A 114,652-nucleotide genomic window follows, 5' to 3' on the forward strand; every position below is an offset into this window, starting at 1 on the left:
CCTTCTTCGCGCTGATGCCCGTGCTCTCGCACAGAAGCGCTTCCATGCCTGCGCGCCGCGCCTCCAGGTTTTCGCCCAGATAGTAGAGCACCTGCGCGCGGTTGTGACCGGTCGCACCGCCCCAGCCGCCGGCCTTGGCCGCCGCCTCGACCGCGTTGCGGATGTCCTTGCGGTTGCCGATGCCGGCTTCACCGATCACGAGCCCGCCCTTGCCGGTCACGGCATAGCTGTGCCCGCCATCGGGTCGCGCCTGCTTGCCGCCGATATAATTCTTCATGGTGCGGTCGATGCCCTCGACCAGCACCTTGCCGTCGCCGACCGGCGAGGCCGATGGCACGAATGCCTCCTGCCCTTTGGGCGCTGCGAGGCCCTTCTCCCAATCGGCGGCGAGATATTCGTAAAGCCCCTCGCGCGCGCCCTCGCGGCCAAAACCGCTCTCGCGATAACCGCCAAACCCGGCGCCCGCATCCAGCATGTTGGTGCAGTTGATCCAGACAACGCCGGCCTTCACCCGTGCGGCGAGATCGAGCGCCACATTGATGTTTTCCGACCAGACGGAAGCGGCAAGCCCGTAACGGCTGTTGTTGGCGAGCGCCACGGCCTCGTCCGGCGTGCGGAAGGTCATGGAAGCGGCGATGGGCCCGAAGATTTCCACCTGACAGACGGTCGAGGCAGGCTCGACGTCGGTGAAGAAGCCGGGCGCGATGTAATTGCCCTTTTCGGGAAGCGGCGCGGGAGCCTGCCAGAGCGCGCCCCCCTCCTCGACGCCCTTCGCCACGAGTGCGGAAATCCGCTCCACCTGAACCGGCGACACGATTGCGCCCACATCCGTGGACTTGTCGAGCGGGTCGCCAACGCGCAGCGTCTCAAGACGCGCCTTCAGCTTGGCGTGAAAGCGCTCTGCAATGCCTTCCTGAACGAGCAGGCGCGACCCCGCGCAGCACACCTCGCCCTGGTTGAACCAGATCGCGTCCACCACGCCCTCGACTGCCGCATCGAGATCGGCGTCCTCGAACACGATGAAGGGCGATTTGCCGCCCAGCTCCAGCGACAGTTTCTTGCCGGAACCGGCAATCTGCTCGCGGATGACGCGGCCCACCTGCGTGGAGCCGGTGAAGGCCACCTTGTCGACGCCCTCATGGCCGCAAACGGCGGCGCCCGTCGCGCCGTCGCCCTGAACGATGTTGACCACACCGGCGGGCAATCCCACCTCATGGCAGATTTCCGCAAAGGCAATGGCCGTCAGCGGCGTCAGGTCGGCGGGCTTCAGCACCACCGTGTTGCCAGCGGCAAGCGCCGGCGCAATCTTCCAGGCGAGCATGAGCAGCGGGAAGTTCCACGGGATCACCTGCCCGCAGACGCCCACCGGCGAGAAGCCACGGAACTCGTCTTCCACCATCTCGGCCCAGCCCGCGTGATGATAGAAATGGCGGGCGACCAGCGGAATGTCGATGTCGCGCGTCTCGCGCACCGGCTTGCCATTGTCCATGGTCTCCAGAACGGCCAGGAAGCGCGAGCGCTTCTGCACATGGCGGGCAATGGCGTAGAGATATTTGGCGCGGGCGTGGCCGGAAAGCTTGGACCACTTGCCAAATGCCGCACGTGCAGCCTTCACTGCCGCATCCACGTCATCGGTCGTGCCGCAGGCGATCCGCGCCAGCTCCCCGCCATTGGCGGGATCGGAGACGGCGATTTCGCGCGCGCCCTTCGGCGTTACGAACCGGCCATCAATGTAATGACCGAAAGAGCGGCCATGGGCTTCAAGCCATTGGACGACATCGCCATTGGCTTCCGGAGAGGGGCCGTATTCCATGGTGCGCAGGATATCCTTGATGGAAGACATGTTTCGATTCCTCATGCGACCGCGTGACGGTTGGCGCTGGAATAGCGGCCGGTCACGAAGTGCTCCAATTGCCGTTCAATGTCGCCAAGCAACGAGCTTGCGCCGATGCGGAACAGGTCCGGCTCCAGCCAGCGATTGCCCAGCTCCTCTTTCATCAGCGTCAGCCAGGCCAGCGCATCCTTGGCGGTCTTGAGGCCGCCCGCCGGCTTGAAGCCGACAATCTGGCCCGAATATTCGCGATAATCGCGCAGCGCTCGCACCATGGTCAGGCTCACCGGCAGGGTGGCGTTCACGCCTTCCTTGCCGGTCGACGTCTTGATGAAGTCGGACCCCGCCTGCATGGCGACCATCGAGGCACGGTAGACATTGCTGAGCGTGCTCAGATCGCCGGTCGCCAGAATGGCCTTCATATGCGCCTCGCCACAGGCCTCGCGCATGGCGGCGATCTCGTCATAGAGCGCGCTCCAGTTCTGCGTGAGCACATATTCGCGGGTGATGACGATATCGATTTCGTGCGCGCCCTCTTCCACTGCATAGCGGATTTCCGCCAGACGCTGCGGCAGGGGCATGAGGCCGGCGGGAAAGCCCGTCGCCACGGAGGCCACCGGAATGTTGCTGCCTTCCAGCGCCTTCACCGCATGGCCAACCATGGTCGGATAAACGCAAACAGCGCCGGTGGTGATGCCGGCATCGGCGAGCCCCAGCGCTTCCAGAATGTCTTCGCGCACCGGACGCCGCGCCTTGGCGCAAAGCCGGCGCACGCGTCCCGGTGTGTCGTCGCCGGCAAGTGTCGTCAGGTCAATGCAGGTGATGGCCCGTACGAGCCATGCCGCCTGATAGGCTTTCTTGACCGAACGGCGCGCGGCAAGCGTGCCCGCCCGGCGCTCGGCCGCAGTGCGGTTGACGGACACATCCTCGAACCATTCAGGTCTCAGTTGCGTGCCGGTGTTTCGGGCGAGAGCGTCGGTCATTGCAGCGTCCGTGTGTTTCGTGCCCGCCCCGCGAAAGACGGGGCTGCCAGATGATATGTTACGATAGCAACATTATGTTTGGATCGTTTCATAATTTCAGCGAGCCTGTCAACCCGCATCGCCTTGCCTCGCACAAAGTACAAGGTTTACTTTGCAGGAAATGGGGCTCCGGCAGTAAAATTTCGCAGAAGACGAAAGCAGCAACGGAGCATTGGGGAACGCGACCGGCAGCACATGGCTCATCTTTCGCAGATCGAATTGCTTCTTCCGGAATTGCGCGCCTATGCGCGCTCGATCTGTGGCGCGGCGGAAAGCCCGGATGATCTGGTCCAGGATGCGGTGGAGCGCGCCCTGCGTCACGAAACACGGCCAGAGCGTATCGAGGAACTGCGGCCGTGGATGTTTCGCGTCATCCGCAACCTTCATTACGACGAATTGAGAAAAAGACGCGTGCGCCGTGAATATATCGCAGCGCACAAACGTCTTATGGATGAAAGCGACGGAACGAGCAGCGCAGGACGCGATGTTCTCGTTCGGCTCGCCTTTGAGAAACTGCCGCCCGAGACGCGGGAGGTTTTGTTTCTCATCGACATCATGGGCTTCAAATATGCGGAAGCGGCCGAGATCATGAATGTGCCCACGGGCACGGTGATGAGCCGCATCAGCCGGGCCCGGAAAGAGCTTTTGCGCCGCGTAAACGGCGACGATCAGGATGAAGAGCAGGTAAAGCAGACTCCATGAGCAAGGTAACGGAAGAGGACTTCATCAGGGTCAACGCATTCCACGATGGCGAGCTGGGAGAAGAGAGCGAGGCTTTCGCCCGCAGGCTGGAGGAAGAGCCGGCATTGCAGGCCGCTCTCGCTGAAATCCGCGACATGTCTGCCAGCCTGAAGGCGCTCAGGCCGGAGCCGGCGGCTCACCCCGCAGGCCAGAACGACAACAGGTTCTCCTGGCGCTGGTGGGCGAGCGCAGCGTTCGCCGGTTCTCTCGCCCTGACCCTTTTCATCGCTCTGCCGAAACAACCGGATACATCCGGGCCGGACACCGCGCTCGCCGTGCACGAGAGTTTTGCTGCGCAGACCTATGTGTCAAAAGACAAAACCTTCCGCACGGTCGCCGGCGAACGGTCCGAGGACTTCCCGGACCTCTCCGCCGCCAACCTCACACTCGTCGCGATCAGGGATTTGCCCTATGGCACTGCGGCCCACTTTGCCGGGCGTGAAGGCTGCCGGCTGACCGTCGTTGCAAGCAACAGCTCCATAGAGACCGAAACATCGCCCGGCCTGCAAAGCGCCCAATGGGACGTGCCGGATCGCTTCTACCGGATCTTTGCGACAGACATGGATGCGGGCAAGTTTTTAGCGATCACCGATTATCTGGAGCAGGCCACGCGCCGGATGGCGAAGCCTGAAACCGTGATCGCCCTGCAGGACGCGACCGCACGGGCCACGTCCTGCGGATAGGGGCAAAAATATTTCAGCCCCGCCGGAGCGGGGCTGAAATATGCGCCGTCAGTTCGGACGCGGGAAGTTCGGACGATCCTCATTGTAGTGGGCCGTCAGGTAATCGAGAATGATCGTGTGGTCGGGCTCGGCAATCTCGTCCATGCCCTGCTCATCGACCATCCATTTCAGCATCTTCTCCCAGCCCTCGCGGCTGAGCCCCTGCTGGGCGACGATCATTTCCGAATGGCAGGCGGTGCAGGTGTAGTAGGTTTCCTCGACACCGGCAGCGACTTTCAGCTTGCCGAAATCACCCTCGATGGTTTCTTCACCCTCGCCGGACACCTCGGCCTTCTTCACGTCTTCGGCGGTCTCATTCTCTTCCTCGGCCGCGCCGAACTGGAGCGGATTGTCCGAGAACGTGTTGAGATAGGCGATCAGGTCGACGCGGTCATCCTCGCTCTTGAGGCCGGCAAAGGCCATCTTGGTGCCCTTCACCTCGGTGCGGGGCTGAAGCAGATAGGCATCGAGACGCTCGACCGTCCATTCGCCGCCATAGTTTTTCATGCCCGTGGAATAGGCGTAGCCGGGCGCATCTGCGACCGGGCGACCGACGATGCCGTAAAGATTTGGGCCGACCTTGTTCCGGTCACCTTTTTCGATGGTGTGGCACGCCACGCAACGCTTGAACAGCGTCTCACCCTTTGAAACATCCGCTTCAGCAAGATCATCCTGCATATCCGCCATGGCGGGGGAAGCGACCAAAAGAGAAAGTCCGACAAGCCCCAGCCGAACAAAATTGAAGTTCATTATTCTTTTCTCCATGACAATCAGAACCGTGAAGCGGCGCTTAAGCCGCTTCACGTTATCATCCGTCTCAATGAAAACTCATGAACCGGATCAGCTTGCGCGTACGCCGACCCGGTGCATCGAGTTGTTCAGATAGCCCTTCGGGTTCCACGCGATAGCGAAAGGCTGCATGTCGCCTTCGCTGTCCGTCGCGCGCGCCCAGATCTCGTAATAGCCGGCCTGTGGCAGCGTCACCTTGGTGCGCCAGTTCTGCCATGCGCCGTCATTGACCGGATCATCCAGCTCGACCGTCTGCCAGGTCGTGCCGAAATCTATCGAGATATCAAGCTTGCTGATGGAGCGGTCGCCGGACCAGGCATGGCCGCGCACATCCGTTTCCATGCCGATATCCGTGCCATTGGCCGGGAAGGTGATGAGGGATTTCACCGGCATGCGCTCGATGATGACGAAATCCTCTTCGGGCACTTCCTGACCGGGAGCCACCGGATAGGCCGGCACACGATAGGATGTGCCCGTCATCTTGGGGCCGTCATGCACCTGATCACGCAGCTCGATGCGGGTCAGCCATTTCTGTGCGGTGGAGGCCGGCCAACCCGCAACCACGAGACGCAGCGGTGCGCCATTCATCGGGTGCAGCGCCTCGCCATTCATCTCGAAGGCAATCAGCACATTGTCGGTCAGAGCCTTTGCGATGGGCACGCCACGCGAAATGGGCAGCTTGTCCGGATCGCCCGAAAGGTGGCCATCGGCGCCGTAATGGGCGGTGTAGACCACATTCGACTGCACGCCTGCCTTCTCCAACACGTCCTTCAGGCGCACGCCGGTCCATTCCGAACAGGCCACTGCGCCATAGGTCCACTGGTTGCCGGAAGCCGGCGGATCGAAGAAGCCGCGTCCATTGCCGCCGCACTCAAGCGTTAGCTGCATGGTCACCACTTCGAACTGATCACGCAGATCGGCAATCGAGAGTTCAAGCGGATTGTCCACGAAACCATCAATGGTCAGCGTCCATGCATCGGCATCGACGTTTTCCGGCGGAACACCGTTGTTGCGGATGAAGTGACGGCTGATGGGGGTGACAGCGTCATCGAGAAGTTCGGCCGGTGTTTCGGCATTGACGGGACGGTCGTTGAGAAGCGTGAGACCATCCTTTCCGGCAAGCGCGTCGCCATCCTGCGCGAAGGCGGCGGGAACGAGCCCTGCCGGCATGTTGCGATGGAACGGAATGGAAGCGCCCACCATCGCGGCCATGGTTGCAAGCCCGGTGTTCTTCAGGAAACCGCGGCGACCGGCGTTGACGATGCCCTCGGTGGATGCGTCCGCAGGTCCGGCATCTGCGCCGGATGCCGCCTCATTGCGGGTTTGTTTCGGTTCGGCGGTGCGCGTCATTTCATTCCTCCCTGTGCGCTGGCGGTTAAGCTGGCTCGCCGCATTCAAAATGCGGCTGTCGTGGGAGAGACGTGCGGGGAGAGAAAATTATTCCATCCTTTTGATTTTATTTTGAGACCGCACAATGGCGCTCTTAACGCATTACTTAAGAAATCCGTGTCCAATTCGCCTCAGACGCGACCAGTTTCAGTTCACACGCTCAACAAGTTGCAGGTCCCAGACACCATGCCTGAGAGTTTCAACGGCTTCCCAAGCGCCTTATCGAACAGAAATGCGGATGACTGCTATGTGAGTTCGGTCAAGGGATCGGAAGCTTACATAGAATTGCCCATCGCCACGACGACAGAAGAACTGCGCACCACCGTCGGCAAATTCATGGCCATCGAGACCGGCGCGCGGGAGCTTCTGGGTCAGGTCACGGAAGTGTCTCTGAAAACCCAGGCAGCGAGCACGACGGGAGGGCCGAAGGCCATTGCCCGGATCGATCTGGTCGGCGAAATTTCAAGCGACGCCAGCGGCCAGCGCCGGTTTCGCCGGGGCGTCAGCGCCTATCCAGCGATTCACGACCGGGCCCGGATTATCGGCAGCGATCAGCTGCGCCTGATCTTTCGGGGTGACAAGAGTTCCTTTGCCGAGATCGGCCGGCTGCATCACGACACCAGCGTTCCCGCTTATGTGGACGTTGAAAACCTCGTCACCAAGCACTTTGCGGTGCTCGGCTCGACCGGTGTTGGCAAATCGAGCGGGCTTGCGGTCATCCTCCGGCAGGTCATCGCAAGCTGGCCGGAACTGCGGGTTCTGATCCTCGACAATCACAATGAATATGGCGGCGTCTTTGCCGATCAGGCGAACCTGGTGGGTGCGAAAAATCTGCGATTGCCCTACTGGCTGTTCAATTTTGAGGAATTTTCCGACGTGCTTTACGCTGGAAAACCCCCGATTTCGGCAGAAATCGACATTTTGTCGGAATTGATTCCGCTGGCCAAAACGCAATATCTCAACCGCCGCCAGACGGGCGAGCGCGCCAGCAGCCTGCGCAAGAGCGAGCCCCGCCAGAGCAGTTTCTCGGTCGACACGCCCGTGCCCTATCTGATGCAGGATCTGCTGGCGCTGATCGACGAGCGCATGGGCAAGCTGGAAAATCGCTCCTCGCGCATGACGCACCACCGTCTGATCGGGCGGATTGAAACGGTGAAGAACGATCCCCGCTACGCTTTCATGTTCTCCAATGCCACCGTTGGCGGCGACACGATGGCGGCCATCCTGACGGAGCTTTTCCGGCTGGAAGCAAACGGCCGTCAGGCGACGATCATCCAGTTGGCGAGCCTGCCCATCGAGGTGGTGGACGCGGTGGTCTGTGTGATTTCGCGCCTTGCCTTCGATTTCGGCATGTGGAGCGACGGCGCGATGCCGCTGCTGCTCGTCTGCGAGGAAGCGCACCGCTTTGCCGCCGCCGATCCGACCGTTGGCTTTACGCCGAGCAAGAACGCCCTTTCCCGCATTGCAAAGGAAGGCCGTAAATATGGCGTCTATCTCGGTCTGGTGACGCAGCGCCCTGCCGAACTCGACCCCACCATCATCTCCCAGTGCAACACGCTTTTTGCCATGCGGATGGCCAATGAGCGCGATCAGGCGCTCCTGAAATCCGCCGTTTCCGACGCGACTGCCAATCTGCTGGAATTCGTGCCGTCTCTTGGGACGGGTGAAGTTGTCGGTTTCGGCGAAGGCATGCCGCTTCCCGTCCAGTTCGTTTTCAATCGTCTTTCGCAGGAATTGTTGCCGCGAAGCGAAGCCGCTGCCGCGCTGCCGAAAGATCTGAGCCCGGCCTCCAGAACCGAATTCGTCAACGCGGTCGTAGAGCGCTGGCGCGGCTCGATCATGAGCCAGGCGCAGGGGCAGACGGCGAGTGCCGGACAGAGCGAGAGCATCGGTTCTCAAACGCCGTCCGGCAACGCAGCCTACCAGCGTGCAGAACAGGCAGAAGACAAGATTTCCAAGGCCCTGCAGCAGGCGCGCCGTGAATATCTGAGCCGCTAGCAGATGCCTCCTGCCCGCGCCCTGCCCTCCGATCTGGAGGAAATTCTGGAAAACGCCTCCTTCGGGCTGGCCGTTACGGATGCGGATGGGCTGGAAGTCTATGCCAACCGACAGGCGGGCCTGCACCGGCTTTCCGGAGACGAGGCGACGGTGCGGGAAATGCGTTTTGCCACGCAGACAGGCGACCGCAGCTTCAATGTGAGCCTGTGGCTGGATGCCGAAGCCCTGCCCGATCTCGATGAAGAGATATTCCGGCTTGCCTTCTTCGATGAACTGACGGGATTGCCGAACAAGACCCTGCTTGGCCGCATGGTCGGGGCGGAACTGCAAACGCATGCCGACCGGCAGGCAGCGCTTTTCCTGATCGATCTCGACGGGCTTGGCCGTACCAATGACTATTACGGGGCCGCCTTCACGAACCTCCTGATCGCCGCCTTCTCTGAACGCATGTCGTCCTGCGTGCGCAGTTGCGATGTTCTGGGTTATCTCGCAAACGGTATGTTCTGCATCTTCGTCACCGATCTCGAAGATCTCGACATTTCCGATTATGCGAACCAGCTGCTCGCCCGCGCCAAGGAGCCCTTTCTCATTCAGGGCATCGAGACATTTTCCTCGGCTTCCATCGGCATCAGCCTGTTTGCCGAAGATGGTGCGGATTTCGAGACCCTGCTCGTTTCCGCCGATCAGGCGCTGCGCGCGGCGAAGTCGGAATCGAAAGGCCGGATCGGCTACAAGCCGACAGCGTCTGCCCTGCGCGGCACCACCGATATGTCCATCGAACAGCGGTTGCGCACGGCGCTGCGTGACCAGAAACTCTGCTGCGTCTATCAGCCCAAGGTGAGCCTGAGGGACAACACGGTGGTTGGCGTTGAAACGCTTCTGCGCTGGCGCGATGACGATGGAAAACTGCAGGCGCTCGGCGATTTCGTGAATCTGGCCACGGATGCCGGTATCATCGACGCGGTTTCTGAGCATGTCGCACATGAGGTGATGGACTCCCTGCCGCGCATCGACGCCGTCTTTGCACCGAGCATTTCCATCAGCCTCAACATCACGGCGCATCAGGCGAGCAGTCCGGTTTTTACCCGCAACCTGCTCGACCTTCTGACATCGTATCATCGCCCCGAGCGCTTCATTCTCGAAATCACGGAAGAAGCATTCCTGAATGGTGAGCTGCTGAGCAAAAACACGCTGCCCATGCTGCGCGAAGCGGGCGTGAAGCTCTCAATCGACGATTTCGGGGTCGGCTATTCCTCGCTTTCCGCACTTGCCGCAGTCACCGCCGATGAACTGAAGATAGACCGTTCCTTCGTGCAGAACGTTCACTGCCGCCCGCGCAGCCAGAGCGTTCTCAAGACCATTGAATCGCTTGGCCATGCGCTGGACATGAAGCTGGTGATCGAAGGTGTCGAGACGCTGGAAGAAGTGGAATATCTTAAGCAGAATACGGCCATTGACGTGGCGCAGGGGTACTATTTCAGCAAACCGTTTGCGCTCGAAGAATTCGTCGATACGAGCGACCTCCTGCCTTCAGGGAGGACGCGGGAACAGGCGCGGACCCATGCGCCCGCCCGGACGCCCGGCAACCGTTCGTCACGCTAGGTCCTGACGCTAAAACGCCCACCGTCTCATTGAAACGATGGGCGTTTTCAAGGCCTGCATTTCGCGAGGGACACCTAGCGGTCGTAGAAGGCGTCGACCAACCCCAGTGAAACTGGCGGCACATAGGTGACGAGCAGCAGCACCAGCATCAGAACCGCGATGAAGGGCAGATTGGTCTTGGTCGTGCTCCACACATCCGTCTTGGCGATGGAGCAGGAGGTGACCAGAACACTGGCGACCGGCGGGGTCTGCTGACCGAGCGCGATGTTCAGCGTCAGAAGAATGCCGAACTGCACCGGATCAATGCCAAGCTGATGCACGAGCGGCATGAAGATCGGCACAGTCAGGATGATGGCCGCTGCGCCGTGCAGGATCATGCCGAGGAACAGCAGGAAGACATTGATGATCATCAGGACGATGAGCTTGTTCGTCGTGATCGACAGAATGCCCTGCGCCAGGCGCTGCGGCAGCTCCGTTTCGGTGAGGTAGAGGCCGAGAACGGCAGAGCTTGCGACCAGAAGCATGACCACGGCGGTCTGCACGACGCCCTCCACGAGCGAATGATAAAGCCGCCCGAGGTCGATCTCCCGGTAGATGAACACGCCGATGAAGAGTGCGGTGACAACCGCGAGGCCTGCACCCTCCGTTGCCGTGACCAGACCGCCGAAAATGCCACCCAGAATGATGATTGGCAGAACGAGCGCCCAGGCAGCATCCTTTGTCGCGTGCCACAGGCGCGGAAGGCTGAAGCCATCCTCGCGCGGCAGGTTGTAGCGCACGGCGAAATAATAGGAGAGCGCCATGAGAAGAAAGCCGCCAAGCACGCCCGGAACGATGCCGGCCACGAACAGCTGCACGATCGACGTGTTGGACAGGGCGCCATAGAGGATCATCGGGATCGACGGCGGAATGATGATCGCCAGCGAAGCCGATGACGAGGTGATGGCCGCCGCGAAACGCGGATTGTAGCCGCGCTTCTTCATGGCCGGGATCAGCACCGAACCCGTGGCGGCAACATCGGCCACGGCGGAGCCGGAGATCTCTGCAAAGAACATCGACACACCCACATTGACCATGGCGAGGCCGCCGCGGATGAAGCCGATGAGTGCGGAAACAAAGGCGATGAGGCGCGTGGAAATGCCGCCGGTGTTCATCAGCGCGCCGGCAAGGATGAAGAGCGGGATCGCAATCAGCGGGAAGCTGGTCGCGCCATCGAAGATGGAGAGCGCGGCGTTCAGAAAGCCCAGATGACCGTTGAGCAGCCAGAGGCCGGCAAGCGCGCTGGCGAGGATCGACACGGCAATCGGCAGGCCGATTGCGATCATCGCGAACATGGAAAGAAGGATAAGGGCTTCACTCATCGTGCGTTCTCCGCCTGAACACGCGACAATTCATCCTGCGCGCGGGCAATTTCATGTTCAATTTCGACGGCTTCCGGATCAATGCCGGCCTGCGTGCTGCGCAGACGTTCCGGCAGGGTGAGAAGGCGACCGACGATCATCAGTCCGGCGCTCAATGGCAGAACCGACTGCACGAAGCTTCGCGGCACGAAACGCAGCGTCGTCATGCTTTCATTGCCAAAAATTTCCAGAATGGCCCAGCCGGCCCAGGCCATGGCGGCGAAGGCGGCGATGAAGATGGTCTCGCCAAGCCAGAAAAGCAGCATCCGTAGGGCGGGCGGCGATCCGAGAAGCAGACCATTGAAGCCCAGATGCGCGTTGCGCAGCGTGGCCAGAACTGCCCCGGAAAAGGTGATCCAGGCGAGGAGCACCGCCGCGACCTCATCATACCAGATGAGCGAATTTCCCGAGTATCGAAACACGACACCGAGCACCACAACGCAGGAGAGCGCCAAAAGCAGCGTCAGCGTGACCGCCTGCAAAAAAAGATCGAGCCAATGGGCGAGCCGAACCATATCAAGAAACCCCAAGCCGGGCAGAATGCAAATCGAGTGGAAGTGGCGGGTGGCGCCCATGTTGAGACGCCACCCTGGGGCGTCAGGAACCGTCGGCCAGCGACAGCGCCTGATCGATCATCGCCTGGCCGTTTTCGACTTCGGCGGCGAATTTGTCATAGAGTGGCTTCGAGGCCGCGACGAAAGCGGCGCGGTCGGCCTTGTTGACCTTCATGCCGTTTTCCTCGAGCTGCTTCAGCAGATCACCATCCTTGGAAGCGCCCATTTCGCGCGCCCAGATGGCGACTTCCTGTGCCGTCTCGGCGAGAACGGTCTGCACTTCCGGGTCAAGCTTCTCGAAAGCGGCGACGCCGACCGTCGGATAAGCCGGCGAATAGACGTGGCCCGAAAGCGACAGGTATTCCTGCACTTCTTCGAGCTTGCCCGCGGCAATGTTGGTCAGCGGGTTTTCCTGACCGTCGATCACACCGGTCTGCAGCGCGACAAAGACTTCGGAGAAGCCCATCGGCGTGGGGTTTGCGCCATATTCCTTGAACATCGCCACGCGCCAGGACGAGTTCGGCGTGCGGATCTTCAGGCCCTTGAGGTCTTCCGGGGTGTTGATCGGACGCTCATTGTTGGTGATCTGGCGGAAGCCGTTTTCCCAGATCGCCAGCGGGCGATAGCCCTGCTCCATGGCGGCCGGCACCAGTACGTCCTTGAAAAGGGTCTCGTCGATCTTCGTCAGATGCTCGCGGTCCGCCACAAGGAAGGGCAGATCGAAGATCGCGTATTCCGACGCAATGTCGGGCATGGTGGAAGACGGCAGCGTCAGGTGCATGGTCCCGAGCTTGATCTTCTGCAGCATGTCCTTGTCCTTGCCCAGCTGAGAGCTGTCAAAGACCTTGACCACGGCTTTGCCATCAAGCTTTTCGTTCACACGGCGTGCGAACTCGCTGGCCGTCTGCTGCTGCAGAGAACCGGTGGCAGCGCTGAGACCGAAGATGATTTCTTCCTGAGCCTGCGCGACGCCGGCGCCCGTTGCCGGCAGCAGGGCTGCCAGACAGAATGCAATGTGCTTCAGTTTCATGACTTTCCTCCCTTGATTTTCTCTCCGCGCGGCCCTCCCTGGCCGCCCGGCACTGCTTGCCAGGTTCACCTAACCGGAAACCGCCTGCCGCTCGTGCGAGGCAGAAGCTTCGGCGCCGTTCTGCGAACCAAGCTCGTCTCCGAGCCGGCGGCCAAGCGCCAGCGCGTTGAAGGTCGCTCCCGTATCGGCGATGCCCTTGCCCGCAATGTCGTATGCCGTGCCATGGGCAGGCGTGACGATCGGGAAAGGATAGCCGGCAATCAGTGTGACGCCGCGATCGAAGCCGAGCAGCTTCATCGCGATTTGTCCCTGGTCGTGATACATGGTCATCACGGCGTCGAATTCGCCCCGGATGGCCCGCACAAACACGGTGTCGGAGGGGATCGGCCCGGTTACGGCCAGCTGCTCCTGCTGCGCGCGTTCCACTGCGGGAAGCAGGATGTCCTCGTCTTCCCAGCCGAAATTGCGACCGTCCCCCGCATGGGGATTGAGCGCTGCCACACCGATGCGCGGACGCTTGATGCCAGCGCCTTCCATCACCTCGGTGGTGAGTTTGAGGCTCTCATAGATCCTGTCGACGGACAGCTTGTCGGCAACGTCGCGCAGGGGAATGTGCGACGTGACGCGCGCGTTCCACACTTCATCCAGAACGTTGAACTCGCGACCGCTGCGCTCTGCCTCGATGGTGGCGTCGATGAAGCCGATTTCATCCACATAATCGGACTTTGCCAGCCGCATCGCGTGCTTGTTGAAGGGGGTGAAGAACACCGCTTTGGCAAGGCCCGCCTTGCCGACCTTCAGAGCCGCGGCAAAATTGTCGAGCGCGGCGCGACCACCTTCCATGCTGGCCTCGCCGATGGGCACGTTTTCGGGGTCGCAATTGCCCATGTCGACGAGGACCGTGCCTTCAGGAAGATCGCCTTCTAGCGCCTCGCGCGGCACCACTGGAAGATCGAGCGAAAGGCCGGCCTGACGCGCACCCAGCGCCAGAACCCGCTGATCGCCGATCACGATCAAATCGCCAAGATTGGCTTTCTCATCGGCCAGGATACGTGCCGAAAGCTCCGGACTAATGCCCGCTGGATCTCCAATCGCAAAGGCGATGCGTGACTGCTGCATTGTGTATTCCTTATTTTGTATACAAAATATACAATTAAAAATTCGCACGTCAACGCATCTTTTTGTATGTTTCGAAAATCCCGATGATTCAGGAGAGCTCGTTTGGAACTCAGCAGCCCCTTTCCCATGGAAGCCGTGGCGATCGAAAAGCAGACACTGCATGACCAGGTCGCCAACCGCATTCGTGATCTCATCATTGAGGGCCATCTCGCGCCCGGCACGCGCATCGACGAAACCATGCTCGTCGAGCAGCTTGGCGTCTCGCGCACGCCTTTCCGCGAAGCGCTGCGCACACTGGCGGCCGAAGGGCTGATCATCATTCGTCCGTCGAAAGGCAGCATCGTGCGCAAGCTCACCGCGCAGGATGTGTTTTCGATGCTGGAATTGCTCGCGCATCTGGAAAAGCTGGCGGGACGGCTGATCTGTGAACGCGCCAGCGATGCGGAGATCGACGGCCTTCTGAAGCTTCATGAGGAAATGCTGAAGCGCTATCGGGAGGGCGACCGCCTGCCCTATTACAAGCTGAATCAGGAATTCCACTCGCGCGTTTCGGAGCTTGCGGGCAATGAATCGCTGCGCGATGTGCAGGCGAACATTCAGGCGCGTCTCAAGCGCATCCGCTTCCTTGGCAACAGCAAACCCGCCTATTGGGATTCCGCCGTTGCCGAACACGAGCAGATGGCCGCCGCCCTTAGAAAGCGCGACGGCGAAGCGCTGGGCCAGGTGATGGCGCAGCACCTGATGAACACCTGGGACCGGGTGAAGGATCACATCTGACGGCGCGCTGCGCCGTCAAGTGTTGGCAAACGCCCTGGCCCAGCCAAGCCCCTCATCCGTGCCCGCGCGCGGCTTGTATTCCGCGCCGAAGAAACCGTCATAACCGCCAGCGCGCATGGCGGGCAGCAGGCGCTCGAAGCAGATCTCTCCCTCATCCGGCTCCGCACGCGACGGCACTGCCGCGATCTGCACATGGCCGATGAGATCGCCATGGGCGGCAAAGCGGCGAACGAGATCTCCCTGCATGATCTGGGTGTGATAGCAGTCGAACATTATCTTGAGGTTTGGTGTTCCGACGCGTCGGATGATTGCTGCCGCCTGCTCCACGCGGGAGAGGAAATAGCCCGGCACGTCATGGTGGTTGATCGGCTCGATCAGGATCGTGATTCCATGGGGTTCGGCCGCCTTGCAGGCATGGGCGAGATTGGCCGCGAACGCGGCTTCCGCCGCCTCGTCTTCCGCTATCCGGCCCGCCATGACGTGAACGGCGCGCGCACCCACTGCGGCAGCGTAGGCCACCGCCTCGTCGATTGCCGCGCGGGCTTCCTCCTCGCGCCCGGGCAGGGCCGCGAGACCGAAATCTCCTTCGCGGTCGCCCTTGCGGGTGTTCAACCCGAGAAGCGGGAGCCCCGTTTCCTCAAGGGCGGCGCGCAGCTCATCGGCCGGAACCGCATAGGGCCAGTGGCACTCGACGGCTCCGAAGCCGGCCGCGTGGGCCTTGCGGACCGCATCCGGCAGGGAAAGCTCTGTCCAGAGGAACCCGAGATTGGCGGAAAAACCCTCCATCAAGACCACTCCACATCGAATTTCGTCACCACCTGAGCGATCTGCTCGGATGTCAGAACGCTGGGCGAGAGCCCGCGCGTGAGAAGCGCAAGCCGCGCGGTTTCCTCCAGCTCCTCAATGGCCTGACCTGCGGCGCGCAGATCCTTGCCCGCCACGACAGGGCCGTGATTGGCCAGCATGACGGCAGAGCGCTTTCCGGCCAGTCCGCGGATCGCTTCGCCGATGGCGACATCGCCGGGGATGAAGTAGGGAAGCAGCTTCACCTTGCCGAGCTGCATGATGGAATAGGCCGTGAGCGGCGGAAACAGATTGTCCGGATCGACATCCGGCAAAAGCGACCAGGCGACGGAATGCGTGGAGTGCAGATGCACGATGGCGCCTGCCTTGGAGCGCGTTTCGTAAAACGCCTCGTGCAGCGGCATTTCCTTTGTCGGCTTGTCGCCATCCACATGCCGGCCCGATGCATCGAAACGGCTGAGCCGTGCCGGATCGAGCGTGCCAAGCGTTGAGCCGGTGGGCGTTACGAGAAGGCCGCCATCGCTTGTGCGGGCGGAAACATTGCCGGTCGCGCCATGGGTCAGCCCGCGCGAATGAAGCGAGGCGGCAAGCGTGCACATTTCCTCGCGGAGTCTGCTCTCTTCACTCATGCGGCTTCTCCCTTCAGCACATCAAGCGCCTTCGTGAAAAATACGTCGTCACCGAAATTGCCGGATTTCAGCGCCACGAAAACGGGGCGACCGGCGGCCTTGAGCGCGGGAACGCCCGGCGCGATCTCCGGCCCCACATCAAGTGCCAGAAGATCAAGCGCCTCAACAACGGCTCCCGATGTCTCGCCGCCGGCAACCACGAGCCGCTCGTAACCATCGGCCACGAGCTGCACGGCTGCTGCCGCGAAGAAGCCTTCAAGAGCGGATGCAACTTCCTCGCGGCCGAATGCGGCCTGCGCGGCACGCACCACGTCCGGGTCGGCAGAGGAATAGACCAGAGGCGCAATGCCGGCGGGCTGCTCCCTGACCCATGCGACTGCTGCCTGCGGTGTCATTTCGCCGGAGAGCACGGCTTCCGGCTCGATCTTCAGGGCGGGATGAGCCGCTGCGTATTCGCCGATCTGCCGGCGCGTCTGACCGGAGCAGGAGCCGGAAAGAATGGCGGCACGGCCGGAAGATCCCTGCCAGCCTTCACCGCCCTGTCCCAGAAGGCCCGCATCGCGGAAGTTTGCCGGCAGGCCCAGCCCAAGGCCGGAGCCTCCCGTGACCAGCTTCATGTCGCGGACGGCAGCACCGATCTGGTGCAGATCGTCATCGGCAATCGTGTCGACAACGATGCGCGTCCGGCCATTGGCGGCCTCCTGGCGCAGCGCGCCTGCAATTGCGTCGGCTCCCTGGCGCACGGTCTGCGCGCCGACATGACCGACCGAACCAGTGGTCTGCGGGGCGAGCCAGCGACGGATATCGGCATCGCGCATCGGGGTTAGCGGGTGGTGCTCCATGCCGCTTTCGCTGAGCAGACGGTCATTGACGAAGAGATGCCCCTGATAGACCGTCCGCCCCGTCGCCGGAAAGGCCGGGCAAACCACCGTTTTCTCCGCGCCAAGGCGCTCCATCAGCGCGTCGATGACGGGGCCGATATTGCCTTCGGGTGTTGAATCGAATGTCGAGCAGTATTTGAAATAGATCTGCTGCGCGCCCTGCTCCAGAAGCCACTCGACAGCCTCAAGCGACTGGCGCACTGCGTCCGCCACGGGGATGGTGCGCGATTTGAGCGCGACCACGCCCGCCTCCACGGACGCGTCGGCGGGGCCATCGGGCACGCCGCAATACTGGATGGTTTTCATGCCGCTCTTGGCCAGCATGTTGGCGAGATCGGAGGAGCCGGTAAAGTCATCCCCAATACAGCCGAGCAACATTCGCATCTCCTCCATACGCAATTTCGCGTAAATGTGACAACGTATCCATAAAAGTCAATGGAGCTGACATTTCCAGATTGGGAATTGAGAGAAGACTTTCAAAGGAAGATTAAATATCTCAATTCAATCAGCTTTTGTGGTTGGAGAGATGTGTGTTTCCGGTGTCGAGCAGCATCACTCGTTCACTGAAGTCGATAATTTTTTGCGTATACATTAATGGGGAAGTGGGTAAGATGGCCTGAAATCGAGCATCCGGAGATGTCATGAGCAGCGATCAGAAACGCCCTTTCCTGCGCTCACGCGCCTGGTTTGACAATGCCGACAATCCAGACATGACGGCGCTCTATCTTGAGCGTTATCTGAATTTCGGCCTGTCGCAGGAAGAATTGCAATCGGGCAAGCCGATCATCGGCATCGCGCAGACCGGCTCCGATCTCTCGCCCTGCAATCGTCATCACATCGAGCTGGCGAAACGGGTGCGCGAGGGCATTCGTGAAGCCGGCGGCATTGCCATCGAGTTTCCGGTGCACCCGATACAGGAAACCGGCAAGCGCCCCACCGCATCGCTCGACCGCAATCTCGCCTATCTGAGCCTTGTGGAAGTGCTTTATGGCTATCCGCTCGACGGCGTTGTTCTGACCATTGGCTGCGACAAGACCACGCCCGCACTTTTGATGGCGGCGGCGACGGTCAACATTCCGGCCATCGCGCTTTCGGTTGGGCCGATGCTGAACGGCTGGTTCCGGGGCGAGCGCACGGGCTCGGGCACAATCGTCTGGAAGGCGCGCGAGATGATGGCCGCAGGCGAGATCGACTATGAGGGCTTTGTGCGCCTTGTCGCCTCTTCGGCCCCATCGACCGGCTATTGCAACACGATGGGCACGGCGACCACGATGAACTCGCTGGCGGAAGCGCTGGGCATGCAGCTGCCGGGCTCCGCCGCCATTCCCGCACCCTATCGTGACCGGCAGGAAGTGGCCTGGCGCACGGGCCTGCGCATCGTCGACATGGTGCATGAAGACCTGAAGCCAAGCGATGTGATGACGCGTGAGGCGTTTCTGAACGCGATCCGGGTCAATTCCGCAATTGGCGGTTCGACCAATGCGCCTATTCATCTGACAGCCATCGCTCGCCATCTTGGCGTCGAACTCTCCATCGATGACTGGCAGACCCATGGCGAGACAGTGCCGCTCCTGGTGAATTTGCAGCCAGCGGGCGAATATCTGGGCGAGGACTATTACCATGCGGGCGGTGTGCCGGCGGTGGTGAACCAGCTCATGTCCGCAGGGCTGATCCATGAGGATGCCAAGACGGTCAATGGCAAGACCATTGGCGAGAATTGCGGCACGGCGGCCATTGCCGATGAAAAGGTGATCCGCCCCTTCGACAACCCGCTCCGGGAAAATGCGGGCTTCCGCATTTTGAAGGGGAACCTGTTCGGTTCCGCAATCATGAAACTGTCGGTCATTTCCGATGAATTCCGCGAGCGCTATCTCTCCAACCCGGACGACCCGATGGCGTTTGAAGGACGCGCCATCGTGTTTGACGGGCCTGAGGACTATCACGCGCGCATTGATGACCCTGCAATGGACATCGATGAAAACAGCGTCCTGTTCATGCGTGGCGCAGGCCCGATCGGCTATCCGGGTGCGGCGGAAGTGGTGAACATGCGCGCGCCCGATTACCTGATCAAGCGCGGCGTGACCTCCCTGCCCTGTGTGGGTGATGGCCGCCAGTCGGGCACTTCGGGTTCTCCCTCCATCCTGAACGCATCGCCGGAAGCGGCCGCCAATGGCGGGCTTGCAATCCTGAAAACAGGCGACCGCGTGCGCATCGACCTGAACAAATGCACCGCGGACATGCTTTTGCCGGAGGATGAACTCGACCGGCGTCGCACGGAGCTTGAGAAAGCCGGAGGCTATGCCTACCCGGCGCATCAAACACCCTGGCAGGAAATCCAGCGCGGCATGGTTGCGCAGCTGGATGCCGGAATGGTGCTTGAGCCGGCCGTAAATTATCAGCGTCTCGCGCAGGGCGGCAAGGATGGCAAAATGCCTCCCGTGCCACGCGACAATCACTAGGGTCAGGACCGGCTCATGAAGATCTGTTTGCGGACAGCCAAAACGCTTGTATCTGGCAGCGAACATCTGCCAACCATGACAGGCGCACCGGCAGGTTTGCGGCACGGAAGGCAATGAGGGAGGGAGCTCTGAGCAAGACCGAAGGCAAGAAGGCGGCGACCGCAAAGCAGGCATCCGGGAACAGGGCCGCCGAAACGGCTGTTGCCGTTTCGCGCCCGCGCCCCAGCCTGCAGGGGATCGGCAAGATGCCGGCGCGCGACCGCGCCTATCACGAGCTGAAATTCCGTATTCTCGAAGGCCGGCTACCGCCGGGCACCACGCTTCTGGAAACGGAAGTGGCCAGCCTTCTTTCGCTCAGCCGCACGCCCGTGCGCGAAGCGCTGATCCGGCTAGAGGAAGAAGGGCTCGTCGATGTGCGGCCCCGCCACGGGATCACGGTCAAGGCGCTGACGGTGGATGAGATCGAGCAGATCTATCAGGTCTTTTCAGCGCTCGAGGTGAAGGCGGCGCAGCTGACCGCACGGCGCGGCATCAGCGCTGAAGATCACAAGCGGCTGGATGGCATCCTCACCCAGATGGAGCGCGCCTCGCAGCGCGGCGACATTGAAAGCTGGTCGGAGCTTGATGACGAGTTCCACTCGGAACTGGTGGGGCTGTGTGGCAACCCGCGCCTGCTCTCCATGCTGAGACAGCTCTGGGATATGCAGTATCACGCCCGCCGGGCAATCACGAAGCTGCGTCCGCTGCCGCTCGTCTCCGACCGCGAACACCGGGCAATTCTCGACGCCATCGCGGCGGGAAATGCGGAGGAAGCGACCCGGCTGCATCAGGCGCACCGCGACCGCGCCGACCAGCAATTGCTGTCGCTTCTGCGCCAGCGGGGCACGACACCGACAGAGCTTTAAACCGTCTTTGCGGCCAGTGAGGCCAGAACCGGGACTTAAGACGTCCAGAAACAATGTATACATTGTGATTTGCCGATGTCTGTGCGAAGACAATCAGCGGAACGAAATGAGGAGGGGCATTTCATGAACCACATCGATCTTGAGGGAAAAAGAGCGATCATCACCGGCGGTGCCCAGGGCATTGGACTGGCGACGGCGGAGCGCTTTATCGAAAGCGGTGCGGAGGTGATCCTCTGGGACATCAATGCCGACATGCTGGACAAGGCCGTGGCGGAGCTGGGGGAGAAGGCCGCCGGCCGCGTGGTGGAACTGACCGAGGAAAATGCGGTGACCGAAGCTGCACGGCAGGCCGGCGCAATTGATATTCTCGTCAACAATGCCGGCATCACGGGCGGCAACGGCAAGACCTGGGAGCTTGCGCCCGATGTGTGGCGGCGCACGGTGGAGGTCAATCTTGTCGCGCCCTACCTCACCTGCCGGGCGCTGATACCGGGCATGATCGAGCGTGGCTATGGCCGCATCGTCAACATTGCTTCCATCGCCGGCAAGGAAGGCAACCCCAACGCCTCGCATTATTCGGCCTCCAAGGCCGGGCTGATCGGGCTCACCAAATCGCTGGGCAAGGAACTGGCCAAGACGGGCGTTGTCGTGAACTGCCTGACGCCGGCGGCCGCCCGCACCCCGATCTTCGACCAGATGAGCCAGGAGCATATCGATTACATGCTCTCGAAAATTCCATTGGAGCGCTTTCTCGAACCGGCGGAAGCGGCGGCAATGATCGCCTGGCTTTCTTCGGCAGAGTGCTCCTTCACAACCGGCGGCGTGTTCGATATTTCCGGCGGACGCGCGGTCTACTGATCCGAGATAAATACAGAGGAACGATGACATGAAGCTGTTGCGTTATGGCCCCGCAGGGCAGGAAAAGCCGGGCATGCTCGCGGCGGACGGTACGCTGCGCGATCTTTCCGGCACTGTCGCCGACATTGCCGGCGACGTCATTTCGCCAGAGGGGCTGGAGCGCCTGCGCGCTATCGATCCGCAGTCCCTGCCTGTGGTTGAGGGAGAGCCGCGCCTTGGCCCATGCGTGGCCGGCCTGCAGAAGATCGTGTGCATCGGTCTCAACTATTCCGACCATGCAGCCGAAACCGGCGCTGAGCCGCCGGAAGAGCCGATCATCTTCGCCAAGGCGCTCAACGCGCTGTGCGGTCCCAATGACGATGTGGAAATGCCGCGTGGCTCCACGGCGCTCGACTGGGAGGTGGAGCTGGCCGTGATCATCGGCAAGAAGACGAAATATGTGAGCGAGGCGGATGCGATGGATCACGTCGCCGGTTTCGCGATCATGAACGACGTCTCGGAGCGGAATTTCCAGACCAAGCGCTCCGGCCAGTGGACCAAGGGCAAGAGCCACGACACGTTCGGCCCGCTCGGGCCCTGGCTTGTCACGCGCGACGAAGTGGCCGATCCGCACAATCTCGACATGTGGCTGGATGTGAATGGCGAGCGCCGCCAGACCGGCAATTCGAACACGCTGATCTTCAACGTGCCGCACGTGATTTCCTACCTCTCGCAGTTCATGACGCTGATGCCCGGCGACGTGATTTCCACTGGCACGCCGCCCGGCGTGGGCATGGGCATGAAGCCGCCGCAATATCTGAAGCCCGGCGACGTGATGACGCTTTCCATCGCCGGTCTCGGCGAACAGCGCCAGACAGTCGTTCAGGCCTGATTACAGGAAGTGGAGCCCGCCATGAGCATCAGGAATGTCACCCTCATCGGCACCGGCATCATGGGCGCGCCCATGGCGCGCAACATTGCCGCGGCGGGCTTCAACCTGACCGTCTGGAACCGCACCCGCGCCAAGGCGGAGCCGCTTGCGGATGTCGCAACGGTTGCGGACGACCCGCAGACGGCCGTGGCGCAGGCTGACGCCATCGTGACGATGGTCGACAATTCGCCCATCGTCACCGAGATCTATTTCGGCGTGAACGGCATTGCGGAGCGTGCGCCGAAAGGTGCGCTTTTCATCGACATGTCGTCGATCCAGCCAGCGGTCGCCCGCGATCATGCGCAGATGCTCTCCCAAAGCGGGCACAGACATCTGGATGCGCCCGTATCGGGCGGCGAGAAAGGGGCCATCGAAGCAACGCTTGCCATCATGGCGGGCGGCGATGCCGAAGACTTCGCCGATGCGGAGAAACTGCTCTCCTCCATGGGGCGGGCAACCCATGTGGGCACGCACGGGGCCGGTCAGGTTGCGAAACTCGCCAATCAGGCAATCGTGGCTGTCACCATTGGCGCGATTGCCGAAGCATCTCTTCTGGCGCAGGAAGGCGGATGTGATCCGGCTGCACTGCGCGATGCTCTGATGGGCGGCTTTGCCACCTCACGCATTCTGGAACTGCATGGAGAACGGATGCTGGAGCGCAACTTCATACCCGGCGGCCCGCTTGAACTGCATCTCAAGGATCTCGAAAACGCGCTCGAAGTGGCCGAAGCGGCCAGGCTGAAACTGCCGCTCACGGAACAGACGCGCGACGCGTTTCGCGCGCTTGTTCATGACATGAAGATGGGCCGACACGACCATGCGGCCTATCTGCTGTGGCTTGAGGCGATCAATCCCGGAAAGCGGCTCGGCAGCGGCGAGACGAAGGCCCCGCCGCTCAAGGGCTGAAAGTGATCAGGCCCGGCTGTTCTCAGGAGCGGCACGCACTTCGGGCACGGGAAAGATCAGGTCATACGCCCAGTTGAAAACGAAAGCGTAGACCAGATAGAAAAGCGCGAAAGAGGCGTTGACGAAGAGCGCTTCCACCATGGGAACGCCGAGAAGCGCTGCCGTGAACGGCATCAGGACGACCAGAAGGCCACCCTCGAACAGAACGGCGTGAACGACGCGCATTGGCACCGTTTTACGGACACTGCCGGTGAAACGGCGCAGCGCATGGTCGAAACCCAGATTGTAAATATAGTTCCACGCCGTGGCGACCGTGGCGCTGACGACCACGACGATGCCCATTTCGAACATGGGCTTGCCGAAAAGCCACGAGGCGATTGGCGTGACGATGAGAAGGGCGATCAGCTCGAAACTGACGGCGTGGCGAATACGGTCTGCGGCAGTGCGCATCTTGCTCCCCGTTGGTACTCGGGCCGTCCCGAAATGGTTCCCGGAATGGGGGAGGTCGTCCTCGCTTCAGCGTGCAATATAGGAAGCGTGTCGCACAACGCAAGGATGGTTTCAGATTACTCGCCCGGCAGGGCCGCCGGGCACAGGCCGGAGGCCTGAAGCAGGCCGTGACCGAACACCGGATCGCGCCCTTCAGCTCCGAGATCCAGCGCCGTTTCCGCGAGAATTGCCTTCACCGCCCGGTAGTCGAGGCTTTGATCCTGACGTTTGAGCATGGCCGCTGCTGCGGTGACGAAGGGGGCTGCGAAGGAGGTCCCGGTCTTGGGACGTGCGCCGGAAACCGAAGCGGCGGTCCAGACCTGCACGCCGGGGGCGGCAAAATCGATGTGGTCGCCCTGCCCCGCCCGGCGGTAAACGCGCTTTGCGCGGTCCACTGCCGTGACCGCGATGACCGTGTCATACGCTGCGGGATAGACCGGCTTCGCGCGCGGTCCGTTGTTGCCGGCGGATGCAACGACGACGACGCCCTTTTGCGCCGCCTCGTTGACGATCCGCTCGACCACTTCATTGGCCGCGCCCGCCAGGCTGAGATTGAGCACTGCGACCTCCTGGTCGACCACCGCATCGATGGCGGCGATCAGGTGATAGGCGTCGGCCCGTTCGTCGCCCGCCTTGCGGTAAAACGGATCGGCGGCGACGAGTTTCGCGCCATTGAGGAGCCCCGGCGACCGGCTTTCGCCGGAACCGATCAGGATCGCCGCGACCGCCGTTCCGTGCTGACGGCCTGAATCGGAGCCGCCCGACACTTCCATCTGGACGAACTCGATCTCGCCGCCGTCGAAGGTGGTGTGCTCTGGGTTGATGCCGGTGTCGACAATGCCGACGCGAACAGGGCTCGCACAGGCGGGATCCTGCCCGCCGGGCTCGACCCATCCGACCAGCGCCCTGTCGGGACAGTGCGGACCTTCGCAACCGATGAGCCCGGCGCCATCTGCACCACCGCGTGAAGACGGGCGATAGTGATGATTAAGATCGAGCAGTGCATCGGGCCTGAGTGCGCGTACGGTATCGCGGGCTGCATCGAGCGATTGTTCCGCCGGGATGCGCAGCCGGTAGAGCGTTGCCGTGAGTGACAGGAGGTCGATCTGTTCCAGGACGGCGAAGCCATCGTCGACGAGCGCCTCTATGTCTCCCTGGCTCAGTCCCAGCGCGATGACCTCACGGTCGGCGTGGATGGCGGGGGGCGGTGCGGCGCGCCGGGCAGCGGGCCTGCTGCGGCGCGGTGCGCTCTTGCGGGGATTGAGGCGCTGTTTCAACGCATCGAAGAGTGTCTTTCCGGAAGAGCCCGAGCGCCGGGACGACCCGGATGAACCGCCGGAGGAGCTTCCGCTGAAGCTCGTTCCCCCGCTGCTGCCGCCGCCTCCACCGCCGCCGTTGTCATCATCGTCATCATCATCGTCGTCGTCATCATCGTCATCGTCGGCAAATGCATAGCCGGCCGGGTCATTCACCAGCACGGGGGCGATCGCCATGGGCAATCCCAAAAGCGCGATGAACAATAGACGGACGAAGCAGCGATAGCTGTGTTTTGCGTTCATGAACCCTTCCATTCGACGCCTCATTAGCATTTTTTGGAATGCAGGCGAATAAACGGGCGAGCCCAACGTTTATTCCACATCATTCACGGAGAAGGCGCCCGGACCTGAACATGAAATCCACCTTTGCGGATGAAATCGTCGACCTTTTGCCGAATCTGCGACGTTACGCTTTCGTGCTGAGCCGCTCGCTGGACGTGGCCGACGATCTTGTGCAGCAGACCTGCGAGAAAGCCTTTGCGAGCCGGAGCAGCTATGCCCAGGGCACGAACCTTTCCGCGTGGCTGATACGCATCATGCGCAACACCTGGATTGACCGGGTGCGGCGCGACAGGACGCGCGGCGAAAGCGTGGACATTGTCGACCGGCCCGATGCGATTTTCACCGATGGTGCGCATGACACGGAAACGCATCTGATGCTCGGCAATGTGGCGAGTGCGCTGCAGGAACTGCCGGCGGACCAGCGCGAGATCATCATGATGATCTGCGTGGAGGAGCTCTCCTACAAGGAAGCTGCCGCCGCGCTTGGCATTCCCATCGGCACGGTCATGAGCCGGCTTGCCCGCGCCCGGACCACGCTCGCCGGAAAACTTGATCTAAACTGACAGGGCCGCATGACCTTTTGCGACAGGACAGAACACGATGCATGAAGAAAAATTCACCGATGAAGTTCTGATGGCCTATGCCGATGGCGAGCTCGATGCGAAGACCCGCCGTGAGGTTGAAGACGCCATCGAGCGGGACACTGCGCTCGCGGAGCGCGTGGACCTGTTCATGAAGACGCGCGCGTTACTGGCGGGCACATTCGGAACGGCAAAAGTCTCCGTGCCAGACGATCTTGAAGCGCGTGTGCGACAGATGGCTGGCGCTGCGGAGATGGAAGAATCCGGTTCCGGAGCGGAGGTGCTTCCCTTCAGGCAAAGGAGCGCCCCGCGCCAACAGGGGTTCGCACAGCGCCATGCACTGCCCATCGCAGCTTCTCTGGCGCTGGTTGCGGGCGGATTGCTTGGTTACATGGCCGCCGGTCAGCCCGAACAGGCGGGCGGCATCGAGATTGCGGGCCTTGCAGACGACCGGATCGTTGAAGCGCTGAACGTATCGCCATCGGGCGAGACAAGGCAACTTGGCGAGGATGCGCGTTTCGAGGCGATTGCCACTTATCGCGATGGCGCGGGCACGCTTTGCCGGGAATTCGAGGTCAGTGCGCGTGGCACATCTCATGTGGCTGTCGCCTGTCAGGAAAACGATGCCTGGCAGCTGCGCTTTGCGGCCTCGCAGGTGGATGTGAACGGCGATTTCGTTCCCGCGTCTTCGCTGGAAGCGCTGGACGCGTTTCTCATGGCCACCAGGGCCGGTGCGCCGCTTTCGGCCGAGGACGAGAGCGCGGCGCTTTCCACACTGCGCTGACGCGTCCCGGCGGACTTCCGTTTCGGATCACGCTAATATGATTGGGATCGCGGAGCCGCGATACCTAGATGAGGCTCCGCAGGCACCGTGTTTCGACGCGATGCCGAGACCGATCACCATTGAACGATCAGGAAGCCGGAGCTGCCGATGAACTACAGGAAGACCGAAGAAGCCTTGGCCCGCCTCAGCCCGGAGCAATATTACGTGACGCAGCAAAGCGGCACGGAACGCCCTGGCACCGGCGAGCACCTGAACAACAAGGAACCGGGCATCTACGTCGACATCGTTTCGGGCGAACCGCTTTTCGCAAGCAGCGACAAGTATGAGTCCGGCTGTGGCTGGCCGAGCTTTACCAAGCCCATCGCGCCGGCCAATGTCAGCGAGCTGCGGGACACGACCCACGGCATGATCCGCACGGAAGTGCGCTCAACGCATGGCGACAGCCATCTTGGCCATGTCTTCGAGGATGGCCCGCGAGACCGTGGCGGTCTGCGCTATTGCATCAATTCGGCGGCACTGCGCTTCATTCATCGCGATGCGATGGAAGCGGAAGGTTACGGAGACTATCTCGACCAGGTGGAGGATGTGCAATGACTGAACGCGCTGTTCTGGCTGGCGGCTGTTTCTGGGGCATGCAGGACCTCATCCGCAAGCTGCCCGGCATTGTCAGCACCCGTGTGGGATACACCGGAGGCGACGTGCCGAACGCCACATACCGCAACCATGGAACCCATGCGGAAGGGATTGAAATCACCTTTGATCCCGACAAAACGAGCTATCGCCGGCTGCTGGAGTTCTTCTTCCAGATCCATGACCCGACCACGGCAAACCGGCAGGGCAATGATGTCGGCATGTCCTATCGCTCGGCGATCTACTATGTAAGCGACGAGCAGAAGCGCGTGGCCGAAGAGACCATTGCCGATGTGAACGCCTCCGGCCTGTGGCCGGGCAAGGTGGTGACGGAACTGGAGCCGGTTGGCGATTTCTGGGAAGCAGAGCCCGAGCATCAGGATTATCTCGAGCGCTATCCCAATGGCTATACCTGCCATTTCCCGCGCCCCGACTGGGTGCTGCCACGGCGCGACGCGGCGGAATAGAACGCCGGATCAGGCGCAGATATCTGACCGAAACGACAAAGATGAACTCCCTCCGGAAAAAATCCGGGGGGAGTTTTTTCATATGCGGCAAGGGTTTCAGCGGACCCGGGAGAAATAAAATCAATGCCGATGGAATAGATCCAATTCCCTCACGTTTTCCGACACCAGAGACGGCTTTCTGACAGTTTTACGACAGTTTTCTGACAGAGGCCGTGACCAACAAATGAGGAAAACAATGCTGGAAACGTTCGCATTCGGTGACACCCCAATCCGCTTTGGCATCGACGTCGTGTCGATGACGATCCTGGTCTTCGGCCTTTACTACCGGCGCTACCGCGACAAGGAACTGGTGACGGCGGCATCGCTGTTCAACATCTTTGCCTTTGGCGTTCTTTCCATTCTTTCGGCTGTCGAATTCTCGCTGGCCGCCGGCTTCGGCCTCTTCGCGATTCTGGCGCTCTTCACCCTGCGTTCGGAGCAGATCTCCAAGGTGGAAATCACCTATTTCTTCGGCTCGGTCTCCATCGCCGTGATCTGCGCCATTCCCGGAACGCCTCTGGCCATCGTGCTTGCCGTTGTCGCGCTTGTGCTTCTGGGCGCTTACATCCTCGATCACCCGGCCATCCTGCGCTCGTCCGACGGTGTGAAGATCACGCTCGACAAGATCGATCACGAAGCGCTTTCGCAGCCTGAGAAGATGCGCCGCGACCTCTCCGAGCGCCTTGGCGTGGACGTGATGTCCTACCAGATCACCGCGCTCGACTACATCAACGACATGGCCCGGATGAACGTGTTCTTCCGCAAGCCCCGGCACTGACCTGCCGGGAAGGAGACACTCCAATGGATCATTCCATCACAAATGAACTGACCGGCTTCCGCCCGATCTCGCTTGAGGGACTGAACGGCAAGGCCGCCATGCTGGAACGGCTGGACAACAAGTATATTGTTCCGGCCAACCGGCTCCGCCCCGCGCTGCACGCCTTTTCGGATCTGTTCGACGTGCTCGAAATCGACGGCATCCGCGCGTTCACTTATGCCACCCGTTATTATGATGATGACGATCTGCGCAGCTATTACGACCACCATCAGGGGCGTCGCAAACGCTGCAAGGTGCGGGTGCGCGATTACGTGGATACCGGCCTCAGCTATCTGGAAGTGAAGCTGAAGAGCAAACGGCAGATCACGGTCAAGAAACGCCTGAAGCTGCAGGAACCCGGTTCGGGCCTCGACCACTCCGGTGAAAGTTTCATCGACACGTGCCACCGCGAGATCTATGACAGCCCCTTCGACCGGCCTTTGGCCCCGGTGATCGAGATGCAGTATATGCGCATCACGCTGGTGGCCAAGGAGGGCGGCGAGCGCATGACCATCGACACGCAGCTCTCGTTCAAGGCTGGCGATGTACGCCGCCTAGTGCGGCCCGACATCTCCATCGTGGAAACGAAATCGGCGCGCGGCAACGGCATCGCCGATGCGATTTTCCGGGGACTGCACGTCCACCCGACAAAACGCTGCTCAAAATACTGCGTGGGCATGGCCGCGACGGGCCAGGTGGAGCGGCACAACCGCTTCCTGCCCGCGCTGCGTCGCTTGCAGCTTCTCGACGGCCGGGCCCTGAGCCCCGCCTGAGCTTCAACTCTGCCATCGAAAGGAGAGGACCATGCGTACGCATGTCAGCCCCGCTTTGCCTGAATCCGGCTATATGGCGAGCCTCGCGAAAGCCAGGTCGGACCTCAGAGACCTTGCTCCGTTTCTCGGACGTCTTTTCATCGCCCTGTCCTTCGTCGTTGCGGCGATGGCCTATGCGCTGGTGCGCGCCCAGAATGGCGGCAATCCCGAATTCGCGCTGTGGATCGCCACGGCCGCCGGCTTCGGCGCGTATATGGCGCTCAATATCGGCGCAAATGATGTCGCCAACAATATCGGCCCTGTGGTCGGCGCAAGGGTGATCCCGCTTGCAGGCGCGCTCATCATGGCGGCGGTGTTCGAGTTTGGCGGCGCGCTTATTGCCGGCGGCCAGGTCATCAGCACCGTGCGCGGCGGCATCGTTATGCCGGAGGCGCTTGCCGACCGGAACGTCTATGTCTGGGTGATGATGGCCGCACTTCTGGCCGCAGCGCTCTGGCTGAACCTCGCCACCGTGTTCGGCGCGCCCGTCTCCACGACCCATTCCATCGTGGGTGGCGTGATGGGCGGCGGCATTGCGGCAGCGGGCCTTTCGGCCGTTGACTGGTCGGTGATGGCCAACATCGCCGCAAGCTGGATCATCTCCCCGCTTCTGGGCGGCCTGTTTGCTGCGCTGTTTCTCTATGCGATCAAGCGCTTCGTGACCTATGAGCCGCAGGTGCTGAAGGCCGCGCAGAGGATTGTGCCGCTTCTCGTGGCCGCCATGACCTGGTCGTTCGGCACCTATCTGATCCTCAAGGGGTTCAAGAAGGTGTGGTCTGCGAGCCTGCTTGAGGCGACCATGGCCAGCGCGCTCATCGCTCTTGTGGCATGGGTTGTCTCCCGCTTCCTGATCGCACGCCGGCTGCCCAAACTTCAGAATGACAAATCCGCGGTGAACCAGCTTCTGGCCCTGCCGCTCATCTTCTCGGCAGCGCTTTTGAGCTTCGCGCACGGCTCCAATGACGTGGCAAACGCGATCGGGCCACTGGCCGGCATCTATGATGTGCTGACCAATGACGCGATGCAGGAAAAGGCCATCATTCCGTTCTGGGTCATGGGGCTCGGCGCTGCCGGCCTCGCCATCGGCCTCCTGCTGTTCGGCCCCCGCGTCATCCAGACCGTGGGTGGGGAGCTGACCAGGCTGGACGCGATGCGCGCCTACTGCATCGCCATGGCGGCAACCATCACCGTGATCACGGCCAGCCAGCTTGGCCTACCGGTTTCCACCACCCATGTGACCGTGGGTGCCGTCCTTGGCGTGGGCTTTCTGCGGGAGTGGCTGAAGCGCCGCTATGCGCGGATCGTCAGCGATATCCGCGCACTGCATGCCGGTCGTGATGAGGCGGAATGCGACGCTTTCATCGCCCGCATGCAGGCAAGCCCCTTCGCGCAGCGCAGGGCCATGATCGATGCGCTGCGCAGGGAACATGCGCAAAGGCAGTCTGACGCCAGCGTGTGCGGCAGCACTGCGGCAACCGAACGGGGAGAAGCTCTCGTGAACCGGGCGCTGATGACCAAGGTACTGTCGGCCTGGATCATAACCGTTCCGCTGACGGCGCTCATCTCCGCCGTGATCTACTTCACCCTTCGCGGGATCATGCTGTGAGGCAGCGGGCGCTCCGGAAAATCCGGGGCGCCCCTGCCGTCTGCCAGAAGCATTTCCGCCAGAAATGAGGCCTGAACCTTGAGAACCATTCTTTTGACACCCCTCCTCGCCCTCGCCACCACGCTTGCAGTCAATGCCGAGCCGATGTCGGCGCGGGTTCTCGATCATCGGGTGATGCCCGAAATCGATGTGAACGGAGAGACGATGGCCGAGTTATCCGGCCTCGCCTACGACCCGCAGACGCAGACCGTTTACGCGGTTTCCGACCGGGCCACGCTGTTCAGTCTCGCCTTCTCGACCGATGGCGAGACGATTACGGCCCTTGAGCCGCAGGCGGCTGCGGCGCTGACAGACGCAGACGGAAGCGCGCTTGCCGAACAGGGGTTCGGGCCGGAAGCGCTGATGCTACGACCAGATGAAACGGGCGCTCTGAATTTCGCGATCCTGAGCGAAAGCGGACCGCGCGCCGCACTTTTCAAGCGTGACGGGGGATGGCTGGCAGAGATCGATCTGCCATCGGCGGTGCGTGACAGCAGCCGACAGGCGGGCAAGAACCGCGGCCTTGAATCCATCGCCCATCACCCGGAGCTTGGCCTTGTGACCCTGCCCGAAGAACCGTTTGAGCCCGCGCCGCGCACCGCGCACACGCTTTATGCGGAAGGTGGCGAAACGCTCTCGTGGTCGAGCGAGGATATCGGTGCGTCGCGGGTGAAGGCGATGACGGCGCTGCCCGATGGCAGGCTTCTGGTGCTGGAGCGCATCAAGGAAGACAAGGCGCTCGTTCCCTATCTGCGGCTTGTCGACCCGGCGGTCTGCGCGGCCGACACCTTATGCAAAACGCAGGCGGTTCGACTTGATGTTCCTGGTGTCGACGATGCGGATTTCGAAGGCATTGTCGCGGTCTCGCCGTCACTCTTTCTGCTGGTCAGCGATGACAGGATCAAGAAGGAGCAACGCTCGGTGTTTGCGCTGGTGGACGTGACGTTTCCGGCCATGCCCTGAATGAAAACGGCCCGAAAACCTCCTGAGGCTTTCGGGCCGTAAATCTCTGAACTGCGTCAGAAATTACTGCTTCTGGTACGCGTTGGTGAACCAGGTGTAGACGTCCGGCATTTCCTCAAGGCGCTTGCCGTCGGCATCGCGCATGACGCCCGCCTCGAACATGAACTTCGTGATGTTGCCGAACATGTCCGCATCGATGAGGCCGACCGGTTCGCCCTCGTCCTGCAGGTAGCCGCCATCCACGATGGCCTGCATGGAAGCGCGGACCAGCTCCGGGTTGGACAGCATGCCGCCGGTTTCGGCGATCAGCATCTCGGCTGCCTCTTCCGGGTTCTCGGCAGCAAAGGCATAGCCGCGCTGAGCCGCTTCAACGAAAGCGCGCGCGGTCTCCGGGTTGGCCTTCAGCCAGGTTCCGTTGCTGCCAAGATAGGTGGTGTGCTGATCCGGCACGCCGTAATCGGCATAGCGGAATGCGCGCTGCGGGCGGTCGAGGAGCACGGAGTTCACACCTTCCCAGGTGCTGACCTCAAGCGTGAAATCGACCGTGCCGTTGGCAAGCGCCTCATAGGCAGAGGTGCCGAGCGTGACGGTCTCGAATTCGCCCTTGCCGCCATCGTTCTGGATGATGGTGGAGATGAGGGCCTGCTCCCATGCGCTGCCGAAACCGGCATAGGTCATGCCATCGAGATCGGCCGGGCGCTGGATGTCTTCACGCTCGCCGTTGAAGACGAGACGGCCCGTCTCGTGCTGCATCACCGCCATGACGACCGTGAGGTCGGCGCCCGTGGCGCGCTGGCTGTAGAAGCCGATGGAGCTGAGAATGCCGAATTCGGCAACGCCCGTGGCGACCAGCGTGCCGGAGGACGTGTCGGTGTAGGGCAGGATTTCGACATCAAGACCGGCATCCTTGAACCAGCCCTTCGCCTGGGCGACGTAGAGCCCCACATGGTTGGTGTTGGGCGTCCAGTCCAGCGCGACGCTCAGGCGCTCCTGCGCCGTTGCCGGCAGCGCCATCGCGCCGAGCATCAGGGCTGCGGCTATCAGGCTTTTCATGGTCTTTCTCCTGTCTGACTGAGCAAGGTGTTCAAAAGATCTTCTTCCAGCGCACGGGCTTCGTCCGGCAGGGGCGCGCCAAGGCGCGGGCGCGGGGCGCGGACGAGGACCTCGGAAATCACGCGGGCGGGACGGCGCGACAGCACATAGATGCGGTCTGAAAGGGCGACCGCCTCGCGCACGTCATGGGTGACGAGCAGCGTGGTCCAGCGCGCGGCGCGCCAGCGGTCCTCCAGCCAGCGCTGCATCTGCGCGCGGGTGAGCGCGTCGAGTGCGCCGAAGGGTTCATCGAGAAGCTGTATCGGGCGGGCCTGAATGACCGTGCGCAGAAGGGCTGCGCGCTGACGCATGCCGCCCGAGAGTTCCGCCGGATAGCGCTGCTCAAAGCCTTCCAGCCCGAATTCGGCGAACAGCGGCAGCGCGCGGGCACGCGCCTCCGCGCGGGGCACACCCTGCACTTCCAGCCCCAGAATGACGTTGTCGATGATGCGTCGCCAGGGCATCAGCGCGTCGCGCTGCGGCATGAAGGCGAAGGTCTGGCCATCGCGCTTCAGCGGCGCGCCATCGCGCAGGATCTCGCCGCGATCCGGCGCAAGCGCGCCGGTGAGCAGGCGAAACAGGGTGGACTTGCCTGCTCCCGAAGGGCCGAGAATGGAGACGAACTCCCCCTGCCCCACATGCAGCGACACATCGTCGAGCACGGCGGTCTCGCCAAGCGTCACGCCCACATTGCGCATTTCAAGAGCGCTCATCGTGTCTGCCCCGCTTCACGCCAGCGCAGCAGCGCGCGTTGCAGAAGCGCCGAGACGCCGAAGAGCACCAGCGTCAGCGTGGAGCTGACCACGACCGCTGCCAGCATGAGATCCGGGCGAAAGCTGTTCTTGGCGTTGAGAATGACAATGCCGAGCCCGGCGCGCGCGCCGACATATTCGGAGAAGATCGCGGCGACCACGGCATAGGTGATCGAAATCCGCAGGCCGGCGAAGAAATAGGGCATGGCCGAGGGAAAGCGCGCCGCCCGGAACACTTTCCATCGCGACGCGCCCATGGAGCGCATCAGCGTTTCGATTTCGGGATCGGTGGATTCGTAGCCATCGACCAGCGCCACCAGCATGGGAAAGAAGGTGACGAGCGCCACGAGCAGGATTTTCGGTGTGAGACCGAAACCGAACCACAGGACGGCCAGCGGCGCGATGGCCACCAGCGGCAGGGTCTGGCTGACGACAAAGATCGGGAACAGCGCCCGCCGCAGCTTCGGCAGGAAATCGAGCGCCACCGAGAGGGCAAAGGCGATGCTGACGGAGAAGGCAAAGCCGGTCAGCGTCGCGCTCAGCGTCGGCAGCGTGTTCTCCCACAGGAGGCCGCGGTTGACGCCCATCTGTTCGATGACGCGCGAGGGCGCAGGCAGAACCAGCGGCGAAATGCCCGACAGCCGCACATAGATTTCCCAAAGGAGGATTGCACCGGCAACGCTTGCCAGAGCAGGCAAGCCGCGCACCAGCCGTCCGCCCGCAGGACGGGGCCGACCCTGAGACATGGGATCAGGCCGTGGAGGGGCTGTTGGCGGAAACGGTCAAATCGACCGTCACATGGCCTTCGGGCGGACCAAACCGGCAGAAAGCCTGTTCGAGCGTTGCGAAAACCGGGCCTGCATCGCCGGTGAGACGGCTGCAGAAATTCTTGGAATGATCGAAGACGCCGCTCGACTTCAGGAAGTCGATGCAGCCCATGATCTCCGCCATGTGATCGCCGGCGCCCATCACGTAAAGCGAAAACTGCGCGCGTGCGATTTCCGACGTGGTCTTTGCATTGGCCACCGCTGCAAGTGCCGCCTTCTGCCGTTCGGCGAGCGGCTCTGACGGATTTGCGAGTGCAGAGGTGCTGCAGATCGGATCGTCCGGCTCGCCGGGGCAGCCGCGCGAGAGCGTGGCGCGCAGCACCACATGATGGCGGGTGGATGCGGCGGCGACATAGAAATCGCGCAGCGCCGGAAACAGCACTTCGGGCGGACCGACGACGAGCGTGGAGATATCGTCGGTCTCGATCCGCAACCGGTCCCGGTAAGGATCGAACGCGGAGAGCGACGACATGATGACGTCGACGAAATTGTCGGTCATCGGATAAAGGGAAAGCTGCGCACCTGCGAACATGATTGTCCTCCTTGCTCCGCTGGCATTACCCAGATCAGCTTCTAGGGCCCGAGGATTTGCACCCTCATCTCAGCCGCGGCGATACGCGGCACCCCTGTGGATGCGCGGAACGAACCAAATCCCGAGACGGAAAGCAAGTTGATTGTGCAGGAACTGTTTCGTCGGAGAACAAATGTACAGCTTTCCCACAGGCGTGGTGCGCCGGCGGCCCGAACGCCCCCGTCAGGCGGGGCAGGTAACCGTCACATCGGCCAGACGGAGCGCTTCGGAAAGGTCTTCCGGCGGCATGCTGTCGACGATCAGCGAATCGACTTCGGCAAAGGAGCAGACGCGCACCAGCCCCTTCCGGCCGAACTTGGAAGCATCGGTCACGACAACCCGGCGGCGACCACGCGCCAGAACCGCGTTGCCGAACTGCGCCTCCTCCAGATCGTAGTCCATGATGCCGGTCATCGCGTTCACCGCGCCGGCGGAAATGATGGCGTGATCGACGCTGAAACGGCTGACGAACTCGATGGCGGAAAAGCCGAGCGCGGAGCCACTGTCGCTGCGCAGCTCCCCGCCGGCCATGTAGACCTTGTTGCCATTGACGGTCGCCAGCGTGCGGGCGATGTCGGATGAGTTGGTAACGACGGTCAACTGCCGGTGGTCCAGCAGCGCGCGCGCCAGAAGGCTGGTAGTGGTGCCCGTGTCGAGCATCACCGACTCGCCATCGCGGATCGTCGAGGCGGCCAGTGCGGCGATGGTCTCCTTGGCCTGCCGGTTCTCCCGCATGCGCCGCTCGAACGGCGCTTCGCTGACCACGGACGGCAAGGCGATGGCGCCATGCATGCGCACGATGGCGCCGCGCCCGGCGAGCACCTTCACATCGCGGCGAACGGTTTCCACCGACACCTCCAGATGCTGCGCCAGATCATTGACGCCCATTGTGCCCTGCTCTGTCAGAAGATCCAGAATCCGACCATGGCGGGGGGAATAGTTCATCTGCGTTGCCCTTACCGGTTGTGCCCGTTTATGCCCTATCATGACTGATTTGAAATTCAAGAAGATGCGAATCGGTCAAACTTCAACATTTTTCTGTTGACTTCACACAGATGCCCATCAATTCTTCCTCAAAATCGACAGCCAAAGGCTGCGGGAGGAGACATGACGGCAGCACGGGAAATCACCGCCCCGGGCTCTGATCGGATTGCGGCACTGCCCCTATGGCAGGGGGCAATCACGATAGAGCCGCTCGTCGGCGGCATCAGCAATGAAAGCTGGCTCGTTACCGACGATGCCGGCGGCCATGTGGTCCGTTTTGGCAAGGACTATCCCTTTCATCACGTTATCCGCGACCGCGAATTGATGACCGCGCGCGCCGCCGAGTTAGCGTCTCTTGCACCATCCGTCGAGCATGCGGCGCCCGGCGTCATGGTTTGCAGACATCTCAATGCGAAAACATACGGCGAAGCCGATGTGCGCGCCAACATTGAACGCGTCGCCAGGATCGTTCGCGATTTTCATCAGGACATGCCGCACCATGTTTCAGGGCCGGGCTTCATGTTCTGGCCGTTTCACGTCATCCGCGACTATGCGCGCACCCTGAAGGAAGGCGGGAGCCGGATGACGGAGCAGCTGCCGGCCTATCTTGCGCTGGCCGATGAGCTGGAAGCCGTACAGACGCCGCTTCCAATCGTGTTCGGTCACAACGACCTCCTGCCAGCCAACCTTCTGGATGACGGCAAGCGGCTGTGGCTGATCGATTTCGAATATGCCGGCTTCTCGACGGCGATGTTCGATCTGGCGGGGCTCTCCTCCAACGCCAGCTTTTCGGACGAAGAGTCCGAAGCGCTGCTCGGCTATTATTTCGACCGCACGCCCGATTGGGACCTGCGGCGTTCGCTGGCCTCCATGCAGTGCGCTTCGCTGTTGCGCGAGGCGATGTGGAGCATGACCTCCGAGCTTTATCTCGACGCGCCGGGCACCGACTACGTTGCCTACACGCATGAAAACCTCTCGCGGCTCGAGGCCGCACTGGACACTTTCTACACCCAATACGGACGCGCATCACGATGACCCAGACCCTGCCTTCGCATGCCCAGATCGTCGTCATCGGAGGCGGCATCATCGGCTGCTCGACAGCCTACCACCTTGCCCGCGACCACAAGGCCGACGTCATTCTTCTGGAACAGGGCAAACTGACATCGGGCTCGACCTGGCATGCCGCCGGGCTGATCGGTCAGCTGCGCTCGTCGGCGTCGATCACGCGCGTGCTGAAATACTCGGTGGATCTGTACAAAAGGCTGCACGAGGAAACGGGTCTGGAGACCGGCTGGAAAATGACCGGCTGCCTGCGGCTCGCCACCAATGAAGACCGCTGGACCGAGTTCAGACGGCTTGCCACCACCGCGCGCAGCTTCGGCATGGAGATGGAGCTTGTCGGGCCGGAGGAAGTGAAGCGGATGTGGCCGCTCATGGACACGTCCGACCTGATCGGCGCGTCCTGGCTGCCCACGGATGGGCAGGCCAGCCCGTCCGACATCACCCAGTCACTCGCCAGGGGCGCGCGCATGAACGGGGCGCGGCTCTTTGAAGGCGTTCAGGTGACCGGCTTCGAGATGGAGGGCGGCCGCATCGTTGCCGTGGAGACGGATCGTGGCAGGATCGCCTGCGAAAAAGTGGTCAATTGCGGCGGCCAATGGGCCCGTCAGATCGGTGCGATGGCCGGGGTCTCGGTGCCGCTGCAACCGGTCAAGCACCAGTACATCGTGACCGAGAAGATCGAGGGGCTCTCTTCCGACACGCCGACCGTGCGCGATCCCGACCGCCGCATCTATTTCAAGGAGGAGGTCGGCGGCCTCGTCATGGGCGGCTACGAACCGAACCCGCAGAGCTGGGCCACCGGCCTGCCGGGCGGAGATGTGCCCAACCGGTTCGAATTCCAGTTGTTCGACGACGATTTCGACCATTTCGAACAGCATATGACACAGGCCATCGAGCGTGTTCCGGCACTCGCCGAAGCAGGCGTCAGGCAGATGATCAACGGGCCTGAAAGCTTCACGCCGGACGGCAATTTCATTCTCGGACAGGCCCCGGAATGCGCCAACATGTTTGTCGGGGCCGGCTTCAACGCTTTCGGCATCGCCGCAGGCGGCGGCGCGGGCTGGGTGCTGGCGGAATGGGTGGTGCGCGGCGAGGCTCCGCTGGATCTCTGGGTCGTGGACATTCGCCGCTTCTCGGAGCTGCACCGGGACCGCAAATGGGTCGAGGAGCGCACGCTCGAAGCCTATGGCAAGCACTACACGGTCGCGTTCCCGCATGAGGAATATGAAAGCGGCAGGCCGCGCATCGTCTCCCCGCTCTATGCAAAGCTTCAGGATCACCGCGCGGTGTTCGGCTCGAAGCTCGGCTGGGAACGGCCCAACTGGTTTGCGCCGGAGGGGATGGACGCGCGGGACGACTATTCCATGGGGCGGCAGAACTGGTTTGGCCCCGTCGGTGAGGAACATGCGCATGTGCGCGAAAAGGTCGGCGTTTTCGATCAGTCATCCTTCGCCAAGTATGAGCTGACCGGCCCCGATGCGGCGGACGCGCTGGAGCGCATCTGCGCCAACCACGTCGCCAAGCCCGCCGGACGCCTGACCTACACGCAGATCCTGAATTCGCGCGGCGGCATTGAATGCGACCTGACCGTCGCCCGCCTTTCCGATGAGCACTTCTACATCGTGACCGGAACAGGTTCGCGCACCCACGATTTCGCGTGGATAGAAGACCACCTGCCTGCCGGCGCAAACGCCCGTCTTGTCGACGTGACCGAGGAACATGGCACGCTCTCCCTGATGGGGCCGCGGGCGCGTGAGGTTCTCGCCGCCGTGACCGGGGCCGATGTCGGCAACGAGGCCTTCCGTTTCGGCCGGGTACAGGAGATCGACATTGCCGGGCACCGCGTGCGCGCCATGCGCGTGACCTATGTCGGTGAACTGGGCTGGGAGCTGCATGTGCCCATCGAGGGTACGGGCGACGTTTTCGACGCGCTGATGGACAAAGGCCGCGCGCAGGAGATCCGCCCCGTGGGTTATCGCGCCATCGAGTCGCTCCGGCTGGAGAAGGGTTATCGCGCCTGGGGCTCGGATGTGACACCCAATGACAACCCGTTCGAGGCGGGGCTTGGCTGGGCCGTGAAGCTGCGCCGTGACACGCCGTTCATCGGGCGCGAGGCCTGTGAGGCGGCTTCTGGCGGCCCTTTGACCAAACGGCTTGCCTGCTTCACCACGGCTGACCCCGACGCGGTTCTGCTTGGCCGGGAAACGATCCTGCGCAATGGCGAGCCGGTCGGCTATCTGACGAGCGGGGGCTATGGCTACACGGTCGGCAAACCCATCGGCTACGGCTATGTGCGCGCCGCCGGGGGCGTCGACGACGCATTTCTGACATCGGGAGACTACGAACTCATCGTGGCGAACGAACGCTTCGCGGCCACGGTGCACATGGCGCCGCTCTACGATCCGCCGGGGGAACGCGTAAAGGGCTGATCGAAAAACCGGCGTCAAAAAGCCGGAGGCGCATTTCGCACACTGGGAGGGAAGGCAAATGGCTTCAATCGGTACCTACGTCATTTACATAATCATGGCATGCGCCGTCGCCGGCGCAATCGCCTCCATCCGAAACCCTGAAACCGGGCTCGGGAAGGAGTTTATCGAGGGGCTGCATTCCATCGGCCCGATCTTCATTCCCGTGGCCGGCATCATGGCCGCGATCCCTTATCTTTCGGAGTTCATCCGCCTCGTCGCGGGGCCGCTTTTCGCGATGATCGGCGCGGACCCGTCCATTGCAGCCACCACGGTGATCGCCGTCGACATGGGCGGCTATCAGCTTGCCGACACGCTCGCCCAGTCGCGCGATGCGTGGATGATCGCCACCATTGTCGGCTTCATGTCGGGCGCGACCATCATCTTCTCCATTCCCGTGGGACTGGCGATGCTGGCGAAAGCCGACCACAAATACATGGCGCTTGGCATCATGTCCGGCATTCTGAGCGTGCCGATTGGCGTGTTCATCGCCTGCGCGTTGATCGCGCTTGCCGGGCTCGGCATTCGCCCGGATGTCTCGACGACGGCTGATGCGAGTTACCAGATCGCGCTGTCGCTGGTGGACATTCTGCGCAATCTTCTGCCGTTGATCGTCTTCTGCGTCGCCATCGCGCTCGGGCTGCGCTTTGCCCCCGATGCGATGATCGCCGGCTTTCTGTGGTTCGGTCGCCTCATGTATGCCGGCATCACGCTCGTTCTGGTCGCTTCCATCGTCGAGTATTTCACGGGCTTCTTCACCACTGTGTTCGGCTCATGGGGCTTCGACCCGATCATCGCGGATGAGCAGGACCAGTTCCGTGCGCTGGAGATTGCCGGCTATATCGGCATCATGCTCGCCGGGGCGTTTCCGATGGTCTATCTGCTGACCAAATATCTGGCAGGTCCGATGGAGGCGCTTGGCGCGCGCATCGGCGTCTCGCCGGAAGGGGCCGCGGGGCTTCTGGCGGCAACGGCGAACATCCTCGCCATGTACCGGCTGGTCGGCAAGATGCAGCCGCGTGACAAGGTGCTGGCAATCGCCTTTGCCGTCTGTGCGGCCTTCACCTTCGGCGACCACCTCGCCTTCTCGGCGAATTTCCAGCCGAGCATGATCCTGCCGCTGATCCTGGGCAAACTCTTCGGCGGTGCTGCCGGCTTCCTGCTGGCCATCTGGCTTTCGGTTCCGAAAGCGGAGGAACTGGCTTCCCGGGAAATGCAGGCGGGAGCAGAGGCGCGTCCGGTGCCCGCCGAATAGATCGGAAAGATCACCAGCGTTCCATGGCTCCTGGGATATCTCCCAGGAGCTTTTCCTTGTTGAGAAGGCCCGCATCTTCGAGTTTTTCGAAATCCGGCAGGTCGCGCAGGGTTTCGAAACCGAAATGGGCAAGAAAACCGGGCGTCGTTACATAGGTGTAGGGTGCGCCGGGCTGCGGGCTTCTGGGGCCGGAGGCGATGAAACCCGCACGCCGCAGCTTGCCGATCAGATCCCGCGTGATTTCGCGGGCAAAGAAGCTGGAAAGTTCCGAACGCGTGATGGGCTGAAAGTAGCCGATGGTCATGAGCACCAGCGCTTCGGCTTCCGACAGGCTTTCCCCCTGCTCCTCAATGCCGAATGCCGAGCGGATTGCATCCGCCACGGCGGGGCGTGTGCGGTGCTGCCAGCCGCCGGCGACGCGGACAAGCTCATAGGGCCTGTCGGCGAGTTCGGCGCTGATGTCCTCAATGATCAGATCCAGACTGCAATCCCGGCCGATGACCTGCGTCAGGATCTCGCGCGAGACCGGTTCGGGGGCAGCGAAGATGACCGCCTCCACCCGCGCCATCCATTCCCGCCAGCGCAGGGCCTGGGGAAGATGTTCGAGCTCGCGGTCGAAGAGCGGTGCGCCCGCCTTTTCACCCTTGCCGTTCTTTCCGGATTGCGCGCTCATGAGATCACAATCCGTAAATGCGGAAGCTGTCGCGGCCTGTCAGCTCGCGCACCGCGCCAAGCGAGACGAGCCGCGTGTAGAGGCGGCGAAGCCCGCGGTCACTCATGCCGGGGAAATGGCTGGAAGAGCCAACGGCGTCATCCTCCAGAAACGCCTGCACCACCGGCTGTGCGCCCTTTGCCCGCAGTTTCGGCGCGACCTGCAGGAGCTGGCCTGCCCGGCGTTCGAGCGTGATGGCCAGATCGACTGCGTCGAGCGCAGCACGGGCATAGCGCCGGGCTATCATGGCGCGCAGCATGGTGGGATCAGCTTGCGCTGCACCCGCCTCTGCGGCAAGCAGAAACAGGGGAACGGCATGGGACCAGCCAAGCGCGCGCGCCACGACCGCATCGCAAAGGAGCGGTGCGATCACCGTTTCGAATTCCGGAAAGAGGCGACGAACCGAGAGGAAAAGCCGTTCGGCGGCAGCGATTGCATCATGCCCCTCCTCTCCCGCTTCCAGCATCATCTCACGCAGGTCGGCAATGCGGCCCTCCGCACCGTATCCGCAGGCCTCGACCATTGCGCGGAGCGTGTCCTCGCTGGCAAGCGCGACGGAGGGTCTGGAAACCAGCATCCGCCAGGCAAGTAGGATGCGGCCGGCGGGGCCGACATCATCGCCTGGCCGGGTCAGGGCCAGCGCATCGCGCAGGGCTGTTTCATCTTCCGGCCGCCGGACGCGCTGACATGAGATGGCGGCAGCCCGAAGCGCAAGACGGCAGCGCCATGCCTGCGCCGCGGCCATGTCGCCACGCACAAGCATGTCGAGCGCGCCCAGTGCGGCCCCTGCCGCGAACTCCATATTCGGAAAGGCTGGCGCCTTTGCAGCCCGGCGCAACCAGTCGGGAATGCGGGGCGCGCAAACGCCCGGCGGTGTGTCCGCAGCTGTCTGTGTGCGCAAGGGGGCGGGTCGAATCATGTTTTCAGCTTGTGCGAGCACGGCGCTTCATTCAATCGATGAGCAACATAAGCGCCGCAGCTATCGACAACTTTGCGATCAGGCGCGCCAAGCGCCTTCTCAGATCAGCGATTGTTGCCAACTGACGGCCAATGTGATTATGCAGCTGCCGGAATTGGGCTGTAAACGCCGTTTTGGCGCTAAACGAAACCTGACGAACGCCCAGCCGTAGTGTGAAATCCCTGCTGCAGGAAGAGCCGGTCGATGACCTTTGGAATGCGCCTTTTATGGTGTTCGCCGCAACCGCACTTCGCATCGGCAGGGAGCGATCTCTCTGGCGACACATGGTTTCAGATGCCGCCCTCTTCGGCAGGACCGTATTCATTTAACTCATTCGTTGAAAAATCAAATGGCACATAATCGCGAACACTGGACCTCAAGAATGGGGTTCATCCTGGCAGCGGCCGGCTCGGCTGTCGGCCTCGGCAATATCTGGCGTTTTCCTTACATTACTGGTGAAAACGGGGGCGGAGCGTTTCTTCTCATCTATCTGGCGATGGTGTTTTCCATCGGCCTGTCGCTCCTCGTCGCAGAGCTCATTATCGGGCGCTCGACGCAGTTAGATCCCGCAGGGGCATTCAAGAAACTGGCGGGCGGCGCGTGGCCGCTGGTCGGCTATATGGGCATTCTCACCGCTTTTCTGATCCTCTCCTTCTATTGCGTGATTGCAGGCTGGACGCTTGCCTACACTGTCAAATCGGTCACCGGCTCGATCCTCGTATCCGATCTCGATCAGGTCGGAAGCACCTTCAACGCCTTCATCACGGATCCGCTGGAACCGGTGTATTATACGGCCGTGTTTATCGCGCTTACCGTATTCGTTGCGCTGGGCGGTGTTGCAAGCGGCATTGAGCGCGCGGCGCGCTTTCTGATGCCGGCGCTCTTCCTCATTCTTCTGGTGCTCGTGTTCCGTTCGCTGACGCTCGAAGGTGCGGGCGAAGGGTTAGCCTTCTTCCTGAAACCCGACTTCTCCAAGGTCACCTGGGACACGCTTCTGGCGGCTCTTGGACAGGCGTTCTTCTCGCTGTCCCTCGGCATGGGGGCGATGATCACCTACGGTTCCTATCTGAACCGTCATGACGACATCGCCACATCCGCAGTGGCGGTAACGCTTCTCGATGCGGCGGTCGCGGTGCTGGCCGGGCTTGTGATCCTGCCGGCCGTCTTCGCATTCGGCGCGACGCCTTCGGCAGGCCCCGGCCTGACATTCATCACTTTACCGTCGATCTTCGCACAGATGCCTTTCGGCGCTCTGTTTTCCGCGCTGTTCTTCTTTCTCCTCGCCATTGCGGCGCTCACAAGCGCAGTCGCGCTTCTGGAAGTGGTGATCGTGTATTTCGTGGATGAAGGCGAAGCGAACCGCCGCAAGGTGGCGCTGATCATCGGCGTGATCACCTTCGCGCTTGCCGTGCCCGCCTCGCTGAGCCTCGGCATCTGGTCGGGCTACACGATCGGGGGCAAGGGCCTGCTCGATGCACTCGACTTCTTCACGAACAACATCACCATGCCGCTCGGCGGACTTCTGGTCGCGATCTTCGTGGGCTGGACGCTCAGGCGCACTGCCGTGGCGGAACTGGTTGATGGCTCGGCAATTGCGCCGGTTCTGGTCAGCGCATGGCACTTCATCATCCGCTATGTCGCGCCGCTTGCCATCGTTCTGATCCTGGTGAACGGGCTCGGCCTGATCTAGCAAAATCCCTTAACGGGAAAGGCTGGCGGGGTTGTGCAAGGCATGCTCCCCGCCGGCCAGACGGCCTCTATGCGAGACCGGTAATCATCGAAACGATTTCGTTCTTGTCGGTCTTCGCGGTTTCGCGAATGCCGATCTGAACGCCGCGCCGCAGCACGCAGATCCGATCCGACAGACGGAACACCTGATCCAGACTGTGGCTGATGATCAGGATCGCGAGATTGCGCTCCCGCAGCGACTGCACGATCTGTTCCACCTTGGCGGTTTCGGCAACGCCCAGCGCGGCCGTCGGCTCATCAAGCAGGATGAGCTTGGACGCCCAATGTGTGGCGCGGGCAATGGCAACGCCCTGACGCTGACCGCCAGAAAGATCGCGGATCGTTGCGCTCGCCGAGGGGATGCGCACATCCAGCTCGTCCACCAGCGCCTGCGTCTCCTGCATCATCCCCTGACGGTCCAGAAGGCCGAAGGGCTTGCGGACCTTCTCGCGTCCGAGGAACAGGTTCATGTAGACGGGCTGCTGATCGGCAAGGGCGAGATCCTGATAGACCACTTCGATACCGCTCGAGCGCGCCTGGCTGGCATCGGAAAAGCTGACCGCTTCGCCATCCAGCCGGATCGTACCCGAAGTGGGGGCGTGTACGCCGGAGATGATCTTGATCAGGGTCGACTTGCCTGCACCATTGTCACCCACGAGCGCGACGATCTCGCCGGCTTTCAGGTCCAGCGAGAAGTTTTCGATGGCGACGACGCCACCGAACGCCTTGTGAATGTTCTCAAGCTCCAGAACGGGGCCGGCTTCTTTTTCGGAATGTGCGGTCATGATTTACCTCAGCTCCGGCCAGTCCTGCACGACGCCAAACGGATTTTCGATGGTCTCGACCCGGGGATCGCCCTTTGAAATGCCGGAAACGCCGACCGTGAAGGCACGGGTGACAAAAGCCTGACCGCGGAAGCCAAACACCACGCTGTCGCCCGGCTTGGGTTTCGCCGAACCCGTCGTGTCGATCATGCCGTAATAATCGATTGCCGAGGGCGGCGGGATTTCAACGCTCGCCATGGCGTTCTGCGCCACGGTGGGGGTGTCGGAAACGATTGCCTGAACATCGTAATCCGGGAAGACCGGATCGATGTAGAGACCGCCGCCGAAACAGTAAGCCCGCTGCTGATGCAGATGCGAAACCTCGGAGAGGTAGAGTACGGCGGGCTGCTCGGGCAGATCCTCGATTGCATGCAGCGGCGTGGTGCCGTGCAGGCCATTGCCCGGCTCACATTGCGTCGCCCCGGCCTCGGCGAGAATGTCCAGAACGATGGACGAGGTGGTGCCCGGCGCATTGACCTCGATGCCAGTGCGTCCGGCTTTTGCCAGAGCTTCCGCCGCACGCGCCAGCGTGGTGAGGTTGTGTGTGGGCAGAACCTTCTTCTTCTCCTGATCGTAAAGGAGTGCGGGAAACGTGGTGAGACCGGCGAATTGCGCACCGTCGAGCGCATCCATCATCGCGGCCACTTCGGCAATTTCCTCTGCCGGGAAACCACCCTCATGTCCGCGGTAGAACGTGTCTTTCTGCGTGTGGATGCGCGCAAGGAGCGACTGCGTGCGCCCGGCACGCTTCGCGGCCCGTGCGGCTTCCTCAGCTTTCTCGCGGCTGAAGACCGTCCAGTAATCGGGGGCGAGATGGGAGGCGGCCATGGGAGCCTCGTGACGCGGCACCTGAACGAGGTGGCCCAGATGCCCGGTTTTCAGACCGGCCCGGTCGCAGGCGACGGCGCATGCCATATCGACCGCCACGGCGCGGTCAATGCCGCCGCGCATGACTGCCTTGCAGAAGCCGCTGTTGCGGCCAACCTGCTTGGTCATCGCGAAGACCTTGAGGCTGTGCCTGTCGGCGGCTGCGCGGAAGTGACGGGCGTTGTCCTCGACCGCATCGAGATCGAGAACATAGGCATTGGCAGGAATCCTGCCTTCCTGATGGAGGCGGATGGCCGCTTCGATGAAGGCCGGGTTGCGGCGTCTCAGAACATCGAGAAACATGAGATCTCTCCAGAAATTCGGGTCAGGCGCGGGTCGTGTCCCGCAGGGAAATGGCGACGGCCAGGAGGATGATCAGTCCACGCACGATCATCTGATCGGAAACCGCAAGCCCCATCAGAATGAGCCCATTGTTGAGCATGCCCATCAGAAGCGAGCCGACGAGAGCGCCGATGATCGACCCCTTGCCGCCATTGAGCGCGGTTCCGCCGACGATCACGGCCGCGATCACCGTCATGAGATCGCTTTCTCCAAGCGTGTATTTGGCTGCCTGAAGCCGCCCTGCGTAAAGGAGGCCGGCAAGGCCGGCGCAGCCGCCGCTGATCATCAGAACCGCAAGCCGGATGCGCGGCACCTTGATGCCGGAGACCTGTGCGGCGCGCGGATTGTCGCCGGTCGCGATCACATGCGCGCCGAAACGGCTTTCGCGATAGACCAGATGGCCCACGATCACTGCGCCGAGTGTCCACAGAACAAGCGACGGAATGCCGAAGAGCGTTCCTGAGCCGAAAAAGCCTGCAAACGTGTCGTTGAGCACGGGAATGGAGCGCAGATCCGTCATGGAGCGTGCAACGCCGGCAAAAAGGCCCATGGTCGCCAGTGTCACCAGGAAGGATGGCAGGCGCAGATAGGCCACCAGAACTCCGTTGATCCAGCCGATGGCGAGACCGGCTCCCAGCCCGGCAAGAATGCCAAGGAACATGGAGTGCTCCTGCATCACCACGGCGCCGGAAAGTGCGGCAACGGCAACGATGGAGCCGAAGGAAAGATCGATCTCGCCTGCCGACAGCGCGAAGACGAGGCCGATGGCCATGATCGTCGCGGGCGCGGTCTGAAGCACGATGTTCGAGAGGTTCCTGGTTGTCAGGAAGCCGTCATCTGCAAGCGTGACCGCGAAGAAGAGGAAGATCGCAATGAAACCCAGATAGATGACACTGCCTTGCAGATCGAACTTTCTGGCAATCGCGGGAGTGCGCTGGAACATGTGATGTCTCTGAAAACTGTGCTGACTGGCAGGCCGCCGAAACGGCCTGCCGGGACGATTACCGGGCGGCTGCCTTGACCGTTTCCGGGGGCTGCCGGTTCATGGACTGCATCCAGCCATCGACGACATTGTCGGAGCCGACGCTGAGCGCATCCACGACGAGGAACGGCTCTACCGGCTTGTCGAGAAGGCCAGCGGCCGCCGCACGCGCCGCCGTGACGCCGATCTGGTAGGCTTCATCGGCAACAATCGCCGCGATGTTGCCGCCCTTCAGCATGTCGAGCGCAGCCGGCTCGTTCAGATCGATCGTGACCACTCTCGTGTGGTCATTGGACTGCTGGCGAAGAACGGACAGGACGCCGAGAGCGGGCTCGGCCCAGGGCGTGTAGATGCCGTCGAGATCGGGATTGCGGGAGAGCATCGCGCTTGCGATGTTCTCGGCGTTTGCCGGGTCTGTCATGCCGGACTCGATGACGATCTCGATTTCCGGATAATCGTTCTCAATGGTCCATTTGAACGCGCCATCGCGCTGGTTCGTGACCGGGAAATCCGCATCATGGAACATGTAGCCGACCTCGCCCTTGCCACCCATGGCTTCGGCAAGGGCGATTGCGGCCTTGTTGCCGATCTGGAAGAGGTCGGCCGACACCACGGTGGTGTAGTCCTCACCATGGGTGAAGCCCTTAACCGCATTGTCGATGAACACGAGCTGGACACCGGCATCGCGCGCGACACCGTAGACCGATTTCGCCGTCGGTGGATCGATGGGCAGCGACACGATGATCGACGGTTCGCGGGCCATCACCGTCTCGACATCGGCCTTCTGACGGGCCGTGTCGAACCCGGCATCGGTTTCGGCGATGATCTCGATGCCAAGCCGGGCGAACTCATCCTTCGCACCCTGGGCAACGGCGTTCGACCAGTCATAAAGCTCGTGCCAGACGAGCGCCGCCGTGTGGCCACCGGACTTGATGGTCTCGATGTCCGCGTCGCTCAGTGTGAGCGAGGCGGCCGGCGTCGGCGCTTCACCGTTCGGGCCGACAGTCTTTGGCTGTTCGGCAAAGGCCATCGTCGCACTGGTTGCGAGAAGCGGCATCGCGGCAAGCAAAGCCCTGAGTTTCATTTCATTTCCTCCGAGATTTCGGCGAGATTCCGGATCGCTGCGTCCATTGAGACGCACAAAGGCCGATCCGGGCTTTTGAATGGAGCATCGAACCGAAAACGGGGCTCGACTTCTCGGTCCGATGCTCTGTGCGGGCCGGCCCCCCGACCATTGGCCCGCTGATCTTATTTTCCGGCCTGCATCACGCTTTTCGGCGCATCGACGTGCAGCGACTGCTGCCAGGCCTCACCCACATTGTCGGCGGTCGCGGTGACGGCGGGTGCGACGATGAAGGCGGGCGTTTCCTCGCCCAGAATGGCAAGCGCGCCGGTCGCAGCCATGGCGCGGCCAAGCTCATAGGCTTCGTCCGCAACGATTGCCGTGACATTGCCGCCGCGCACCATGTCGAGCGCCACGGGCTCGCTCAGGTCGAGCGTGACAATCTTGGTGGTTTTGTTGCCATTGGCGCGCAACGCCGCGAGAACACCCTCGGCGGGCCCCGCCCAGGTGACGAAAACGCCGCCCAGATCCGGGTTTTTCAGCAGCATCGCGTTGGCGATTTCCTCGGCGCGCGCAGGGTCGCTGATGCCCTGTTCGGCAACGATCTTCATATCCGGATAGTCGTTCTCGATGGTGGTCTTGAATGCGTTGTCGCGCTGGTTGGTCACGTAGTAATCGGCATCATGGTAGATCCAGCCGACCGTGCCCTTGCTGTCCATCGCCTTTGCCAGCGCGTCGGCAGCCTGTTTGCCCATCTGGAACAGATCGTCCGTCACGACCGCCGCATAATCCGTGCCGTGCACATAGTCCTTCGGCAGGTTCGACAGGAAAACGAGCTTTACGCCCTTTTCCTTCGCTTCTTCGAATGCGGCTGCCGAGGTTACGGGATCGAGCGGCAGGGACAGGATGATGTCGGGCGACTTGACCATGGCGGTCTCGATGTCGCTGCGCTGCTTGGCTGCGTCGAAACCGGCGCTGGTGGTGGCGACGACTTCGATGCCGAGTCGCGCGAACTCATCGCTTGCGCCGGCGGTGACGGCGTTCACGAAATCGGACTGGTCGTGCCAGAGAAGGGCCGCGCGATGCTTGCCGTTCTTGAGTGCATCCACCCTGTCGTCGGGCACGGATATCTCACCGGACGGCGTGGCGGTTTCGCCCTGCGGGCCAACGGTCTGTGCGTGAGCCGCACCGGCAGCGAGTAGCGCAGACAAAGATGCTGCGCGAAGCAGATTGACGATAGACATTGTGTTCTCCTCTTCCCCTTTGCTTTGCCCTTTTGGGCGTTTATGCGTTTTGAGTGCCGCAATAGCCGGCGATGAAACTGGCGAACCCGACGATGCCGGCGAGGTATTCCTCCACGCTCACCCGCTCTTCGAAAGTGTGGCAATTCGTGATGTCGCCCGGCGCGCAATAGACCGTTGGACAGCCGAGCCGCTCGATCAGGAACGGCGCTTCCGACCAGTAAGGCGCGCCCGCAATCGCGCCGCGCCAGGGAAGCGCACCGTTCATCGAAGCGGCAAGCGCCTGAATGTCGGCCCGCTCGGGATCGACCTCGGTGGGCGAGCCGCCATGGGGATGGTCACGCCCGGCGGGATAGTTGATCGCCACGGTGGTGCCGGTGCCGGAGATCGCTTCGTTGATCACGCTTTCGAGTTCACCGACGGCATCGTCCAGCGCCTCGCCGGGCAGAAGCTTGCGGATCAGCGAGAAGCGGCATTCGCCCGGAACCGCGATGTAACCGCCGCCTTCGATGCCCGTTACGAGAGCGAAGGCCCGGCCGACGAGCGGATGGCTGGCGCGTGCGCCAATGACGTCCGAGTGCCGCCAGATTGCTTCGAGAACCCGATGCGTGGCCTTCAGCGCATCGACGCCTTCTTCAGGTACGCCGAAATAGGCCGATTTGCCGGTGATCGTCACATCCGCGATGAAAAAGCCCATTTGGGCGGGAAAGATGGAAAGCTGTGTCGGCTCGACATAGACAGCGAAATCCGGCTTCTCGATCTCACCGCTTTCAAAACGCTGCGTCAGATCCTTGATGCCGGCGCTCACGCCTGTGTCGGGTTCGCCGCTTTCCTCGTCGCCGACAAAGGCGTAGGCGACATCGCCTTTGAGCTTGATGCCGGCGCGGTCGAGAAGTGCGAGGGCCGAAAGCGAAGCGGTGATGCCGGCCTTCAGATCGCCGGAGCCCCTGCCCCAGATCTCGCCATCGATGACGGCGCCCGAAAACGGGTCTTCGCGCTCGGTGCCTTTCCAGTGTTCGGCCCAGCCGCGCACGTGAACCGTGTCCGTGTGCCCGATGAAGAGAAGGCGTGGACCTTCGCCGTGGCCCTTGCGCGCGCCCCATACATTCGGGCGACCGGGAAGAAAGTCGGCAAATTGCGGTGCAAGACCGAGCGTCTGCATCTGCTCCTGAAGGTAGGACACGAAATTCGCTTCGTTGCCGGTCACGCTCTCGCGTGCGATCGCGCCTTTGAGCAGCGCCACCGCCGCATCGGCGTCCAGAACGCTCTTCAGCCTCTCCTGAAGCGTGTTGCCGCGTGTCATTGCGCTGCCTCCACCAGTTTCACAACGCGGGCCGGCGGCAGCGTGATTTCCGCGCCGGGGATGCCACCGGAGAAAAGCGTGGCGTGAAGATGCGTCAGCCCGACGGCTGCGCCGCCAACGATGGCAACGCGCGCGCCCAGCTCGGAAACATCGAGCTCCACCGGAGACGGGAAGCACAGCGGCAGAAGTTCGCGCACACGTTCGACAAGCTCCATGCGGCTGCCAATGGAGCCGCCGAGAACGACCTTGCCCGGATTGGTGATGGCACAGATTGCCGCCACCGCGCGCGCCACATAGCGGGCGGTCTCGTCGAGCACCTGTACGGCGTGCGCGTCACCCGCCTGCAGGGCATCGAAAATGCCGGGAACGTCGAGTTCAGTGCCGGACAATTCCTTGTAGCGCCTGCGAATGCCGACCGTTGCGGTTACACGTTCCAGAGCGCCGACCTGCAGCGATTCCGCCTCAAACGGGTCGGTGCCAAAGGGCAGGAAGCCAAGCTCTCCGGCTGCGTTCCCGAAACCGCGCACCAGTTCGCCACCGACCATGAGGCCTGCGCCAATGCCCGTGCCGATCGCGATATAGGCAAGATCATCGACGCCGGCGACGCTGCCGATCCAGTGCTCGCCAATGGCTGCGAGATTGACGTCGTTCTCCAGAATAACCTCGACGCCGAGCTCGCCTGCAAGCGTCGCTCTGACATCAAGTGTGTCGAAGCCCGTCACATTGGGCGACATCGCGATGCGCCCTTTTTCCTGATCGGGAGCGCCCGGGACGCCGACCACGGCCATGCGCATTTTTTCGTAAGCGATGTTGTTGAGATCGGCGGCCTCGCGGCAGAGACGCGCCATCTGGCGGATCACATGAATGCCGCCGCGTTCATCGGTCGGTTCCGTCACTTCCGCGAGCACCTGGCACGACAGGTCGGCAATGGCCGCGCGCACTTTGGTGCCGCCCAGATCGACGGTTGCGATGCAGGCCGCATCCGGAACGATCTCATATGTGACCGCGCTGCGCCCGACATGCCCCGTGGTGCGCCCCGTCTCGCGTATCCAGCCATCTTCTTCGAGCTGACGGGCGATCTCGGAAATCGTCTGCTTGGAGAGACCGGTCTGCTTGGCGATGCTGGCGCGGGAGATCGGACCGCAATGAACGATCGCCTCCATGACCATGCAGAGGGAGAATTGACGGGAGATGCGCGGAGCTTCGTTCACGGCGTCTTCTTTTAGTTCGTTCTGTTACCGAACTTATTAAGTTGTTTTAAAAATGCCGTCAAACGAAATGATCGAAACGCCTCTCCGTGAGACTCGGCGCAAGACTGGAGCGCGCTTTGAGAAGCGCGTCGATCACATTGAAATAAAGGAGGGGTCATCCGCTCATGTCGAGCGACAAAAAGAAAACGGCTTCCGAGGGCCATTCCGGCGCTCGAAAGCCGCTTTCGAATTTCATCTCTGCGGCCGCTTTTCCCTCAGGGCATCGGCCGCAGGGCGCTGGTCAAAGGAACAGGTCTGCGATGATGGCCGACCCGACATAGGTGCCGGTCATCACGAAGACCGCCACGATGAAGATCTTCCAGCCGGACGACTTGGCGATGCTGATTTCGCGGTTGGTGATGGCGATACCGGCATAGGCCAGACAGGGCGTGGCCAGCGTCAGGAAGTTCACATGGCTCACCTTGTCGAGCACCCAGGCGCTGCCCGGTGTCCATGGCAGGGTCACCAGAATGCCGACGAGCGAGATCCACGCAACGGATGGCAGCTTGAGCGGCACCACATAGGTCAGGACGAGGCCGACCATGGCGATCACGTAAAGGACGGCCAGTCCGGCCAGCCCCTGCAGGGCGGTGGCGTCTGTCGCGACCGTGTTGCCCACCAGCGCAACGAGGGAAACAACGAGCAGCAGAACAGCGTGTTCTGCCAGATCCGGCTTAGCCTCGGCTTCGTAATCAACGGGGAGTTCAGCAGTGCTCATGATCATTCTCCGGCGTTGTTGGTGGCGGGCTCTTTGCGGCCCAGAAGGTCATAAAGCTTCTCGGTCACCGGCAGGGCGACGAAGATGCAGAGGTAAAGACCGGTTGCGTAGGTCAGCACGTTGCTGGCTCCGGCCAGAGCGAGGATCTGCTCCTCCATTGCCGGCACGGCATGGGTCAGCGCGCCGGAACAGGCGGCCATCATGGAGCCCGAGCCGATGCCGCAGGCCATGGCCAGCGCCTCGATGCTGAACCAGCCCGACGTCGCCAGAAGCGAAGCCAGAATGGCAAAGATGAAGGTGCCGAACAGCGTTCCGATCACATAGACGCCCATGACGCCCGCGCCTTCGGGGGACTTCAGGCCGTATTTGTCGGCGATGATCGCGATGTTCGGCTCACGCGCGACGGAGAAGGTTGCGCCAACCGCTTCGCGCCCCATGCCGAGCAGCAGAACGGCGATCGGGAAGGCGAGCAGAATGGTGCCCAGATTGCCCAGCTCCTGCAGGATCAGCGCCGGACCGGCGGCGATGATCTTCTCCATCGACGGTCCGATGATCGTGCCGAATTTGGCGATGAATGGCATGATCGCGATCACGATCAGCGGTGATGCTGCGCGAACCTCGCGCTGCCCCATCCAGCCCTTCATCTTGCTGATCACATTGGGGTTGAGAATCAGACCCATCACGAAGGCGTAGAGCAGCGGCAGAAGCAGGATCGAGCCGATGCCAATGGGCACTGCGATGACACCGACGGCCTCCGCAATGACGGTGATGACCAGCACGCTCAAATGAAGGCGCCAGTCGAAAAGAATATCTTTCGTCTTCTCCATAGAGATCCCCTCTCATGATCCGGGGGCCGTTCTTTCTGCGGCCCCGGATGGAACAAAAGGCGGCCCGAGGGGGCCGCCCATACGATTCAGCCCGGCGCGTAACCGAAGCCGATGGTCGGGTCGGCTGCGGTTTCGACCCAGACAGATTTCGTTGTCGTGTAAGCGGCGAGCGCTTCCCGACCGGAAGAGCGCCCGTAGCCCGACTGGCCAAAGCCGCCGAAGGGCGACATGACGTTGATGGTCTTGTAGCTGTTGATCCAGAATGTGCCAGCGCGAATTTTCGCCGCAACCCGGTGCGCACGCCCCACATCGCGCGTCCAGACTGCGCCTGCGAGCCCGTATGGCGTGTCGTTGGCGAGCGCCACAGCCTCTTCTTCGTCGTCGAAGGAGAGAACGGAGAGGACGGGTCCGAACACCTCTTCACGCGCGATTTCCATGTCGCGGGACACGCCGTCGAGGATCGTCGGGGCGTAGAAGAAGCCGCCGCTCTCTCCGAGGGCTTCCGGCCTGCCGCCACCGGTGGCCAGCTGTGCGCCTTCGGAAACGGCAGTGCGCACCATACCGTCGACCTTGTCCCACTGGCGGGCATTGTTGACCGGGCCGATCTGCGTTGCCATGTCGAGCGGCATGCCGACCGGGATGCGCGCGCTCGCTTCCGCCAGCTTGCCGACGAGCTCGGCATGCACGCTGCGATGCACCAGAAGGCGCGAGCCGGCCACGCAGCTCTGGCCGCACGCAGCGAAGATTGCCGCCTGCGCGCCGACCACGGCACGGTCGATATCCGCATCGCCGAAGACGATGTTGGCGGACTTGCCGCCCAGTTCCAGGATGGACGGGATGAGACGCCGAGCGGCAGCGGACGCGATGGCTGCGCCGCCCGTGGCCGAGCCGACAAAGACCACCAGACCCGTTGCCGGATGCTCGATCATCTTCTGGCCTGCGGTCGGCCCCTGCCCCGCAATCACGTTGACAAGCCCCTTCGGCGCGCCGGCCTTCACGCACAGCGCGGCGATGACGAGCGAGCTGAGCGGCGTCAGCTCGGAAGGTTTCAGCATGACCGCATTGCCGGCGCAGATCGCCGGTGCAACCTGCCAGCAACAGGTGAAGAGCGGCGCATTCCAGGGGGTGATCTGCGTCACGACGCCAATGGGTTCGTGACGGGTGTAATTCAGATGGCTCGAAGGCACGGGGATTACATCGCCGGTGATCTTGTCGCACCAGCCCGCGTAATATTCGAACATCTCGGCCATGCGGGCCGGCTCACCGGCTGCATCGCGGATCGGTCGCCCGGCGGAAATCGCTTCAAGGCGCGAAAGCGGCTCGGCATGCGCGCGAATCTGGCGCGCAATCTCGAACATGATGCGCCCGCGCTCGGAGGCCGTCTTGCCCCACCATTCGCGCTGCGCGCTGACGGCGGCCCCGGCAGCGGCATCGACAACGGCCGCACCGGCATCCGGGAACTCGGCAAAGACCCGGCCGGTGGCGGGGTCGGTGAGCGCCAGCGTTTCGCCGTCGCCCGGCATCAGCTGTCCGCCCACATGGTTCTGCACGTCGGCGCTGCCCAGAAGCCCGGTCAGCAAGTGTGCGACTTCGGCGCGCGTATCGGTTGCGGGGATCATGTCGTCAGCCATTCGTCTTCTCTTTCGTCCCGGCCTCAACGCGGCCAAGCAGCATGAAATCCTGATTGTCGGAAACGCCCGAATTCTCCTCGGACCAGAGGCTGGCGACCAGTTCCGACACGGGCATGGCACAACCGCTTTCCTGCGCCAGCTCGAGCGCCAGCCGCACATCCTTGCGCATCAGCCCGGCGGAGAAGCCGCTGTCGAAGCTGCCGCTCAGAACCCAGTTGGGGAAATGAATCTCGCTCAGCGCGCTGCGGCCCGTGGCGCTGTTGATGACGCGCATCGCGTCTTCCGCCGGCAGGCCGGAAGCTTCGGCAAGGCGCAGGCCTTCAGCCGTAGTCAGCATGTGACAGGCGACCAGCATGTTGTTCACGAGCTTGGCGATATTGCCGGCGCCGCTCGTCCCGACATGGATCACCTTGGCGGCAATCGCATCCAGAACCGGCTGCGCCCTGGCGACCCATTGTTCATCGCCCCCGAGCATCACGGACAATGCGCCGCTTGCTGCTCCCTGGGGACCACCGCTCACCGGTGCATCGAGAAAGCCATGGCCGAGATCTGCAAGCCTTGTGGCAAGCCGGCGGCTCACCGCCGCCTCGGAGGTGGACGTATCGATGATGATTTTCGGCTCGCTGAATGCGCCTGCCGCCAGTCCCGCCTCGACGGTCGCCTCGACATGGCTCGCCAGAGGCAGCGAAAGCACGATGGCGTCGCTTGCCGCGATCACCGCTGCGGGCGTCTCATGGGTGACGATGCCGGTTTCGGCAGCGCGAGCCATGGCTTCTGCGGAAAGATCATAGGCTGCAACTGAAAAGCCTGCGGCGGACAGGGACCGGGCCATGCCCATTCCCATTGCTCCAAGACCGATCACACCGACCGACTGCGTCATGATACCTCCCGTTTCACTTGGCTTTCATGACATTGCGGTGACAGCGTGTTGTTGAGTAGCCCCGTAAACAGGCACGTTGTGTTGCGATTATCGCAACACTGAACGGCGATCTAATCGCGAAAGGCGACCATGTGCGCAGCCAGATAATCGACGGTCACAGCCGCCGATTGCGGCAGTCGCCGGCGGGCGCGCACCATCAGATGCGCGCTGACATGCTGAAGGCTCTCTTCATCAAGATCGACAATGGCGACCTCGCCGCGCTCGGCCTGAATGGAGGCGGAAAAGCGGGGCAGAAATGTGCCGCCCATGCCTGCGCCCACATAGCGGATCAGCGCCGCGATGGAGGAGGTTTCCACCTGTGGCCGCAGCGCCAGCCCCAGATCGCTTGCCGCGCGCGCGACCAGCGTGCGGATGCCGTGACGCGCATCGAGCATGGCCAGAGGCTCGGCAAGCATCTCGGCCAGCGGGATGTGTTCGCGCGCCGCCAGCGGCGAGCCGACGGGCACGACAGCGCAGAGTGGTTGACGCGCAAAGGCGACGGAGCGCGTGGCCTCGGTCGGCACGGGATTGTAGGCAATGCCCAGATCAACCTCGCCTTCGACCACGCGGCGCTGGATCTCTTCGGTTCCGGCAAGATCGATGCGGAAACGCAGATGCGGGTGGCGTGCGCCAAGCGGGGCCAGGCCGTTCTGCATGAGATCGGCGGCGAAGCCTTCGCCAACCGCGATCCGCACCACCTGGCCGCCGGCCTCGCGAAACTTGCCGATCTGGTCGAGCAGAAAGGTCTGTTCGTCCTGCTGGAGCAGCGCATGTTCGCGCACCAGACGCCCGGCATCCGTGAGCGTGATGCCCTGTGCGCTGCGCGCCACCAGCGCCACGCCCAGCCGCGCCTCCACCTCGGCTAGCTTGCGGCTGATCGCCGAGGGCGCGATGTTCAGCCGTTCGGCTGCGCGACGGATCGAACCCTCACGGGCGACGATCAGAAATTCGCGCAGGAAACGGCTGTCCAGCGCGTCCATCAGGCGGCCAGCGCCTGCCGCACGAGCCGCACCCAGAATTCCGAGCCGGTCGGCAGCACGTCATCATTGAAGTTGAAATGGGGCGAGTGCAGGCCGGGATTGTCGCCCTCGCGCGCAGCGCCCAGCCAGATATAGGCACCCGGCTTCTCGTTGAGCATGAAAGCGAAATCCTCGGACGCCATGCTCGGCCCGGTCTCGCCCGTATCGAGCCCCATCGTGTCCCCGACGCGGCGCACGAGAGCCGCCTCGGCGGCGCTGTTGATCGTCGCTGGATAGCGCCGCTGGTAATCGACGCGGGCGCGGCAGCCATGGGCGGCGGCAACGCCCTGCACCACTTCGCTCAGCCGCTTTTCGATCTCGTCACCGGCCTCCGGCTGGAACCAGCGGGCCGTGCCGCTGACAATCGCACGGTCCGGGCAGACATTGAATGCGGAACCGGTGTGGATCTGCGTTACCGACACAACGCCCGGCACCAGCGGCGACAGGCGTCGGGCTGGAAGTTCCTGAAGGGCAGCCGCCATCCGCGCTGCCGCAGCCACCACACCGTCGCTCTGCTCTGGCATGGCGGCGTGACCACCGCGCCCCTCGATCACGATTTCGAAGATGGCGAATGCGGCCATCATCTCGCTGTCGCGGGCGACCATCCGACCGGGCGCAAGACCCGGCCAGTTGTGTATGCCGAACACCGTGTCGCAGGGGAATTTGCCAAAAAGCCCCTCCTCGACCATCACCCGCGCACCGCCGTCATTTTCTTCCGCCGGCTGGAAAATCAGCGTGACATTTCCGTCCTTCACGCCCTCGGCTGCGATCTGGCGTGCAGCCAGAAGCAGCATGGCGGTGTGGCCGTCATGCCCGCAGGCATGCATTTTTCCCGGATGGGTCGAAGCGTATTCGAGGCCCGTGGCTTCCTCAATTGGCAGGGCGTCGATATCGGCGCGCAGGCCGATCGAAGGCCCGCCTTCGCCAAGCCGCGCAACCACGCCGGTCTCAGCCAGACCGGTGTGCACCTGCCAGCCCCAGCCCTGCAACAACCCGGCAATCAGTTTCGACGTGCGCTCTTCCTGAAACCCCAATTCGGGGTGACGATGCAGGTCGTGACGCCAGGCAACGGCCTCGGCGATGTGAGCGCTGTCGAACATGTTCCTACCCTTTCCGAACTCTTTGCCGGCCACCATGGAGGGTGGCGTATCGGAAAGCTCGTGTAAGAGGAACGGTCGCTTGTCAAGAACGCGGCGGGTCCTCAGACCCGCCTTGTTCGCTTACCGCTGAAGGTTCCAGGCCGTCATGTCCTGACCCAGCGCGCCGGCCAGATCCTCAATGGAATCATAAAGAAGCTCGAGCGCATAATGCGGGTTGTGCGCAAATGCGCCGGGGTCGGCGGTGACGAATTTCCAGTTATAGGTGGCCTTCAAAAGACGCGGGGTCCAGGCGTTATAGCCAACCGCCCTTCCATCGGCCTCGTCGATCCGCCCATCTCCGTTCATGTCTGCAAAGAAATAGGGATAGCGATGGCCGTCATAGATCATCGGCGCGCCGGCGACTTCGGCTGCGTAGGCGGTCATCAGGCCCTTCAGCCGGTCGGCATTGGCTGCGATGTCGGCGCGGATGCCTTTTTTAACATCGCCGCTGCCATCGAAACTCGCGCGCGACAGGCGAATGTCGTCCAGAGCCGCGTTTTCATGGCAGGTCATGCAGGTCTGCTCCGACACTTCCAGCGTGTGCGGTTCATGGCAGGAAACGCAGGTGGAAACCGGACGTGCATGGAAGAAGCGGCCGGAATATTCCTTCCCCGGATAGTGATAGCCGGATGCGGCATAGCCGCCGAGCCACATGGACGCAGCCACTGCGTAATGCGGGTTGATGAAACGCAGTTCCTTGTCCGGCGTGTCCTCATCCTTGTCGCCCACCGCAGTGGCAACGGTGACGCCAGCCGCGCGGCCCTGATGGCAGGTGATGCAGGAGGCTTCGCCCGGCGCGACTGGATGCGACAGACCGCTTGGAAGCTTGACTTCCTTGATCGCGGAAAGACCCGGATTGTGGCAGGTTTCGCAGTCCACAACGCCACCCGTGGGGATGGGGTTTTCCGGCAGGCCGGGTGCGCTTCCATCAAGACCGTGAAAGGCGCGGAACCCTTCGCCCGAATGGCAGGTCGCGCAATTTGGCGGGATGGCCCCGTCTTCGTTCCAGTGCGAGAAAGACTCTGAACGCGCATCCGCATGAGCCGAGCGCGCCCAGGCGGCTATCGCGGCCTTGTTGGCGATCTCGATCTGATCGGGGCGGAACGGTCCGGACTCGGGCATCACATAGGGCGCAAGCGCCTTTTCGATTTCCTCGATCTCGGATGATTCGGAATTTGCGGGAGCCGCCTGTTCCTGCGACACGGCAGCGAACGAAAGAACAGAAACAAATGCGCCAAGAGCGATAGTTGTCGTGACTAAGTTCTTCGTTTTGAAAAACATGGCTTTCCACCCCGCCGGTATGTTCCTAAACTGTCGCCGTAAAGAATGGTAATCAGTTCGACGCATTCCGGCAAACCTCAAACGCCGGTCAAACGTCGAAAATCCATCGGAGACGGAGCATGTTCGGCCCGGCCTTCTCCGCAGGCCTCGTTTTCCCGCATGACCGGGTGCCCCTGCAATCGGAAAACCCTGTTGAGGTGTTGACCGAAGAGGCGGCGCTGACGCCATCTCCCGGTGAAGAACTGCGCGTTGAAGCGCTGGTGGGCGAGGATGAACTCGTCGCGCAGGGGCAGCCGCTTCTGCGCCTGAGAAACGCGCCGCAGATCGCGCTTGTCGCGCCGATGGCCGGGCGAATCGCCTCGCTTGATCTGAAGTCCGGGCGGCGGCTTTCGCAGCTTCTTCTCTTTCATGAACCCGATGGCGGACGTCATCTGTTCGAGACCGGAAACGCGGAAGTCGATGGCAATGCGCTGCGAGCGCTTCTCCAGTCTTCCGGCCTGTGGCGCATGTTCCGCAGCCGTCCGTTCGGACGCATGCCGCACGCTGACGAGGCCCCTGCCGCGATCTTCGTCATGGCGGTGGACAGCCGACCCGGCGCGCCTGCGCCATCGCTGGCCCTTAAGGGGCGCGAGGAAGATTTTTCGCGCGGGCTGGCAGCCCTTTCGCAACTGACGAAAGACCGGCTGTTTCTTTGCGAACCAGCGGGCAAGCACTTTGGCGGTGCAGTGCCTGCCGGCCTCTCGCGCATTTCCTGCGGGCGCAACCATCCGCAGGGCCTTGCCGGCATCCAGATCCACCGTCATCGACCGGCCGCGCCGGAGATTCGCGTCTGGGATATCGAGGCAGAGGATGTGGCTAATCTCGGAGCGCTGCTTGCAACCGGGCTTCTGCCCGGCACGCGGCTTGTCTCGGTGACCGGTTCGGCGCTGCGCGAAAGGCGGCTTGTGCGTTGCCAGCATGGCGCGGATCTGCGCGGCCTCAGCCAGCCTGTCGTGCGGCCCGGTGCGCACGAAATTCTGAGCGGTTCTGCGCTGGACGGACGCCCCGCACACTGGCTCGGCGCGCGGGACCGGCAGGTCACGGTTTCACCACGCGAGACCGGTGCGGTGAAGCACCACTGGTTCGGAACCGCGCTCAGAAAAGCGGCGCGGCATTTGCCCGTCATTCCCACCGCCGCGCTCGATCAGGCCATGGGCGGCGACATGCCAGCCGCCGCTCTTTTGCGGGCCATCGCGTCTGGCGATGAAGAAACGGCCGTCCGGCTGGGAGCGCTTTCGCTGGTCGAAGAGGATCTGGCCCTTGCAGATTATGCAACGGGCGCCCGGCCCCGGCTGTCAAAGCAGCTGCGCATCATCCTGAGCCGCATCGAAGCCGAGGAGGCGCCGGCGTGACGAGGGGGCTCTGGGACCGCGAGATGGTGGCAATGCTGCTCTTGCTCGCACTGATGCCGATGGCGCTGACCTGGCTGTGGTTCGGTGGTGCGGAAGCGGTCGGAAGGCTGTTGTTTGTGCTGCTGATCTCGGGTCTCTGGCATGTGATCTTCATGCTGGCGCGCGCACAGCCCCCGTCTTTTGCCGGTGCGCTGACAGGGCTGGCCGTGGCCATGCTCGCGCCGCAGGAACTCAGCCTTTTGCAGCTCGTTCTGGGCATCAGCTTCGGCTCGGTGATGGCGGAACTCATTTTCGGCGGCTGGGGGCGGAATGTCCTGAACCCGGCGACCGTCACCATCGCGTTTCTGGGCTTTGGCTTTCCCGCCGCGCCATGGCCGGACTTTGCCCTGCCGGTCGCTTGGGCGGCCATACCGGCGCTCGCGCTGGGCATGCTGCTTGGCGTGATGTCGGCCCGGCTGATCGTCGGCGCACTGGCGGTCATCCTGATCGCATGGCTTGCAGGCCTGCCCATTGCACCGGTTCTGCCCGCATTCGGCATTGTGCTGGCGCTTCTGGTCACGGACCCGGTGACAAGCGCCTCCACCCGCACCGGTGGCTGGCTGAACGGCGCGCTCTATGGCGCGCTGGTGACACTCTTTGCGTTTGGCTGGGGCCATGGAGCGCCGGTGCAGGTGGCCGTTTCGGCAGCGCTGCTCGCCTCGCTGGCAGCACCCCTTCTGGATGAGATTGCGATTGCGCTCTGGACGGCGCGCAGGAGAAGACGTCATGGCTGAGTTGAACCCGATCGCCCTGTGGCGTCGCTTTCTGGCGCTGCCCAATGAAAGCCGCGCCAAGACGCTGATCGTCGCCTTTCTCGTGTCGGCCATATGCGCGCTGATGGTGAGCGGGGCAACGGTCGTGCTGCGCCCCATTCAGGCGGCAAACCGCGCCGCGGAACAGCAGGCGCGGCTGGAAAACCTCATCGCGGGCATTCCCGGCATGTCTGACCTTCTGTCCGCCGAAGGTGGCGCACTGTCGACGGTGGTGATCGATCTGGAACGCGGTGCGGCGGCAAAAGAGGTGACGCCGGAAACGCTGCCTGCGGCGCTCGAAGACAGCGCCAACTGGACGACGCTCACCGCCGGAGAGGATCTTGCCGGGCTCGGTCAGCGCCCGGACTACGCCCAGATCTATCTCCTGCGCGATGCCAATGGGGCAATTTCGCTCGCCCTCCTGCCCATCAGCGGTGCGGGCTATAACGGCCCGATTGACGCGATCATCGCGCTCAAGGGCGACATGAACACCGTGGCGGGCATGGCGATTACCGGCCAGTCCGAAACGCCCGGCCTCGGCGCACGCATCGAGGAGCCCTCCTGGCTGGCGCAATTCAGCGGCAGGCAGATCAGCGATGCGCGCGGCGACATTCGCTTCGCCGTGGCGCGCGGCAGCGCCGGCAATGAATATGAGGTCGATGGGATCACCGGCGCGACGCGAACCTCCAACGCCATCACGCGGATGGTTCGGTTCTGGCTTGGCCCCGATGGTTATGCGCCGTTGTTGACGGCAATCCGGCGCGGAGAATTCTGAGCCATGTCGAGCCAGCCGCGCCTCTGGACCACATTCACCGAACCGCTGATCCGGCAGAACCCGGTAACCCTGCAGATTCTTGGCATCTGCTCGGCGCTCGCGGTCACGACTTCGGTGGCGACGGCGCTTACCATGTCGGCCTCGCTGACGGCGGTTCTGGTCATGTCCGCCGGCATTATCAGCGTGATCCGGAACCACATTCCGTCCTCTATCCGGCTCATCGTCCAGATCGTGATTGTCGCCTCGCTGGTCATCGTCATCGACCAGTTGCTGCAGGCCTATCTGTTCGAGATCAGCCAGCGGCTGTCCGTTTTCGTCAGCCTCATCACCACCAACTGTCTTGTGCTCGGCCGCACCGAATCCTTTGCCCGGCACAATCCGCCGGGGCGCGCGATGATCGACGCGCTGGGCAACGGGCTTGGCTATTCGCTCGTGCTGGTGCTGATCGGCAGCCTGCGCGAACTGTTCGGCGCGGGAACGCTGCTTGACTGGCAGCTTCTGCCGACGGTCGATCAGGGTGGCTGGTTCACGCCGCTCAACCTGATGCTGCTTGCGCCCTCCGGCTTTTTCCTGCTGGGCGGCCTTGTCTGGGCGATCCGCAGCCTTCTTCCCGAACAGGTGGAGGCCGGTGAGTTCACGCCGCCGGAAACCGGGGAGGATGGCGCATGAACGAGCTTGCCGCCCTTTTCCTGCGCGCGGCCTTTGTCGACAATATGCCGCTGACGCTGTTTCTCGGCCTGTGCACCTTCATCGCGCTTTCTCGGCGCACGGGATCGGCCGTCGGGCTCGGCATTGCCATGATCGCCGTTCTGGGCGTCACGGTGCCGCTGAACAACCTGATCTATCACGCATTGCTCGCTCCGGGCGCATGGGCCTGGGCGGGTTCGCCGGGCATCGACCTTTCCTATCTCGCGCTGATCGCCTTCATCGGTGTGATCGCCGCGACCGTGCAGCTTCTCGAAATGGTGCTCGACCGCTTTTTCCCGGCGGTCTACGCCTCTTTCGGCGTGTTTCTGCCGCTGCTCACCGTGCAGTGCGCGATCCTGGCCGGCAGCCTGTTCATGGTCGAGCGTGACTTCGACTTCGTGGAATCCACCGTCTTCGGGCTCGGCGCGGGTACGGGCTTTGCCGTGGCCGTGATCATGCTCGGCGCGATCCGCACACGGCTCTCCTATGCGAACCTGCCGGAGGGGCTGCGGGGGCTTGGCATCACCTTCATCATCGCCGGCATGATGTCGCTCGGCTTTTCCGCCTTTGCGCAGATGGTGGCGTCATGACCGAGATCCTTCTGGGCGCCGTCATCATTGTCGCACTGATCGTTGCGCTGACGCTTGCGCTTCTGGCCACACGCCGCAAACTGGTTCCGGCGGAAGCGCTGACGGTCACCGTGAACGAGACCATGCCCATCGAGGCCGCACGCGGCGACCGGCTGCTTGGTGTGCTGCATGGCGCGGGCATCGGCATTCCCGCTGCCTGCGGCGGCTCGGGCACATGCGGGCTGTGCCGCGTCACCGTGGAGGGCGAAGGCGCGGGCGAACCGCAGGCGACCGAAAAAGGCATTCTTTCAGCGGCGGAGCGCAAGGCGCATGTGCGCCTTGCTTGCCAGACCGCCCTGCGCGGCTCCTGCACCGTTACCGTGCCGCAGGCCTTCCTGGGGGCGTCAGGCTTCACCTGCCGTGTTGTCTCCAATCGCCAGCTGGCCCCGCTCATCCGGGAACTCGTTCTGGAACTGCCGGAAGGCCAGCCATTCGACTTTCAGGCCGGTGGTTTCATGCAGCTCACCGCGCCGCCCTATGAACTCGACTTTCAGGACATGGCGGTGGACGAGGCGTTCCGTGAAACATGGCGGCTTGCGGACTGGCCTGACATGCGCTCGGTTTCCGACACGTCTGTTACCCGCGCCTACTCCATCGCCAACCGGCCAGAGGATGCGGGCCGTGCGGTGTTCAACATCCGTCTGGCCGTGCCGCCGGCCGGCCGCGAGACGGATATTCCGCCGGGCATCGTTTCTTCCTGGCTTTTCTCGCTAAAACCCGGCGACCGGGTGGAAGCATCCGGCCCGTTCGGTGATTTCCACGTTCAGCCGACGCAGCGCGAGATGGTCTTCATCGGTGGCGGCGTGGGCATGGCCCCGTTGCGCGCGATGATCCACGAGCAGATCGGCCTCGGCACTGAGCGCAAGATGCATTACTTCTATGGTGCGCGCTCGGCAGCGGACCTCTTCTATGTCGAGGAATTCGACGCCATCGCAAAAGCGCATCCAAACTTCCGCTGGACGCCCGCCCTTTCCGATCCCGCACCGGGCGATCGCTGGACCGGCGCGACCGGCTTCATTCACGACACGGTGCGTTCCACGCTGGCCGGGCACCCCGCGCCAGAGGAATGCGAATACTATCTGTGCGGCCCGCCGGTGATGATCTCGGCAGTGCTCAACACGCTCGCAAAACTGGGTGTGGAGCCGCATATGATATACAATGACGACTTCGGAGGCTGAACGATGCGTCTGAACCTTACCCGCCGCCACATGCTGGCGCTGACCGGCGCGACACTGGCAACCGCAGGCGGGGCCCGTGCAGCGATGGAAAACCCGGCCACGCGCACAATTGAAGGCCGGGCCTTTGCAAGCGCGTGGCGCATCACCCTGCCCGACGGCAACAATGCCGGGACGCTGCGCACACCCGTTGACGCACTCCTTGCGCAAGTCGACAGGCAGATGTCGCCCTGGCGGGACGACAGCGAGATCAGCGCCTTCAACCGCGCTCCCAAGGAAACCCCGGTTTCGGCAGAGACCGCGTTGGTTGCGCGGGCCGCGCTCGACATTGCCGGGGCGAGCGATGGCTGGTTCGATCCGACCGTTGGCCCGCTCATCGCGCGCTGGGGGTTTGGCCCGATCAGCGGCGACAGTATCCCGCGCTGGCAGGGGCTCGCGGCCACGGAAAACAGTCTCGCCAAGGATGCGCCGGGCCTGACCATGGACCTTTGCGGGATTGCCAAGGGACATGCGCTCGACCTTGTGGCGCGCCGCGTGGCGGATCTGGGCCATGGCGACTTCCTCGTCGATCTCGGCGGCGAACTCAAGGCGCTCGGCCAGCATCCTTCGGGACGCGACTGGCAGGTCGCCATCGAAGATCCCCGCCCCGACGCCATCGGCGCTGTTGCCGGCCTTCGGCTGCCCTCCGGCATGGCGGTCGCCACGTCGGGGCTGCGCCCGCAGAGCTATATGATCGGCGAACGACGCTACAGCCACATCATGGACCCGCGCCATGCCGCGCCGGTCGACGGGGATATTGCATCGGTCTCGGTTCTGGCTGAAAGCGCGATGCTGGCCGATGGCTGGGCCACAGCGCTCACCGCTGCAGATGCGGATGGTCCCGCGCTCGCCCGGCGCAACGGAATTGCAGCGCTTTTCCTCTTTCAGGACGGCGCACAGCTTTCGACCGTCACCACGGGCGGTTTCGACCGCCACCTGATCTGAGGAACGGGCATGGAGATTCTTCTCGCACTGGCGATCTTCCTTCTCGCGGCAACCGGCCTTGCCGTTGGCCTGTTTTCCGGGCGTGGGCCCGTGAAGGGCTCCTGCGGCGGCATGGCCTGCCTGAAAGATGTCGCCTGTGAGGGCTGCCCGAACCGTAGCCGGCAGGAGAGCCAGCAATGACGAATGGCGCGACCCTGGAAGCCATCCTGCAGAAGGACATGCCGGTTCTGAAACCGGATATGCCGATCCGCCGCGCCGTCGCGCTTCTTGTCGAGGCCGATGCGGCTGCCGCCCCGGTGGTCGACGACAGCGGTGCGCTCATGGGCATCGTCACGCAGAAAGACTGTTTTCGGCCTGCGCTCAATGCGAGCTATTATCAGGAATGGAAAGGCACCGTCGCCGATCATATGAGCAGCGAGGTTGTCACCCTGTCACTGACCACCGATCTTACGAGCGCTGCCGAAGCCTTTCTGGAAAAGCCCTACCGGGTCTTTCCCGTTGTCGACGGCTCCCGCCTCGTCGGCATGTTGCGCCGTTCGGACGTTCTGGCCGCGCTGGTCGCGCTGGGCTGAAGTTCATCCTTCGAGGAAATGCGCGAAGACAGGACGAAACACTATTTCGCTCTGTCACAAGCACAACATTTCGGAATCTTATAGTTTTGTTTCCAGTATAGTCGTTATTCGGCTGAGGAGTTATCGGAAATGAGAGATTCTATGACAATCATCCTTGGAATAATCGCTTTTGTCGTTGCTTTCGTGGCAAGCAGCGTTCTGATGCCCACCTCGGCCGAGGCCTGCACCCGCTTTGTCTATCAGGGTGCTGCCGATCAGGTGATCACCGCCCGTTCCATGGACTGGAAAACCGATGTCGGCTCCAACATCTGGGTGTTTCCGCGCGGCATGGAGCGCTCCGGCGAAGCTGGCCCGAACTCGATCGAGTGGACGTCGAAATATGGCAGCGTCATCACGTCCGGCTACGACGTTTCCACGACGGATGGCATGAACGAGGCAGGTCTCGTTGCCAATGTTCTGTGGCTGGTCGAGTCCGAATACCCGAAGGTTGAGGGCGATGCGCCCACGCTCTCGCTTGGCGCATGGGCGCAGTATGTGCTCGACAATTTCGCAACGGTTGCCGAAACCGTCGAGGCGTTGGAGAAAAACCCCTACACCATTGTCACCGCAGACGTTCCCGGCGAAACCCGGCTGGCAACGCTTCATCTTTCGATCTCTGATGCGAGCGGCGACAGCGCCATCGTGGAATATATCGACGGCAAGCAGGTCATCCACCACAGCCGCGACTATCAGGTGATGACCAATTCGCCGACCTTCGATCAGCAGCTGGCGCTCAATGCGTATTGGAAGCAGATAGGCGGCACCGTGATGCTGCCCGGCACCAACCGCGCAGCCGACCGCTTCGCCCGCGCTTCCTTCTATGTGAACGCAATCCCGAAGACGGACAATGCGGTGGAAACCATCGCGAGCGCTTTCAGCGTGATCCGCAATGCTTCGGTTCCCTTCGGCATTTCCACGCCCGAACAGCCGAACATTTCCTCGACCCGCTGGCGCACCGTCGCCGATCACGAGCGCAAGCTCTACTTCTTCGAGTCTGCGCTCACCCCGAACATCTTCTGGGTCGACATGAACAAGCTGGATCTTTCGAAAGAAACCGGCAGCGTCATGAAGCTCGATCTCGGGCCGAACCAGACGAACATCTATTCCGGCGTCGTCAACGAGGATTTCCAGAAGGCCGAACCCTTCCGTTTCCTTGGCGTCGAATAACCGCCTGAGCGGTTTTCAAAGCCTGGTTATTTTCCGGGGGCGGCTCAGTTGCCCCCGGTGCGCCGCCTGAAGCGCTCCAGCGCGGCATTCAGGTGACAGGCGATGGCGGACCGCGCCCATTCGCCATTCCCGAGGCGAATGGCCTTGACGATCTCCCGGTGCTGGCGAAGGCTCTCTTCGATATCGGCGTCCTCATAGATGAAAAAACCGCCGATCACCTGCGGGATTTCCAGAAGATGCCGGCCGCACAGGCGCAGATGCACGCTGCCCGATCCCTCATAGAGCATTTCGTGAATGGTGCGGTTGCCCGCATCGAGCTTCTTCACCCAGCCCGTCGAACGCGCGGCAAAAGCCTGCTCCATCTCATCGCAGGTGTTTTCAAGCAGGGTTATCTGCTCGTCGGTGGCATGCTGGGCGCACAGAAAAGCCCCGTGACCTTCAAGAAGGATGCGCAGTGTGAAGACATCGGCCGTGTTCTCTTCGCGCCATGGGGTGACCAGCGCACCGCGCTTTTCGCCCGGCATGAGAAGCCCCTCGGAGATCAGCCGCGCAATGGCGCTGCGCACCGGGGTCCGGCTGACCTCCAGCTCGCTTGCCAGCATTTCCTCTTTCAGCTTGGTGCCGGGATCGTAATAGCCAGAGATCAGGCGCCGTCTCAGCTTGACGTAAACGGTGTCTGTCACATTCATGTTGCTACCTCCTGCATCACGCGACTCTGCCGGCCTCCTCATACTACTCCCCATCATACGTGAAGAAGGCCGCGCATGGCGCAGCCTTCTGAAATTGGCAAGACAGCCTTTCTAATCTCTGCTGGCAAGCGCTTCGATCCGGCTTCTTCTGCGCCTCCACATTTTCATGGCGAGAGGCAGTGCAGTGGTTGCGAGGATGAGCGCCACCAGAAGCAGCGAAATAACATCCTGAAACAGAGAGAACACGCCCTCGCCCGAAATCAGCAGGGCGCGGCGCAGGTTCTCTTCTGCAATCGGCCCGAGAATGACCGCAAGAACCGCCGGGGCCGTCGGGATATCCATCTTCTCCATCGCATAGCCCAGCACACCGAAACCCAGCATCAGCCAGACTTCGAACATGCTGTTGTGAATGGCGAACACGCCGATGGTGGCCATTACGAAGATCATGGGGGCCAGAAGCTGCGTGGGCATTTTCAGGACATTGACGAAGGCCCGCGCGCCGACACTGCCCAGAATGAGCATCAGCCCGGAGGTGACCAGCATCGCAAGCATGAAACCGTAGGTGATCTCGGCTTTGTCGCGGAAAAGCTGCGGACCGGGGATCAGGCCATGCACGAGAAGCGCGCCGAGAATAACGGCGGCCACCGAACTGCCCGGAATGCCGAGTGTCAGCGCCGGGATAAGCGTTGCCGCCGTGTCGGCGTTGTTGGCGCATTCGGGTGCGGCAACGCCTTCCGGCGCGCCCTTTCCGTATTTGTCCTTGTCGGCATCGCTGCGTCGCTGTTCGTTCCAGGCAAACAGGGCGGCGACATTGCCGCCAAGTGCCGGAATGATGCCGGTCACGACACCGATGATCGACGAACGGATCCAGACCGGGATCAGGCTCGACCAGCGAAAGGCCATTTCCTCTTCATTTATCGCCTTTACTTCGGCATCGGGCTTTTTCGGGCTCAATGCCAGATCGATGGCCGGCGGGATGGCGTAGAGACCGGTGAGCAACACGATGATGTTCACGCCGCTGAGGAGTTCCAGCTCATTGAAGGCAAAGCGTTCCGTGCCCGTCATCATGTCGATGCCGATCATGCCGACAAACAGACCGAAACAGGCGGAAAGAAGCCCCTTTACCGGGTTCTCGGACAGAAGAACGGCAATCGTCATCAGCCCGAAGATGGCGAGCCAGAAATAGTTTGCGGCGCTGAATTTCAGCGCGATCAGCGAGAGCGGCGGCGCGAGCGAAAGAAGCGCAATTGCGCTGACCGCAGAGCCGATGCTGGAGGAAACCAACGAGATGCGCAGCGCCAGTTTCGCATGACCGCTCTGCGCCATGGGATAGCCGTCGAACACGGTTGCAATGCCCGCGGGCGTGCCCGGAATGCGCAAAAGAATGGCCGGGATCGAGCCGCCATACATCGCGCCATTGTAAATGCCCGCGACCATGCCAAGCGCCACCACGGGTTCCATGGTGAAGGTCAGGGGAATGAGGACTGCGATGCCCATCGTGGCCGAGAGGCCGGGCAGCGCGCCAACCGCGATGCCGATGATCGTCCCACCGATCATCGCGATGATGGTCCCCAGCGAGAAAACCAGCGGCAGCGCGTCAAGAATATGCTGAAAAACGTCCCCCATATCAGCCTCCGAACGGCAAGAGGATAATCTCGGGCGGCAAGGGGACCACCAGCAAGAAACGGAACACGGCGATCAGCACACAGACGAACAGCACCGTGCCGATGATGAGGCCCTTCAGGTTTCGGTATCCGAGTCCCCAGGCCAGTGTCGGCACGATGATGGCCGCACTCGTGTAGAAGCCGACAAATCGCATGCCGAAGAGGAGTGCTGCGCCTGCAACAATCAGCAGGAGCGCGCCACGCAGCTGCGCCGAAGTGGGGGCAAGCATCGGCCCATCCGCCTGCCGCAGGGCGCTGACGGACTGGGCAAGCCATAAGCCTGACAGAACCAGCATGAGGGTCATGACACCGCGCGGCATCAAACCGCCCTCGCCCGAATATCTCCAGGCCTCAAGCAGACCCAGCAGGCTCAGCACAACGGCCGCCAGTGCGAACCCGCTTTCAAAAACGGCTCGTCTCACATCCCCCTCCCACTCCAAACAGTGAAGGCGGGGCCAGAGCATCGGACCGAAAAACGGAAACCGCTTTTCGGTTATTCCGATGCTTCATCAACAGATGAGATCGTCCTTTGTGCATCCGAATGGACGCATGACGACCCAGGCCCCGCCGACAACAACCGGTCTTGCGACTACTCCTGAACCCAGGGCGTCGTCTCCCAAAGCTCGCGGAACGTCGCGTCGAGCGACTCGAGCTCCGCCTTGTACGCGGCTGCGTTCATGTAGGACAGCGCCAGATGCTGTTCCTTCGCCTTTGTCTGGAATTCCGGATCCGCAACGGCAGCCTTCAGCGCTTCCTCCAGCTTGGCGACGACATCTTCAGGAACGCCGGCGGGGGCGGCGATGCCGCGCATGGAGCCCATGATCACGTCGTAACCTTCTTCCTTGAAGGTCGGAACTTCGGTCGCGCCATCCCAGCGTTCATTGGACATCTGGCCAAGCGCGTGCAGCGCGCCTTCATGAACGTCGGCAATCGTCTCGGAGATGTTCATGCTGGCCATCATGATGTGGCCGCCGAGCGTCGCCGTGCGCACATCGGCATTTCCCGGGAAGGGAACATGCTTGAGCTGAACGCCGGTCATGCGCTCGAACTCCAGCGCCGAGAGGTGATCGTCGGAACCGATGCCCGTGGAGCCATAGGTCAGCTTGCCCGGGTTTTCCTTTGCATAGGCGATCAGATCGTCGAACGTCTTGATCCCGCTGGACGGAAGCACGCTGAAAGCGCCCGGATCGTCGACCACATTGGCGATCGGCGTGAAGCTCTCGAGCGAGTAGCGCGCTTTGCGCTGAATCGGGATTGTCAGGATGTTCGGCGTGTTGATGAAGCCGATCGTGTAGCCGTCCGGCTTGGACTGCGCCAGCTCGGTAAAGCCGATTTCGCCGCCTGCGCCGGGGCGGTTCAGAACAACGATGGAAGCATCTTCGCCGAGATATTTCTCAATGAATGGCGCGAGTGTGCGCGCGGCAATGTCGGTGCCGCCACCGGCGCTGTAGGCGACGATCATGTTGATCGGGCGCTCGGGATATTCGGCGTGTGCGGCAGTGATGGACCCGGCGACGAGCGCCGAAGCGATGGCAAGTTTGATCATGTTTCCTCCCTTGGCCCGTGCTCCTCACAGGCATTATGGATACATATTACGTTAAGTTCAGGGATGCGCCAGCGTAAAGAGATTTTTGCACGGCTCATGCAAAAATATCAAAACCTATTGTTTTTACGCGCTTTAATTTTGCAAATGGCCCCGTTCTAGAAATGAAAATGAAAGCCGGCTCTGGTTTCTGTCTTGATTTTTGTATTTTTTTTGTATCAACCTGAATGGCAATCCGATGCCCTATGGCGCTCGGGAGGAGACAAAGAAATGAATGATTCGTCCGGCACTCACGGTGTCCGGTTGCTGGTCGTCGGCTTCGGCGCCGCAGGCCGGGTATATTGCGAGGCGTTCGCAAAAGCAGGCGCAAAAGTCACTGCCGTAGACCCCGCACTGAATGCAACCGCCATGGAAGCGGCAGGCAGGCTGGGGATTGATACATCGCACACGCTTCCTGACACCCTTGACGGCATGGACCTGGCTGTCGTTCTGACGCCGGCCTCCGTGAGCCTCAAGATCGAAGCAGCGATTGGCGAGCGGCCGGGTGCCTGCCCCGTGCTCGATCTCACATCCTCGACACCCGAGGCGATGCACGCGGCGCAGGAGCTTTTGGGAGACCGGCTCGTTGACGGCACGGTGATGGGTGCTGTCGGGCTTGGCGGCGTTGCAACACCGATGATTCTTGCCGGCAAGAAGGCGCAGGCGGTTGCCGATATCCTCGCTCCGCTTGGCTGTCGCATAACCTGCCTTGATGGGGTTCCGGGAGACGCCAGTACACTGAAACTCCTGCGCTCGCTTTTCATGAAGGGCCTTGAAGCGCTTGTGGTGGAAACACAGCTTGCCGCAGCAGCGCTTGACCAGAGCGAGAACCTGCCGCTCGCCCTGTCCGACCTCTCGGAAGTCGACATCAATGCCTTCCTGGCCGAAATGCTGCGCACCCATCCAAAACACGCAGCCCGCCGGCATGTGGAGATCGTTGCCGCCTCAGACCTCATGGAGAAGGCCGGCATGCGGCCGATCATGGCTGATGCAGCGTCAAGCCTGTTCGCCAGAACCGCCTCCTTTGGGGCCGGTCCGGATGAAACGCCCGATCACGCGATCAACTGGCTTCTAAAAACCACCCAACCGGACTGTGAGGAGCGGCATGAGCAATCGCCCGGTCATCTGGATCACTGAACCGATCCACGCCGACGCGCTCGACAAACTGGGTGCGGTCACGGAAATCCTGGGCCCCGGCCCGCTTCCAGAAGCGCGCAGCGACGAAGTTCAGGCGATCATCGTGCGCGCCAACACGATCGACAAAATACTCTGCGACCGTCTGCCAGCACTTCGCGTCGTGGGCAAGCACGGTGCTGGAACGGATAATATCGACCTGCCCCTGATGGCGGAACGCGGCGTTGAAGTGTTCAAGACCGAAGGCGCGAACGCCGAATCGGTCGCGGACCTGGCCGTGCTGCACGCCATGACCCTGCTTCGCAGCCCGCACCGGCATGACCAGGCTTTGCGCAAAGGCCGAAACGGCGATGACGGTGTTCGCGTCGGCTACGAATTGTCGGAGCGCCGCGCCGGCATTCTCGGTGTCGGGGCCATTGGACGTGCGGTGGCAAAACGCCTGTCGGACGGGTTCGGCGCACAGGTTCACGGATACGACCCCGTGCTGCCGGAGCATCTTTGGCCGGAAACCATCGTGCGCAAAACGGATTTCGACGCCTTTCTGGCAGAAACGGATCTTCTTTTCCTGCATCTGCCGCTGACGCCTGAGACACATCATCTGATCGACGCGCGGGCGCTGGATCAGCTTTGCCCCGGCGCATTCGTGGTGAATTGCGCGCGCGGCGGGATCGTGGATGAAGCCGCTCTGGCGAAGGCCATGCGGTCCGGTCAGATCGCGGGCGCTGCCTCGGATGTGTTCGAGAGCGAACCGCCTCCGCCTGACGCGCTGCTTTTCGCGGACGACCTGAATTTCATCGGCACCCCCCATATCGGCGCATCCACGCAGGCCGGCCTGCGCCGTACCGGCATGATGATTGCCGACAAAGTCTTGAATGCCCTGTTGCTTGAGAAGGAAGTAGAATTATGACCATCGGCTTTTGTGTGCGCAAACGGCAGCGGCGCGTGGAGCAGAGCACTATTGACGCGTTTCGTGAGCTGCCGGTCGCCAATGTGAGCGATTGCATGTCGCGCATGTATGCCGGTGGCGCGCGGCTGCGGCCGATCCACGACGCCCGGGGCGTTCTGGCAGGACCGGCCCTGACCGTCCGCACCCGTCCGGGCGACAATCTGATGCTGCATCATGCGCTCGACATTGCCGAACCGGGCGACGTGATCGTTGTGGACGCCGGCGGTGACCTGACCACGGCGATCCTCGGCGAGATCATGGTTGCGATTGCGAAAAAGCGCGGGGTTGCCGGCATCATCGTCAATGGCGCAATCCGCGATGCCGACGAGATCCGGCGCATGGATTTTCCGCTCTATGCTGCGGGCGTCACCCATCGCGGCCCCTACAAGGACGGCCCCGGCGAGGTGAACACCACCATCGCAATCGACGGCATGGTCATCGAACCTGGCGATCTGGTGCTTGCCGATGGCGACGGAGTGCTTACAGTGCCGTTCGACCAGACGGAAACCATCCTCGCCGCGACGCGCAGGAAACAGGACGCAGAACAGGTTGAAATGGCCAAGATTGCCGATGGCAGCGTCGAAAGAGGCTGGGTGATGGAAAGCCTGCAATCGCGCGGCTGCGAATTTGAGTAGATGAACGATACGACTTCCACGGACCCGGTCTCCATTTCGCGGCGCAAGCCGTCCAGGGTGCCGCGCAGGCTGCGCGGGCACCTTTCACTGGATGATTTCGAGCGCAGTGCGCGCCGGCTCCTGCCGAAGTCGATTTTCGGATATGTCAGCGGCGGCGTGGAGACGGATGCAAGTCTGCGCGCCAATCGCGCCGCCTTCGGGCATATCGGTCTCCAGCCACGCATCTTGCAGGACGTTTCGCAGCGTTCTCTGGAAACGCGCCTGTTCGATCAGAGCTATCCAGTGCCTTTCGGCGTTGCGCCGATGGGGTTTAGCGCACTGGCAGCCTTTGACGGCGATGTGGTGCTGGCCAGAGGCGCGGCGTCCGCCGGCAGTTTCGCAATCTGCTCGGCAGCGTCCCTGACGCCGCTCGAAAGGGTCGCCAGAGAAGGCGGGAGCCGCTGGTTTCAGGCCTATATACCGGGCAACATGGCGCGCATCGAGCCGCTTCTGAAACGCGTTTCCGCTGCCGGTTTCGATCATCTTGTGGTGACCGGCGACGTTCCGGTGGCGGGCAATCGCGAAAACAATGCGCGCAACGGCTTCGATGCACCCTTTCGCATCACGCCGCAGCTTGTCTGGCAGGGCATCACCCATCCCCGATGGACGCTCGGCACGCTGGGACGTGAAATCGCGATGCGCGGCATGCCGCATTTCGAAAACATGGAGGCCGTTCAGGGCCCCCCTCTTTTCTCCCGCGATCTCGTTCGCTCGACCATCGAGCGGGACCGGCTGTGCTGGGAGGATATCCGCCGCATACGAGACCTGTGGTCGGGCCGCCTGATCGTGAAAGGCGTTCTGCACCCGGATGATGCGCGCATGGCCCGGACGCTGGGCTGCGACGGGGTGATCGTCTCCAATCATGGTGGCCGCCAGCTCGACACAGCCGTTTCGCCCCTTCAGGTTCTCCCCTCGATACGGGAAGCCGTGCCGGAGATGCCCGTCATGTTCGACAGTGGCATCCGCCGGGGCACGGATGTTCTGAAAGCGATCATGCTGGGGGCGGACTTCGTCTTCGTGGGCCGTCCCTTCCTCTATGCAGCGGCAACCCACGGCGAGGACGGCGTGCGACACGTGGCGGCGCTGCTGCGCGAAGAAGTGGACCGCGACATGGCCCTTCTCGGCATCACCGCGCCATTGCAGATGCGCGAAGCCGCCGAACTCTCCCTGCCCCGCTGACCCGTCACCGACTGCGACATTCGTAAAGCGCCTTCGACCGGAGGCGCTCTCCAGCCATGCGCGCTTTCTCACAGGCAGAAACGGGCCGGCGCGCAAAAGCCTTGCGCAAACGGAAAGGTTCATACTATTAAAAATCGTACAGACTAGGAAATTCCGATGACCAGACTTGCCATCGACATTGGCGGCACCTTCACCGACGTCGTTCTCGAACGCGAGGGCGCGATCCATTCGCACAAATTGCTCACAACGCCGGCCGCCCCTGAAGAGGCCGCGCTGGAGGGAAGCGCCTTTCTGGTTTCGGAGCTGGGTCTTTCCTTCGCCGATGTGCGCACGGTCATCCACGGTACGACGCTCGCCACCAATGCGCTGATCGAGCGGCGCGGCGCGAAGACGGCCTTCATCACTACGGAAGGTTTCAGGGACATCCTCGAGATGGCCTATGAAAAGCGTTTCGAACAGTACGACACCGACCTGCAGCTTCCGCAGGCGCTGGTCCCGCGCGAACTGCGCTTCACACTGCGCGAGCGCATTGCCGCAGATGGCAGGGTTCTGGCTGCGCCGGATCGCGAGGATGTTCGGGCTCTCGCCGCGCGCCTTCGCGCCGAGGGTGTTGAGGCGGTCGCAGTCGGCTTCCTGCACGCCACGGTCAATCCCGCGCATGAAAAGCTGGTTCACGACTGGCTGCGCGAAGACCTGCCCGCCGCGGTGACGATTTGCCTTTCCTGCGAGGTTTCGCCGGAAATCCGCGAATATGAGCGTTTTTCGACCACCTGCGCCAACGCCTATGTGCGCCCGCTCATGGCGCATTATCTGCACCGCTTCGACGCTGCATTACGGGAGCGCGGCTTTGCCGGGCAGTTCATGCTCATGCTTTCGGGCGGCGGTTTGACGACGCTGGAACAGGCGGCCCGCATTCCCATCCGACTGGTGGAATCGGGACCGGCGGGCGGCGTCGCGCTGGGCGCGCGTGTTGCGCGCGAGACCGATGAGGCAAAGCTGCTCGCCTTCGATATGGGCGGCACGACTGCAAAGATCTGCTTTCTTGAAGATGCCGTTCCGGCCACCACCCGCCGCTTTGAAGTCGCCCGCGCATGGCGTGACATCAAGGGCAGCGGCCTGCCGGTTCGCGTGCCGACCACGGAACTGGTTGAGATCGGCGCGGGCGGCGGCTCCATCGCCAGGCGCGATGCGCTTGGGCGGCTCGCGGTCGGACCGGAAAGCGCAAGCTCCGTGCCCGGCCCCGCCTGTTATGCGCTGGGCGGCGCCATGCCGGCCATCACCGACGCCAATGTGGTGCTCGGCAAGATCCGTCCCGAAGGCTTTGCCGGGGGCAAAATTACGCTTCAGCCGGAGCTTGCGACCGCCGCCATAGAAGAACATGTCGCCACGCCGCTTGGCCTGAGCTCTGCCGAATGGGCTGCAGCCGGCATTCTGGAAGTGGGCGAGGAAGCGATGGCCAATGCCGCGCGCGTTCATGCCATCGAACAGGGCAAGGATGTGACGCGCTACACGATCATGGCGTCCGGTGGCGCAGGCCCGCTGCACGCGGTGCGCATTGCCGAAAAGCTGGGCATTGCGCGTGTCATTATTCCGACCTTTGCCGGCGTGGGGTCCGCCCTCGGTTTCCTGAGTGCGCCGGTCGCCTATGAGGTGGCCCGCTCGACGCTTGCGCCAATGGAGCGGCTGGACCTCAACCGTCTCGCCATGCTGCAGGAAGAGATGCGCAGGGAGGCGTCCGCCGTGGTTCTGCCGGCCCTTGCCGAGGGAGAACAAGCGACGATCAGCCTTGCAGCCGAACTGCGCTACAGTGGACAGGGACATGCGCTGCGCGTGCCTCTCGAAAAACCGCTTGCAAACCCCGCCGATGCAAAGGCGCTGGAGCAGGCTTTCATTACGCTCTACCGCGACACTTACGGCACCGTTCTGGAAAACAATCCGGTCGAACTGGTCGCCCTGTCGCTCATCTGCCGTGGCCCGGCCGCACCGCTGGTGGAAGCGCCGGCAGCGGACGCCGGAAAGCAAACGACCATTGCCGGAACGGTAAAGGTGTTCGACCCGGTGCGCGGCGAATTCGTCGAAAGCGCGCTGGTGCCGCGTGAAGGGCTTGCGCCCGGCCAGCCCCTGCCCGGCCCCGCTTTGGTGAGCGAAGCCCAGACCACCGCCTACGTTCCGACCGGATGGGCGATTACGCTTCATCCCTTCGGTCATGTCATTCTCGACCGCGAGGTGCGGCAATGAACGCCACCACTCCCCTTTCCGACGCAGACATCATCGCCATGAATGTGCTCTGGAACCGGCTGATTTCGGTTTCGGAGGAACAGGCCAACGCGCTTCTGCGTGTGGCTTTCGGCGCGATCGTTCGCGAATCCGGAGACCTGTCCGCCGGCGTTTTCGATGCCGAAGGCCGCATGATGGCGCAGGCCGTCACTGGCACGCCGGGCCATGTGAACACGATGGCGCGTTCCGTCTGCGCCATGCTGGAACACATTCCGGCAGATACGCTGGTCGAAGGCGATGTGCTTGTCACCAACGATCCCTGGCTGGGTGCCGGCCATGTGTTCGACTTTGTCGTCGTCACGCCGGCATTCGTGAATGGGCGGATTGTCGGCTACCTCGCCTCGACCTGCCATGTGGTCGACATTGGCGGGCTCGGCTGGTCGGCCGAAGGGCGCTCCGTTCAGGAGGAAGGCGTTCTCTTCCCCGTGATGAAGCTGCGCAAGGCCGGTGTTCTGAACGAGGATTTCCTTGGCATCGTCACGGCGAATTCGCGCATCCCGCGCGAGGCGCGGGGCGACATCATTTCGCTGATGAGCTGCAATGATGAAGGGCTGAAGCGGCTGCTCGACCTGATGGCCGAATACGAGCTGACCTCGTTGCAGCCACTGGCCGCGTTCATCTTCGAGCGCTCCGCCACGGCCACGCGTGAAGCCATCGCGCGGTTGCCTGCCGGCATTTACAGCGCCGACACCACGCTCGACGGTTACGATGCGCCTATCGAGATCAGGGCGCGCATGACCATCGGCGACGGGGTGATCGAGGTTGATCTGGCCGGTTCGTCGTCTGCCGCTCCGCGCGGCATCAATTGCCCACTCGGCTATAGTCAGGCCTATGCCTCCTTCGGCATCAAGGTCGCGGTCGCGCCGCATGTGCCCAACAACCACGCCTCGCTGGAGGCAATCCGCATTACTGCGCCTTCCGGTCTGATCGTCTCTGCCGAGCGACCCGCGCCGGTCACCGCGCGGCATGTGGTTGGGCAGGCCCTGCCGGACCTGATGCTTGGCTGCCTCGCACAGGCCATGCCGGGGCAGATTCTTGCCGAAAGTGCGGGTGCGCTCTGGGTTCTGGCGATTTCCGGCGAAGATGCAGGGCCGGAAGCCCGCAGTTTCGCTTCGCTCAATGTGGCGCTTGGCGGCATGGGCGCACGGCCCGCATCCGATGGGTTGTCGACGACCGCGTTTCCTTCGGGCGTCGGTGTGGTTTCGGTCGAAGTGGCCGAATCCGTCGCTCCGCTCATCTATGAGCGCAAGGAATTCGCACCGGACAGCGGCGGCGCGGGGAAATGGCGTGGCGGGCTCGGGCAGGAGATCCGCATCCGCGCGGCAAAGGATCAGGCACTGATCGTGTCCGCCGCCGCATTCGAGCGGCTGAGACGCGGTGCGGAAGGCCGGGAGGGCGGTCTTTCCGGTCTGCCGGGCGCCGCCCGCATTACCGACGGAACGGAGATCACGTCGAAAGGGCTCTACCGGGTTCCACCGGGCGAGGCGCTGGTGTTGCGCACACCGGGTGGTGGCGGCTTTGGCCCCGCAACCGAACGCGGGAAGGAACGCGTGGAAGACGATCTGCGGCGCGGCATGATCACGCAAGCTGTCGCGCATGAGATCTATGGCTTGAAATGAAGTGAAGAACCGACAATAGCACCTTCAAGAGGAGAGAACGGACAATGATCGCATATTCATTCAAGGCACTGGCGGCAGGCGCAGCGCTTGCTCTCGTGAGCGGTTCGGCAATGGCCCAGACCAAGCTGGACTTCTCGACGCCGTGGCCCGAGACGAACTTCCAGAACGTTGCGGCAAACAGGTTCGCTGAAGCCGTGAAGGAAGCCACTGGCGGCTCCGTCGAGATCACCGTGCACAAGGGCAGCGAGATTGGCGTTTCCGCCTCGGAATCTCTGGCAGCCGTGGAAAATGGCATTGTGCAGATGGGCAGCGTCCTTCTCTTCCTTCAGGCTGGCGAAGAGCCGGTTCTGGCGATGGACACCCTTCCCTTCCTGATCCGCGGACAGGATGAGATGAAACTCTTCCTCGAAGCCGCATCGCCGCTCTATGACGAGATCGCCGAGCGCCACAATCAGAAGATCCTCTACTATGTTCCGTGGCCGTCTCCGGGCGTCTACTCGCGTGAGAAGATCAGCTCCTCCGCCGACATGGAAGGCGTGCGCATTCGCGCATTCAACCCGGCCAGCTTCCAGTTCCTGACGCTGCTTGGCGCAGCACCGCTGGAAATGCCCTGGGGCGATGTCGCTCCCGCTCTGGCCGCCGGCACCATCGACGGTGTGGCCACCTCCACCTCCTCAGGCGTCGATGGCAAACTTTGGGATCTCACCGCCTTTTTCAGCCCCATGCAGTGGTCCACCTCTTCGGACGCCGTAACCGTCAATCTCGATACCTGGAACGCGCTTTCGCCCGAAGAGCAGACCAAGATCGAGGAACTGGCTGCAAAGATGCAGGATGAGTTCTGGGCGCTCTCGGCAGCCGAAGACGAAACCAAAGGCAACACTCTGGCCGAAAACGGCATGACCATCGTTCAGCCGGACGAGAGCCTCATGACGTTGATGGGCGAGAGCGGCCGCACCATGTGGGATGAGTTCATCGAGCGCGTGCCCGAGGCCGGCCCGGTGATCGAAGCCTACACCAAGGCAGCCGGCAAGTAGCCAATTCCGGGCGTCCTTCAACGGGACGCCCGCTTCCGGGGGGCCCAATGTTGCACGGCTTTCTAAAATTCTCCGACACGACGTCGTGGCTGGCTGAAACGCTGGCCAGCATCCTGCTATACGGCTTTTGCCTCCTGATGCTGGCGGAAGTCTTCAGCCGTGGCTTTCTCGCCACCAGCCTGGCGGTGTCGTGGGAGTTTTCGAGCTTTGCGATGGCCGGGGTCTTCCTGCTCGGCGCCGGTCCGGCGCTGCGGCGCGGCAGCCATGTGCGTGTCACACTTGCGCAAGGCTTTCTCGGGCTGCAGGGACAGCGCTGGCTCAACATTGCGGCGACGGTTGTCGGTATCGCGCTGGCGCTGCTTGTGTTGATTTCCTTCTGGTCTCTCTTCGCCAATTCGTGGGCGCGCGGCCTGCGCCAGTCGAGCTACACGAACACGCCGCTCATCTATCCGCAGGCACTCGCCGTTCTGGGTGCAGCGCAGCTCGTTCTGGACCTGTGCGCCCGCACGATCCGATTATGGCTCGACCTGCCGGCCGAACAGCCGCTTGCCAAGGAGGAAGCCGATGCTTGAGATCGGGCTCCTCACGCTTCTTCTGTTTACAGCGTTTCTGCTGGGCTCGGTCTGGGTCGGGCTTTCGCTCTTTGGCGTTGCGTTCACGCTGCTTGCCGTCTTCAAGCCCAACCTGCCGCTGATTGCCTATACGGGCAAACTCCTTTGGTCGTCGCTCACCGCACAGGAACTGCTGGCGCTGCCGCTCTTCATTCTGATGAGCGATATTCTGGTGACGGCGCGGCTCGGCCAGTCGCTGTTTTCCGGCCTCGCACCATGGGTGACCCGCCTGCCCGGTGGATTGCTGCATGTGAATGTCGCCGGATCGACCCTGTTTGCCGCCGTTTCCGGCTCATCGGCGGCGACGACGGCCATTGTCGGGCGCGTCACCCTGCCGGAACTTGAAGCGCGCGGCTATGACCGGCGGCTTTCCGTCGGTTCTCTGGCCGGCTCCGGCACGCTCGGCTTCCTGATCCCGCCCTCGATCATCATGATCATCTATGGCGTGGCCGCGCAGCAGAGCATTCTCGAACTGTTCATCGCAGGCATCGTTCCCGGCATTCTTCTGGCGACGATCTTCGTGTCCTACATTGCCGTGGCGCACACGGTTTCAGGGCGGCAGGAAGAGCGCGCGCGCTACAGCTGGGCGGACCGATGGCGCGGCCTGCGGGAAATCGGCCCGATGGTCGCGCTTATCGGCGGTATCATGGGCGCGCTCTATTTCGGGCTGGCGAGCCCGACCGAATTGGCCGCGACCGGTGTTCTGGGCGCGCTGATCCTTTCCTGGGTGCGTGGCGGCCTGACCTTCAAGGGGCTGGCGATGGCCGGACGCAGCGCCGTAGCAACCAGCGCCATGATGGGGCTGATCCTTGCCGGCGCGGCCCTGCTGAACGCAGCGCTCGGCTTTCTGGGGCTCCCGAAGGCGATTGCAGGGCAGATTGCACTGCTTGAGCTTTCGCCGATGATGCTGATCATTTTCCTGCTTTCGTTTTATGTGCTGATCGGCATGTTCCTCGACGGCACGTCGATCATCGTGATGACCCTGCCGATCACCCTGCCGCTGGTGGTCGCAGCCGGGTTTGATCCGGTCTGGTTCGGCATTTTCATCGTGATCGCCGTCGAAATTTCGCAGATCACGCCACCGGTCGGCTTCAATCTGTTTGTTATTCAGTCGCGCACCGGTCTTCCGATGTCGTTTCTCTTCAGAGCGGTGTTTCCCTTCTTCCTAATCATGCTGGGTTTTGCCATTCTACTTGCAGTCTTTCCGCAAATTGTCCTCTGGTTGCCGAGCAGTATCTGATCGATGAATGCACCTCTTCCCCGCCACGCCCAACTCACCCAGACGCTGCGCGACCGCATCACGTCCGGCGCGCTGAAACTGGGCGAAAGGCTGCCGCCGGAGGTCGATCTTGCTGCCGACTACAGTGTGAGCCGCACCACGCTCCGCCGCGCCATGGCCGAGCTGGAAAGCGAGGGGCTGGTCGAAAGACGCCGCCGGCTTGGAACAATTGTCGTCTCCAACCAGCCGCAAAAAAGCCTGCGCATGGCGACCAGCGGTTTCCCGGAACTGCTCAGCCTGACGAAGAGTTCACGGCTTCAGGTGCTCAAGACGCGTCACGTGGCCGATGGCGAAAGCCCGTTTCTGGGTAAGCATCAAAGCTCCACCGGCTTCTGGCTGGAGATCACGGCGGAACGTTTTCTCGGCCAGTCCGAAAAGCCGGTCAGCTGGCTGGTCATGTTTGTCGATGGCGCGTTTGCGGGGATCGACCCGGTTCTCGACCGGGTGGGCGGCTCGGTCTTCGAGCTCATCGAAGGTCTCTTTGATCTGCAGATCACGCGGCTGCGCCAGTCCGTGACGGCGCTTGCCTGCCCGTCGCAGGCCGCCGCCTCCATCGGGCTGGAAGCGGGCATGCCCGTCATTGCGCTCGATGCGGAGCTCTACGCCGAAGATGGCAGGCTCGTTGAGATCACCCACGCGATCTACGACCCCAACCGGTTCCGGCTGCGCACAGATGTCTGGATGGACTGAAGCCGGATTGCGTTCGTTCTAGAACACCGCACCGATGTCGTTCGTGCAGCGCAGCAGTTTTTCGATCAAGCGGTCGTGAAGGTCGTTTTCGTCATACTGGCCCTGCGGGAAGATGATCGACACCGCGCCCACGACACGCTTGTCGCGGTCAAAGACCGGAAGGGCGAGCGAGCTGACGCCTTCCACATATTCCGATTCACTGAACGAGAAGCCGCTGAACCGGATGGAGTTCAAAAGGTCGGTGAACTCCCGGCGCTCGACCAGCGTTTTTTCCGTATAGGCAGACAGGCTGAGGCGATCGAGGATCGCTTCGCGCTCTTCCCTGTCGAGGAATGCGAGGATGACGCGGCCGGCGGCAGTCGGCGTCAGCGGCACGCGGCTGCCGACAGTGACCATGTTGAGCGTGAAGCGGCTCGGCACGAAAGCATGGGCGACATACACGGCCTCGTCGCCATCCAGCATGGCGAAGGAAACCGATTCCCCGATCTCGTGAGAGACGTTGCGCAGAACCGGCTGCACCACCTGCGGAATGCTGCGGGTTTCGAGGAACCCGCGCGTCAGCCGCAGCACGCGCGGCGTGAGCTGATAGCGCCCGCGATCATGGGCCACGAAACCGAGCTGCTCCAGTGTGCGCACGAGACGCCGTGTCACCGCGCGGTTCAGCTCCACCTTCTCGGCGATTTCCGAAATGGTGAGTTCGCTGTTGCGCCCCTCGAAGGCCATGATAACGGACAGGCCCTTGCCGAACGTCAGGGAGACTTCCTTGTCGTCCTTGTCGAGCAGGTGATGCAGTATCATGACTAAGCTGGCCTCCAGCGCCCCAGCGGCGCTTATCCGCGATCGTATCGTATCCGAAATTCAAACAGTGTGCCGCCCTGCGGGCAGGCGCTTCGATCAGCAGCGCCTATCCTTCCTTCACGCCATACCCGGCTCCGCCACAGCTTTCAACGACCAGTTGATCCCCGCGGCGAAGAACCGGGGCTGAACGGCTGCCCAGTTCCTCCACAGTTCCATCGGCCCGCACGACGCGGGCGGCGGCAGGCTGCGGCGCACCGCCACCCAGAAGTCCATCGGGAACATGTCTGAACCGGTCGCCGCGCAGCGAAACATTGATGCCGTCCTGCAGTGCGAGATATCGGCGCTGGATGCCATCACCGCCGCGATAGCGCCCCGCCCCGCCGGAGCCACGGCGAATGCAGGCGCTTACCAGACGCACGGGGATCTGCGATTCCAGCGCTTCGCCCGGCATGTTCATCGCGTTGCCGACATCGGTGGAAATGCCTGAAACACCATCGCTCTGCGGGCCGCCGCCGGCGCCGCCGGCGATGATCTCCGTGGCGATGAAGCGCTTTCCGTCTGCGCCCGCGCCCGAAAAGGCCAGCACGAAGGACATGCCCGAATTGGCTGCCGGCATGGTCTCCGGCAAAGCCCGGGCGAGCCCTTGCAGAAGCGTCGATGTGGTGCTGCGCACAATGCCCATGCGCGCATTGACGGCTGCCGGCGGCGAGGCATTGATCGCGCAGTTTTCCGGCAGGACCAGTTCCATGGTCCGCACCACGCCGCCATTGCGGAACACCGTATCGCCCATCGCGCTGAGCAGGCTGTAGAATGCAGCCGCGAACGGGCCTGAGCGCACGCAATTGATGGGTGCAGCCACCTGCCCGCTCGTGCCGGTGAAATCGGCGCGGAAAAGGCCGTCGCCGCAGTCGAGGCTGAGCGCGATCCGCACTTCCGGCAGGCCCGGCGCAGGATCGAGCTGTCCACTCGCCACATGTGGCCCCGGTGCCATGGTGAAAATCGTGTCGCGCGCGAGCGCTTCACCCCGCTCCAGACAGGTCACGATGCCTGTGGCGAAGGCATCCATCCCTATCTCTTCAGCCAGGCTGCCGAGAAGCGAACCGGCTTTCACCGCCGCGCCGATCTGCGAGGAGAGGTCGCCAAGCACCGTATCGGCCGCGCGTGAATTGGCGCTGATGAGATTGACCACGAGAGGGTCGATCCGGTCGCCGGCGCCCATCTTAAGCGGCGGCAGGCGCAGGCCCTCCTGGAAAATGTCCACCGCATCCGGAGGCACGGAGCCTGCCCGCATGCCGCCAATATCCTGATGATGAAGAATGCTCGCCGCGAGCGCGATCACCTTTCCTTCTGCGAAGACCGGCCGCATCACCGTCAGGTCGGGCAGATGCGTCCCGCCGAGGAAAGGGTCGTTCATGAGATAGAGATCGCCCTCGCGCATCGTCTCAACCGGGAAATGCTCGAGCATTGAACGCACGGAGCCATCAAGCGCCCCGAGAAGAAGCGGAATGGCGTCGGAAAGCGCCAGAAGCTCTCCGGTGGGGGTCAAAAGTGCTGCGGCTGCATCGTTTCCTTCACGCACCACGGGCGAGACCGCCGTGCGGAAGAGCATTTCCTGCATGGTCTGGGCGATGGCATTCAGGCGCATCTGCAATGTCTCGGGACGCAGCGCCACGGCGGCTGAATTGCGCCTGACAAAGGACACCAGCCCGCCTTCGATGACGCGCTCCCAGCCCGGGGCAGGCTGAAGGCCCATGGCCTCGCCCCCGGCGAGCTTCTTTTCCAGCGCCTTCTGTTCTTCAAGGAGGAAACGCCCGATCCTGAACACGAACCCCGCCTCGCGCGACGGATTGCCAAATCGCTCGGTGTGATAGGCAGTGAAGGCTTCGCGAATGGTCTCCACCGTCGGCTGCCCCTCATCAAGGGGTAGCGTGACGGGGTGCATGAAGGCGTTCGGCGCTATCGTGATCTGAACAACGCCCTCGCTGGCGGCTGGCGCCTCTGCACGGAGTGTGTCGAGCGCCTGTCGGAGGCGCTCGTCGGTCAGTCCATTGAGGGGCACGTTCAGCGTTTCCGACGCTTCGCTTACATGCCGGGCCAGGAGAAGACCGGCAGCGCCCGACACTGCGGCGAGTTCATCAACAATGATGCGGTTGACGCCAAGCCGCTCGCCCAGCGCATGCGCCATGACACCGCCAAGGCCGCCGCCGACAATCAGCGGCACGGCTGCCGGGTCGACATTTCGGTCGACCGCGTAACGAACAAGGGCGGCCACGACGCTGTCGAGCGCCGCGTCCCGGATCATCGCGGCGAGTTCGTCGCACCCGATTGACGCCTCTTCAGCAAGCCGGGCAATGCGGTTGCCCGCATCCGGCGCGAGTGCGGCGGGCAATTGCCCCAGCGAAACAAGTGCGTCGGTGAGTGTGGGCGCATCGGCATTGGCATCGCCTGAAAAGCGGATGCCGGCAGCGCCCGCCCACTGTGCCCGCGCGCCGCCGCCCAGAGCGACGCTTTGAATGTCGGCCATGGGATTGCGTACGGGCACGCCGGCGACGACGCTGTAATGTGTCTGCGCCGGTGCGCCATTTTCCAGCAGCACAATGTCCGTGCTGGTGGAACCCATGTCGAGCGCAAGCGCCTGCCGGGAACCTGCCATTTCTGCGAGTGACGCGGAGAAAAGCGCAGAGGCCGCAGGACCGCCCATCAACTGCCGGCCAGCCGCAGTGCGAGCCAGCTTTGGCGTTACGAGATGACCACGCGAATCCGCAAAGGAGAGGCGGCCCGAGAAGCCGAGCCTTTCGAGTTCGTCTGCGATGCGATCCACATTTACCTGCTGCGCCGGGCAAAGGGCGGCTTCCAGACAGGCGGAGACCGTGCGTTCATATTCGCGGGCATTGCCGTCGACCGTGTGCGACAGGATGACGGGAATGCCGGGCGCGACTTCTGAAAGAATATCGGCGCAGAGGCGCTCATGCGCCGGATTGACGAAGGAGAACAGAAAGCAGACCGCAATGGCCTCCACGCCCTGATCGCGAAGCGCTGCTCCCGCCGAACGGATCTGATCGACCGACAGGGGGGCGATTTCCGCGCCGTTCCTGTCGAGCCGGCCTTCCACCTCGTGGATGCCGTCCGGCATCACCAGAAATGTGGGGGATGGCGAGCGCGCGACCGGATCGTAAAGCTCGGAACGGTTCTGCCGGGCAAGCGCCAGCGTGTCCGCAAAGCCGCTGGTGGTGATCAGACCAACCCGGGCGACCTGCTTTCCAAGAAGCATGTTCACCGCGCCTGTTGAGCCCAGGCGGATCTCTTCAAGTGCTGTGGGTTCAAACGCCCATTGCTGTGAAAAATGCCGGATCGCAGCCGCGATCTCTTCGGCCACCGCTCCCGCGCCCCGCGTCATCTTTCCGGTGCGCAGGACGCCATTCGCCGAAAGCGCGAGGTCGACGGTCGAGGCTCCGATATCGATCCCCAGAACGCTCAAGAGACGGCCTCTTGCAGTCGGGTTTCGAGCGCCGTTTCAAGCGGCAGGAATTCCACATCCGTGCCGCCGCGCGTGCGCCACATGGTGGAAGCGAAATGCCCCGGCCCATCGAGGGCGATGATGCCGTGATGCCAGACGCCGGGATTGTAGATCACCACATCCTTCGGGCCACCGATGAAGCCATGGGCGGCGCTTTCATGGGGATGGCCTTCCCACACGATCACGAGGTAGCGGGTGACGGACATGGGCACGAACATCTGCGAACTGTGCTCATGGCGCTCGGCCTGGTTGATGCGCACGACATCGCCCTCAGGCTGCACATCATAGAAATCCAGAGCGAGATCGAGCGCCTCGGCATCATGCTGGAAGACAGAAGGAGTCTTCGTCAAAAGCACCGTATCTGCCCGGATCGACTTTGTTATCCCCTGCCCCGCGCAGGCAACATGGCCATAGGGTGCAAAACTGGCGCTGTTCAGCTGTCGAACTGCAATCATTCCCGCTCTCATATTTTATTCGATAATCGAACTTTTGATCAATTATTATAACGACACCTGACCGCTTCTCTGTCAATTCCAAATGCCGAACCTTTCAATTTCGCGCTTTCAGCGGCCCGGGATCGCACAAACCTGCTTGACGTCCGACTGCTTTCTTGCAACGCTAAGCGAACTAATGTTCGATAATCGGTGAATTGATGGCCTTTCGTCTCTGGAGCGAGCTTTCTGCTGACGACCTGAAAACACTGGTCGATGATGCGACTGTCGCATTGTTGCCTGTGGGCGCCATTGAGCAGCATGGTCCCCACCTGCCGCTGAGCACCGACACCACGCTTGCAGAGGGGATTGCACTGGAAGCGGCGAAGCGTGTGGAGGACGCGCAGGTGCTGGTTCTGCCGCCGGTCGCCGTCGCCAAATCCGATGAACACACGGGCTTTCCCGGCGTTCTGACCCTCGACGCAGCGACGCTTCAGGCCGTGCTCATGCAGATCGGCCGGAGCGTCGCGCGTTCGGGCATTCGCCGGCTTGTCTTCCTCAATGCGCATGGAGGCAATGTGCCGGTGCTGCAGATCGCAGCGCGCGTGCTGCGCCTTGAAGAAGAGATGTTCTGCGTCGCCGCCGGCTGGATGAGCATGGGCTATCCGCCCGGCCTGATCCCCGAGGAGGAGTTGCGCGACGGCATTCACGGCGGACTGGTGGAGACTGCCGCCATGCTGCATCTGCGCCCCGATCTGGTTTCCATGGAAAAGGCGAAGAACTTCGTACCGGCCTCCCGTACGGTCGCCCAGTCGAATGATGTTCTGCGCCTGCTCGGCCCCGTTTCCACGGGCTGGACCATGAAGGATCTCAACGCCGATGGAGCCGCTGGCAATGCCGCGCTGGCGACGCCGGAAACGGGCAAGGCGCTCGTCGAGCATGCAGCCACACGTTATGCCCGGCTTCTCGAAGAGGTGGCGCGCTATGCGATCCCCTTCGGAGCGCCGCGCGTATGAACATCCGCGCCTGCGAGACACAAAAGAGCCGCTGGTTCACCAATGCCCGCGTCCCGGCTGCTCTGGCAGAGGGGTTTCCGCTCCGTGCGCTGGATCATGACAGCGGCCTTGCCATGATGGATTTCGGCATCACGGCGGATGGCGCGCTGACGCCGGAGAACAATGGCGGGGCTGAACTGGATCTCGCAGGGCGGATGGTTCTGCCCACATTCGTCGATTCCCACGTCCATCTCGACAAGGCCTATATCGTCAGGCGGACGGGTATTCCCCATGGCGGGCTTCTGGACGCCGTGAAGCTTTCCGGCGCGGATGCCGCCAACTGGTCGCAGACGGACCTGAAAAGCCGCATTAGTCAGGCGCTTGAACGCGCTTATCTGCATGGCACGTCCGCGATCCGCACCCATCTCGACACGCCGGTCATGCCGGATGAGAGCGACGCCTGGCGCGTTTTTGACGAAATGCGCAGCGACTGGCAGGGCCGCATTGCGCTTCAGGCCGTCGCGCTGATGGCTCTGGAGCGCGTCGAACAGGCGGAGTTCATCGAACGCTGCCGACAAATCAGCCGTCTCGGCGGTGTTCTGGGCGCGTTCATTGCGCCGAAGACGGCAACGCCGGAGCGCCTTGATGCGCTGTTTTCCTGTGCTGGCGAAACCGGGCTCGCGGTCGATTTCCATGTCGATGAAACGCTTGCGCCCGACGCCATGGCGCTCGAACTGATCTGCGACAGCATTCTGCGCACCGGCTTCAAGAGCCCGGTCATGGCCGGACATTGCTGCTCGCTCAGTTCCATGCCCACGGCAGACCGCGACCGCACCATCGAGAAAGTGGCGCGGGCCGGCGTGCATATTGTCTCGCTGCCGCACTCCAACCTGTTCCTGCAGGACCGCTCCAATGGCGCAACGCCGTCGCGGCGCGGCATGACCACCGTGCGCGAACTGGCTGCGGGCGGCGCATCCGTGCACTTCGCCTCCGACAATGTGCAGGATCCCTTCTATCCCTACGGCGATTTCGACATGGTCGACGTTTTCCGCTCTGCGGTGCGGACAGCGCATCTCGAAACCCACATCGGCAGCTGGGCGGCCCGCCAGTTCCGCGAGGCCGCGAAGGCCTGCGGCTTCGGCCAGCACGGCCTTGTTGCGGCAGGCGCACCTGCCGACCTGATCATTCTCGATGCCAGCGACTGGCTCGACCTGATGAGCCGTTCTTCGGCCGGCCGCGTCGTTCTGCGCGGTGGCGCGCCGCTTCAACCGCTTCCCTTCAATCTGCGCGATCTTTTCGCGATGGAGTACTCATGACTGCAGATATTTCAGCGTGCCGCGAGGCGCTGGCCCATCTCGACATCGACGACAATCCCCAGACGGTGCGCCAGAAGAGCCGCGACTTCTACTGGTACAGCCCGATTCTGAAGGAACAGCTCGACGACGTGACGGCCGATCTGGTCATTGCGCCGCGCAGCGTGGAAGAAGTGGTCGAAATTCTCGCCGCCTGCTGGAAGCATGACGTTCCCGTCACCACGCGCGGGGCCGGAACCGGCAATTACGGTCAGGCCATGCCGCTTTCCGGCGGCGTCGTTCTGCACATGAAGCACATGAACGAGATCCTCGAGATCGGCGACGATTATTTCGTGGCGCAGGGCGGCACGGTGATCGAGCATATCGAGCGCTCGCTGCGCGCGGTCGGCAAGGAAATCCGCCTGTTCCCCTCGACCATGGGCTCGGCAACCATCGCCGGCTTCATCGCTGGCGGGTCCAGCGGTGTGGGTGCGATCCGCTGGGGCGGTCTGCGCAATCCGGCCAATATTCGCCGGCTGCGCCTCGTCACCATGGAAGAGACGCCGCAAATCATTGATCTGGTCGGCGCAAGCGACATCAGCAAGGCCGCTCATGCCTATGGCGTCAATGGCGTCATCGTCGAGGTGGAAATGCCTGCCGATCCGGCGACCGACTGGGTCGACGTGATCATCGGTGTCGACACATTCGAAAACTCCTGCAGGCTGGCGCTTGAGATCGGCGACGACGACACGGTCTGCAAGCGCATGCTTTCGAATTTCGAGGCGCCCATTCCGTTCAACTATTTCCGCAGGCACCGCCCCTATCTGGAGGAAAGCGAGGCCGTTGTGGCCGTGACCGTCTCCACGGAAACGCTGGACCGGCTCGTTGAGGTTGTCGACGGCTTCGACGGTGCGACGCTCAGGCTGCGCTACGACCAGCTGGAAGAGGGCGTGAAGCTGCCGGCGGCTTTCGAGCTTGCGTGGAACCACACGACGCTGCGCGCTCTGCGCGTCGATCCGACCATCACCTATCTGCAGATGATGATCCCGCGCCCGGTGATGTTCGAAAAACTCGCCGAGGTGAAAGACCGGTTCGGAGACGAATTGCTGCTGCATTTCGAATTCACCCGGTTCGACGGCGTTGTCTCGCCCGTGGGCATCCCGATCGTGCGGCACACCAGCAATGAGCGGCTTGAGGAAATCATCCAGATACTCGAGCTGGAACTCGGCCTGCCGGTCTTCAATCCGCACCGGATCACGCTGGAAGAAGGCGGCATGAAGAAGACCAACCCGCATCAGCTGGCCTTCAAGAAACAGGCCGACCCGAAGGGGCTTCTCAATCCGGGCAAGATGATCGCCTGGAAGGATCCCGACTGGTCCCCCTCTCCCGGCAAGACCTACCTCTTTGCCGAATGATTTCCATCACAGACTGTGATTTGACCGGGGGGAGATGAACACATGACCGGCAGCAAGGGACATGTAACCATCATAGGCGCGGGCATTGTCGGCGTGAGCTGCGCCGCGTTCCTGCAGCGCGAGGGTTTTGGCGTGACGGTGGTGGACCGGCTGGAGCCGGGGCTCGGCACGTCGTTCGGCAATGCCGGTTCGGTCTCGCCCAGCGCCATCCTGCCGGTGGCGATGCCCGGCGTCATGAAGAAGATCCCCGGCTGGCTGATGGACCCGCTTGGTCCGCTCACGGTTCGCTGGTCCTATCTGCCGTGGATCGCGCCATGGCTTGCCCGCTTCATCAGCCACGCCACGCGTGAGGAATGCGTTCGTGTGGCCAGGGCGATGCGTTCGCTGATGGAAACCGTCTTCGACGATTACGGCGACATCCTCACCGGCGATGGGTTCAACCAGCTGATCCGCCGGAATGGCTGCCTCTACATCTATGAGAGCCGCCAGGAGCTTCAGGCGGCGAAATGGTCGCTCGATCTGCGCCGCAATCTCGGCGCGGAAATGATCGAAGTGGGCGGCGACGAGATCCGGCAGTTCGAGCCGGCCCTCAACAAACGCTTCGACATCGGCATTTTTGCGCCGGAGAACGGCTCGACCGTCGACCCCTATCTTCTGGTCAACAGCATTGCTGACCAGGTGAAGAAAAATGGCGGCAAATTCGTCACCGCCGAGGTCAAGGACGTCACGCTGGGGCCGGATGGGCCGGTTGCGCTGGAAACCACTGAAGGTCAGCTTCCCGTCGACCGGCTGGTCCTGGCGGCCGGCGCATGGTCGTCGCCACTGGCGCGCAAACTGGGCGCGAAAGTGCCGCTGGAAACCCAGAGAGGCTACCACGTCACATTCCCCAATCCGCAGATCGGTGTGAACCGCACCGTGATGTGGAACACCCGCAGCGTCTTCATCAATCCGATGGACTGCGGCCTGCGGATTGCGGGCACCGTGGAACTGGCCGGACTGAAGGCCGCGCCCAACTATGCCCGCGCGGACAAACTGACAGAAATCGCACGGGAGATGTTCCCCGAACTCGATACGACCGAACAATCCAAATGGATGGGCCACAGGCCTTGTCTTCCAGACAGTTTGCCGGTTATCGATCGTTCGCCACGCTTCTCCAACACCGTCTTTGCATTCGGTCATCAGCACGTCGGCATCTGCTCGGGAGGACCGACAGGCAGGCACGTCGCAGCGCTGATGGCGGGAAAAACACCCAAGATCGACCTATCGCCGTTTTCGGTGAGCCGCTTCTAGCGGGCGCACCGCATTTCAACTGGGAGGACTCATAATGACATTGCAGGCTGTTCCTCAGCCCCCGGACAGGACTGGAGGCAGGACCGGAGACGCAAGTTCTCCCACCGGTCTTCCGATTGCCGGGAACGATGTCGCGCTTTCTTTCGAGAACATCTCGATGCAGTTCCCCGATGGAACGCAGGCGCTTGAAGATGTTTCGCTGACCATCCGCAAGGGCGAGTTCGTCTCGATCGTCGGCCCTTCGGGCTGCGGAAAGTCCACCCTTCTGAAGATCGCTTCCGGCCTGTTCCCCCAGACCTCGGGCATCGTCAAGGTGGATCGCAGTCAGCTTGGCTACACGTTTCAGGACGCGACCCTTCTGCCGTGGCGCAAGGTGCTCGGCAATGTGGAGCTTCTGATGGAGCTGCGCGGCTTTTCGCCTGAAGAGCGCCGCAGGATCGCCCTGGAGCAGATCAGCCTGGTCGGGCTCGACGGCTTTGCCGAGCATTATCCCAAGCGCCTCTCCGGCGGCATGCGCATGCGCGCATCGCTGGCCCGCTCGCTGGCGCTGAACCCCAGCGTGTTCATGTTCGACGAGCCCTTCGGCGCGCTCGACGAGATCACCCGCGAGCGTCTCAATGACGAGCTGGTGTCGCTGTTCATGCGCAATGGCTTCAGCGGCCTGTTCATCACGCACTCGATTTCAGAGGCAGTCTATCTGTCCAGCAAGGTGGTCGTCATGTCGCGCCGCCCGGGACAGATCCTCGAAGTGTTCGACATTCCCTTCGCCTATCCGCGCGATCCGGAGCTTCGCTACACGCCCGAGTTCGCAACCCTTTGCAGCGAAGTCTCCGTATCCCTGCGAAATGCTATCGAGAATTGAGACGATCGATGACACAGACACAGCCTTCATCCAATCTCACTGCACATTCGCCGGTTCCGTTCACGGCGGAGCGCGGGACGCTTGGAAACCTCCTCATGCTGCTCGTGCCGCCGCTCGTCCTGTTCGGCATGTTCATTCTCTTATACGCGATGGTGCGCGCAAACCTTGAGCCGCACCGCCAGTTCCTCATGCCCTCGGGCTATGAACTCTGGGATAAAGCGTTCGGCCTTTCGGACGTGCGCTGGGAACTCCTGACGCGCTCGCTCACCACGCTTGGCATCGCGCTCGCCGGCCTGTGCATCTCGATCCCGGTCGGCATCCTGCTCGGCGTGATCATGTTTCGCGCCACGATTCTCGAACGCGCCATGTTCCCGAACATCGTCGCGTTCCAGTCGATCCCGACGCTCGCCATCATTCCGCTGATCCAGACGGCGCTTGGCTTCGGCACGCTGCCGAAGGTTCTGATCGTGGCCAAGTTCACCATGTTCGCCATCCCGATCACCCTTCTCCTCGGCCTCAAGAGCGTTGACCGCGGCATCATCAACCTGTTCCGCCTGCAGGGCGCGAGCTGGCGCACGACGCTGGTCAAGGCGTGCTTTCCGTCTGCAGCGCCGGCGCTCTTCGCCGGTCTGCGGATCGCGGCAAGCCTCGCCGTCATCAGCGCCATCGTCTCGGAGCTGTTCTTCCTGGCCGGCCGTGGCGGCCTTGGCCAGATGATCATCAACTCAAAGATCGACTTCAAATATGAGCAGATGTATGCGGCGCTGATGACCGCGACCTTCCTGTCGGTCTGCGTCTACATCGCCTTCACCTGGCTCGGGCACTGGTTGTTCTCGGACTGGCATGAATCCGGCGGCAAGGAGACCTGACGCCAATTCTACGGGCGGGCGAAGAGCAGCCTCTCTTCGCCCGCTCGCATTTCCGCCTGGCATTGGTTTCCCGCCGCGAGCCGATGCCTACTCGACCCACAACAACAATGAGGGAACTGAAAATGAGAAGCTTGAAGACTGCTTTGCTGGCAACCGCGATGGCCGCGCTTCCCGCCATTGCGCAGCCGGCCCTGGCTCAGGAGCCGGGCGATTTCGCCCAAAAGGCCTACACCACGCCGCTGGCCGATGTGTGTCCCAATCCCTTCATCGTGCAGAAGGACTGGCTTGCCCAGGCCGAACACGGTGCGCTCTACCAGATGATCGGTGGCGGCGGTAAAATGGAAAGTGGCCGCTACACCGGCCCGCTGGGCAGCACCGGCATCGACCTCGTCATTCTCGAGGGCGGCGGCGGCATGGGCCTTGGTGACGGCGAAACCGCCTATTCGGCCCTCTATATGGGCAACTCCAAGGCCGGCCTGCGTCCGCATCTGGGCTACCAGGAGCTGGACAACGCCTTCATCTTCTCCGAGCGTTTCCCGGTGGTCGGTGTCGTCGCGCCGCTCAACATCGCCCCGCAGGGCCTGTTCTGGGACCGCGAGACCTATCCGGACGGCTTCCACAGCATCGATGACATCATTGCCTTCGGCGAGTCCGGAAAGGGCATGATCTACGTCTCGACCATTCAGCGCACCTTCGGCCTTTACCTCTTACAGTCCGGCGTCTCCCAGGACGTCTTTGTCGAGGGCTACCGTGGCGACGGCGAGAACTTCGTCACCAATAATGGCACCTGGCTGAACCAGGGCTTTGTCACCAGCGAACCCTATGCATTCTCCACCGGCAACAACTGGGGCAAGCCCATCGACGCGGTCACCGTCGGCGAACTGGGCTATCCCAATTACAGCGGCATGCTGTCGGTTGCGGAAAACCGGATGGATGAACTCGCACCCTGCCTTGAGAAGCTCGTGCCGATCATTCAGCAGGCGGTCGTCGACTACATGGACGACCCGACCGAGGTTCTGGAAACCATCCACGATTTCACACAGGGCGGCTACGCCACATCCTGGTGGAAGCTGTCCATGGACAAGCTCGAATATGGCTGGAAGACGCTCAAGGAGCGCGGCATCATGGGCAATGGCTCGAATGACACGATCGCCGACTTCGACACGGAGCGCGTGGCTGTAATGTTCGACATCGTTCAGCCCTGGCTGGATGAGCGCGCCAAGGAAGGCCTCGATCCGCAGAGCGTCGTGACGAACCGGTTCATCGATCCGGGCATCGGCCTGAAATAACCCGTCGCTCGCTCCCGTCGAGAGCCGAAATGCCGCTCCGGAAACGGGGCGGCTGTTTTCATTCGCGGTTTGCCATGCATCATGGCGGCCGCCCCATCTGTCAGAAGGAGAGACGCTTGGCCATTCCCGTGAACCCCGGTGATCTTCCGCCACCCTTTTCCAATTACAGCCATGCCATGCAGGTGCCGGAAGGCGCGCGTCTTCTCGTGTGCTCCGGCCAGCTCGGCATGCGCCCGGACGGCACGATCCCGGACGATACGGCCGAACAGGCCCGCATATGCTTCGACAATATCCGCAAGCTTCTAGAGGCAGCGGACATGGATTTCGAGGATGTGGTGCGCATCAGCGCCTTTGTGACGGGCCGCGAGCACATGGCGCCCTATATGGATGTGCGCAATGCCCTGTTCCCTGCGCCCTACCCCGCATCCACACTGATGATCGTGAGCGGGTTCACAAAGCCCGAATTCACCGTCGAGGTGGAAGTGCTGGCCGCGAAGCGCGACTGATCGTTTCCAAATGATCGTTCATTGAAAAGGCCCGCCTCATTGTTGAGGCGGGCCTTTTCGTGTGTCGAGTTCAATCCGGCGTGGCGTAAAGCGCCTTACTCGGCTGCCGAAACATGCGGCACCTTCTCCGCCAGTTCTTCTGGAACGGGAGCAGCCCAGGGTGCTGCGCGGCGGCGCTTCACATCGACCTCCATCCAGTAGGTCTCCCAGCCGCGTGTCGGGCCGATGCCGTCCATCGTGGCCGGACCCTGAATGCTGCGGGCATGCTTTTCGTCCAGCGTCAGGAGCGGCTTGCCGCCATTGACCGCCTTTTCGATTTCCTGCTTGAGCAGGCGGCGATACTGAACGATTGCCTTGTCGGATTGCCCCAGATGCTCGCGGGTGCGGTCCTGAATGCGGCCCATCGATTCAACGGCCCACTGATCGTGAACATTGATGTCGAGGCCCATGCCCGTATAGGTCTCGGTCGCCTGCTCATGCGGATCGAAACCGTAGTCGTTGGCCTTGTTGCGGCGCGATACATAGTCCGGCAGCTCGTAGAGCTCGAGGCGCTGTTCGCGCATCTTCTTCTTGTCGACCGGCGCACCATAGCTGGTGAAGATCGCGTACCAGTAGCAGGTCTCGTCATCGACAGGCACATGCCACTGGGTGATGGTCATGTCGCCGCTCATTGGAATGACGAAGCCGTGCGGGAAGAGCTGGTTGGTCACGCGCACATGCGTGCGTTCCTCGTCGATCTCGCGCAGCGCGATCAGGCGAAGGCCATATTCCGTGCGCTCCACATTGATGATCGGGCGGTCATATTCGCGCAGGATCTTCGTCATCGGCAGATCACTGTCGGCGGACGCGGCACGGAACTGCTTGCCGTAAGCTTCCGACGTGTCCTCATCCTCGAAGAAGCGATGCAGGAAGGAGGCGTGTGCGGGATCGATGCCGACTTCGAGCGCCTGCAGCCAGTTGCACTCGATCAGGCCCTTGAAGGCGAATGTGTGGGTGCCGGGCGCCACGAAACAGTCGAGCTCGGGAAATGCCGGAGGCTCGTCACCGCCGAGATAGGCCCACAGGATGCCGCTCTTCTCAACAACCGGGTAAGCGCGCTGCTTGATGTTCTTGCACAGGTTCGAAGCGGCGGGCTCGGCCGGCGTTTCCAGGCAATTGCCTTCAACGTCGAACAGCCAGCCATGAAACGCGCAGCGAAGACCGCCATTTTCCAGACGGCCGAACGCCAGATCCGCGCCGCGATGCGGACAGTCGCGATCCACCAGTCCGTAGCGCCCCTGCTCGTCGCGGAACATCACGAAGTTTTCGCCAAGCAGCTTGACGGGGACGATGGGGCGGTCGCCCTCCAGTTCATCCACCAGGGCTGCCGGCTGCCAGTATTTGCGCATCAGCTTTCCAGCGGGTGCGTCAGGACCGATCCTGGTGATAAGATCGTTCTGCTCTTGGCTCATCATGGCTGTGTCTCTTCCCTTCTCTTCCGCGCGTTGGCTGAAATCCCACTGCTCGAGCGCATGCTCGCCTCCACCCAGTCAGACCGGATCAATGCTAGCGGCCTCCAGATCGATCGCCAAATTGGTCGATAATCGATCTATTGTGCGATTATATTCTATTAGAACACGCAATCAAGAGCTTTAGCGGAATTCCAGAAATGGGTCGATTGCGCTCCCGCCCAATGATTTCACCATTTTGCTTCCTGCATTTGTTGACAGGCTTCCATGATCCATGTGATCAATTGGTCGATAAATGATATTGTGTTCGTTATTCGACCAATCGGAGGTCAACCGTGAGCGAAGCCATCACCATCAAGTTCGAAACCAGCGGCGGCGAGCAGATTGAAGTTCAGGCGCGCCCGGGCGTAAGCGTCATGGAAGCCGCGGTAATGAACAATGTGGGCGGCATCGAAGCGGAGTGCGGCGGTGCCTGCATCTGCGCCACCTGCCATGTGTATTGCGACAATCTCGAGGACGGCACGGTCGGCGAAATGTCTTCGGAAGAAGACGACATGCTCGACATGGCCTCCGCCGAGCGGCGACCGACCAGCCGGCTTTCCTGCCAGCTTCGTGTCAGTGAAAAGCTCAAGGATGCCGTCTTCATCATCCCGGAGAACCAGTTTTGAGCGCGGTCGTCATCGTCGGCGCATCCCACGCCGGCGTACAGGCCGCCGCATCGCTCAGGCAAAAGGGCTGGCAGGAGGGCATCGTCCTGCTTTCCGCGGAAGGCGATTATCCCTATCACCGCCCGCCCCTCTCGAAGGCCTATATTGCGGGCGAAAAGGATGAGGAGCAGCTGCTCCTGCGCGCGCCCGATTTCTATCGCGATCAGGGAATCGACCTGCGCCTGAACGAGCCGGCGCTGAGCATCGATCCTCATGCGCAACAGGTGGTCACCGCATCGGGCAGGCTCGACTACGGCAAGCTCGTTCTCGCCACCGGCTCGAAGGCGCGCACCCTGCCCCTGCCCGGCGCCGAGGCGCGCGGCATTCACACGCTCCGCTCCATCGCCGATGCACGCCACCTGCGTAGCTCCATGCAGGATGCAGAGAACATCGTCATCATCGGCGGCGGGTTCATCGGACTGGAATTTGCATCCACTGCGGTCAAGCAGGGCAAGTCCGTCGTCGTTCTGGAGGCGCAGGAACGCCTTTTGACACGCGCGTTGCCAGAACGGCTGAGCGCCTTTATCGGCGGCTATCACACGGCGAAGGGCGCAATGTTCCGCTACGGCGCGCTGCCGGAGCGCTACACCACCACCGATGACGGCAGGGTGAGCGGCGTTCAGCTTGGCGACGGAACCACCCTTCCCGCCGATCTCGTGCTTGTGGGCGTGGGCGGCATCGCGGACATGGCGCTGATCGAGCCGCTCGAACTCAAAACCATTGCAGGCGGCATAGAGGTGGACGCGCACGGCCTGACCAGCGCCCCCGATATCTATGCGCTGGGCGACGTTGCAGCCTTCCACAACGCCTATGCGAACGGGGCCATGCGGCTTGAATCCGTGCAAAACGCTGTCGATCAGGCAAAGTCTGCCGCCGAGCACATTGCCGGTGGCAATGCGCCGCTTGGCGCTGTTCCATGGTTCTGGACCGATCAGTATGACCTGAAAGTGCAGATGGCCGGCCTGCCGAGACCGGGCACGACGGAGCTTCTTCGCGGAGATCCTGAAAGCGGCGCGTTCAGCATATTGCAGATGGAGGGAGACCGTCTGGTGGCGGCCTATTCGGTGAACCGCGCCGCCGATCACATGGCCTCGCGCAAACTGATCGCCGCAGGCCAGAGCATTGATCAGCGTATGGCTGCAGACATCGACACACCGCTGATGAAGGCGGTTGCCGTAGCCGCCGTATCCTAGCCTGAAAGAGCGGTGGGCGAGAGAACCGCCCGCACGCCACACAACAAGACCAACAATTCGGCAGCAGCCATACCAGAGGGAAGAGACAGGCATGTCGGGCAATTTGGACAAACTCAAGAGCGGCCTCGTCGCGGCGAAAAACCTCTTGAGCGACGAGCAGTTTGAACGCGCAGACGAAGTGCTGGCGCTCATCCGCGAGCGCGGGCTGGAGACCGTGCGTCTGGCGTTTGCCGACCAGCATGGCGTGCTGCGCGGCAAGACCATTGTTGCCGACAAGGTCGATTCCCTGTTCCGCAACGGCATGGCGATGACGTCGACGCTTCTCCTGAAAGACACATCGCATCGCACCGTGTTCTCCGTCTGGGAGGAGAGCCAGAACAATGGCGCGGGAGAACTCACCGGCGCCGGCGATGTCATGATCGTTCCCGACCCTGAAACCTTCCGCCAGCTTCCCTGGTCGCCCCATAGCGGCTGGCTCTTATGCGATGTCTATTACAAGGACGGGCGGCCCTTCCCCCATTCGCCGCGTGGCATCCTGCGCGATGCCGTCAGTCGTCTTGGCCAGCGCGGTCTCGACCTCGTTTGCGGGCTGGAAGTCGAGTTCTACGTGTTCCGTGTGGATGACCCGCGTCTGGAACACACAGATGGCGGCATGCCTGCCCTGCCCCCGGAAACGAGCCTTATCTCCCATGGCTACCAGTATCTGACCGAGTCCCGCTACGACGCGCTGGAGCCCGTGGCCGACGAACTGCGCCGTGCGTGCCAGAAACTCGGCATGCCGGTCCGGTCGGTCGAGGCGGAGTTCGGTCCAAGCCAGTTCGAGTTCACCTTCGAGCCGGACACGCCGATGAACCATGCCGACACGATGATGCTGTTCCGCTCCACCGTGAAACAGGTTTGCGCGCGCATGGGGCTGCACGCCACGTTCATGTGCCGCCCGAAGGTGGACAATGGAATGGCAAGCGGCTGGCATCTGCACCAGTCTCTGGTCGAGCGCGCAAGCGGGCGCAACATGTTCATGCCGGGTGAAGGCGAAGACCTGTCGCCCACCGCAAGCGCCTGGATCGCGGGCCTTCTGGAACACGCTGCCGAGAGCTGCCTTCTGACCACGCCGACGGTCAACGGCTACAAGCGCTATCAGCCCTTCCAGCTCGCGCCGGATCGCGTGCAGTGGGGCCGCGACAACAAGGGAGCGATGATCCGCGCCCTCTTCGCGCAGGGCGACAGGGCAAGCCGCATCGAAAACCGCGTCGCGGAGCCGGCGGCCAACCCCTACTACTATTTTGCTTCACAGATCCTGTCGGGGCTCGACGGGTTGGAGCGGGGTCTTGAAGCCCCCGCTCCCGTGGAGCGTCCATATGACAACAATTCACAGTTCCTGCCCAAGAGCCTGATCGCGGCAATCGAGCGGTTCGAACAGTCCGATTTCTACAAAAGCGCCATCGGCGAGGATTTCGTCGCCTATCTGGCCCACATCAAGCGCGCGGAATGGAACCGCTATCTGATGACGGTTTCAGAGTGGGAGCAGAAGGAATACTTCTCTCTCTTCTAAAGGGCCGGTTCATTCTGGCGCGATATCCGATTGCCGTGGCGTCCGCGCCACGGTTCTGACGATCACTGACCGGAAAAAATGATGATCGCCTGCGCCCGGCTGGCAACATCCAGCTTCCGCAGAATTTCGGACATGTGATAATCGATTGTCCGTTTCGACGACCCCATGATGGTCGCGATGTCGCGGTTAGATTTTCCCTGACTTGCCCACTTGAGGATCTCTATCTGCTTGCCAGAGAGTTCCTTCAGCGACTGCGCCATAGCCGGCAGCCCGATGCTTGGAACGCCGAGCACGGCCGCCCGGGTGAGCGCGGTCTGCGCAAGAATGGCCACCGCATGGGGAACATCGGGGTCCACGATCACATCTGAAAACGACAGCGCAGTGATGGCGCTCACGGTATCTGTCGCCCCCCGCACTGATGCGGTCACGCCGCTGCATATGCCAGAGAAGTCGATATATTCCGCATATGCCCGCGTATCCGCGTCCCGCGCCCAGTCGTCTGGTGTCCAGAGCTTTCGCAGACCGGGCTGTCCAGCCAGCTTAAGCAGAGGATCACGGGCGCTCCAGTGCTCATTGTGATAGGCATCCAGGTCCTCCGAAGTCCAGCTCGTCAGCGTCGGCGATGTCATGAACTCCCGCACATCCGCCTTGTTGCATGACAGGTTGAAGCTCTGAAAGCCAAGAGCCGCCATCCCCTCACCAAGCGCGGAGACGAGTTGGGACTTGTTTTGAGCGCCGCAAATCGATGCAACAGCGCAATCGACGGTGTGAAAGATCGACATGGGTCCAGATAAAATCCGAAACTTGCAGCGGGTAGTGCGACAAAAAAACTTAGACGACTGACAAACTTACCAGTTCACCCTATATACTTAGGCGACTTATTCGTACATCGGAATCATTTAAAGGGTTCGTTTCTGATGAAAACGCACAAACTCGCTGTCCGGCGTCGCCTGCACGTTTCCGAAGGCTTTCAGCTGCCTGCGCGGCTAATGGCTTCCGGGTCTTGCTGCAGGAGAAGCCAGAAAGCGGGCCCGCAGCATCAGGATCGCCCCTCCTAAAACTGGCTTCCCCAGAGTAGCCGGCTGTCTCCAATGAGACGTCAGACCGGTTTTAAAAGCTGCCGATGCGCCCGACGGACTGTCTTACGACACGATGCCGGCGCCCCTCCCACGATTCTGATCAGATACTTCAGGGCATTGTTTCAATGAGAATTTTATCGGTTTTCGGCACGAGACCGGAAGCGATCAAGATGGCTCCGGTCATCAAGGCGCTGGCTGCCAAAAGCGGGCTTCAGCCAATTACCTGCGTGACCGGACAGCATCGCCAGATGCTCGATCAGGTTCTCGAGCTTTTCGGCATCAAGCCGGACCACGATCTTTCGGTCATGACACCCAACCAGACGCTTAACGGTCTCTCAGGCAGGGTAATCGAGGGTCTGGACGCCATTCTCGCCGATGAGAAGCCCGATTATGTGCTGACCCATGGCGACACCACGACCGCAATGGCCGCCAGTCTGGCCGCGTTCCATCGGAACATTCCGGTCGGACATGTGGAAGCTGGCTTGCGCACCTACGATCTGTCAAAGCCGTGGCCGGAGGAGTTTAATCGGCGCACGATCGATGTCCTCGCAACAAAACTGTTCGCGCCGACCGACACAAGCGCCGCCAATCTGCGCTCCGAGCGGTTGAACGGTGAAATCCTTGTCACGGGCAACACGGTCATCGACGCCCTGATGGAAACCGTCGAGCGGATCAGGACCACGCCGGAGCTGAAGGCCCAGCTGGATGCCCGGTTCTCCTTTCTGGATCCCTCGTGCAAACTCCTCCTCGTCACGGGCCATCGCCGCGAGAGCTTCGGTGATGGTTTCCTGAACATATGCAAGGCGCTGGCCAGCCTGTCGCGGCGCGACGACCTGCAGATCGTTTATCCGGTGCATCTGAACCCCAATGTCAGCGATCCGGTCCATGAGTTGCTCGGAAAAAATCCGAACATTTCGCTCATCGACCCGCAGGAATATCTGTCCTTCGTCTATCTCCTGAACAGGGCGGACATTGTCCTGACCGATTCCGGCGGTGTGCAGGAAGAAGCCCCGTCGCTCGGGAAGCCGGTTCTGGTCATGCGCGATGTGACTGAACGCCCTGAAGCCGTTGCTGCAGGCGGCGTCCGTCTGGTCGGAGCCCGAACAACGCGGATTGTCAGCGAGGTCGAGCAGCTTCTCGATGACGCGGCCCATTACGCAAGCTTCGCGCGCATCCTCAATCCCTATGGGGACGGGCATGCCTCAACCCGCATCGCCGCCGCTCTAGCGGGCAGATCGAGCGCGGCATTCGCCGCCTGATCGCAATCCCCATCCAATTTCAGAAAACGGGTTAATCATGACCGTCTCATCTCGCCGTAGCGCCATATTGTCTTCCGTTTTGAGCGGGGCGTGCGGGTTGATCATCATGCATGGCGGCAATGCCGCGCAGGCTGCGGAAATCGCCGATGCGATCACCGCGCTTTCGCAGCAAACGGAGATCCGCGAGCGGGTCAGCCTGAAGGCGCTTGGCCTCACCGAACCGGTCGTGCTCGGTTCCAGCGATGCGCGTCGCGACATCTATCTGCCGGTGCCCGCGAATATCGAGCTGTCCGAGCCGCGCCTGGTCGTGGACGGCCGCTATCTGCGCGCCGATGGCGGACAGACGACCTACACGCTTGCAGTCGATGGCACGGTCGTGGCCGCCCAGTCGCCAACCGCGCCTCAGGGAGACGTCGAGATCAGCGTCGATGTTGAGGGGGCACCGCGCCCGTCCGGGTTTGTGCGGATGGGGCTCGCATGGTCTTCGGCCACGGGGCGTTTTCTCTGCGACGATGCCCGCCCCATCGGAAACATGCTGCAGATCTCGCCGGATTCCCATCTGGAATACAGCTATGATGCAGGCGACGTGAAAACCATTGCAGATGCCTGGTCCGCCCTGCCCCAGCGTGTGGTGCTTCTGGTTTCCAGCGACGAGCTGGCAAGCGAGAGCTTCGATGCCGCCTGGCGTCTGGGCGTCACGCTCGAGCGCGCCGGCAAGACGGTGGATGTTGCAGCGCTTCCGACAATCGGCAGCGAATTCGATGTCAGCGGGCTCGAAATCCCCCCGGCTCTCAAGCGCGTTCCCGCATTTGCAGCGCTTGCCGGTGGCGGTGTCATCACCCTGTCGAGCGACGCTGAAATCGGGGCCCTTATCCTGCTTGATGCACCGCAGCTGCACGCGCATATCGCGGTTGCCGACCAGATGCTGGCAGGCGGGCTGACAACCGCTCTCAAAGCGGTCGCCGAAGAACTCGAACGGGCAGACGCCGCAGCCGTCGATGCAATCGACCCCCTCGTGGTGCGCAAGAACGCGCTTGCAATGGCGAGCGAGCCAAAAAGCATCGAGATTGCCACGCTCACCGGTCGGCCCGTGATCGCAGTCGCGCCAGATGCCGCACGCGCCGCCTCCGGTCTGCTCGACGGTTTCTGGCGTCGCACCGCCAGCACGGATCATCTTGTTCTCGACACGGCCGCAAGGCCCGACACCGACACAGACAGCATCGCTCTGGCCTCGCTCAATCAGGCGGCCGGAAATCTGGATGTCGTTGCACGCGGCGACTGGACGACGTCATTCAACCTTGGCACCAGCCTGCCCGAGGGCAAGGTTCCCGCCAGCATGGATGTCTATGTCGCGGCCGCTCCCGGCGCGACAGCGACGGCACCCGTGGCCTCGATCTTCATCAACGACTATCTTCTTGGCGCAAAGCGCCTCACCGCCGACGGGAAGGCGGAGAAAATCTCCGTCGACATCCCGTCTTACGCCCTCCTTCCCCGCAACACGATGCAGGTGCGCATTCAACGCCAGCCGGCAAGTGACGAATGCCGCGAAACGCCCCAGCCTTTCCCGGCTGCGGTGCTGCCGGAAAGCCGGGTTTTCCTGAAATCCGCGCCAAAGCTCGGCAATTTCGCAGAAATGACGGCGCGGCTCGCCGGCGATGCAAGCCTGTTCGTTCCGACCAGCTGGCGTCTTGATGCTACCCGGTCTCTGCCGACGATCATTCAGCTCGCTGACACGGTCGGGGTCTCGCCATCCCGCGCGACGCTGAGCTTTGAAGAAGGCGACGCGGAGATCGAGCCGAAAACGCCGTATCTCGCCTTTGACACGCCCGTCAAAGGCGCCCGCGATACCGTAAAGGTCTCCGGTGACCGGGTCTCAATTGCCGATGCCAAAGGCAAGACATTCTATGATGTTTCGGGTCTCGAACGGATCGCTGTCGTGCAGGCGGTATCGGGTTCCAAAGAGCCGGGCGTCAGCTATCAGAGTGTCGGAACGCCGCCTGTCTTCGAAACGCCTTTCCAGCTTGCCGGCGGCGATATCGCCGTATTGGGAGACGATGGCGTCCTGGCAGCGGTAAACAGCCGAGGCGCACCGCTTTACCTCAACGAAGACGGAAGCCAGCGCGGCGATGCTCCCTTCACATGGGAGCGGCTGCTTGATCCTGCATTCTGGATACACAATCTCTCGCTGCTCGTGGCCGGGGTGCTCGCCTTTGCGTTCTTCCTGCTGATCTTCTTTGCGCGCCGCGCCAAGAAGCGTCAAAGCGCCGATCAGGGATAAGCGGGCAACCGTTCGATGTCGCTCTACTGGCCCTATCTCTTCGCGGACTATTACCGATGGCTGGAATACACAGCCGTCGCAACAGCCGTGATCATCCTGATTTCCAGCCTCGATGATCTCTTCATCGACGCCCGCTACTGGATGCGGGAAATCAGGCGTGCACTGACGGTCAAGCGGCGCTACAAGCCGCTTCGGCCGGAGCAGTTGCGCGACCGGCCAGAGCAGCACATCGCCATCATGATCCCGGCGTGGCTCGAATATGACGTCATCGCGCCAATGCTGGAAAACATGGTGCGGGTGATCGACTATCGGTCCTACACCATCTTTGTCGGCACCTATTGCAATGACGCAGCCACGATCAGGGAAGTCGAGCGCATGCGCCGCCGCTACAAGCAGCTGGTGCGTGTGGAGGTTCCCCATGACGGCCCCACCTGCAAGGCCGATTGCCTGAACTGGATCGTGCAGGCGATCTTCGCCCACGAAGCCCGACACAACATCAGCTTTGCAGGTGTTGTCCTGCACGACAGTGAAGATGTACTGCATCCGCTGGAACTGCAGTTCTTCAACTATCTCCTGCCGCGCAAGGATCTCATCCAGATCCCCGTCGGCTCGCTGGAGCGCGAGTGGTACGAGCTGGTCGCCGGCGTCTACATGGACGAATTTGCCGAATCCCACGGCAAGGATATCGTGGTGCGCGAAAGCCTTGCCAAGACGGTGCCTTCGGCCGGCGTCGGCACCTGCTTCTCGCGCCGCGCCCTCTTGACGCTTGCATCCGAGACGGACAATCAGCCCTTCAACACGCAAACGCTCACCGAGGATTACGACATCGGTGTGCGGCTTGCAGCACACGGCATGCACTCAATTCTGGCGCGGTTTCCGGTCGAATACCGCGTGAAACGCACGTCCTGGTTCAAGGGCCATGCGGTGCAGGAAAAAACGCTCCAAATGCCGCTCAGTGTGCGCGAGTTCTTCCCCAACACGTTCCGCACATCCTATCGTCAGAAGGCCCGCTGGTCGCTGGGCATCTGCTTTCAGGGCTGGGCCTATTTCGGCTGGCATGGCTCCATCGTCGACCGCTATTTTCTGCTGCGCGACCGCAAGGGCGCCGTGACCGCATTCGTGGCGATTTTCGCTTACATTCTGGTTGCGCAGTACATCCTGTTTCAGCTCGCCTTCACGACCGGCCTGCTGACGATGAGTTACCCGCCCCTCATCGCAACCAATGGATGGATCGCCGTTCTGCTTGGACTGAACGGCATCGCGTTCATCCTGCGTGTGACCCAGCGTTATTACTTCACCGCCCGCACGTTCGGCTGGCGTCATGGCATCCTGTCGATCCCGCGCATGATCATCGGCAATTTCGTGAACTTCATGGCCATGGCGCGCGCGTGGAAACAGTATCTTTCGCATCTCATTTTCGGAACGCGCCTTGCCTGGGACAAGACGATGCACGACTTCCCGTCGGCGGACGGGCTGGTGGAAGAGCGCGCAAGGCTCGGTGAGTTGCTTGTCTCGTGGCAGGCCATTGATCAGGGCCACCTTCAGGAAGCGCTCGACAAGCAGAGCGAGAGGAAACAGCCGTTCGGCCGCATTCTCGTGCAGGAAGGATGGCTGACGGAAGAGGTTCTGGCAGAAGCCGTCGCCTTCCAGTCCGGGCTTGAAATCACGTCTGTCAGTGAAGCCGAAATTCTTGCCGCAAAAGACGCATTTCCCGTCGATTTGAGCATTCGCTGGCGCGTTTTGGCGATGAAAGACAGTGAAAATGGCGCAATTCGGCTTGCCGCAGCCGCTCCGCTGTCCGAGCGCGCGAGTGAACAGATCCGCAAGGCACTCGGCCACATGCCGCCGCTCTTCATCGTGCGCGACCGTGACATCACAGCCGGCCTGCGCCTGCTTGCCGCGCAGGGAAAAGACAATCCGCAACAGCTCGGCGAACGCGTGCCGCTTCTGGGCGATCTGCTTTCACAGCGCGGCGACATCTCACATGAGGCGTTTGAAGAGGCCATGGCGAACTATTCACCCGACACGGACGGTCCGGTGGGCAGCTATCTCGTAGCCCAGAACGCCATTGACCAGAACCTGTTGCAGTGGGCGCTGGATGAACAGCGCAGGCTCGCAGAAGCTGCCGCAGACGAACTTAAGGGAAAAGCCGCGTGATGACGAGTGTTGGACGCCACGGAAGCCAAGGGCGCAAGACCAGCGCCCGGAACCGCTGGCTGCGCGGCACGGCAGCGCTGCTTGCCCTTCAGTTTGCATGGGGGGCATTGCCTGCCGGCGCGCAGACATCCGATCCCGCACCAGCGCAGAGCGCGCCTGCGGAAAACACTGGCGAAGAGCGCCCATTGGTGGGTTCAGCCTACGAAGTGGCAACCGAAGCCTACGAGGCCTATGCCAATGGAGACTATGCAGTCGCGGCAGAGAAAGCCCGCGAAGCCGTGCGGCAGCGGCCGGATGTCGGGCGTCTCAGACCCCTTCTCGTCCGTGCGCTTGATGCATCAGGCGAAAAAGATGAAGCGCGAAGCGCTGCGCAGGAAGGCGCGCAGGATAAGCGCCTGACCGACACGGCCCGTGAGGAGCTTGCCGCACTCGCGACTGCGCTTGCAGCCTCCAGCGAAGCGGTCTCGCAGTCGGATCCCGCCTATCTGGCGGCAGATGCAGCCTATCGAGCCTATGACCGGGGCGATTACGATATGGCGGTCGCAAAAGCCGAAGAAGCACTGCGGCTGACACCGGGCAATCGGGATTACCGGAGCCTGCTCGACAACGCTCTTGCGGCGCAGAAACTTTCCAGCGCACAGCAGTCCGCAAAAAAGGGCTCGGGTGCAGCACCGGGCGCAGGCGCGGCCAACATGGCCTATGACGCCATACGCGCAAAACGCTATGGCGAAGCCCTTCGTCTGGCGCGCAGGGCTGTTCAACAGGCCCCGGGCAATCGCAGCTTTCGCCTTCTGTTGATCCAGACGCTGGTGCAGAACGGACTGCAATCCGAAGCCCTGAGCGAGACCGACCGCGCCATGAAGCGCTTCGGCCGTGATGCCGCTTTTTTGCGGCAACGGGGTGTTCTGCAGGCGTCAATGGGCAACCAGAACGCAGCGTTCGACGATTTCAGCGCTGCGCTGCGCTATTCCAGTTCACCGGCGGACGAACGTTTCCTGCGCCTTTCCCTTGCCGAGGCGGCGCTTGCCACCGACCGGCCGGAACAGGCGTATGAAGCGCTTGCCCCGCTCGGACGGCGCGCCGATCACGCGGTCTGGATGAAGCGGGGCCAGGCGCTGCAGGCCATGAAGGATTTCGCAGGCGCGAACGACGCATTTGCTCTGGCGGAAACGACGACCGCGAACCCGCGCGAGCAGGATCAGGCCATTGCGGCGCGCGTGCGCCTCCTGAACGATGAGGACAGGAAAGCCGAGGCATCCCGGCTCTTCCTGGAAACGCTCGATGAGGGACGCTTTGCGTCCATGAGCGATCTCGACCTTGCCTATCTCGCCGGGCAGGCCGGCGAAAGAACCATGGCTTATGACCGGTTTCAGGCCGCCGACAGAAATGGCGCACTTAGCGGTCGCCAGTTCATTGATGCCGCTTATGCGGCGCGGCGGGCCTATCAGAACGATGATGCAATTGCTCTGATGCACCGCGCCATTGATGCGGAAGAACGCGGTGACTTCTCATTGGCGCCGCAGGCGCTTTTCGGCCTGCGCCGGGAAGTGGCCGAGCTGAAGCGCGAATATGGAGCCTATGTCTCGTTGACCCATGGCGGCATGGGCATTGCCAGCAACTCGCTCCTGCCGCAGGGCAGCAGTGGCGAATCCATGCAACTCGGTTCGGAGATCTACTGGCGGCCGCCGGGCATCGGCTACCGGGACGGCGCGACGTTCGAACTGTTTGCGCGCCAGTTCACCACGCTCAGAGATTCACTGGATGGTGCGACCGGCTCTTCGACGACGCAGGGCAGTGTCGGCGCGCGCTGGAAACCCTTCGCGCAGCACAATCTCGTTTTCGAGGCGAGCAAGCTCTTCAAGGTCGGCAAGCACAGCCGCAACGACACGCTGATACGCGCCGCCTTCTCCAAGGGCATCGGCTCCGATCTGCGTGTGGATGTGCCGTCCTGGTGGATGGCGCAGTATTATGGCGAGATCGGGCATTATCTGGAATCCGGCCAGACCATCGCTTCCGACGACATTCGCATCGGCCGCAGCTTCCGCATGGATGCAATCGATGACCGGCTGGTCCTTACCCCCTATATCGGCGTCAATGCGGGTTATGACAGCGAACTGGCGGACCAGTTCACCCTGAGCGCCGGGCCGGGCCTTAACGCGCGCTACTGGTTCCGGGAAGACAAGTACACGGCTCCCATGTCCTATATCGACCTGACGGTTCAGTATCGCGCCAGACTGGCCGGAGACAACAGGGGCGAAGGCCTGTTTGCCGGGATAAGCCTCTCCTATTGATCGAGGCCGGGGTTGATCGACACCTGGCCTTTGAAACTGGCGGCGCCCAAACGGACGCCGCCATGTCGCCTTACTCGGCGATATCGACACCGTAGAAGATGTGCGTGCCCATCGGGTGGATCCTGTAGCCGGAGACCTTCGGCGACATGGGCATGAAATCGACCGAATGCGCAATCGGCATGATCGGGGCCTGCTCCTTGGCGATGACCTGGGCTTCCTTGTAAAGGCGCGTGCGCTCTTCAACGTCCGAGGTGACCTTCGCCTTCTGGATCAGCTTCTCATAAGGCTCGTGACACCACTGCGCCGTGTTCGACGCAGCCACGGAATCGCAGCCCAGAAGCACCGCAAGGAAGTTGTCCGGATCGCCATTGTCACCGATCCAGCCCAGCAGCGCTGCGCCATCGCGGTCGATGTCGCGTGCGCGGTCCAGATACTCGCCCCACTCATAGGAGATGATCTCGGCATCGACGCCGACAGCGGCCAGATCGGCCTGCATCATCTCGGCCATGCGGCGTGCATTGGGGTTATACCCACGCGCCACGGGCATCGCCCACAGTTTCATGGAAAGGTCCGTCACGCCTTCGGCTTCCAGCATGGCCTTTGCGGCTGCCGGATCGTGGGGATCGTCCTGCACCTCGTCATTGTGCGACCAGATGGTTGGCGGGATTGGGTTTTTGGCGATCTGACCCGAGCCCTGATAGACGACCTCCATGATCGCTTCCTTGTCGATGGCCATGTTGAGGGCCTTGCGCACCTTCGGATTGTCGAACGGCGCCACCTTGGTGTTGTAGGCCAGGTAACCGAGATTGAGACCTTCCTGCTCCATCACCTTGATGTTCGGATCGGCCTGCATCGCCTTCAGATCGGCCGGGTTCGGATAGGGCATGATGTGGCACTCGCCCGCGTTCAGACGCTGATAGCGCACGGAAGCGTCCGGGGTGATGGCGAACACCAGATTGTCGAGCGGCGTAGCGCCTTCCCAGTAATCCGGGTTCTTCGCATAGCGGATCACCGAATCCTTCTGGTAGGCAACGAAGGTGAAGGGGCCGGTTCCCACGGGAGCCTGATTGAGCTCTTCGGGCTTCCCGGCCTCCATAAGCTGGTCGGCATATTCTTTCGACTGGATCGACGCGAAATCCATCGCCAGGTTGGAAAGCATTGGTGCTTCCGGGCGGCTTAGAACGAACTTCACCGTGTAGTCATCGACTTTCACGATGTCCTTGATGAGATCGCCCATCCCCATCGCGCCGAAATAGGTCCAGCCGCCGCCCGAAGTCTTGTGGTGCGGATGGTCTTCCAGCCGCTGGCGATTGAAGCTGAAGATCACATCGTCGGCATTGAAATCCCGGCTCGGCGTGAAGCTGTCATTGGCGTGGAATTTCACGCCCTTGCGGAGATTGAACGTGTACTCCAGCTCGTCGTCGGACACTTCCCAGCTTTCTGCCAGCCCTGGCACGACATTGGTGGTACCGGTCTCGAACTCCACGAGCCGGTTGAACACCGTGCGCGACGACGCATCGAACGTGGTGATCGAGGTATAGAGCGCCGGGTCGAACCCTTCCGGCGATGCATCGGAGCAATAGACCAGCGTCTTGGCGGCGGCAGGCGCCGTTCCAAGTGCTGCAAGCAGCGCGATGGCGCTGATTTTCAGTTTCATGGACATTGGTTTCTCCCTTTCATCTGCAAGTCGTGACTTCCGCGCGCACAGCGCGCCTCATGCCGGAACCGGTTCTGCGGCGAGCAGGTTGTCGCAGAGCGCGCGCCCGATGCCGGGGAAAACGGTTGCGGCGTTTTCCGTGATCTTCTTTCCCTGCGTCATGACCGAGAGAATGACCGGCGCTGCCCCCGGAAGGGCGATGCGGATCAGGTCATGACGGTAGTAGGATGTGCGCGGGTTGCCCGTCCAGGACGTGTAGCCGGCCTTGCTCCAGACCTGCGCCTCTGCCGGAACACCGCGGCCAAGGAACTCATCAATCTGGAAGCTCAGAAGATGTGCATCCGCGCGGCTGCGGTCACGCAGAAGGATCTCCTCCGCCCGTTTCTGCGACCGCGGGTTCAACGGCAGGTTGCCGGCGAAAAGTTCCAGGAAAAGCTGCGCGGAAACGAGCGGCGTGAGCACGTTCAGATAACTCCCGTCCCTGCCCGCGAACTGCGCTTCGCGTCCATAGCGCGTATCGCCCATCAGCTTCTGCGCGATGTTGCAGCCGTCCCATTCGGGCCAGCCCAGATCCCGGAAGAAGCGATTGAGCCCTTCACGCCTGTGAGACCATTCGCGATAGGCTTCAGGCTCCAGAAGCGTGTCGCCGGTGGTTTCGGTCAGAAGGTCGATCACGTAATTGGTCGCCGTATTCGACGACCAGGTGATCATGTCGCTGAGCGCCTGATCCAGATCATCGGGAACCGCCATCTGCCCCCGCTCGATCCTGTTGAGCGCGTGAACCAGATGGAAGGCCTTCACGACACTGCACGGATAGCACCGCCAGTCGCCATTGAGCGCAAATCCTGCGGGCCTGCCGCCATCTGCACGCTCCTGCAGTGCGACAAGGCCAAACGTCTCGTCCGTCAGTCCAAAGGAACCGAACCTGTCAAAAATCTCCGACACCGCCGCTTCGCACCGGCGTGTCCACGCGGCATCCCGTTCAAAAAACATCAAGGCTTCTTTCTTCGCCAAACTTGCCGGAAAAAGCGCAAACCGCGCTCCGCATCGCCCGCCTGCCCTTCTACGCCCGAGGCAGACCCGAGGCAGACGCATCTGCAATCCGGAGTTCAGGTTAGACAAGGGCGAAGCATAGGAATAATGATAAATAGATGGGTATCTATTACTGAGCTGATAATGAACCTGCGTGAAATGGAACTCTTCGGAACGTTGATGCGGGTCGGGACGACGACCGAAACCGCACGCCTGCTCGGCATCTCGCAGCCAGGCGTCAGTGCGCAGCTGAAACGGCTGGAAAGCAAGCTGGGCATTCCGCTGTTTCACCGCGCGGGCAACCGGCTTGAACCCACCCGCGAGGCCCGCGAAATCTTCTCTCTGGCCGGTCCCATCTTCACCACGCATTCGCAGGTCCGCGCCAAGCTGCCATCCCTGCGGGATCACGCCACACGGCCAGCCGTGATTTCCGCGACACCGGCTCTGGTGGAGGGTTTTCTCGGTCCCCTTCTGGTCAAAGCCGGCTATGCAAACTGGAAGAAGCGTCTCGACCTGCGCATTCACGCGCCGGAGGAAGATCTTCGCAACGGCGTGGCGGATCTCGGATTACAGATGGCCCTGCCGCCGAAGGCGGAGTTTCAGGCCCATATGGTCGGGCGCAGCTCGCTGGTCGCGATCATGGGCGAGAACCACCCGCTTGCCCGTGCAAAGCAGCTCAAATGCAAGGCAATCGCAGCGCATCCGCTGGTCTGCTATGATGCCGACTGGTCACCCATGGGGGCGCATATACGCGCGGCCTTCAAAGCCCGGGATCTGCATTACGACCCGGTCTGCACCGCGCCATACTCCGCGAATGTATGCGCATTGGCGCGTGCGTGCGGCGGTGTGGGCATCGTCGATGCGATGACAGCAAAAAACCTTGCGACGCCGGGTCTGACCTGGCGTCCCATCAGCGACCTTTCGGACATCTCGATCATCGCTTTCTACCGGCGCAACGAGCCCCTGAGCGCCACGGTGATGGATCTTCTGAACCATCTTCTTGAGGCGGCACCTTAAGGATCGGGCAAATCATTCCTGCCGGCTTCGACGGCAGAGCCGCACACCGCGCCCGCAAAGGGGGCAGTCCGATTCAGCTAGGATCAACTGGTCGAGAAGAAGTGGGCGCCGACTGGCGCCCACCGGTTCAGACTATTCCACGGCTGAACGCGCGGCATCGAGCCAGC

104 protein-coding genes and 1 riboswitch (2 of these 105 only partly in view) are annotated in these 114,652 nt (G+C 62.3%); of the genes, 58 read left to right on the plus strand and 46 right to left on the minus strand.

Translation table 11 applies throughout. The features are described 5' to 3' along the window. Together AC4PTT_RS19440 and deoC are read right to left on the minus strand one after the other, a co-directional pair. On the minus strand, positions 1-1,843 hold the 5' portion of the coding sequence (locus AC4PTT_RS19440) for an aldehyde dehydrogenase family protein (RefSeq protein ID WP_492162782.1). The gene continues 554 nt to the left of window position 1, outside the view; the window shows 1,843 of its 2,397 coding nt (coding positions 1-1,843); it begins with the start codon at positions 1,841-1,843; its stop codon lies off the left edge, out of view. An 11-nt stretch (positions 1,844-1,854) separates the two neighbouring features. Continuing rightward, positions 1,855-2,814, minus strand: a complete 960-nt coding sequence (deoC, locus tag AC4PTT_RS19445; RefSeq protein ID WP_206994510.1) for a deoxyribose-phosphate aldolase — start codon at positions 2,812-2,814, stop codon at positions 1,855-1,857. 78 nt (positions 2,815-2,892) lie between these two features. Between deoC and AC4PTT_RS19450 the strand changes: the two genes are divergently transcribed. After that, the gene (locus tag AC4PTT_RS19450) at positions 2,893-3,555 is read left to right on the plus strand and encodes an RNA polymerase sigma factor (protein ID WP_261397744.1); all 663 of its coding nucleotides are present in this window, start codon (positions 2,893-2,895) and stop codon (positions 3,553-3,555) included. Beyond that, a complete protein-coding gene (locus AC4PTT_RS19455) occupies positions 3,552-4,277 on the plus strand; it encodes a hypothetical protein (protein ID WP_492162783.1) in 726 nt (241 codons plus the stop codon). The genes AC4PTT_RS19450 and AC4PTT_RS19455 overlap by 4 nt, the downstream gene beginning before the upstream one ends. A 48-nt stretch (positions 4,278-4,325) precedes the next feature. Here AC4PTT_RS19455 and AC4PTT_RS19460 read toward each other — a convergent pair whose 3' ends face one another. Next, entirely contained in the window at positions 4,326-5,066 is a 741-nt protein-coding gene (locus AC4PTT_RS19460; RefSeq protein WP_317088356.1) for a c-type cytochrome, read from the minus strand. 90 nt (positions 5,067-5,156) lie between these two features. Beyond that, a complete protein-coding gene (locus AC4PTT_RS19465) occupies positions 5,157-6,455 on the minus strand; it encodes a sulfite oxidase (protein WP_206544847.1) in 1,299 nt (432 codons plus the stop codon). 288 nt (positions 6,456-6,743) lie between these two features. Here AC4PTT_RS19465 and AC4PTT_RS19470 point away from each other — a divergent pair, with 288 nt between their 5' ends. Both AC4PTT_RS19470 and AC4PTT_RS19475 read left to right on the plus strand, forming a co-directional pair. Further along, positions 6,744-8,492: an ATP-binding protein gene (locus AC4PTT_RS19470; protein WP_492162784.1), complete on the plus strand. Its 1,749-nt coding sequence runs from the start codon at positions 6,744-6,746 to the stop codon at positions 8,490-8,492. A 3-nt stretch (positions 8,493-8,495) separates the two neighbouring features. Then, a complete protein-coding gene (locus AC4PTT_RS19475; RefSeq protein WP_492162785.1) occupies positions 8,496-10,094 on the plus strand; it encodes a putative bifunctional diguanylate cyclase/phosphodiesterase in 1,599 nt (532 codons plus the stop codon). 74 nt (positions 10,095-10,168) lie between these two features. Here the strand turns inward: AC4PTT_RS19475 and AC4PTT_RS19480 are convergent, their stop codons facing one another. From AC4PTT_RS19480 to AC4PTT_RS19495, 4 genes are all read right to left on the minus strand, one after another. Beyond that, positions 10,169-11,455 carry a TRAP transporter large permease gene (locus AC4PTT_RS19480; protein WP_206544850.1) on the minus strand — a complete coding sequence of 429 codons (1,287 nt, stop codon included), beginning with the start codon at positions 11,453-11,455 and terminating at the stop codon, positions 10,169-10,171. After that, on the minus strand, positions 11,452-12,009 hold the full coding sequence (locus AC4PTT_RS19485) for a TRAP transporter small permease (protein WP_492162786.1): 558 nt from the start codon (positions 12,007-12,009) through the stop codon (positions 11,452-11,454). The genes AC4PTT_RS19480 and AC4PTT_RS19485 overlap by 4 nt, the downstream gene beginning before the upstream one ends. 82 nt (positions 12,010-12,091) lie before the next feature. Then, positions 12,092-13,078 (minus strand): TRAP transporter substrate-binding protein, encoded by a 987-nt coding sequence (locus AC4PTT_RS19490; protein ID WP_492162787.1) that lies wholly within the window; start codon positions 13,076-13,078, stop codon positions 12,092-12,094. Positions 13,079-13,147: 69 nt separating this feature from the next. Then, positions 13,148-14,197 carry a 4-hydroxythreonine-4-phosphate dehydrogenase PdxA gene (locus tag AC4PTT_RS19495; protein ID WP_206544852.1) on the minus strand — a complete coding sequence of 350 codons (1,050 nt, stop codon included), beginning with the start codon at positions 14,195-14,197 and terminating at the stop codon, positions 13,148-13,150. Between the two features lie 126 nt (positions 14,198-14,323). Here AC4PTT_RS19495 and AC4PTT_RS19500 point away from each other — a divergent pair, with 126 nt between their 5' ends. Further along, entirely contained in the window at positions 14,324-14,974 is a 651-nt protein-coding gene (locus AC4PTT_RS19500; RefSeq protein ID WP_492162926.1) for a GntR family transcriptional regulator, read from the plus strand. Positions 14,975-14,989: 15 nt separating this feature from the next. Here AC4PTT_RS19500 and AC4PTT_RS19505 read toward each other — a convergent pair whose 3' ends face one another. Genes AC4PTT_RS19505 through otnK form a run of 3 tightly spaced genes read right to left on the minus strand, consistent with a single transcriptional unit; the run spans position 14,990 to position 17,666 of the window. After that, the gene (locus AC4PTT_RS19505; RefSeq protein ID WP_492162788.1) at positions 14,990-15,760 is read right to left on the minus strand and encodes a hydroxypyruvate isomerase family protein; all 771 of its coding nucleotides are present in this window, start codon (positions 15,758-15,760) and stop codon (positions 14,990-14,992) included. Then, the gene (gene otnC, locus AC4PTT_RS19510) at positions 15,760-16,407 is read right to left on the minus strand and encodes a 3-oxo-tetronate 4-phosphate decarboxylase (protein ID WP_492162789.1); all 648 of its coding nucleotides are present in this window, start codon (positions 16,405-16,407) and stop codon (positions 15,760-15,762) included. Before otnC ends, AC4PTT_RS19505 begins: the two co-directional genes overlap by 1 nt. Continuing rightward, positions 16,404-17,666, minus strand: coding sequence for a 3-oxo-tetronate kinase (gene otnK, locus AC4PTT_RS19515; RefSeq protein WP_492162790.1), 1,263 nt, complete (start codon positions 17,664-17,666; stop codon positions 16,404-16,406). Before otnK ends, otnC begins: the two co-directional genes overlap by 4 nt. Positions 17,667-17,929: 263 nt before the next feature. On the opposite strand from otnK, the gene AC4PTT_RS19520 reads away from it, so the two are divergent. The 5 genes from AC4PTT_RS19520 to AC4PTT_RS19540 all read left to right on the plus strand — a co-directional run bounded on the left by AC4PTT_RS19520 (position 17,930) and on the right by AC4PTT_RS19540 (position 23,326). After that, positions 17,930-19,747 (plus strand): IlvD/Edd family dehydratase, encoded by a 1,818-nt coding sequence (locus AC4PTT_RS19520; RefSeq protein WP_492162791.1) that lies wholly within the window; start codon positions 17,930-17,932, stop codon positions 19,745-19,747. A gap of 113 nt (positions 19,748-19,860) precedes the next feature. After that, on the plus strand, positions 19,861-20,652 hold the full coding sequence (locus AC4PTT_RS19525) for a GntR family transcriptional regulator (RefSeq protein ID WP_206553161.1): 792 nt from the start codon (positions 19,861-19,863) through the stop codon (positions 20,650-20,652). A gap of 123 nt (positions 20,653-20,775) precedes the next feature. After that, positions 20,776-21,510 (plus strand): SDR family NAD(P)-dependent oxidoreductase, encoded by a 735-nt coding sequence (locus tag AC4PTT_RS19530; RefSeq protein ID WP_492162792.1) that lies wholly within the window; start codon positions 20,776-20,778, stop codon positions 21,508-21,510. A 28-nt stretch (positions 21,511-21,538) separates the two neighbouring features. Then, positions 21,539-22,381: a fumarylacetoacetate hydrolase family protein gene (locus AC4PTT_RS19535; protein ID WP_206548612.1), complete on the plus strand. Its 843-nt coding sequence runs from the start codon at positions 21,539-21,541 to the stop codon at positions 22,379-22,381. A 21-nt stretch (positions 22,382-22,402) separates the two neighbouring features. Continuing rightward, complete coding sequence (locus AC4PTT_RS19540) at positions 22,403-23,326, plus strand: NAD(P)-dependent oxidoreductase (RefSeq protein ID WP_492162793.1); 924 nt, start codon at positions 22,403-22,405, stop codon at positions 23,324-23,326. 6 nt (positions 23,327-23,332) lie between these two features. On the opposite strand, the gene AC4PTT_RS19545 is transcribed toward AC4PTT_RS19540, so the two are convergent. Then, positions 23,333-23,776 (minus strand): PACE efflux transporter, encoded by a 444-nt coding sequence (locus AC4PTT_RS19545; protein ID WP_283800729.1) that lies wholly within the window; start codon positions 23,774-23,776, stop codon positions 23,333-23,335. Between the two features lie 116 nt (positions 23,777-23,892). Beyond that, entirely contained in the window at positions 23,893-25,374 is a 1,482-nt protein-coding gene (locus AC4PTT_RS19550) for a S8 family serine peptidase (RefSeq protein ID WP_492162794.1), read from the minus strand. Between the two features lie 110 nt (positions 25,375-25,484). On the opposite strand from AC4PTT_RS19550, the gene AC4PTT_RS19555 reads away from it, so the two are divergent. From AC4PTT_RS19555 to AC4PTT_RS19590, 8 genes are all read left to right on the plus strand, one after another. Beyond that, positions 25,485-25,976, plus strand: a complete 492-nt coding sequence (locus AC4PTT_RS19555; protein ID WP_113156905.1) for an RNA polymerase sigma factor — start codon at positions 25,485-25,487, stop codon at positions 25,974-25,976. Positions 25,977-26,013: 37 nt separating this feature from the next. Continuing rightward, positions 26,014-26,778, plus strand: coding sequence for an anti-sigma factor (locus AC4PTT_RS19560; RefSeq protein ID WP_492162795.1), 765 nt, complete (start codon positions 26,014-26,016; stop codon positions 26,776-26,778). A gap of 147 nt (positions 26,779-26,925) precedes the next feature. After that, on the plus strand, positions 26,926-27,372 hold the full coding sequence (gene msrB, locus AC4PTT_RS19565; protein WP_113156903.1) for a peptide-methionine (R)-S-oxide reductase MsrB: 447 nt from the start codon (positions 26,926-26,928) through the stop codon (positions 27,370-27,372). Next, a complete protein-coding gene (gene msrA / locus AC4PTT_RS19570; protein ID WP_206544863.1) occupies positions 27,369-27,875 on the plus strand; it encodes a peptide-methionine (S)-S-oxide reductase MsrA in 507 nt (168 codons plus the stop codon). The genes msrB and msrA overlap by 4 nt, the downstream gene beginning before the upstream one ends. 235 nt (positions 27,876-28,110) lie before the next feature. Further along, entirely contained in the window at positions 28,111-28,692 is a 582-nt protein-coding gene (locus AC4PTT_RS19575; protein ID WP_113156901.1) for a DUF4956 domain-containing protein, read from the plus strand. Positions 28,693-28,715: 23 nt separating this feature from the next. Then, complete coding sequence (locus AC4PTT_RS19580; protein ID WP_113156900.1) at positions 28,716-29,504, plus strand: polyphosphate polymerase domain-containing protein; 789 nt, start codon at positions 28,716-28,718, stop codon at positions 29,502-29,504. A gap of 31 nt (positions 29,505-29,535) precedes the next feature. After that, entirely contained in the window at positions 29,536-31,149 is a 1,614-nt protein-coding gene (locus AC4PTT_RS19585) for an inorganic phosphate transporter (protein WP_492162796.1), read from the plus strand. 78 nt (positions 31,150-31,227) lie between these two features. Further along, on the plus strand, positions 31,228-32,151 hold the full coding sequence (locus tag AC4PTT_RS19590; RefSeq protein WP_492162797.1) for an esterase-like activity of phytase family protein: 924 nt from the start codon (positions 31,228-31,230) through the stop codon (positions 32,149-32,151). A gap of 63 nt (positions 32,152-32,214) precedes the next feature. On the opposite strand, the gene AC4PTT_RS19595 is transcribed toward AC4PTT_RS19590, so the two are convergent. From AC4PTT_RS19595 to AC4PTT_RS19615, 5 genes are all read right to left on the minus strand, one after another. After that, complete coding sequence (locus AC4PTT_RS19595) at positions 32,215-33,204, minus strand: ABC transporter substrate-binding protein (protein ID WP_492162798.1); 990 nt, start codon at positions 33,202-33,204, stop codon at positions 32,215-32,217. Further along, complete coding sequence (locus AC4PTT_RS19600; protein WP_206994530.1) at positions 33,201-33,956, minus strand: ABC transporter ATP-binding protein; 756 nt, start codon at positions 33,954-33,956, stop codon at positions 33,201-33,203. Before AC4PTT_RS19600 ends, AC4PTT_RS19595 begins: the two co-directional genes overlap by 4 nt. After that, positions 33,953-34,741, minus strand: a complete 789-nt coding sequence (locus AC4PTT_RS19605) for an ABC transporter permease (RefSeq protein WP_492162799.1) — start codon at positions 34,739-34,741, stop codon at positions 33,953-33,955. The genes AC4PTT_RS19600 and AC4PTT_RS19605 overlap by 4 nt, the downstream gene beginning before the upstream one ends. Before the next feature lie 4 nt (positions 34,742-34,745). Beyond that, complete coding sequence (locus tag AC4PTT_RS19610; protein WP_492162800.1) at positions 34,746-35,354, minus strand: YkoF family thiamine/hydroxymethylpyrimidine-binding protein; 609 nt, start codon at positions 35,352-35,354, stop codon at positions 34,746-34,748. Continuing rightward, positions 35,348-35,460: riboswitch (TPP riboswitch) on the minus strand. Its footprint overlaps the gene before it by 7 nt. 116 nt (positions 35,461-35,576) lie before the next feature. Continuing rightward, on the minus strand, positions 35,577-36,338 hold the full coding sequence (locus AC4PTT_RS19615) for a DeoR/GlpR family DNA-binding transcription regulator (protein ID WP_206994531.1): 762 nt from the start codon (positions 36,336-36,338) through the stop codon (positions 35,577-35,579). Positions 36,339-36,500: 162 nt separating this feature from the next. Here AC4PTT_RS19615 and AC4PTT_RS19620 point away from each other — a divergent pair, with 162 nt between their 5' ends. Genes AC4PTT_RS19620 through eutH form a run of 3 tightly spaced genes read left to right on the plus strand, consistent with a single transcriptional unit; the run spans position 36,501 to position 41,159 of the window. Next, positions 36,501-37,412, plus strand: a complete 912-nt coding sequence (locus AC4PTT_RS19620) for a phosphotransferase family protein (protein ID WP_297558851.1) — start codon at positions 36,501-36,503, stop codon at positions 37,410-37,412. Next, positions 37,409-39,868, plus strand: a complete 2,460-nt coding sequence (locus AC4PTT_RS19625) for a GcvT family protein (protein ID WP_492162801.1) — start codon at positions 37,409-37,411, stop codon at positions 39,866-39,868. Before AC4PTT_RS19620 ends, AC4PTT_RS19625 begins: the two co-directional genes overlap by 4 nt. Positions 39,869-39,926: 58 nt before the next feature. Next, positions 39,927-41,159 carry an ethanolamine utilization protein EutH gene (gene eutH / locus AC4PTT_RS19630; protein WP_475079942.1) on the plus strand — a complete coding sequence of 411 codons (1,233 nt, stop codon included), beginning with the start codon at positions 39,927-39,929 and terminating at the stop codon, positions 41,157-41,159. 10 nt (positions 41,160-41,169) lie between these two features. On the opposite strand, the gene scpB is transcribed toward eutH, so the two are convergent. Next, positions 41,170-41,832, minus strand: a complete 663-nt coding sequence (scpB, locus tag AC4PTT_RS19635; RefSeq protein WP_492162802.1) for an SMC-Scp complex subunit ScpB — start codon at positions 41,830-41,832, stop codon at positions 41,170-41,172. Between the two features lie 4 nt (positions 41,833-41,836). Next, on the minus strand, positions 41,837-42,673 hold the full coding sequence (locus AC4PTT_RS19640) for a DUF1403 family protein (RefSeq protein ID WP_492162803.1): 837 nt from the start codon (positions 42,671-42,673) through the stop codon (positions 41,837-41,839). A 505-nt stretch (positions 42,674-43,178) separates the two neighbouring features. Here AC4PTT_RS19640 and AC4PTT_RS19645 point away from each other — a divergent pair. After that, positions 43,179-44,519 carry a sodium-dependent transporter gene (locus AC4PTT_RS19645; RefSeq protein WP_420507595.1) on the plus strand — a complete coding sequence of 447 codons (1,341 nt, stop codon included), beginning with the start codon at positions 43,179-43,181 and terminating at the stop codon, positions 44,517-44,519. 67 nt (positions 44,520-44,586) lie between these two features. Here the strand turns inward: AC4PTT_RS19645 and AC4PTT_RS19650 are convergent, their stop codons facing one another. The 14 genes from AC4PTT_RS19650 to AC4PTT_RS19715 all read right to left on the minus strand — a co-directional run bounded on the left by AC4PTT_RS19650 (position 44,587) and on the right by AC4PTT_RS19715 (position 59,963). Further along, on the minus strand, positions 44,587-45,342 hold the full coding sequence (locus AC4PTT_RS19650) for an ATP-binding cassette domain-containing protein (protein WP_206544875.1): 756 nt from the start codon (positions 45,340-45,342) through the stop codon (positions 44,587-44,589). Between the two features lie 3 nt (positions 45,343-45,345). Then, on the minus strand, positions 45,346-46,551 hold the full coding sequence (locus tag AC4PTT_RS19655; protein ID WP_492162804.1) for an alanine racemase: 1,206 nt from the start codon (positions 46,549-46,551) through the stop codon (positions 45,346-45,348). A 22-nt stretch (positions 46,552-46,573) separates the two neighbouring features. Next, on the minus strand, positions 46,574-47,533 hold the full coding sequence (locus tag AC4PTT_RS19660) for an ABC transporter permease (RefSeq protein WP_113156883.1): 960 nt from the start codon (positions 47,531-47,533) through the stop codon (positions 46,574-46,576). A gap of 58 nt (positions 47,534-47,591) precedes the next feature. Next, positions 47,592-48,656 carry a substrate-binding domain-containing protein gene (locus AC4PTT_RS19665; RefSeq protein ID WP_492162805.1) on the minus strand — a complete coding sequence of 355 codons (1,065 nt, stop codon included), beginning with the start codon at positions 48,654-48,656 and terminating at the stop codon, positions 47,592-47,594. Positions 48,657-48,820: 164 nt separating this feature from the next. Further along, positions 48,821-49,879 carry a substrate-binding domain-containing protein gene (locus AC4PTT_RS19670; protein WP_206544878.1) on the minus strand — a complete coding sequence of 353 codons (1,059 nt, stop codon included), beginning with the start codon at positions 49,877-49,879 and terminating at the stop codon, positions 48,821-48,823. A 40-nt stretch (positions 49,880-49,919) separates the two neighbouring features. Further along, positions 49,920-51,179, minus strand: coding sequence for a M20 family metallopeptidase (locus AC4PTT_RS19675; RefSeq protein WP_492162806.1), 1,260 nt, complete (start codon positions 51,177-51,179; stop codon positions 49,920-49,922). Then, entirely contained in the window at positions 51,176-52,390 is a 1,215-nt protein-coding gene (locus AC4PTT_RS19680; protein WP_224924848.1) for an ROK family transcriptional regulator, read from the minus strand. Before AC4PTT_RS19680 ends, AC4PTT_RS19675 begins: the two co-directional genes overlap by 4 nt. Positions 52,391-52,670: 280 nt before the next feature. Continuing rightward, entirely contained in the window at positions 52,671-53,147 is a 477-nt protein-coding gene (locus AC4PTT_RS19685; RefSeq protein ID WP_492162807.1) for a hypothetical protein, read from the minus strand. Positions 53,148-53,149: 2 nt separating this feature from the next. Beyond that, the gene (locus AC4PTT_RS19690) at positions 53,150-53,974 is read right to left on the minus strand and encodes a DUF3100 domain-containing protein (RefSeq protein WP_113156879.1); all 825 of its coding nucleotides are present in this window, start codon (positions 53,972-53,974) and stop codon (positions 53,150-53,152) included. 86 nt (positions 53,975-54,060) lie between these two features. Next, entirely contained in the window at positions 54,061-55,605 is a 1,545-nt protein-coding gene (locus AC4PTT_RS19695; RefSeq protein WP_492162808.1) for an aldehyde dehydrogenase family protein, read from the minus strand. Beyond that, the gene (locus AC4PTT_RS19700) at positions 55,598-56,485 is read right to left on the minus strand and encodes an NAD(P)-dependent oxidoreductase (RefSeq protein WP_206552820.1); all 888 of its coding nucleotides are present in this window, start codon (positions 56,483-56,485) and stop codon (positions 55,598-55,600) included. Before AC4PTT_RS19700 ends, AC4PTT_RS19695 begins: the two co-directional genes overlap by 8 nt. Before the next feature lie 110 nt (positions 56,486-56,595). Next, a complete protein-coding gene (locus tag AC4PTT_RS19705) occupies positions 56,596-57,504 on the minus strand; it encodes a LysR family transcriptional regulator (RefSeq protein WP_492162809.1) in 909 nt (302 codons plus the stop codon). After that, the gene (locus tag AC4PTT_RS19710; RefSeq protein WP_492162810.1) at positions 57,504-58,643 is read right to left on the minus strand and encodes a M20 aminoacylase family protein; all 1,140 of its coding nucleotides are present in this window, start codon (positions 58,641-58,643) and stop codon (positions 57,504-57,506) included. Before AC4PTT_RS19710 ends, AC4PTT_RS19705 begins: the two co-directional genes overlap by 1 nt. Positions 58,644-58,763: 120 nt before the next feature. After that, a complete protein-coding gene (locus AC4PTT_RS19715) occupies positions 58,764-59,963 on the minus strand; it encodes a cytochrome c3 family protein (RefSeq protein ID WP_492162811.1) in 1,200 nt (399 codons plus the stop codon). Between the two features lie 119 nt (positions 59,964-60,082). Between AC4PTT_RS19715 and AC4PTT_RS19720 the strand changes: the two genes are divergently transcribed. The 10 genes from AC4PTT_RS19720 to AC4PTT_RS19765 all read left to right on the plus strand — a co-directional run bounded on the left by AC4PTT_RS19720 (position 60,083) and on the right by AC4PTT_RS19765 (position 68,173). Beyond that, positions 60,083-61,354: a Na(+)-translocating NADH-quinone reductase subunit A gene (locus tag AC4PTT_RS19720; RefSeq protein WP_492162812.1), complete on the plus strand. Its 1,272-nt coding sequence runs from the start codon at positions 60,083-60,085 to the stop codon at positions 61,352-61,354. Beyond that, complete coding sequence (locus tag AC4PTT_RS19725; RefSeq protein ID WP_283800706.1) at positions 61,351-62,127, plus strand: RnfABCDGE type electron transport complex subunit D; 777 nt, start codon at positions 61,351-61,353, stop codon at positions 62,125-62,127. Before AC4PTT_RS19720 ends, AC4PTT_RS19725 begins: the two co-directional genes overlap by 4 nt. Beyond that, entirely contained in the window at positions 62,120-62,920 is an 801-nt protein-coding gene (gene nqrC, locus AC4PTT_RS19730; protein WP_206548590.1) for an NADH:ubiquinone reductase (Na(+)-transporting) subunit C, read from the plus strand. The genes AC4PTT_RS19725 and nqrC overlap by 8 nt, the downstream gene beginning before the upstream one ends. A 3-nt stretch (positions 62,921-62,923) precedes the next feature. Further along, positions 62,924-63,589, plus strand: a complete 666-nt coding sequence (locus AC4PTT_RS19735; protein WP_206544884.1) for an NADH:ubiquinone reductase (Na(+)-transporting) subunit D — start codon at positions 62,924-62,926, stop codon at positions 63,587-63,589. Further along, positions 63,586-64,197 (plus strand): NADH:ubiquinone reductase (Na(+)-transporting) subunit E, encoded by a 612-nt coding sequence (gene nqrE / locus AC4PTT_RS19740; RefSeq protein ID WP_113156870.1) that lies wholly within the window; start codon positions 63,586-63,588, stop codon positions 64,195-64,197. Before AC4PTT_RS19735 ends, nqrE begins: the two co-directional genes overlap by 4 nt. Next, positions 64,194-65,414, plus strand: a complete 1,221-nt coding sequence (gene nqrF / locus AC4PTT_RS19745; protein ID WP_206994545.1) for an NADH:ubiquinone reductase (Na(+)-transporting) subunit F — start codon at positions 64,194-64,196, stop codon at positions 65,412-65,414. Before nqrE ends, nqrF begins: the two co-directional genes overlap by 4 nt. A 3-nt stretch (positions 65,415-65,417) precedes the next feature. Beyond that, entirely contained in the window at positions 65,418-66,395 is a 978-nt protein-coding gene (locus AC4PTT_RS19750) for an FAD:protein FMN transferase (protein WP_492162813.1), read from the plus strand. A 9-nt stretch (positions 66,396-66,404) separates the two neighbouring features. Beyond that, a complete protein-coding gene (gene nqrM / locus AC4PTT_RS19755) occupies positions 66,405-66,575 on the plus strand; it encodes a (Na+)-NQR maturation NqrM (RefSeq protein ID WP_113156866.1) in 171 nt (56 codons plus the stop codon). Continuing rightward, positions 66,572-66,967: a CBS domain-containing protein gene (locus tag AC4PTT_RS19760; RefSeq protein ID WP_113156865.1), complete on the plus strand. Its 396-nt coding sequence runs from the start codon at positions 66,572-66,574 to the stop codon at positions 66,965-66,967. The genes nqrM and AC4PTT_RS19760 overlap by 4 nt, the downstream gene beginning before the upstream one ends. Before the next feature lie 201 nt (positions 66,968-67,168). After that, positions 67,169-68,173 carry a linear amide C-N hydrolase gene (locus AC4PTT_RS19765; protein WP_224873291.1) on the plus strand — a complete coding sequence of 335 codons (1,005 nt, stop codon included), beginning with the start codon at positions 67,169-67,171 and terminating at the stop codon, positions 68,171-68,173. Positions 68,174-68,217: 44 nt separating this feature from the next. On the opposite strand, the gene AC4PTT_RS19770 is transcribed toward AC4PTT_RS19765, so the two are convergent. The 4 genes from AC4PTT_RS19770 to AC4PTT_RS19785 form a co-directional block, all read right to left on the minus strand. Beyond that, positions 68,218-68,862, minus strand: coding sequence for a GntR family transcriptional regulator (locus AC4PTT_RS19770; RefSeq protein ID WP_162742436.1), 645 nt, complete (start codon positions 68,860-68,862; stop codon positions 68,218-68,220). A 111-nt stretch (positions 68,863-68,973) separates the two neighbouring features. Further along, positions 68,974-70,488 carry a tripartite tricarboxylate transporter permease gene (locus tag AC4PTT_RS19775; protein ID WP_299935981.1) on the minus strand — a complete coding sequence of 505 codons (1,515 nt, stop codon included), beginning with the start codon at positions 70,486-70,488 and terminating at the stop codon, positions 68,974-68,976. Between the two features lies 1 nt (position 70,489). Then, positions 70,490-70,948 (minus strand): tripartite tricarboxylate transporter TctB family protein, encoded by a 459-nt coding sequence (locus AC4PTT_RS19780; RefSeq protein WP_162742435.1) that lies wholly within the window; start codon positions 70,946-70,948, stop codon positions 70,490-70,492. 167 nt (positions 70,949-71,115) lie between these two features. Further along, positions 71,116-72,072 (minus strand): tripartite tricarboxylate transporter substrate binding protein, encoded by a 957-nt coding sequence (locus AC4PTT_RS19785; protein WP_113156860.1) that lies wholly within the window; start codon positions 72,070-72,072, stop codon positions 71,116-71,118. Positions 72,073-72,339: 267 nt separating this feature from the next. On the opposite strand from AC4PTT_RS19785, the gene AC4PTT_RS19790 reads away from it, so the two are divergent. From AC4PTT_RS19790 to AC4PTT_RS19835, 10 genes are all read left to right on the plus strand, one after another. Further along, entirely contained in the window at positions 72,340-73,245 is a 906-nt protein-coding gene (locus AC4PTT_RS19790; RefSeq protein ID WP_297561879.1) for an NAD(P)-dependent oxidoreductase, read from the plus strand. Beyond that, the gene (locus AC4PTT_RS19795) at positions 73,214-74,149 is read left to right on the plus strand and encodes an NAD(P)-dependent oxidoreductase (RefSeq protein ID WP_317088275.1); all 936 of its coding nucleotides are present in this window, start codon (positions 73,214-73,216) and stop codon (positions 74,147-74,149) included. The genes AC4PTT_RS19790 and AC4PTT_RS19795 overlap by 32 nt, the downstream gene beginning before the upstream one ends. Then, positions 74,146-74,823 carry an RraA family protein gene (locus AC4PTT_RS19800; RefSeq protein ID WP_492162814.1) on the plus strand — a complete coding sequence of 226 codons (678 nt, stop codon included), beginning with the start codon at positions 74,146-74,148 and terminating at the stop codon, positions 74,821-74,823. The genes AC4PTT_RS19795 and AC4PTT_RS19800 overlap by 4 nt, the downstream gene beginning before the upstream one ends. Continuing rightward, on the plus strand, positions 74,824-76,041 hold the full coding sequence (locus AC4PTT_RS19805; RefSeq protein ID WP_283800699.1) for an alpha-hydroxy-acid oxidizing protein: 1,218 nt from the start codon (positions 74,824-74,826) through the stop codon (positions 76,039-76,041). It begins immediately after the preceding gene. 156 nt (positions 76,042-76,197) lie between these two features. Continuing rightward, positions 76,198-78,279 (plus strand): hydantoinase/oxoprolinase family protein, encoded by a 2,082-nt coding sequence (locus tag AC4PTT_RS19810; RefSeq protein WP_492162815.1) that lies wholly within the window; start codon positions 76,198-76,200, stop codon positions 78,277-78,279. Beyond that, positions 78,276-79,937: a hydantoinase B/oxoprolinase family protein gene (locus tag AC4PTT_RS19815; RefSeq protein WP_492162816.1), complete on the plus strand. Its 1,662-nt coding sequence runs from the start codon at positions 78,276-78,278 to the stop codon at positions 79,935-79,937. The genes AC4PTT_RS19810 and AC4PTT_RS19815 overlap by 4 nt, the downstream gene beginning before the upstream one ends. A gap of 44 nt (positions 79,938-79,981) precedes the next feature. Further along, positions 79,982-80,971 (plus strand): TRAP transporter substrate-binding protein, encoded by a 990-nt coding sequence (locus AC4PTT_RS19820; protein WP_492162817.1) that lies wholly within the window; start codon positions 79,982-79,984, stop codon positions 80,969-80,971. Between the two features lie 47 nt (positions 80,972-81,018). Then, positions 81,019-81,543: a TRAP transporter small permease subunit gene (locus tag AC4PTT_RS19825; RefSeq protein ID WP_492162818.1), complete on the plus strand. Its 525-nt coding sequence runs from the start codon at positions 81,019-81,021 to the stop codon at positions 81,541-81,543. After that, complete coding sequence (locus tag AC4PTT_RS19830) at positions 81,536-82,822, plus strand: TRAP transporter large permease (RefSeq protein ID WP_492162819.1); 1,287 nt, start codon at positions 81,536-81,538, stop codon at positions 82,820-82,822. The genes AC4PTT_RS19825 and AC4PTT_RS19830 overlap by 8 nt, the downstream gene beginning before the upstream one ends. Positions 82,823-82,825: 3 nt before the next feature. Next, on the plus strand, positions 82,826-83,551 hold the full coding sequence (locus AC4PTT_RS19835) for a GntR family transcriptional regulator (protein WP_492162820.1): 726 nt from the start codon (positions 82,826-82,828) through the stop codon (positions 83,549-83,551). Between the two features lie 18 nt (positions 83,552-83,569). Here the strand turns inward: AC4PTT_RS19835 and AC4PTT_RS19840 are convergent, their stop codons facing one another. From AC4PTT_RS19840 to AC4PTT_RS19850, 3 genes are all read right to left on the minus strand, one after another. After that, the gene (locus AC4PTT_RS19840; protein WP_113156849.1) at positions 83,570-84,349 is read right to left on the minus strand and encodes an IclR family transcriptional regulator; all 780 of its coding nucleotides are present in this window, start codon (positions 84,347-84,349) and stop codon (positions 83,570-83,572) included. A 106-nt stretch (positions 84,350-84,455) separates the two neighbouring features. Continuing rightward, entirely contained in the window at positions 84,456-87,827 is a 3,372-nt protein-coding gene (locus AC4PTT_RS19845; RefSeq protein WP_492162821.1) for a hydantoinase B/oxoprolinase family protein, read from the minus strand. Beyond that, entirely contained in the window at positions 87,824-88,321 is a 498-nt protein-coding gene (locus tag AC4PTT_RS19850) for an ureidoglycolate lyase (RefSeq protein WP_317561719.1), read from the minus strand. The genes AC4PTT_RS19845 and AC4PTT_RS19850 overlap by 4 nt, the downstream gene beginning before the upstream one ends. Before the next feature lie 197 nt (positions 88,322-88,518). Here AC4PTT_RS19850 and AC4PTT_RS19855 point away from each other — a divergent pair, with 197 nt between their 5' ends. The 8 genes from AC4PTT_RS19855 (at position 88,519) to AC4PTT_RS19890 (ending at position 96,815) form a co-directional block, all read left to right on the plus strand. Next, positions 88,519-89,313: a creatininase family protein gene (locus AC4PTT_RS19855; RefSeq protein WP_492162822.1), complete on the plus strand. Its 795-nt coding sequence runs from the start codon at positions 88,519-88,521 to the stop codon at positions 89,311-89,313. After that, entirely contained in the window at positions 89,310-90,608 is a 1,299-nt protein-coding gene (locus tag AC4PTT_RS19860) for a cytosine deaminase (RefSeq protein WP_492162823.1), read from the plus strand. Before AC4PTT_RS19855 ends, AC4PTT_RS19860 begins: the two co-directional genes overlap by 4 nt. Continuing rightward, positions 90,605-91,999, plus strand: coding sequence for an FAD-binding oxidoreductase (locus tag AC4PTT_RS19865; protein ID WP_492162824.1), 1,395 nt, complete (start codon positions 90,605-90,607; stop codon positions 91,997-91,999). Before AC4PTT_RS19860 ends, AC4PTT_RS19865 begins: the two co-directional genes overlap by 4 nt. Before the next feature lie 42 nt (positions 92,000-92,041). Next, a complete protein-coding gene (locus AC4PTT_RS19870) occupies positions 92,042-93,289 on the plus strand; it encodes an NAD(P)/FAD-dependent oxidoreductase (protein ID WP_492162825.1) in 1,248 nt (415 codons plus the stop codon). 34 nt (positions 93,290-93,323) lie between these two features. Beyond that, the gene (locus AC4PTT_RS19875; protein ID WP_492162826.1) at positions 93,324-94,151 is read left to right on the plus strand and encodes an ABC transporter ATP-binding protein; all 828 of its coding nucleotides are present in this window, start codon (positions 93,324-93,326) and stop codon (positions 94,149-94,151) included. 8 nt (positions 94,152-94,159) lie between these two features. Beyond that, on the plus strand, positions 94,160-95,020 hold the full coding sequence (locus tag AC4PTT_RS19880; RefSeq protein WP_206544902.1) for an ABC transporter permease: 861 nt from the start codon (positions 94,160-94,162) through the stop codon (positions 95,018-95,020). Positions 95,021-95,142: 122 nt separating this feature from the next. Continuing rightward, positions 95,143-96,309: a hypothetical protein gene (locus AC4PTT_RS19885; protein ID WP_492162827.1), complete on the plus strand. Its 1,167-nt coding sequence runs from the start codon at positions 95,143-95,145 to the stop codon at positions 96,307-96,309. A gap of 176 nt (positions 96,310-96,485) precedes the next feature. After that, on the plus strand, positions 96,486-96,815 hold the full coding sequence (locus AC4PTT_RS19890; RefSeq protein WP_492162917.1) for a RidA family protein: 330 nt from the start codon (positions 96,486-96,488) through the stop codon (positions 96,813-96,815). A gap of 95 nt (positions 96,816-96,910) precedes the next feature. Here the strand turns inward: AC4PTT_RS19890 and AC4PTT_RS19895 are convergent, their stop codons facing one another. After that, complete coding sequence (locus AC4PTT_RS19895) at positions 96,911-98,269, minus strand: aromatic ring-hydroxylating dioxygenase subunit alpha (RefSeq protein ID WP_206544905.1); 1,359 nt, start codon at positions 98,267-98,269, stop codon at positions 96,911-96,913. A 341-nt stretch (positions 98,270-98,610) separates the two neighbouring features. Here AC4PTT_RS19895 and AC4PTT_RS19900 point away from each other — a divergent pair, with 341 nt between their 5' ends. From AC4PTT_RS19900 to AC4PTT_RS19910, 3 genes are all read left to right on the plus strand, one after another. Beyond that, complete coding sequence (locus tag AC4PTT_RS19900) at positions 98,611-98,931, plus strand: 2Fe-2S iron-sulfur cluster-binding family protein (RefSeq protein ID WP_224873290.1); 321 nt, start codon at positions 98,611-98,613, stop codon at positions 98,929-98,931. Beyond that, positions 98,928-100,163 (plus strand): NAD(P)/FAD-dependent oxidoreductase, encoded by a 1,236-nt coding sequence (locus AC4PTT_RS19905; protein ID WP_492162828.1) that lies wholly within the window; start codon positions 98,928-98,930, stop codon positions 100,161-100,163. Before AC4PTT_RS19900 ends, AC4PTT_RS19905 begins: the two co-directional genes overlap by 4 nt. 91 nt (positions 100,164-100,254) lie before the next feature. Beyond that, on the plus strand, positions 100,255-101,715 hold the full coding sequence (locus AC4PTT_RS19910) for a glutamine synthetase family protein (RefSeq protein WP_113156836.1): 1,461 nt from the start codon (positions 100,255-100,257) through the stop codon (positions 101,713-101,715). A 62-nt stretch (positions 101,716-101,777) separates the two neighbouring features. On the opposite strand, the gene AC4PTT_RS19915 is transcribed toward AC4PTT_RS19910, so the two are convergent. Beyond that, a complete protein-coding gene (locus tag AC4PTT_RS19915) occupies positions 101,778-102,497 on the minus strand; it encodes a helix-turn-helix transcriptional regulator (protein WP_475079862.1) in 720 nt (239 codons plus the stop codon). A gap of 422 nt (positions 102,498-102,919) precedes the next feature. On the opposite strand from AC4PTT_RS19915, the gene wecB reads away from it, so the two are divergent. Genes wecB through AC4PTT_RS19935 form a run of 4 tightly spaced genes read left to right on the plus strand, consistent with a single transcriptional unit; the run spans position 102,920 to position 110,779 of the window. Further along, positions 102,920-104,053: a non-hydrolyzing UDP-N-acetylglucosamine 2-epimerase gene (wecB, locus tag AC4PTT_RS19920; protein ID WP_492162829.1), complete on the plus strand. Its 1,134-nt coding sequence runs from the start codon at positions 102,920-102,922 to the stop codon at positions 104,051-104,053. Between the two features lie 37 nt (positions 104,054-104,090). Then, positions 104,091-106,331, plus strand: coding sequence for a hypothetical protein (locus tag AC4PTT_RS19925; RefSeq protein ID WP_492162830.1), 2,241 nt, complete (start codon positions 104,091-104,093; stop codon positions 106,329-106,331). Between the two features lie 15 nt (positions 106,332-106,346). Further along, positions 106,347-108,488 (plus strand): glycosyl transferase family protein, encoded by a 2,142-nt coding sequence (locus AC4PTT_RS19930; protein ID WP_492162831.1) that lies wholly within the window; start codon positions 106,347-106,349, stop codon positions 108,486-108,488. Then, complete coding sequence (locus AC4PTT_RS19935) at positions 108,488-110,779, plus strand: bacteriophage N4 adsorption protein A (protein ID WP_492162918.1); 2,292 nt, start codon at positions 108,488-108,490, stop codon at positions 110,777-110,779. The genes AC4PTT_RS19930 and AC4PTT_RS19935 overlap by 1 nt, the downstream gene beginning before the upstream one ends. Positions 110,780-110,849: 70 nt before the next feature. Here AC4PTT_RS19935 and AC4PTT_RS19940 read toward each other — a convergent pair whose 3' ends face one another. Both AC4PTT_RS19940 and AC4PTT_RS19945 read right to left on the minus strand, forming a co-directional pair. Beyond that, positions 110,850-112,442 carry an ABC transporter substrate-binding protein gene (locus AC4PTT_RS19940; protein WP_206544911.1) on the minus strand — a complete coding sequence of 531 codons (1,593 nt, stop codon included), beginning with the start codon at positions 112,440-112,442 and terminating at the stop codon, positions 110,850-110,852. Between the two features lie 51 nt (positions 112,443-112,493). Further along, the gene (locus tag AC4PTT_RS19945; RefSeq protein ID WP_492162832.1) at positions 112,494-113,381 is read right to left on the minus strand and encodes a serine hydrolase; all 888 of its coding nucleotides are present in this window, start codon (positions 113,379-113,381) and stop codon (positions 112,494-112,496) included. Between the two features lie 231 nt (positions 113,382-113,612). Here AC4PTT_RS19945 and AC4PTT_RS19950 point away from each other — a divergent pair, with 231 nt between their 5' ends. After that, positions 113,613-114,485, plus strand: a complete 873-nt coding sequence (locus AC4PTT_RS19950; protein WP_492162833.1) for a LysR family transcriptional regulator — start codon at positions 113,613-113,615, stop codon at positions 114,483-114,485. 132 nt (positions 114,486-114,617) lie between these two features. Here AC4PTT_RS19950 and proX read toward each other — a convergent pair whose 3' ends face one another. After that, a protein-coding gene (gene proX / locus AC4PTT_RS19955; RefSeq protein WP_245447824.1) for a glycine betaine/L-proline ABC transporter substrate-binding protein ProX crosses the window boundary here: on the minus strand, positions 114,618-114,652 show its final stretch. It continues 952 nt past the right edge of the window; only the last 35 of its 987 coding nucleotides appear in the window; the start codon falls outside the window, past its right edge — the gene reads right to left on this strand; its stop codon occupies positions 114,618-114,620.

Source organism: Nitratireductor sp. WH36-1 (assembly GCF_058725515.1).

Coding starts and splice junctions, on each gene's coding strand:
- AC4PTT_RS19775 (WP_299935981.1), bottom strand. CDS start 70,488: ATGGGGGACGTTTTTCAGCATATTCTTGACGCGCTGCCGCTGGTTTTC.
- AC4PTT_RS19555 (WP_113156905.1), top strand. CDS start 25,485: ATGAAATCCACCTTTGCGGATGAAATCGTCGACCTTTTGCCGAATCTG.
- AC4PTT_RS19505 (WP_492162788.1), bottom strand. CDS start 15,760: ATGGAGGGTTTTTCCGCCAATCTCGGGTTCCTCTGGACAGAGCTTTCC.
- AC4PTT_RS19500 (WP_492162926.1), top strand. CDS start 14,324: ATGGAAGCCGTGGCGATCGAAAAGCAGACACTGCATGACCAGGTCGCC.
- AC4PTT_RS19465 (WP_206544847.1), bottom strand. CDS start 6,455: ATGACGCGCACCGCCGAACCGAAACAAACCCGCAATGAGGCGGCATCC.
- AC4PTT_RS19485 (WP_492162786.1), bottom strand. CDS start 12,009: ATGGTTCGGCTCGCCCATTGGCTCGATCTTTTTTTGCAGGCGGTCACG.
- AC4PTT_RS19530 (WP_492162792.1), top strand. CDS start 20,776: ATGAACCACATCGATCTTGAGGGAAAAAGAGCGATCATCACCGGCGGT.
- AC4PTT_RS19865 (WP_492162824.1), top strand. CDS start 90,605: ATGACTGCAGATATTTCAGCGTGCCGCGAGGCGCTGGCCCATCTCGAC.
- AC4PTT_RS19950 (WP_492162833.1), top strand. CDS start 113,613: ATGAACCTGCGTGAAATGGAACTCTTCGGAACGTTGATGCGGGTCGGG.
- AC4PTT_RS19490 (WP_492162787.1), bottom strand. CDS start 13,078: ATGAAACTGAAGCACATTGCATTCTGTCTGGCAGCCCTGCTGCCGGCA.
- nqrE (WP_113156870.1), top strand. CDS start 63,586: ATGAACGAGCTTGCCGCCCTTTTCCTGCGCGCGGCCTTTGTCGACAAT.
- AC4PTT_RS19885 (WP_492162827.1), top strand. CDS start 95,143: ATGAGAAGCTTGAAGACTGCTTTGCTGGCAACCGCGATGGCCGCGCTT.
- AC4PTT_RS19795 (WP_317088275.1), top strand. CDS start 73,214: ATGAGCAATCGCCCGGTCATCTGGATCACTGAACCGATCCACGCCGAC.
- AC4PTT_RS19535 (WP_206548612.1), top strand. CDS start 21,539: ATGAAGCTGTTGCGTTATGGCCCCGCAGGGCAGGAAAAGCCGGGCATG.
- otnK (WP_492162790.1), bottom strand. CDS start 17,666: ATGTTGCTCGGCTGTATTGGGGATGACTTTACCGGCTCCTCCGATCTC.
- AC4PTT_RS19840 (WP_113156849.1), bottom strand. CDS start 84,349: ATGATACTGCATCACCTGCTCGACAAGGACGACAAGGAAGTCTCCCTG.
- AC4PTT_RS19720 (WP_492162812.1), top strand. CDS start 60,083: ATGTTCGGCCCGGCCTTCTCCGCAGGCCTCGTTTTCCCGCATGACCGG.
- AC4PTT_RS19750 (WP_492162813.1), top strand. CDS start 65,418: ATGCGTCTGAACCTTACCCGCCGCCACATGCTGGCGCTGACCGGCGCG.
- AC4PTT_RS19925 (WP_492162830.1), top strand. CDS start 104,091: ATGACCGTCTCATCTCGCCGTAGCGCCATATTGTCTTCCGTTTTGAGC.
- AC4PTT_RS19540 (WP_492162793.1), top strand. CDS start 22,403: ATGAGCATCAGGAATGTCACCCTCATCGGCACCGGCATCATGGGCGCG.
- AC4PTT_RS19645 (WP_420507595.1), top strand. CDS start 43,179: ATGGCACATAATCGCGAACACTGGACCTCAAGAATGGGGTTCATCCTG.
- AC4PTT_RS19520 (WP_492162791.1), top strand. CDS start 17,930: ATGAGCAGCGATCAGAAACGCCCTTTCCTGCGCTCACGCGCCTGGTTT.
- AC4PTT_RS19585 (WP_492162796.1), top strand. CDS start 29,536: ATGCGTACGCATGTCAGCCCCGCTTTGCCTGAATCCGGCTATATGGCG.
- AC4PTT_RS19815 (WP_492162816.1), top strand. CDS start 78,276: ATGAACGCCACCACTCCCCTTTCCGACGCAGACATCATCGCCATGAAT.
- AC4PTT_RS19525 (WP_206553161.1), top strand. CDS start 19,861: ATGAGGGAGGGAGCTCTGAGCAAGACCGAAGGCAAGAAGGCGGCGACC.
- AC4PTT_RS19620 (WP_297558851.1), top strand. CDS start 36,501: ATGACGGCAGCACGGGAAATCACCGCCCCGGGCTCTGATCGGATTGCG.
- nqrM (WP_113156866.1), top strand. CDS start 66,405: ATGGAGATTCTTCTCGCACTGGCGATCTTCCTTCTCGCGGCAACCGGC.
- AC4PTT_RS19475 (WP_492162785.1), top strand. CDS start 8,496: ATGCCTCCTGCCCGCGCCCTGCCCTCCGATCTGGAGGAAATTCTGGAA.
- AC4PTT_RS19835 (WP_492162820.1), top strand. CDS start 82,826: ATGAATGCACCTCTTCCCCGCCACGCCCAACTCACCCAGACGCTGCGC.
- AC4PTT_RS19895 (WP_206544905.1), bottom strand. CDS start 98,269: ATGATGAGCCAAGAGCAGAACGATCTTATCACCAGGATCGGTCCTGAC.
- deoC (WP_206994510.1), bottom strand. CDS start 2,814: ATGACCGACGCTCTCGCCCGAAACACCGGCACGCAACTGAGACCTGAA.
- AC4PTT_RS19880 (WP_206544902.1), top strand. CDS start 94,160: ATGACACAGACACAGCCTTCATCCAATCTCACTGCACATTCGCCGGTT.
- msrB (WP_113156903.1), top strand. CDS start 26,926: ATGAACTACAGGAAGACCGAAGAAGCCTTGGCCCGCCTCAGCCCGGAG.
- AC4PTT_RS19615 (WP_206994531.1), bottom strand. CDS start 36,338: ATGAACTATTCCCCCCGCCATGGTCGGATTCTGGATCTTCTGACAGAG.
- AC4PTT_RS19735 (WP_206544884.1), top strand. CDS start 62,924: ATGTCGAGCCAGCCGCGCCTCTGGACCACATTCACCGAACCGCTGATC.
- AC4PTT_RS19605 (WP_492162799.1), bottom strand. CDS start 34,741: ATGTCTCAGGGTCGGCCCCGTCCTGCGGGCGGACGGCTGGTGCGCGGC.
- AC4PTT_RS19825 (WP_492162818.1), top strand. CDS start 81,019: ATGTTGCACGGCTTTCTAAAATTCTCCGACACGACGTCGTGGCTGGCT.
- AC4PTT_RS19715 (WP_492162811.1), bottom strand. CDS start 59,963: ATGTTTTTCAAAACGAAGAACTTAGTCACGACAACTATCGCTCTTGGC.
- AC4PTT_RS19695 (WP_492162808.1), bottom strand. CDS start 55,605: ATGGCTGACGACATGATCCCCGCAACCGATACGCGCGCCGAAGTCGCA.
- AC4PTT_RS19665 (WP_492162805.1), bottom strand. CDS start 48,656: ATGAAACTCAGGGCTTTGCTTGCCGCGATGCCGCTTCTCGCAACCAGT.
- AC4PTT_RS19915 (WP_475079862.1), bottom strand. CDS start 102,497: ATGTCGATCTTTCACACCGTCGATTGCGCTGTTGCATCGATTTGCGGC.
- AC4PTT_RS19935 (WP_492162918.1), top strand. CDS start 108,488: ATGACGAGTGTTGGACGCCACGGAAGCCAAGGGCGCAAGACCAGCGCC.
- AC4PTT_RS19580 (WP_113156900.1), top strand. CDS start 28,716: ATGGATCATTCCATCACAAATGAACTGACCGGCTTCCGCCCGATCTCG.
- AC4PTT_RS19460 (WP_317088356.1), bottom strand. CDS start 5,066: ATGAACTTCAATTTTGTTCGGCTGGGGCTTGTCGGACTTTCTCTTTTG.
- otnC (WP_492162789.1), bottom strand. CDS start 16,407: ATGAGTGAAGAGAGCAGACTCCGCGAGGAAATGTGCACGCTTGCCGCC.
- AC4PTT_RS19545 (WP_283800729.1), bottom strand. CDS start 23,776: ATGCGCACTGCCGCAGACCGTATTCGCCACGCCGTCAGTTTCGAGCTG.
- AC4PTT_RS19600 (WP_206994530.1), bottom strand. CDS start 33,956: ATGAGCGCTCTTGAAATGCGCAATGTGGGCGTGACGCTTGGCGAGACC.
- AC4PTT_RS19625 (WP_492162801.1), top strand. CDS start 37,409: ATGACCCAGACCCTGCCTTCGCATGCCCAGATCGTCGTCATCGGAGGC.
- AC4PTT_RS19855 (WP_492162822.1), top strand. CDS start 88,519: ATGGCCTTTCGTCTCTGGAGCGAGCTTTCTGCTGACGACCTGAAAACA.
- AC4PTT_RS19765 (WP_224873291.1), top strand. CDS start 67,169: ATGCCCACCTCGGCCGAGGCCTGCACCCGCTTTGTCTATCAGGGTGCT.
- AC4PTT_RS19875 (WP_492162826.1), top strand. CDS start 93,324: ATGACATTGCAGGCTGTTCCTCAGCCCCCGGACAGGACTGGAGGCAGG.
- AC4PTT_RS19785 (WP_113156860.1), bottom strand. CDS start 72,072: ATGATCAAACTTGCCATCGCTTCGGCGCTCGTCGCCGGGTCCATCACT.
- AC4PTT_RS19660 (WP_113156883.1), bottom strand. CDS start 47,533: ATGTTCCAGCGCACTCCCGCGATTGCCAGAAAGTTCGATCTGCAAGGC.
- AC4PTT_RS19820 (WP_492162817.1), top strand. CDS start 79,982: ATGATCGCATATTCATTCAAGGCACTGGCGGCAGGCGCAGCGCTTGCT.
- AC4PTT_RS19640 (WP_492162803.1), bottom strand. CDS start 42,673: ATGGAGTTCGCGGCAGGGGCCGCACTGGGCGCGCTCGACATGCTTGTG.
- AC4PTT_RS19455 (WP_492162783.1), top strand. CDS start 3,552: ATGAGCAAGGTAACGGAAGAGGACTTCATCAGGGTCAACGCATTCCAC.
- AC4PTT_RS19940 (WP_206544911.1), bottom strand. CDS start 112,442: ATGTCCATGAAACTGAAAATCAGCGCCATCGCGCTGCTTGCAGCACTT.
- AC4PTT_RS19675 (WP_492162806.1), bottom strand. CDS start 51,179: ATGACACGCGGCAACACGCTTCAGGAGAGGCTGAAGAGCGTTCTGGAC.
- AC4PTT_RS19550 (WP_492162794.1), bottom strand. CDS start 25,374: ATGAACGCAAAACACAGCTATCGCTGCTTCGTCCGTCTATTGTTCATC.
- AC4PTT_RS19770 (WP_162742436.1), bottom strand. CDS start 68,862: ATGAATGTGACAGACACCGTTTACGTCAAGCTGAGACGGCGCCTGATC.
- AC4PTT_RS19805 (WP_283800699.1), top strand. CDS start 74,824: ATGAACGATACGACTTCCACGGACCCGGTCTCCATTTCGCGGCGCAAG.
- AC4PTT_RS19830 (WP_492162819.1), top strand. CDS start 81,536: ATGCTTGAGATCGGGCTCCTCACGCTTCTTCTGTTTACAGCGTTTCTG.
- AC4PTT_RS19575 (WP_113156901.1), top strand. CDS start 28,111: ATGCTGGAAACGTTCGCATTCGGTGACACCCCAATCCGCTTTGGCATC.
- AC4PTT_RS19560 (WP_492162795.1), top strand. CDS start 26,014: ATGCATGAAGAAAAATTCACCGATGAAGTTCTGATGGCCTATGCCGAT.
- scpB (WP_492162802.1), bottom strand. CDS start 41,832: ATGAGCGCGCAATCCGGAAAGAACGGCAAGGGTGAAAAGGCGGGCGCA.
- AC4PTT_RS19710 (WP_492162810.1), bottom strand. CDS start 58,643: ATGTTCGACAGCGCTCACATCGCCGAGGCCGTTGCCTGGCGTCACGAC.
- AC4PTT_RS19610 (WP_492162800.1), bottom strand. CDS start 35,354: ATGTTCGCAGGTGCGCAGCTTTCCCTTTATCCGATGACCGACAATTTC.
- wecB (WP_492162829.1), top strand. CDS start 102,920: ATGAGAATTTTATCGGTTTTCGGCACGAGACCGGAAGCGATCAAGATG.
- AC4PTT_RS19810 (WP_492162815.1), top strand. CDS start 76,198: ATGACCAGACTTGCCATCGACATTGGCGGCACCTTCACCGACGTCGTT.
- AC4PTT_RS19480 (WP_206544850.1), bottom strand. CDS start 11,455: ATGAGTGAAGCCCTTATCCTTCTTTCCATGTTCGCGATGATCGCAATC.
- AC4PTT_RS19760 (WP_113156865.1), top strand. CDS start 66,572: ATGACGAATGGCGCGACCCTGGAAGCCATCCTGCAGAAGGACATGCCG.
- AC4PTT_RS19655 (WP_492162804.1), bottom strand. CDS start 46,551: ATGTTTCTCGATGTTCTGAGACGCCGCAACCCGGCCTTCATCGAAGCG.
- nqrF (WP_206994545.1), top strand. CDS start 64,194: ATGACCGAGATCCTTCTGGGCGCCGTCATCATTGTCGCACTGATCGTT.
- AC4PTT_RS19685 (WP_492162807.1), bottom strand. CDS start 53,147: ATGAGCACTGCTGAACTCCCCGTTGATTACGAAGCCGAGGCTAAGCCG.
- AC4PTT_RS19595 (WP_492162798.1), bottom strand. CDS start 33,204: ATGAAAAGCCTGATAGCCGCAGCCCTGATGCTCGGCGCGATGGCGCTG.
- AC4PTT_RS19700 (WP_206552820.1), bottom strand. CDS start 56,485: ATGACGCAGTCGGTCGGTGTGATCGGTCTTGGAGCAATGGGAATGGGC.
- AC4PTT_RS19860 (WP_492162823.1), top strand. CDS start 89,310: ATGAACATCCGCGCCTGCGAGACACAAAAGAGCCGCTGGTTCACCAAT.
- AC4PTT_RS19690 (WP_113156879.1), bottom strand. CDS start 53,974: ATGGAGAAGACGAAAGATATTCTTTTCGACTGGCGCCTTCATTTGAGC.
- AC4PTT_RS19790 (WP_297561879.1), top strand. CDS start 72,340: ATGAATGATTCGTCCGGCACTCACGGTGTCCGGTTGCTGGTCGTCGGC.
- msrA (WP_206544863.1), top strand. CDS start 27,369: ATGACTGAACGCGCTGTTCTGGCTGGCGGCTGTTTCTGGGGCATGCAG.
- AC4PTT_RS19930 (WP_492162831.1), top strand. CDS start 106,347: ATGTCGCTCTACTGGCCCTATCTCTTCGCGGACTATTACCGATGGCTG.
- AC4PTT_RS19910 (WP_113156836.1), top strand. CDS start 100,255: ATGTCGGGCAATTTGGACAAACTCAAGAGCGGCCTCGTCGCGGCGAAA.
- AC4PTT_RS19670 (WP_206544878.1), bottom strand. CDS start 49,879: ATGTCTATCGTCAATCTGCTTCGCGCAGCATCTTTGTCTGCGCTACTC.
- AC4PTT_RS19495 (WP_206544852.1), bottom strand. CDS start 14,197: ATGCAGCAGTCACGCATCGCCTTTGCGATTGGAGATCCAGCGGGCATT.
- AC4PTT_RS19705 (WP_492162809.1), bottom strand. CDS start 57,504: ATGGACGCGCTGGACAGCCGTTTCCTGCGCGAATTTCTGATCGTCGCC.
- nqrC (WP_206548590.1), top strand. CDS start 62,120: ATGGCTGAGTTGAACCCGATCGCCCTGTGGCGTCGCTTTCTGGCGCTG.
- AC4PTT_RS19870 (WP_492162825.1), top strand. CDS start 92,042: ATGACCGGCAGCAAGGGACATGTAACCATCATAGGCGCGGGCATTGTC.
- AC4PTT_RS19890 (WP_492162917.1), top strand. CDS start 96,486: ATGCAGGTGCCGGAAGGCGCGCGTCTTCTCGTGTGCTCCGGCCAGCTC.
- AC4PTT_RS19800 (WP_492162814.1), top strand. CDS start 74,146: ATGACCATCGGCTTTTGTGTGCGCAAACGGCAGCGGCGCGTGGAGCAG.
- AC4PTT_RS19850 (WP_317561719.1), bottom strand. CDS start 88,321: ATGATTGCAGTTCGACAGCTGAACAGCGCCAGTTTTGCACCCTATGGC.
- eutH (WP_475079942.1), top strand. CDS start 39,927: ATGGCTTCAATCGGTACCTACGTCATTTACATAATCATGGCATGCGCC.
- AC4PTT_RS19650 (WP_206544875.1), bottom strand. CDS start 45,342: ATGACCGCACATTCCGAAAAAGAAGCCGGCCCCGTTCTGGAGCTTGAG.